Consider the following 115,343-nt stretch of genomic DNA (forward strand, 5'->3'; position numbering starts at 1 on the left):
TATTACAACTTCGAAGGCGAGCGTTACGTAAACGCGATGATTTCTACTTTCAGAGTTTCGAATGGCAGAATTGAAAGACTTGCTTCATTTGATTTAACTGATGACAATGCGCCACTTCCCTCTCTATCTGCGAAAGTTGGCACGACAGTAAATCCGCTTTCGTCTGGTCAGTTTTATAAAATACGTGTAGACAAATCGGGAATTTTTAAAATTACAACGCAGTTTCTTCGTGATATCGGAATCAATCCTTCATCCGTCAATCCGAAAAACATGAGAATTTACGGAAACGGCGGTATCATGTTGCCTGAATTTAATTTAGACACAAAATACAGCGCGCTTCAGGAAAATTCAATTCAGGTTGTCGGCGAAGAAGACAATGTCTGGAATGACCCAGACTACGCACTTTTCTACGCACAGGGACCGAATGGTTTTAATCTTTATGATAACAATAGTGGATACAGAAGAACAGATGCCCGAGCAGATGCTGCACGGAATACAAAAAATATTTATGAAGATTTTGCCTACTATTTTATCACATTTGATAAAGGCGCCGGAAAAAGAGTGCAGAATGTAGACGGAAATCTTCCCGCCAATCTCATCAGCCGTTTTGATAATTATCAGGTAATAAATAATGACCAGCGAAATCTGATCAAAGTTGGCAGAACCTGGGTTGAAGATCAGTCTTTTATAACGGACAAAGCTGCAACTTTTACTTTGGCATCACCTGCGCAGCCTGGCGACCAGATTTATTACCGTACAAGAATTGTGGGTTTCCGATCGCAGAATAATTCGCTGATTTTTAATATCAACAATCAAAATCCTTCTACGGTAAATTTCCCTCCTAATCAGCAAAATGTAAATAACGACTTTTTTGCTTCTGTCTATACGGGAACGCTTACCGGCGTAAGTGGAAATCAGCTTACTTTTAATTATAAACCCAATATTGCGGCAAATCCGAACGGAGTTATATATTTAGACTACGCAGAGGTTATTTATAAGGAAGATTTAAAATTTAACGGAAGCCAACTGAGTTTTCGCGATTATTCTGTGGTAAGCGGTTCCGGGATCAATTACGGATTTACGATGTCTAATGCAACAGCCGCTGAACAAGTTTGGGATGTGACTGATATTACCAATGCCAACCGACGTGTAAACAAAGCGACGGGCAGTGGCAGTTTCAATTTCGGATATATTGCATCCAACACGAGTTTTAATAATGAATTTGTAGCATTCCGTGCCGACGGAGCTTTTGCTCCGCAGTTTGTTGAAAAGATTGGCAATCAGAATCTTTCTGCTTTACAAAATGTCGACTATCTGATCATCACGCCGCCGGCATTTGCCGCTCAGGCTCAGCGAATCGCAAGTTATCACCAGACAAATAATAATTTCACTGTAGAAATCGTAGATCCGGCGAAAATTTACAATGAATTCGGAAGCGGAAGCAGAGATCTTACGGCAATCCGTGATTTTGTAACGAAACTTAATACACCGCTTGGACGTTTAAAATATGTTTTCATTCTTGGTGATGCTTCTTATGATTACAAAAACAGGGTTCCGAATAATTCCAATGTCGTTTCCAGCTACGAAAGTGAAGCATCGAACAATTTTGAAATTTCTTTTGTCACGGATGATTACATCGTCATGACAAAACCGCAGACAACATCTTTACTTTCACAAAATCTTCCGGATGTTCCTGTCGGAAGAATTCCTGCTGCAAATCTTACCGAGGCAGCAAATATGATCGATAAAACTTTGGCCTACTATAATGCACTACCTGGACAGTCGACGCCTTTCGGAGAATGGAGAATGAAGCTTGATTTTGTAGTGGATGACGATCGCGACAGCGGAACGCCTTTCCATGATACGATGGATCCAATTTTGAAAAACATTTTTGAAGTTCCGGCGAGTAATAATCTTAAAGAATATAATGTACGCAAGCTTTACCTTGATGCTTTTGCAGGGGTGAGCACAGCGGGCGGACAAAGATATCCGCAGATAAATCAGGCTTTGTCTAATGATTTGGGCAACAGCTTATATATGTTTTATTTCGGGCATGGCGGAATCAACGGTTGGGCGCAGGAGCGTGTTTTTACCTTAGATGAAATTCAGAATGCGAACAATTTTTCTAATGTTTACAGCAGATTTCCAGTTGTTTCAACGATTACGTGTGAATTTACACTTTGGGATGAACCATCTACTTTCTCTGCCGGCGAACAGCTAATTAAACTCAAACCAGGCGGGGCGGCGACGATGATTACTTCAAGCCGTGCGGTTTCTGTAAATTATGGCGAAAGATTCAGCGCAGCTTATACGCAGAATATTTTCAACCTTGTTAATGATGATTTTCAGACGTTAGGAAATGCGCATCTCAATGCGAAAAAACAATATGGCCCAGACGCTGATCATTTAAAAGTAAATTATCTTGGTGATCCGGCGATGAAAATGAGCCGTCCGAAACGTGCTTTGGTGATCGATGCGATCGAAAGTCCGGTGCCGGGATTGATACGCGGACTGGATTTCGTTAAAGTAAAAGGTCATATCAACAATCCAAACGGAACGGTCAACACAACCTTCAACGGACGTGTCGTTATTAATATTTTTGATAAAAGATTAAATAAAACCACGCTGAATAACGATGGCGGAATGACGCCGGTTTTGCAGTATACTGAAGAAGGAAGTGCGATTGTAAAAGCTTCGGGAACTGCTATAAACGGGGTTTTCACGGTAGAATTTTATGTTCCGAAGGATATTAATTATGCAGTGGGAACCGGTAGAATTCTTGGTTATGCCGACAATAAAGTAAGCGACGTATTTAATAATCAGGCAGTGCAGGTCGGCGATATTAATCCAAACGGAATTAATGACAATGAACCACCGAAGATCAAACTTTACATGAACAATACCAATTTTGCCAATGGCGGAATTACCAATCAGAGCCCTACTCTTCTGGCCTGTCTTACTGATGATACCGGGATTAATTCTACAGGATCTGGTATCGGTCACGATATTACAACGTATCTCGACGGCCAAATCATCAACACCGTTGTTTTGAATGATTTTTATTCGTCCGGCGAAGGCAACGGATGTCTGAATCCTTCTCTGGCAGACTATCAGAAAGGAAATGTAACATATCCTTTCAGAAACCTATCCATAGGGCAGCATCAGCTTACTTTTAAAGTTTGGGATATAAACAATAATTCAAGCACGGCTACGTTAAACTTTGAAGTTAAGGACGAAGCAGATCAGAAACTGATTATCAACAGACCTTTGAACTGGCCAAACCCTTTCACCAACAAAACATATGTTCAGTTCGAGCATAACTGTGATGATATTTTGGATGTAAATGTGCAGATTTACACGATTACGGGCAAATTAGTGAAAACAATTTCGCAGGCTGTAGTTGCAGAACCGTTCTTACAGGGCTTTAGAACGCCACGTCAGGCAATAGAATGGGACGGAAAAGACGATTTTGGCGATACCGTAGCAAAAGGTACATATATTTTTAAGATATTTGCAAAAAGTCAGAATCAGGAAAAATGTAAAGGAAGCGCGACTGCGATAGAAAAAATGGTACTTTTGAAGTAAATTAATAAAGATACGACAACGTAAAAACTGATAATATATATAAAAGACAACATATGAATTTCACTACTAAACTGCTTTTTGGGATAGGTCTTGGTGCCAGTTTTATGAGCTTTGCACAGGATCTGAGCTTGGTAAGACCTGTTTTGACGGGAGCCCCGTTTCTAAGAATCGCGCCGGATGCAAGATCAGGCGGTATGGGAGATCAGGGTGTGGTTACCTCGCCGGATGCTTTCTCTCAATTCTGGAATGCTGCAAAATATCCTTTCAGCAGAACTTCTTCTTCTGTAGGTATCAACTATACTCCTTACATGGGTAAACTGACAAATGATGTCTTTTTACTGTACGGAGCTTTTCATAAATTTCTAGGGCAGGAAGAAAGATCTACGATCTCTGCGAGTATTTATTACTTTAATATGGGTGAGGTAGAACTTACCTCTTTGGTAGGAAACGAAGTAACTTCAAACGGTACTTCCAAGCCAAACGAATTCTCTGTAGATGTTGCTTACGGTCTGAAATTATCAGATACATACTCAATGGCTGTTACCGGTAGATTTATCCGTTCAGATTTGGCCGGCGGATTCAACACTGACACTACATTGAAACCTGCAAACTCTTTCGCAGTTGACGTTTCAGCGTACTATACTTCACCGAGATTTTCAAGTATTGGAGGTTATGACGGTAAAGTAAACGGTGGTTTGGCGATTCAGAACTTGGGTCCGAAATTAGATTATACAGGAAACGAAGAATCACGTTCATATCTTCCGACCATGGCAAGATTAGGTTTGGGTTACGATATGTATCTTGATGATGTAAACCGCGTAGGTTTAAGCGTTGAAGGTTCTAAAATCTTGGTTCCGGGTTCTGAACTGATTGGTACAGATCCTTTGACTAGACAGCCTCTATATGCAATTCCTAATGTTGGCCCAATCGCCGGTATCGGAAAATCATTTAAAAATAAAAACTCGATCATGTACAGTGGTGCTTTAGAATATTCTTACGACAATGCATTTGCAGTACGTGGAGGTTATTTCCACGAAAGCGAAGAGCAGGGTGCAAGACAGTTTGCCACGGCAGGTATCGGTTTGAAATACCGTTCTTTTGGGTTGGATATTTCTTACCTGATCAACATGTCTAAAATTAATACAGCTTTGGATAACACACTTCGTTTCGGTCTTACCTGGAACATCGGTGATGAAACTTCAAACGTTGATAATTAAAACATTTTTCATATCTAATATTAAAAGTTCCATTCTGTGGAACTTTTTTTGTTACGCAACAATTCAAAATTTATGTAGTTTGATACAATCTTTTCTGTTTTAAAATTAATTAATACAGCTTTTAAAAATCATTTCTAAAGCAAGTCTTTGCGCATCAATCTGTAATTTTGCAGCATGAACTATTCATCGGAGCTAAAAAAGTTTGTCACCAGCCAATACGTGTATTCGTCGATAAGAATCACGCTTGCTACCGTGCTTCCCTGTCTCGTTCTGGCACATTTTGGTTTGCTCAAAGAATATTTTTTATTTCCGCTGGGTACCAGTTTTGTCGCACTTACCGATCAGCCCGGACCGTTTATCAGAAGAAGAAACTCGCTCACATTCGCTATTTTCTGCTTCGTTTTCGTTTCGCTTATTGCAACGCTCGTCAAAGGAATAATTCCCTTGGTTTTGCTTGAAATTGTTGCTTTCGGAATGTTCTTTTCGCTTATAGGAGTGTACGGACAGCGGCTGGCAGCAGTCGGTTCGCTCGCACTTGTGGTATTGGCGATCTTTATTGACGGACATCTTACCGGCGCCAATATTTTTAAAAGTCTCCTCATTTTCGCAGCAGGCTGCATTTGGTTTCTTTTAATATTTTTAATTGTCACCACAATTCAACCCTATAAACTAGCGAGCCAGATGATCGGTGAAAATTATCTTCAGCTTGCAGATTTTTTAAAAATTAAAGCGAATTTCTATCAGAAAAATCCGGATTTTGATAAGCTTAATACGCAGGTTTTTGCCAAACAGGTTAACATCAAAAATCTTCAGGAGGAAACCCGCGAAACTGTTTTTAAAACGCGAACCATCGTTAACGAATCAACGACCACAAGCCGGCTTCTGATGCTGATGTTTTTGAATTCAATGGATTTACATGAGAAACTCATGACTTCCGAAAGTGATTACCGAAAACTTCAGGAGAGTTTTAAAGACAGCGAAATTTTAGTCAACATCCACGATTATCTTAATATTCTTGCTGAAGAAATTACCAACATCGGAATTTCACTTCAGAGCGGAACGCGCGCAAAACCATTTTCAAATCTTGATATGCATTCAAACAATCTGAATGCACAATATTTCGAACTTCGAAACCGCAAAATGACGCCTGAGAATCTCGAAGATTTCATGATTTTACGCCAAATCATGATGCGGATCAATGAAATTACGAAAGAAATCAGCGAAATTTATAAAGTTTTTTCACAGAATATCAAGCTCGCAAAAAGTCTTTCAACGGGCTTGGATTTCAAAAAATTTCTTCCAAACGAGGAAAAAATTAATTCTAAAGTTCTCAGAAGCAATATTTCTCTTTCCTCGTCACAGTTCCGCCACGCAGTGAGAATTACCGTGGCTTTGTTAATCGGATATTTAGTTTCGTTGCTTCCGTTCATCGAAATTGGCCACACATACTGGATCCTCATCACAATGGTCGCGATCATGAAACCCGCCTACTCGATTACGAAGCAGCGAAATCTTCTCCGCTTTTACGGAACGGTTGCCGGCGCAGTCATCGCTTACGTAATTCTGTATTTCGTCGATGTGCGTCCGATCCTGTTTACGATTTTGCTTCTAAGCATGATTCTCTGCTTCAGTTTGCTGAAAGGAAAATATTTCTGGGCCGTACTATTCATGACGATTTATGTTTTTCTAAGTTTTAATTTTTTAAATCCGGGGAATGTAAATATTATTTTCCGCGACCGAATTGTTGATACGCTGATTGCCGGAATTATCGCGTACATCGTTTCTTACATCGTACTTCCGGTCTGGGAACACACGCAGAATCTGCAGCTGATGAAACTTTCTGCGGAAGCCAATTTAAAATATTTCCAAAGTGTTATTTCTAAATTTTTAACAGAAGATTTTGATCTGCAGGATTATAAAGTCCGTCGGAAAAACGCGATTATTTCTCTTGCAAATCTTTCAGACAATTTTCAGCGGATGATTTCAGACCCGAAAAATCAGCGGAAAAAGCTGGAAGTCGTACATCAGTTTGTAGCAACATCACATCTGGTAACCGCTTACACAGCATCACTTTCGCAGTACGCACAGAAAAATGAAGATTACCCTGAAATTGATTCAGACAGTTGGGCAAAAAAGATTGAAGCCGAAATGATTCAGGTTTCTACGCTTTTAAATGATGAAAAAATCCCGGAGACTTTGCGCATGGACAGCCGTTTGGAACCCGAAGATTCTTCAATCGAAAATCTTTTGAATAAAAGAAAAACCGAACTTCTTGAAAAAGAAGCCTACGACCGTCGCGACCCGAATAAAATTTCGCATTTGACGGAACTGATCAACATTCACGATGTTTTGGAACTGATTTATGATGTTGCCAAAGAACAGCGAAAAGTGATTGAAAAATATAAGGAAGAAACTAAGCCTCAACAATCGTAAAGCAATAATCGTCGAAAAATTTTACGCGCGCTTTAAACTCGTCAGACATCTGATCATCATACACACGGCAACGGATTTCGTCAAGATATTGCAGCTCAAAAGGTTTAACTTCATAATTTTTTTTCAGCGACCAGTACTTGGAGTGATGAATTTTGTACATGCTCTCTTTCACACTCCAGATGATCGTATAAAACGTTTCTGTCTGATTTTCAGGAATAAAACCGCGCTCGTCTTCGTAAATAAATTTATCAACAACGCGAAGAATTTTAGGATTAAATTTTTCAAGATCAATCCCGATTTTATTCTCTGAAATCGCTACCGCCGCGAACGGAAACGAGTGCGTAATGGAAATCTCCGCCGTTTTCGGCTCCAGATAAGGCTCTCTTTCTTTATAAAGAATCTTTGCGCCGGGCTTACAACTTTGCAAAAGTTTTCTTACCATTAAAACTTCAAGTAATTTTTTCGGATGATACAATGCTACTTTTTCCAGGTTTTCCGGTTCCAGCAGATCTTCAGCAGAGAGTTCATCCTGCTCATCATATTTCCAGATCAGAATCGTGGCTTTTTCGTCAGAATAATCGCGGTATAGTGGCATCAAAAAAAATTAAATATGAATTTTCAAAAATAAGAATTTGAAATTTTAGATTCCGACAAAGAATCTGTCTATTTAAAACATAAATAATATCAGGATTTCGCGGTTTTTTATGTAGAATTTATGTCGTAATTTTGGCCCATTAAATTATTCGCAAAATATACAACATTGAATATGAGCACTACAACACAATACATGCCTTACAAAGTGAAGGACATTGCCCTTGCAGAATGGGGAAGAAAAGAAATTACATTAGCTGAAGCTGAAATGCCAGGTTTGATGGCGATTCGCGAAGAATACGGTCCGTCTAAGCCTTTAAAAGGTGCAAGAATCGCGGGTTGTCTTCATATGACGATTCAGACTGCAGTTTTGATCGAAACTTTAGTTGCTTTGGGCGCTGATGTTACCTGGTCTTCTTGTAATATTTTTTCAACTCAGGATCATGCTGCTGCCGCTATTGCTGCTGCAGGAATTCCTGTTTACGCCTGGAAAGGTCTTAATGAAGAAGAATTTGACTGGTGTATCGAGCAGACTATTTTCTTTGGTGAAGACAGAAAGCCATTAAATATGATCTTGGATGATGGTGGCGATTTGACCAATATGGTTTTCGACAGATATCCAGAACTGACGGCTGGTATCAAAGGTCTTTCCGAAGAAACGACAACCGGAGTTCACAGATTGTATGAGAGAATGAAAAACGGAACTTTGGTAATGCCTGCAATCAACGTAAATGATTCAGTGACTAAATCTAAGTTTGACAACAAATATGGTTGTAAAGAATCTGCTGTAGATGCTGTAAGAAGAGCTACAGATATTATGTTGGCTGGTAAAAGAGTGGTAGTTTGCGGTTACGGTGATGTTGGTAAAGGTACTGCCGCTTCTTTCAGAGGTGCTGGTTCTATCGTTACGGTTACTGAAATCGATCCTATCTGTGCTTTACAGGCTGCAATGGACGGTTTTGAAGTTAAAAGATTAGATACTGTAGTAGATAACGCGGATATCGTAATCACTACAACTGGTAACTTCAATATCGTAAGAAAAGAACATTTCTTAAAATTAAAAGATAAAGCGATTGTTTGTAACATCGGTCACTTCGATAACGAAATTGATATGGCTTGGTTAAACGAAAACTACGGTCACACAAAATCTGAAGTGAAGCCACAGGTTGACATCTATACTTTGGAAGAAGGTAAAGAAGTGATCATCCTTGCAGAAGGTAGATTGGTAAACCTTGGCTGTGCAACAGGTCACCCAAGTTTTGTAATGTCTAACTCTTTCTCTAACCAGACTTTAGCTCAAATCGAACTTTGGACAAATTCTGAAGCTTACGGAAACGAAGTTTATATGTTACCAAAACATTTAGATGAAAAAGTAGCAGCGCTTCACCTTAAGAAATTAAGCGTAGAGTTGGAAGTTCTTTCTACTGAGCAGGCTGATTACATCGGCGTTGATGTGAAAGGACCATACAAGCCGGAATATTACAGATACTAAGATTTTAATCTTATACATCATAAACTCTCCAATTTTTTGGAGAGTTTTTTTTTATATTTACATAAAACAATAACCATATAATCTAAATTATTTATGGAGCAAATCATAAAAGACACCACAGCCAATCCGGCACCACTAGGACTTTTCGGTTTCGGAATGACCACTATTTTACTCAACATTCATAACGCTGGATTTTTTGAACTCAATGCTATGATTATGGGAATGGGAATCTTTTTCGGAGGCCTGCAACAGGTAATCGCCGGAATTATGGAATGGAAAAAAGGAAATATTTTTGCCATGTCTGCATTTACATCATACGGTTTTTTCTGGATTTCTCTCGTCACGCTTTGGCTTCTGCCTTTAATTGGCGTGGCAAAACCTGACGGCAATTCTATGGGATGTTATTTAGCAATATGGGGCATTTTCACCTTTGCTCTTTTTATCGCAACATTGAAAGGAAATACCATCGGAAAACTCATTTTTGGTTCACTGGTCATTCTTTTCGCATTACTCTCGGCGGCAAGTTTTACAGGCAATGAAAATATTCACACCATCGCCGGTTACGAAGGAATTCTCTGCGGATCTTTTGCGTTTTACGAAGCGGCGGCTTTGATCATCAACGAAAAATCCGGAAAACAGGTTTTGCCATTGTAGGAAATTTTCAGAAGTAATTATGCTGCCTCCGAATTTTATTTGAAGCAATTCCCGCTATCCACTGCATCTTTTTTCCTTCATTATATTTTCTCAGTAAAAGAAAATTGAAGAAAAAGCAAAAACGGATGTCGTTTCTATCGGGGCTATTAGGTGATTTCTTATCTAATTATAAACTTCTCATCTTTAGTAATCCAAAATCAGCGGTAATATCCTTCTCAGCATTCATTTACTGACATAGAAACTATATATTTAATACAAATTAACAGGAAAACAAAATCAACGCAACACAAAAAGCATCAGATGCCTCCGAGCCTGCATCCTGACTAGCATTAGGTGCGGGCATTATCGCCTACATCGTTGGTTTTGCTTTCTTCTGGCTCTTTTCGGTGCGATTGCCGTGCAGAAAAATACACGCGATAACATGATAGAATAATTTCCACAGATTTTTGTAAGCTTCGCAATTTGCGAAGTTTTTTTTCCATGGTTGCGGCGGCTTCGCCGCCGCAACCATGGAAAAAAACTTATAGTAGAATTTAAAATTACAAAGATTCTTTAAACCAGATATAATTATACTTTTCAGGATTTCTTTTAAACTGCGCGTGAACATACGGACAAAGCGGAACGATTTTCAGATTATTTTCTTCCGCATAAGACACAAGTTTCTCAAGTAAAATTTTCGCAAAACCTCTTCCTTCAAAAGCAGAATCGACTTCGGTATGATATACTGCGAGTTTGTCGCGCAAGACCGAGATATCCATTTTACCGGCTTTTACATCATCCGAAAACAGTTGCACTTCGCCACGGATTCCGTTTAATAAAACATTTGTTTTTTCCATTAATTTTACTTTTATGTAAATCTACACTGCAAAAATATTTTTACGCTTGATGTATGATAATTTAAGGTGACCGTAATCATATTTTAAGTAAATTCATACAATGAAACCCTTTGCAGCCATTTTATTTCTACTGATCAGCATTTTCCCAAATGCACAGAACAGTTTTGAAATAAAAGAAGGCAACCAAGTCACTATTCCTTTTCAGCTAATTAATAATTTAATCTTTGTTCCTGTTACGATTAATGGAGTTTCCCTCACCTTTCTGCTTGATACCGGCGTTTCTGAAACAACCATTTTCAGTCTGGAAGACAAAGAAATGAAACTTGAAAATTTAGAAAAATTGAACTTTTCAGGCTTGGGAAGTAGCGCCAGTATTCAGGGCTACAAATCTGATCTTAACACTGCAGTGATTGCAAAAAATTTCGTCAACAATTCCTGTGCGCTTTACATACTTCTAGATCAGGGAATCAATATTTCGTCGCACGTCGGAATTCCGGTAAACGGTATTCTCGGCTACCATTTTTTTAAAAATCATGCGCTAATTATTAATTATCAGACAAAAAAAATTACCGTTTTTAATGATGAAAACACATTTTTGAGAAAAATAAAAAAGTTTAAAACGCTTCCAATCAGTATCGAAAAGAATAAACCGTACGCACTTTCTGATGTAGATGTTTCAAAAAATCTGTCGGAACCTACCTCAAAACTTTTAATTGATCTCGGAAACAGCGACGCACTCTGGATTTTCCCATCAGTAGCCTCGCCATTTATCAACAAAAAACCAAGCATTGATGATTACCTCGGAAGAGGATTTAACGGTGATATTTTTGGTAAAAGAAGCAGGATCTTCAATTTTTCAATAGCCGGTTTTTCATTTGAAAAACCTTTGATGGCAATGCCTGACGAAAATTCTATTAAGCACGTTATTCTTGTAGATGGCCGAAAAGGTTCTGTAGGAGGAGAAATTATGCGGAGATTTACCGTAGGTTTCGATTATCCGAATCACAGACTTTATCTGCGAAAAAATAAAGCTTATGACGAACCTTTTCATTTTAATATGAGTGGTTTAGATTTTGAGCAGGTCGGCGTAGAATGGGAAAAAGATATTCTTACACTTGAAAGCAAACCTAAAGATGCCAGTAGTGCTGTTCCTATCATCAATAATAATGTGCAGTACCGTTTTGTTTTAAAACCTGTTTTTTCGGTCGCCGGGGTTAGAAAAGATTCTCCGGGTGACAAAGCCGGTTTAGAGAAAGGCGACAAGTTAATCAGCATCAATGGCCGTAAAACTTCCGAAATGACATTAAAGAAGATTATCGAAATAATGAAATCTGATGAAGGAAAAACCATCTCGATGATTGTGGAAAGAAAAAACCGGCTACTGCCAATACAATTTACTTTAGAAGACCCAATACCTTACCAAGAATAAAATGCAGACACAGGAAACGACTTTAGATAAAATAAGAAACCGCCCGCGGTTTAAAATGTTTACAACACTTACAAAAGAAGAATATGCCGAAAATCTGAAGCATTATTTGGATGAGCACCAACAGGAATTTGCAGGAAACGTAAATATTGAACTGGCGACAATCTGTGTAAAAACGAAAGAAGATGATTACTGGAAACCCAACTTATCACTTCGCACTGAGCAGGAAGATGATCAGATCGTCATACGTGGGATTTTTGGACCGAGTTCTTCTGTCTGGACATTTTTTATGTTTCTATACTTTCTGTTCACTATTCTTTGGATGACATTTTTTACAATGTATTATGTAGAAAATCAAATCGACAGCCATGAATTTCCCTGGGCTTTACCGGCTTCTTTTGTTATGCTGGCATGCATTGCCGCAACTTATGCCGCTGCAAGAATCGGACAGAATAAAGCAAAAGACGAAATGACGAAACTTCGCAGATTTGCCGAAGAATCGACACTACCAGATGAAAAGATTATGGATTTGTAGCTGGTTGTTCTGCTGCAGATATTTCTTTTGGCTCATCGATAACTGATTTAGCCGCTTTTATTGAATCTGAAACTGTCTCACGGTTAGTCTGTTCTTTAATCATTCGCTCAACATGCGGTTCGATAATTTTCGTCATCTGCTCCACTGAGATATTATTTGAATTTGGATCATCAAGAAGATTTCTCCATGGTTTTCTTTTTCCCCATCCGTAATCACCAAAAACGATTACGGCAGTTCCTTTTGCTTTTGTGGTTGCTCCACCAGGATTTAAAATCCAGGTGTCAGCATAATTATAAAGCCATTTTGCATCATTCAGTAAAAGACGTAAACATGAGTGTGAAGCTGGATAACCAGGCAAATCATACTGATGCCAACCGATACCTTCGGAATTCCAGATATTAAAATTATAAGGTAATTTCCACTCGCTCTTCACGGTTGAAATTGCAAGTTTTTTCTTCCAGTTGGCAAATGTTAAACCTCTTTTTGTCTGCGCTGATTTTTTTCCCATACTTGTTGGCCCCCACTTTACCAAAGTTCCGTTTGAATAAACGCCATAAGCCTGAATAGGATATGAAAAAATCACAAACTTTTTCACACCGGACAATACATCAATCTGCATAGGAAAAGGTGAATAAGACATCAAAGTAGTGTCTATTTTTGCGGGAACAACAAGCGTATCTGCATTCCATTTACTTCTGCTATCAAGTCGGTTTAAGGCTAAAATGGCGTAGCGTTCACGCTCATTATATTTTTTTGCAAATACACTGAACATAGAATCACGCATTTTTTTTTCTTTAGGAATAACGAAGGCATTATAAAATCCGTTCTCCTGCATTACCGGCGGCTTCGATTCTTTCTGAACGACCTTCTCTTCAGCTTTTGCCGAATCTTTTTCAGGACCTTTTAAAATATCAGTTAGAGGATTGTTGCTGCGGTCAGAATCTTTTTGTTTTTCATCCTTTTTACAGGAAGTTATGGAAAGAGCAATAAGAAAAAAAATAGATAAGATTCTGGTCAGCCGAAAAGTTTTCATGTGTTTAATATGGTTTGTACCGATGATACAAATATCAGACCCAATATTTCACATGTGGCATCTGTTAAAACAAAAAAAATCTTCTATAAAAATAGAAGATTTCTGCGATCCGGACGGGACTCGAACCCGCGACCTCCGCCGTGACAGGGCGGCATTCTAACCAGCTGAACTACCGGATCAATTTTTTTGAAGTAAATTGTAAACTTTTTGCGATCCGGACGGGACTCGAACCCGCGACCTCCGCCGTGACAGGGCGGCATTCTAACCAGCTGAACTACCGGATCTCAAACAATATCTTCGGCAAATGCCTTGTTTATTGTGGTTGCAAAAATACAACAATTATGTAAATCTGCAAGTTTTCATATAAAAAAAATGCTTTCCGCATTGGAAAGCATTCATTATCAAAGCTATTATTTTATAAATGAGCGCTCAGTTTCTCAGCGATCACTTCTTTAGGCGTTACTCCAACAAGTTTTTCAACCACTTCACCATTCTTGAAGATAAGAACTGTAGGTATATTACGGATTCCGTACTGCATAGAAATTTCCTGATTGTTGTCTACATCTACCTTTCCTACAACTGCTTTACCGTCAAAATCGGTAGCAACCTCTTCAATGATCGGTCCCAAAGTACGGCAAGGGCCACACCAAACTGCCCAGAAATCTACCAATACCGGTTTATCTGAATTTAAAACTGTTTCTTTAAACGAACTGTCTGTAATCTCTAAAGCCATTTTATATATTTTATTTAAATTATAAGATCAAAATTAACACTTTTTTCTGATAACGCTATCTATGCTCAGCATCGGCTTTCTCTATAACAAAATCATGAGAAATTTCTTTTAAGGCATCAACCAACACATCAATTTCTTCTTTTGTGGTCAAATGACTGAAAGAAACTCTGAGCGGCGTACAGTCATCCATTTCATATTCTGAAAGCACCATCATCATTACCATCGAAGGTTTCGAAGCTCCAGAAGAACACGCACTTCCCTGAGAAATAGCGATGCCCTTCATATCGAGCTGTAATCCGATTAAAGGATTCTTATAAGGCAAAAGTACGCTTACTACAGTGTACAGACTGTTATTGAGTTCTGCACTTCTTCCGTTAAATTTTACGCCCGGAATTTCTGCTGACAATCTGTCGATCGCGTATTGTTTTACAGTTTCCATTTGGTTTCTGTACTCATTCATGTGATTGATGGAAAGTTCTAAAGCTTTACCCAAACCTACAATACCACATACATTTTCTGTTCCCGCGCGTAGGCTTCTTTCCTGCGGACCACCTGTAATAATTCCTTTCAGACCGCTGCTTTTTCTTAAAAATGCAAAACCAACGCCTTTTGGTCCGTGAAATTTGTGTGCGCTGCAAGAAGCAAAATCAACCGGAATGTCAGAAAAATCAAGATCCATGTGTGCCATTGTCTGCACCGTATCTGAGTGAAAAAGCGCGTTGTACTTTTTACATAGTTCCGCGGTTTCTTTCAGATTAATCAGATTTCCGATCTCATTATTGGCGTGCATCAAACTTACCAAAGTTTTTTTGTCGGAAGATTTTAGTAATTCTTCCAGCCTATTCATATCAATATCACCTTTCTCATTCGGACGAATGTAAGCCACCTCAACACCTTTCCGCGATTTCATATCCAAAATACTTTCCGAAACACATTTGTGCTCCATCGGCGAGCTGATAATCCTTTCAACACCCAAATGAGTAACACTCGATTTGATGATCATATTATTGGATTCTGTACCGCAAGACGTGAAAATAATCTCAGCTGGCGACACTTTCAGATACTCTGCAACCTGCCTTCTCACATTTTCGATCAGAATTTTAGCTTCCTGTCCAAAACTGTGCGTGGAAGAAGGATTTCCAAAATTCATTTTCATGGCATCTACCATCGCATCGATAACTTCCTCAGAAAGCGGTGTCGTTGCGGCATTGTCGAGATATATTTTATTCATTTTAAAATGTGAGTATTAAGATTTAAGAAAAGGAAAAATTATCATCCAAAATTAATGAAAAAAACGGTAATGACCTTCATCTGCCCATTTTAACATTGCCCTGTCGCCGGAAGTATCTCCGAAAGCGATGATTTTATCGTATTTCTTCCCTTCAATTTCTTTTTTAATGCAGATTAATTTTTCGTCGCCATTGCAGTTTTTACCGATAAAATTTCCTGTAAAAACTCCGTTTTTAATCTCTCCGCGGGTCGAAACCAGCTTCATATTCAGTTTATCCGCAAAATGTTTTGCCCAAATATCCAGCGACGCAGTCACCAGTAAGCTTTCTGTATTTTGAAGATCTCTTTGCGCCAAAAAATCAAGGGCATTCTGCCTCATGATCTTTGAAAAATATTCATCAAAAAAAATCTTTGATTTCTGCTCAAGTTTATGTTGCGGCTGACCTTTTAAGATCGATCCGACAAAACTTTTTTTCACCTTTTCCGTCTGTGCAAGTTTCAGTTTAAGCAAGATAAAAAGTGGAATATGCCTTAAAAACTGCCACCTGAATTTGGCCGGATTGTAAAATTTCAGAAACAGAAACATCGTATCGCCGTGTGTAAGCGTTCCGTCGAAATCAAAACAGTAAAGCTTTTTCATCAGTTACAGTTTTAATTTTTTAAAGATAAATTCCGGTATATTTTTTATAATCAGCATGATCAAGCCCCAGATAGGGAGCACATAGATAACATTCTTTTCCTTTAAATATCCTTTATAAATACATTCTGCGGCTTGCATTGGCGTTGCCGTAAGTTTTGGATTAAGCGGTAAACCCTCAGTCATCTTTGTGTCCATAAAACCGGGTTTCACAGTCATTACATGAACTTTTTTATCGAAAAGATAATTACGAAGTCCGCTCAGATAAGCGGTAAAAGCAGCTTTAGCGCTTCCATAAATAAAATTACTTTGCCTTCCGCGTTCGCCCGCCACCGATGACAGTCCGATAACCGTTCCGGAACGCTGATTTTCAAATTTGTGTGCAAAATAGTTCAGTAAAGGAACAAGTTTCGCGTAATTTATATTGATAATTCTCTCCGAATTTTTATTGTCGTACAAAGAATCTTCTGTGCTCTCACCAAGAAAACCGGTCGCACAAAAAAGCAGTTGAGAAGTAATATGATCGAGCTGATGATAGTTAATTTCTTTCATCAGATCAATCTCAATAATCTCCGATTGCTGCAGAAATTTCACGTCGATATGACGCGCAAAACGTTCCGTCGTCTCGCGATTTGAGGTCAGCAGATAAATTCGCTCGTATTTTTCGCCTTCCTGCAGACACTTTTCTACAAAAGCCTGCGCCACTTCCGACGTACTTCCCAGAACAATCATTTTCTATTGGTTGTTTAAAATTCTTTTGTGCTGCAGCGAAACAAACTTCGAGTTCTGCACATTTTTGAGATAATTGGTGAGCGAAGAGCGGCTCATACTGTCTTTGGTAAGATAAATTCTTCCGCCAAATTCTTCCACAATATCATCGAGTTTGGCGATGAGTTTCGGCAGTTTTGAATTCACTTTAAAATCAAGCGCTAAAGTATAGCCACGCTGCGGAAAAGAATTGTATGCCTCAGGATTTTCATCCCCAAAAAGTTTCAAAACTGCCAAAAAAGATCCGTTTCCACTGTGCGCAATCGTTTCCAAGATTTTCTTCATTCCTTCTTTGCCGTTTAATTTCGGAATCACCATTTGATATTGTATGAAACCGTCGGTTCCGTAGATCTTATTCCAGTTTTTTATGGCATCAAGCGGATAAAAAAACGTTTCGTAATCGATGATGTTTTTAACTTCTTTTTGAGCCTGCTTTTTATAATAAAAATAATTGAAAAGCAGTACAGTAAGCGAATTCAACACAAAACCCGGAAAGAAAAAAGGAACATTAGGCGAAAATTTTTTCTTCAGCCGTAAAGGTTTTTTCGCAGGTTCGCCGCGTAACTCGTGAGAAAAAGCATGTTCGCCACGCATCAAAATACTTCTGCCAATTTTATCTCCTTTTTGAAGACAGTCGATCCATGCAACGGTGTAAGTCCAGCTTTCGCTTTCGTCGAAAAGTTTAAAAATCTCATCAAGATTTTCTGCTTTAATGCTTTCCTGACGGATGTAGGCAGATTCTATGTTTTTAAGCTTAAATTTCGCATTTAGAATAATTCCCGTAAGTCCCATTCCGCCAATGGTTGCCCAAAATTTTTCCTGATTTTCCTCACGCGAACATTTAATGATTTCGCCATCTTCTTTCATTAAAGAAAATTCCAGAACATATTCTGAAAAACAACCTTCAGAATGATGATTTTTCCCGTGAATATCTGATGCAATCGCGCCACCGACAGAAACAAATTTGGTGCCTGGAGTCACGTACAGAAAATATCCCTGCGGAACACAGATTTCAAGAATTTCAGAAAGCAAAACGCCGGATTCACATTCTATAATTCCGTTAAGACGGTCAAAACTTATAAATTTATTTAATTTTTTAGTGGAAAAAATAGCGTCACCAAGTGAGGCATCACCGTAGCAACGGCCGTTTCCGCGCGCGATAACTTCTTTGTGATTGAGAACAAAATCTTTGATCTTCGCGAAGCTGTCTTCCGACTTCATTTCTTTTTCCACAACGGGATAGTTTCCCCAATTGGCTACTTTTTGGATAAAATTTGGTTTCATTTTTTAAAGTAGATTTGTATTAGAAATGCGGCAACCCAAAGAACTAAAGTGATCTGAATGTAGCGGTCGCGGTAAAAAATTTTGGTCGGTGATTCCGTTCTGTTATAAACTAAAGTTTGCTGCAGATATCTCAAAAAAGCAAAAACAACAAAAATTACAGTAAAAAATACGCGCTCATGAAATCTTGCCTGAACTTCTGGAGAAAGCGTGAACATGAGATAACAGATGATGGCGAGCGTGACAGAAATCGATAAGGTAATATCGGCAAACTGCACATTATAACCATCAAGCGAACGTCTCGTTTTGCCGGAAACCTGCGCGTTAATCAACTCTCCCCGACGTTTTCCTATCGCTAAAACCAAGGCTAAAACGAAAGTCAGCAGCTGCGCCCACTGCGAGATTTTAATATCTGTCATATAACCGCCCGCCAAAACGCGGAGTACAAAACCCGTTGCGATGATAAAAATATCGATGATGGCGACGTGCTTCAGTTTGAAGGTGTATGCGAGATTCATCAGAAAATAAATCGCGATTACCGCGGCGAATTTCCAGAGGCTTTCGTCTGACAAATACTGCGCATAAAAGATCAGTGAAATATCTAAAACCATGAGCGCAATAAGTAAAAAAATTGCGGTTTTCTTATTTATCGCGCCACTTGCGAGCGGACGTCTGCATTTTTCAGGATGTTTGCGGTCGGCTTCTATATCGTTGTAATCATTAAGAATATAGACAACACTGGCCGCGAGAGAAAAGATAACGAAAGCAAAAATACTTTTAGAAAGAAGATCTAAATTTTTAATATTCCCTGAGAAAAACAGCGGCACGAAAACAAAAAGATTTTTCACCCATTGCTCGACGCGCAGCAGTTTAAGATATTTCTTCATTTGCTTTGTTTCAGTTGCAAAAGTAGTGATTTTCAAAGATAATTATCGCACTTTAAAGGCACAAAAAAACCGCCGAAGCGGTTTGTAGTAATTTCTTTTGTAACGATTACTGCTCGTTCTTAGAGTCGTTGATCATTTTTTCGTTTGCTGTAATCGCAAATTCTACACGTCTGTTTAAAGCTCTTCCGGCATCGGTATCATTTGTTGCTACCGGCATACTTTCACCCTCACCTTTCGCAAACATTCTGCTGTTGGCAATTCCTCGTGCTGCTAAATACGCTTTCACTGCATTTGCTCTGCGTTCAGATAATTTTTGATTATAATCATCCGCGCCTTTGCTGTCAGTATAACCGTAAATATTAATGTTCGTATCTGGGTTATTTACCAAAACTGTTCTCAATTTATCAAGGTTAGCTTTTGCGGTAGCGGTAAGATCTGATGAATCGAAAGCGAAATTTACAATACTTTCATTCAACGTAATTTTAATCCCGTCTCCTACTCTTTCCACTTCGGCACCAGGAAGTGTTTCTTTAATTTCCTTCGCCTGCTTGTCCATTTTTCGTCCGATAACGTTACCCGCAACACCACCGATTACACCACCTAATACTGCTCCCAAAGCACCGTTTCCGCCACGGCCAACGTTATTTCCGAGAACGCCACCAAGTACTGCACCAGATGCTGCACCGACAGCAGTTCCTCTCTGCTGATTGTTTGAATTTTTTACGGCCTCACAACCTGTTAAAAACATGGTTGCTGATAAAAAAGTGGCTGCTATATATGTTTTTGTATATTTCATTTTGTTAAATTTTTAATGATTATTATTTACCTGTTCTCTGGAAGTTGTAAACAACTCTTACAGTTGAACCTTCGAACGGTACGTTTTGCTCTAATGAGAGCATATTCTCAGTCTGACTTACCAACGTCAGAGAATATCCCATCGTATTTTGCTTTGGTTTTGTACCGTCGGCAACTTTTTTAAACATAAAGGTGTTCCCGTTCATTACCTCAAATTTTATAGGTTGGGTTAATGTCGGGCAGTTTCCTCCGCCATTCAGCATATAAGTTCCGGTATAGTTGTTTGGAACCAAAGTCCACATACTTCCAACGAAACACTGCGCATCTGCACCTTCATCGAATGGCTTAATGCTGTAATTTTTATCATAATCGATGCTTGTGATCTGCCATGTTCCTTTCATTTTCAAAAACTCGGCTCTGTTGCCCTGTGCAGCACCTGCGTTTTTCACACCCGAACAAGATGTCGCTAACAGCGATGTTCCCAGGATACCTGCTAGAAGTAATTTTTTCATAACGTAGTTTATATTTTAAACACTTATAACAAAAAACCGTGCCAAGATTTTCCATAAAAAAAGCCCGCAATCGCGAGCTGTATTGAAATTCAACATATTACTATGCTTTCACTTTCTTTTTTGCTTTCGCAGGTTTCGTTTTAGAATTCGATTTTCCTGTGTAAAAATTGTTGTACGCATATTCTGCAGCTTTTTTTACATCAATAACACCTCCAGCCTGAGAATATTTACCAAAATCGTTTTCGTTGGTTGCGTTGCTGCTTTTCACCAAAGCTTCTATAATCTGAGAAGGTTTAAGATCCGGCATATACGCCAAAAGAACTGCTGCTGCACCTGCCACTACCGGCGATGCCATCGAGGTTCCCTGAAGATATTCGTATTTATTTTCCGGAACGGTAGAATAAATTTCTTCACCAGGAGCAAAAACGTTTACCATTGTTTTGTTATAGTTTGAAAAATCTGCTCTCAAAGCACTGTTTTTGTTTGTGCTTGCTCCAACAACTAAAACATTGTTTACGAACGGTGTCGCATCAGTTATATTTTTGAAATTAGTCGGGTAAGCTAAATGCTCGGCAACATCTTCATTTTCGTTTCCGGCAGCTTTTACCAACAATACATTTTTATCCTGAGCATATTTAAATGCATCCCAAACCACGTTTTTACCTGGAGAAACAGGTTTTCCGAAGCTCATATTCAAAACTTTCGCACCGTTGTCAACGGCATATCGGATTGCGTTTGCAACGTCTTTATCACGTTCATCACCATTTGGAACAGTACGAACCGTCATAATCTTCGCCACTTTAGAAGCAATTCCGTACTGCACTTCAGAACCTTGTGGAGTTCCAGCAATAATTCCTGCAACGTGCGTTCCGTGTGTTGCATCCGGACCCTGATAATGGTTGTTTCCGTATTTTTTTTCAGAATAATCATCGTAGTTGTCACCAACGATCTCTTTTCTCGGATCAAAATCTGTATCATACTGCTTTGCCATCGGACCGAAATGATCTAAAGCACCTTTAAGTTCTTTTCTGATTAAAACTTCAACTTCTGCAGGTGTTTTTCCGGCAAATTCAGGGTTCTGAACCAGATTATTTAAAACCTGTAATCCCATCGCTTCTTTCTGATCAGCAGGTTTTACAGTAGCAAGATTTTCTTTGGTTAAAGTCTTTCCGCCCATCACTTTGATCATTGCAGGAACCGCATCATTCAGTGTGCTGAAACGCTGGTAATTTTGCTTGGCATCAATACTTTTCTTGCTGAAAAGTTCTTTAGACTTCATATACATCGCAAATTCTTCCGGCATTTTTGCCTGATTCGCTTTGTTTTTTGCAGAATCTTCACCTTCGAAAACAGGCTTGTATTTAGCTACAACACGCGTAACTTCCATGTTGTCTACATCAATATCACCGTTTTTTCCACCGATGAAATTCCATCCGTGTACGTCATCGATATATCCGTTTCCATCATCATCTTTTCCGTTATTCGGAACTTCATTTACATTCGTCCAGATATTTTTAGCCAAACCAGGATGAGTTACCTGCACGCCGCTGTCGAGAACTCCAACAATAACATTTTTTGGTTTTAAACCTTTTGATTCTAAGAATTTATATGCATTATCGGTATTTACACCGTATACATTTGTTGTTGAAAAATCTTTATGATACCACGTCATAAGATCTTTATCGTTTGTAGTTTCAGCCTTTGTGCCCTGAGCATTGCTGAAACCTAAACCTGCAAAAAAAACTGCAGCCAATAATACCTTTTTCATGTTAATATTCTTGTTTAATATTTCTAAGATAAGTAGCAGATTCCGGTCCTTTGTTACAGAGCAGATCGATAACCGACAAATCTTTTATAAAACCATGTTTGTCGCTGAAGGTTTGATAATATTCTTCCAATGCCGATTCTGAAGGTTTCTTTGCTGAAAAACTTTCTCTCATATCTATCTGTTCCGGCTCCCGGAAATATTCTTCAGTGAAGGTGAAATCTCTTTCAGTTTTTAAAATTTTTAAAATAATGTCTAAAGATTTCAGATTAAAATCGAGAAGGAATTTTTCTTTTTGTAAAAAAATCGGAGCCAGTTTATCTTCGTAATATTCAAAATAAGGGGAACTCTGATAGGCAGTTTTGATTGATTTCCAGTGAAGTTTCTGCCAGTCTTCGCGATACGAAATTTCGGTTTCCCTGTATTCTCTTTTGCCATTATGATTAATTGGAATAATGAGTGAAAGTGTCCCATTAGCGCCGAAAACATTTGCGCGGTTTCTGAAAGTCTGCTTCGGGAAATTTTCAAACTTTTCAAAAGTGATTTCATTTTCCTGATCAAGAAAAGCAGAAAACCACGAGACTGGCGGAAGGTAGAATATGGGTAAAAGAATGTTTTTCATAGTAAAAAAATGAAGTACTTTTTCAAATACTTCATGATGTTAAATTTTATAAATCGTCTTCAGCTTTTTTCTTTTTGAATAATTTCATAAAATATTCCCAGCCGAAGAAAAGAATCAAAATCATTGCGGCAACCCACCAGTACGAAGTTTTATTTGCTTCACCGGTATTTGCTGCTTTAAACATTCTGTCCCAGCGAACTTTGAAAGGCGCCTGATAAGACGAACTGCTGTCTTTGAAAGCGCCCTGCAAACTCATCCACGTAAACATTGGTTTTCCGACTATATTTTCTTCTGGCACGAAACCAAAAAATCTCGCATCCAAAGAAGCATCACGATTATCGCCGACCATCATGTAATAATCCTGTTTAATTGTATATTGATTGGCTTCTTTTCCGTTAATAAAAATTTTTCCACCTCTGTTTTCAAGTGTATTATGCTCGTAATTTTTGATAATCCACTGAAACTCTGGAAGTGTTTTTTCGTTAATTTCCACAACATCACCTTTTTTAGGAATTTTCAACGGACCGTACTGGTCCTGATTCCAGCCACTGTTAATCGGAAAAATAGAATTTGTTGTATCAATTTTGGTTCTGGTCTGATCGCGGTACGCAATTGAAGCTTCACCTTTCGGCTGAATATCTTCCTTCATTTCTAAAACCTGTGGAAGCTGCTTAATTTCAGCTGCGATTTTATCCGTCAAACCCTGAAAAGCATAAATGATCTGTCCCTTATCATTCTGACCTTCTTGTACAGGTAAAAAGCCATAAATATTATATAATGCCGGAATATCAATCTGACTTCCCGCAGTGATAATATATCTGTGCTGTGTTTCCTGATCGCCCAGATATTTCTCTGCTTTTCCATTTACAAACATTCTACCGTTTCGCATCTCAAACGTATCGCCGGCAACCGCCACACATCTTTTTACGTAAGGATCCATCCGGTCGATTGCTGTATGCACAGAATCGCGCGGATAATTGAAAACGACAATATCATTTTTCTGAGGTTTGTTAAACTGAAAAATCCGTTCATACGGAAGTTTAATTCCTTCTACATAAGATTTACCATCGTTTTTTGGGTTTCCGTCTTTCTGAAAATCATAAACTGTTCCTTGCAGAAAAGGAATCGCCACCGGTCGCATCGGCAAGCGGTAACCATAGCTCCATTTATTCACAAAAAGGAAATCACCCACAAGCAGTGTACGCTCCATCGATCCTGTCGGAATTCCGAAAGGCTGCGTAATGAAAACGTGAATGATGGTTGCGAAAACTACCGCAAAAGTAATCGAGCCTGCAAAAGAATCAGATTTTTTTTCATTTTTTTCAGCATCAGTTAAGTATAAATCGTTTTCGGTATACACCTCAGCATCTTTAGAATAATTGACGGTTGCCATATAAATAAACGGCAGCAAAACCGTAAGAATCTGATCTTTGAAAAGTGTTTTGCCAAATTTCTTCATTAAATATAAATGAAAAACAGACATCATGATCGGTCCCACGATCGGCAGATAAGCCAAAACTGCCCACCACTTCGGATGCTCAGTTTCTTTTAAAATAATAAAATAATTATAAAAAGGAACAAACGCAAAAACCGGATTGTATCCCATTTTTTTAAACAGTTTCCACGTGGAAATCCCCATCAGTAAAGACAAAATGAGAACGTAAACTGCGTATGTTAGAAAATAATTCATAATTTTTTCTTTGCTGATTGATTAGTTTTTATCTGCAGATGCTGTATTAGTTTGCGGCATCCTTTTTTTGTTACATTTTTAAAGTCCTAAAACATTATTCATGGTGAAATTTCCCTTTTTACCAAAAATCCATTCTGCTGCAATTACGGCACCTAGCGCAAAACCGTTTCGGTTGTAAGCCGTGTGTTTTATTTCTATTTCATCTACTTCACTTCGGTAAAATACGCTGTGCGTACCGGGAACTTCATCTTCACGGATCGAAAAAATCCCAAGATGATTTTCCTGAGTGTCTTCCTGTTTCCATGCGTCAAACTTCTCAGAATTCTTAATAATTCCCTCAGCGAGCGAAATCGCCGTTCCGCTCGGCGCATCAAGTTTGTGAATGTGATGAATTTCTTCAAGCTGACAATTATAAGAATCTATATTTCTCATAAGCTTCGCCAGTTTTTCGTTTAGAGCAAAAAAGAGATTGACGCCAAGGCTGAAGTTGGATCCATAAAGAAACGCGCTGTCATTTTCGACGGCAATTTTTTCGATCTCTGCCTTTTTATCAAGCCAGCCGGTCGTTCCGCAGATCACCGGAATTTTGTTTTCAAGACAGATTTTAATATTGTCAAAAGCTGCTTCAGGAAGAGAAAATTCGATCGCAACATCTGCTCCGTTAAGATTTTCAGCTGTCGGTTTCTGTTTTAATCGGGCGACAATTTCGTGACCTCTTTTCTGAGCAGTTTCGTCAATAATCTGACCCATCTTTCCGTAACCTACCAGTGCAATCTTCATTTTTTTAAAATCTAAAATTTAGGCTTAAACCGGTTTTAGGCGGTTTGTTACCAATCTCATCATAAATAACGGCAGGTGTAAAACTCAGATCAGGATCTTTTCTGCCCTCATATAAATGCGCGTCTACAACAGCATCGACAATATTTAAAATATATACCAAACCGGTAATCGCAATTGCGTAATCACGCTGACGTTTTGAGCGGTCTTGTGCATTTCCCAGTGCGATTTTATCAATATTTGGATTGTTGTCGACAAACTCATTTGGTGTTCCGTTGAGTTTTGCGATAAAATATCCGCGGTTTTTTTTGTATTGATTTTGATTCCAGAGTGCGATGCCGACGGTTGTCCCCAGAGCGCCGTAAACAATAGGAAGTTTCCAGTATTTTTTGTTGTAAACCTGGCCCAAACCTGGCAAAACTGCAGAATATAAACCTGCGCGTGTCGGATTAAGTTTGGTCGGACGGATTTTTACTCCAGGCGCATTTACCTTTTCAATCTCATTTACCACCTCAGTCTGAGATTGTGGTTTGGCCGCAGGAATACTGTCTTTCGGATAATATTCTACACGAATCGTATCATTCGGCCTTACCTGAGCAGAGCTGAATGCGAAGAGAAAAAACGGTAAAAGAAAAAGGAGTTTTTTCATCTATTTAATATGCGAAAGAATAAATTCGAGCTCTTCTTCATTTTTAAAATCGAGAACAATCTTTCCTTTTTTTCCGTTTCCGGCAGTTTTTATTTCCACTTTCACATCGAGAATATCAGAAAGGGTTTTCTGTGCTCTTTTAAAATTGTTTGAAAGCTCTGGTTTCGCTGTTTTAGGCGCAGGAGTTTTCGCATTTTTCAGTTCGGCAGAAGCCTGTTCGGTCTGTCTTACATTCAAATGTTCTTTTACAATTTTATCAAACAGAATCTGCTGAAGTTCCGGATTTTCTAAACTGATAATCGCGCGACCATGACCGGCAGAAATTTCTCCGCTTCTAATGGCATTCTGAATATCCGGGCTCAAGCGCAAAAGACGAATGCTGTTGGTAATCGTGCTTCGGTCCTTGCCCAGACGCTGACTCAGGTTTTCCTGCGTCATTCCTATTTCATCCAAAAGCCTTTGATAGGTAAGAGCAATTTCGATGGCATCAAGATCTTCACGCTGGATATTTTCCACCAAAGCCATCTCGAGCAATTCCTGGTCATTTACCAAACGGATATATGCCGGAATCGATTTTAAACCTGCAATTTTACTCGCCCGGAATCTTCTTTCCCCAGAAATAATCTCAAATTTTTCACCTTCTTTGCGAAGTGTGATCGGCTGAATGATTCCAAGATTTTTAATCGACTGTGAAAGTTCGTTTAGAGCTTTTTCGTCGAAATACGTTCTTGGCTGCGTAGGATTTGGGTAGATGTCTTCGATTGAAACTTCTACGATATTTCCTACAAATTTATCGGCGCCCTCATCTGTTGCAGAGTTTACGGCGGCTTTAGATTCGGCACTCAAAATAGCACCCAAACCTCGCCCCATTGCTCTTTTTTTATCTTTCATATCTTGCATCAAGCTATCCGTTTGCAGCAGTACGCTGTCTTAGTTCTTTACTAAATTTTCATTTTTCAGCAAAACCTCTTCGGCAAGCTGTAAGTACTGAATCGCTCCTTTGCTCTCGGCATCGTAGTTTAAAATACTTTCGCCAAAACTCGGTGCCTCGCTCAAACGTACATTTCTACTTATAATCGTTTCAAAAACCATCTCCGGGAAATGTGCGTGAACTTCTTCCACAACTTGGTTTGAAAGACGAAGACGGCTGTCGTACATTGTAAGCAGCAATCCTTCAATATCAAGATCTTTGTTGTGTATTTTCTGAACGTTTTTTACAGTATTTAAAAGTTTACCCAAACCTTCCAAAGCAAAGTATTCACACTGAATCGGGATAATTACAGAGTCTGCCGCCGTAAGCGCATTTATCGTAATCAAACCCAAACTAGGCGCACAGTCGATGATGATATAATCATAGTCATCGCGAACAGATTTCAGAGCTTCCTTCATCATATATTCGCGGTTTTCTTTGTCTACCAATTCGATTTCTGCCGCTACCAAATCGATGTGAGAAGGCACGATATCAAGATTTGGCGTGGAAGTTTTCTTAATGCAGCTTTTCGTATCAATGCTGTGTTCCAGAAGATTATATGTAGAATACTGCACATCATCAACACCAAGACCGGAAGTAGCGTTGGCCTGCGGATCTGCATCGATGATGAGTATTTTTTTCTCCAATATCCCCAGCGCTGCCGCAAGGTTTACCGCCGTGGTGGTTTTCCCTACGCCACCTTTCTGATTGGCGATACCTATAATTTTTGCCATTAGTAAAACTTTAAGCTTCAAAAATACACTTTTTTTCTCTTCATACAAGTGGCAGCCGAAGGCGCGTGTACGTTAAAATGTTGTTAACAAGTCCTTTAGACAATAAAAAAATTATCCACAAAAAATATATTTTGTGGATAACTATTGTTGAGATATAACGGGATTAATTATCAAATTTCATGGTAATTGGTAACGTAAAATAACTTCTCACTGCCTGATTATTTATTTTTGCAGGTATCCATTTTCCTTTAATAGATTTTACAGTCCGGATGGCTTCATTATTAAATTCCAGAAGTTTCCCGTTGGCTTTCAGGTTTGAAATCGAACCGTCGCGCTCTACAATAAAAGTGACTGTCGTTTTCATCACATCGTCAGTTTCAATTCCTGAACCGTCGAAATTACTGATTACTTTATTTCTGAATGCATCAAGTCCGCCTGGGAAATTAGCTTCCACATCTACTTTCACCGGAATCGCATTTGGGTCAACAGGTTTTACGGTTTCTACCGTTTGTGTAGTCGCTGGCGGACCCGTCTGAACCGTTGGAGCCGTAACTGGTATATAAGTGTTTGGTGGTGCGGTTTCTCCGATATTGCTATTTACCGTTCCAGCAATGGCTCCTTCAATTTTTATAGGTTTGACTTCATTTTGCACATTGGCAGTCGGCATTGGTACGGTGCGGTCAATCGTTTTTACCGGAGGTGCAGCTGCTTCTGGCTTTACAGGCGTCACAGGTTTTACAACTTCAGTCAAATCAGGCACGGAAATTAATATGTGACCTCCATCAGTATGCCCAATAACCTTATCCGCTTTAAAAATATTTACCGCCAATGGCGCTAGAGAAACTGCTGCCAAAAGGCTGACTCCAATAAATAGTGATTTGGTAAGAATGCGGTCTGCTTCGCTGCGGAGAACGTAGGCGCCATAGTTTTTATTCCTGTTTTCAAAAATAACTTCGGTGAACAATTGTTCGTGATTGATGTGATTTTTCATTTTCTGAAATTTTATTTGTTTATTATTTATCAAATTTCATTATCTGAATGCTTTGATAATTAACCAACGAAATAAAATCAAAAATATTGCCAATAAAATGCGGAATTTTTACCTTAAACTAAAAATTGATATCAAATTACAAATTTAAACTATGTATTAAATAACAAAAAAAATCCTGCCGATGACAGGATTTAAATATATTCAATGATGCTTTTAGAACAATTCTTTTCGGATAATATTCTGACTTCTTTCCGGGCCAACCGAAACCAAGTACACATTGATACCCAAATACTGCTCAATAAACTCAATGTACTGTTGCGCGGTGTGTGGCAATTCGTCGTAGCTTCTTACTTTCGTAATATCTTCTGACCAGCCCGGTAAATCGTGATAAATCGATTCGTACTGGTAGAGTTTCTCTGTTGAAGAGGTAAGATAATCGATAATTTTTCCGTCTTCGGTTTTGTAATGGGTTACGATTTTCAGGTTTTCAATTCCGGTAAGAACGTCTAATTTTGTAATCACTAAATTATTAATTCCGTTAATCATACACGCGTGTTTCAGAGAAACCAAATCGAGCCAACCGGTTCTTCTCGGTCTTCCTGTGGTTGCTCCAAATTCTCCACCAATCTGTCTGATGCTTTCGCCCAATTCATTATCCAGTTCAGACGGGAAAGGTCCGTTCCCTACTCTTGTACAGTACGCTTTTGCAACACCAATCAGGTTTTTCAAAGCTGTAGGAGGAACTCCGGCACCCGAGCAAACTCCGCCGGTAGAAGGTGACGAAGAAGTTACATACGGATATGTTCCAAAGTCGATATCAAGCATTAAAGCCTGTGCACCTTCAAACAAAACGTTTTTTCCGTCGCGAATGGCTTCATTAAGCTCCACTTCAGTATCTACAATTCTGTCCTGAAGCTGTTTTCCGATCTCAACATATTCATTGAAAATCTCTTCAACATCTAAAGTCGGTTTGTCAAAATATTTTTCAAAAAGTGAATTTTTAACTTTCAGATTTTTCTCGATTTTTTCGCGGAGAATTTCAGGATTTAATAAATCCACCATACGTATTCCAACTCTTGCGATTTTGTCTTCGTAGCATGGCCCGATTCCTTTTTTGGTCGTTCCAATCTGCGTTCCGCCATGTTCTTCCTCACGGTATGTATCCAAAAGAATGTGGTAAGGCATGATGACATGCGCTCTTCTGCTGATAAAAATATGATCTGTACGAAGGCCTTTGCTTTCAATCTGCCCTACTTCTCTGATAAACGATTTGGGATTTACTACCACACCATTGGCGATGATACATTTCCCTTTGCACTGCAAAACGCCGGAAGGCAGAAGATGCAGCACAAACTTTTCTTCGCCTACATAGACGGTGTGGCCAGCATTGTCGCCGCCCTGAAAGCGCACTACATAATCAGATTTTGCCGATAAAACATCCGTGATTTTGCCTTTGCCCTCATCTCCGTACTGAAGACCTACAACTACGTAAGTTGACATATTTTTACTAGATTTTAGATTCGCACAAAATTACTTTTAAAAAAAAAGGTGGGCAAATTTGCGGTGGTTTTTATTTTTTGGCAAAACTCAATGATCTTATAATTACTTATTGGTCTATCAGATTTAAAACCATATATATTATAGAACTTAAGAAAATGTAAAATGAGTAGTTCAGAATGATTTCATTGATACAAAAATTGTCCGCAAAAATTTAATTCTAAAATCCGTAACTTTGCGCCCTACTAATATTGTTATGGAAAGCATCAAGGTACACGACAAAACTTTCGTTCCCTATCTCACAGATTCCGAAATACAGGAAATCGTAAAATCTACCGCGCTGAAAATTCACGAAGATTACAAGGATGAAGTTCCTGTTTTCATCGGTGTTTTGAATGGTGTAATTATGTTTTTTTCTGATCTTTTAAAACATTATCCAGGCGAATGCGAGATTGCATTTATCCAGATGAGTTCGTACTCCGGGACCGAATCTTCGGGAATTGTTTACCAGAAAATGGAGCTTACCAAAGACATCAAAGACCGACACATTATTTTGGTGGAAGACATCGTCGATACAGGAAATACGGTGGAAAGTCTGTTTAAATATTTCAACGAAACGCAGCGGCCAAAATCGGTAAAAATCGCATCTTTTCTTCTGAAACCGGAAGTATATAAGAAAGATTTTAAACTCGATTATATCGGAAAAGAGATTCCAAATAAATTTGTGCTGGGTTATGGACTTGATTATGATGAACTGGGAAGAAATCTCCCGAATCTTTATCAGTTAGAAGAAGGTCAGATCAACCATTAAAAGCTTTTAGCTAATAGCTGACTGCTTTTAGCTTTAAGAAAATTATTTTAGAATACATTTTAACAATTAAATATAGCCAAAGGCAAAGCCAGCGCGTGTTGCCAAAAGCATTTCCACATTATGATAAACATAGTTCTGTTTGGTCCTCCGGGAAGCGGAAAAGGTACACAAGCCCAGAATCTGATTGAGAAATTCAATCTGAAGCAGATTTCTACAGGTGATCTTTTCAGATTCAACATGAAAAATGAAACCGAACTCGGCAAACTTGCCAAATCGTATATCGATAAAGGCGAACTGGTGCCAGATCAAGTGACAACCGATATGCTTACCGATGAACTGAAGAAACCTACTGATGCAGCAGGATTTATTTTTGACGGTTACCCGAGAACTGCAAATCAGACCGAAGCGCTTGAAAAAATCGTAAAAGAAGTTTTGAATGACGAAATCGATGTTTGCCTTTCGTTAATCGTTGAAGATTCAATTCTGGTGGACAGGCTTTTGAAAAGAGGTGAAACCAGCGGAAGAACCGACGACAGCAATGAAGAAATCATTCAGAACCGCATAAAAGAATATTATGCCAAAACAGCAGAAGTCGCTGAGCTTTACAAGCAGCAGGGCAAATATGTAGAGATCAACGGCGTAGGAGAAATCAGCGAAATCTCAGACAAACTGTACGCTGAGATAGAAAAAATAAAATAAATTTCGATTAGAGTTATAAATTCTTAAACTCATCATTCATCATTTATAACTCATAATTATAAGACATGTCAAATTTTGTAGATTACGTAAAAATTCATTGTAAAAGCGGTCACGGCGGCGCAGGTTCTGCCCACCTGAGACGCGAAAAATACATCCCGAAAGGCGGCCCCGACGGTGGAGACGGCGGGCGTGGCGGTCACGTAATTATGCGCGGAAACGCACAGGAATGGACGCTCTTACCCTTGCGCTATACACGTCACGTAAAAGCAGAACGTGGTGAAGGCGGCGGAAAAAATCAGCTGACAGGCGCTTACGGCGCAGATGTTTACATTGATGTGCCTATCGGAACCATTGCCAAAAATGAGGAAGGTGAAGTGATCGGTGAAATCATGGAAGATGGCCAGGAAATTATTCTGATGGAAGGCGGACAGGGCGGAAAAGGCAACGAGTTTTTCAAATCCTCAACCAATCAGACGCCGCGTTTTGCACAGCCGGGAGGCGACGGACAGGAAGGGTATGTAGTTTTTGAATTGAAAATTCTTGCAGATGTCGGTCTTGTAGGTTTCCCGAATGCCGGAAAATCAACGCTTTTAGCAGCTGTTTCTGCAGCGAAACCGAAAATTGCTGATTATGCTTTTACAACCCTCACACCGAATCTTGGGATTGTAGCTTACCGAAATTACAAGTCTTTCGTAATGGCCGATATTCCGGGGATTATCGAAGGTGCAGCAGAAGGAAAAGGTCTTGGCCACCGGTTTTTGAGACATATCGAGCGTAATTCGATTTTGATGTTTTTAATTCCTGCCGATTCCGAGCATCATTTTCAGGAGTTTAAAATTCTTGAAAATGAGCTTAAAGAGTACAATCCGGAACTTTTAGATAAAGACTTTGTTATTTCTGTTTCAAAAAGCGATCTTTTGGATGACGAACTAAAAACGGAGATCGCAGCAGAGTTTCCGGAGAACAGAAAACCGCTATTTTTCTCTGGTGTGACGGGCGAAGGTCTCATTGAGCTGAAAGATGCGATCTGGAAAAAACTTCACGGATAGATTTTATAATTTCTAATAACATAGTAATAGTACACTTTTGAGTGTACTAATTTTTTTTATCTTTAAACAAAACATAATCATGAAAAAAAAATTAATAGTTGTATTGCTTTTTGGCTTTTTCGGAGCTATAAAATCACAGGTCACGACTGAATCTACAGTAAAATCTAAAATAGAAATTGGCGTCAGGGCTGGCTTCATTTCATCAACCATAAATTCTACCTTCGTCAAATCTGATCCGAAAGCTTACTTTTATGCAGGATTGTCAGCGGAAAAACCTTTGTCAGAAAAATTCAGCATTCAGGCAGAAGCAAACTACACGAGATTGGGCGGCACGTTTATCTCTCCTTCTTTTGAGATTGCGAATAATAATGTACAGCCAATCACTGTAGAATATAAATATAATTTTACGCAAATTCAGATTCCGGTTTCTGCGAAATATTATATCATTCCGGATTTATCTGCCTCTCTCGGAATGAATTTCGCCTTTAATCTCTCTCAAAAACTTGAAAGCAACCAACCGGCAAACGGTGGCCCAGAAATTCAGCTGGATGAAATAAAAACTTTGAATCTATTTCCTTTTCTGGGAGCAGAATATAAATTGAGCGAACAGTTTTTTGTAGATGCGAGATATAGTTTTAATTTCTTTTCGGTTGCGAAAATGGGATCATTAAAAATAGGATTTGTGCAGGCTGGCATTGGTTACCGATTCAGATAAGACATCAGAATTGATACAGATTCCCGCATTGTTAGTTCTTTATAGTTTATTCTTGACTAAAAGTGTTTTTTGGAACATTTATTGTGCAAAACCTTAAAATTTAAAAACAATGAAATATTTATTTGCGATCATCACTTCTATGATAATTTTATCGTGCACTGCACAAAAATCAGCATCAAAATACAGCGAGATTGAATACGAAGCCGGACCGTGTTTCGGCTCTTGTCCTATTTATAAAATGACCATAAAATCTGACCGCACAGCTGTTTTGGAAGCAGAGCATTTTAATTTCTCCAAAGGATTTACCAAGTCAGAATTTGACAAACCAAGAGAAGGAACATTTACTACAACCATTTCTCCGGAAGCATACAGCAAACTTGTAGCAGCTTTGGATGATATAAATGTAATGTCTCTTAACGCAAAGTATGGCAGCAGAAACATAACCGATTTACCTACTGCCTATCTGAGAATTACCATGAACAATGGCAGCAAAAAACAAACTGAAGATTATGGAAAAGCAGGCAGTGAGAAGCTGAAGCAGGTGTACAAACAGTTTGAAGATATGAAAACGAGCCAGAAGTGGACGAAAATAAAATAGATTAAAATAAAAAGTTTATCTTTGCACCATATTTCGCGGCATTCTAGGCCAGCAGCGGCAAAAAATTTTGCCATTTTGCTAATTTTTTAGCAGATCTCGCTAAAAATGATGAAGTATACTGCTTCGACCGCATTATTTAATACCATTTTAGAATTTGTTATTCACCGACTTAAACATTATTAAGCCCATCCTTGATGCGCTTCAGAAAGAAGGCTATGAAAAGCCAACACCTATTCAGGAACAGTCAATTCCTTCAATTTTAGAACACCGCGACGTACTGGGAACAGCGCAAACCGGAACAGGAAAAACGGCTGCTTTTGCAATCCCAATTCTTCAGAATTTAACGGAGAGAAAAGGGCCGAAGAACAATCATATCAAAGCTTTGATCCTTACGCCGACCCGTGAACTGGCGATTCAGATTGAAGAAAGTTTTGATGCTTACGGAAAAAATTTACCACTGAGAAAACTTGTAGTTTTTGGAGGTGTAAAACAAGGTAGTCAGGAAAATGCCCTTCGTAGAGGCGTTGACATTTTGGTTGCCACTCCGGGGAGACTGCTGGATTTTATCGCACAGGGAATTATCAGTTTAAAACATCTTGAAATCTTCGTTCTCGACGAAGCCGACAGGATGCTGGATATGGGATTTGTGCACGATGTAAAAAGAATTATTAAACTTATACCTCAGAAAAGACAGACGCTTTTTTTCTCGGCGACAATGCCAGTAGAAATTCAGAAACTTGCTGACAGTATTCTTACCAACCCGATAAAAGTTTCGGTTACACCGATTTCTTCGACTGCGGAAACGATTAATCAGTCGGTTTATTTTGTGGATAAAGACAATAAACTGGATTTGTTGATTCATATTCTTAAAGAAAAACTTTCAGATTCTGTATTGGTTTTTTCACGTACAAAGCACGGTGCCGACAAAATCGCCAGAAAACTGCAGTCGAATCAGATTTCGGCAGAAGCCATTCACGGAAATAAATCTCAGAACGCGAGACAGAATGCTTTAAATAATTTTAAATCGGGAAGAACGAGAATTTTGGTTGCGACTGATATTGCTGCCAGAGGAATTGATATCGACGAACTGAAATATGTTGTCAATTTTGAGCTTTCAGATGTTGCCGAGACCTATGTACACCGAATTGGCCGTACGGGCCGCGCGGGCGCAGAAGGAAGTTCGATTTCTTTCGTTGACGGACTTGATCTTTTAAATCTGAAAGACACCGAGAAACTGATCGGAATGAAAATTCCGGTTGAGAAAGAACATCCTTTTCATACTGATAATCTGGTAGTGGAAAAGAGAGATTCAAATAACAAACCTTTCTCTCCAAGACCCCGACCAGCAGGTGGTCAACAACAGAAATCGGATCACACTAAAAAACCTAAAAATAAAAGTAATTTTTCCCGAAATAAGTAACATAGAAAGCCTTCCAATATTTGGAAGGCTTTTTTAATCCAATTCTTACTTGTAAGAACCACATTAGAATATTTATCTGAAAAAAAATGTAATTTGCATAAAACTACTATTGATGAGAATCATAACTACAGAGGATTTTCGAGATGCCCAAATTAAAATTCTGCAGCGCGGATTTAAATTTTTTACTTCAAAATTCAATCTGAAATCTTCATACCGCACAAAAAGTTCGTTTAATGATGCAGAATTACAGACAGCCAACTGGTGGATTATTCCTAAAGTACAGGAACGCTGGAATAAACTTATTACAGGAAATAAAGACCTAGCATACGAAGAATTTTTCTGCAGAAATTTCTTTCCTGGTCACCATCCTATGAAAATGCTTTCTATCGGCTCCGGCGTTTGTGGTCACGAAATAAAAATTGCAGAATTAATGTCTCACTGGGAAGTTCACTGTTTTGATTTTTCAGAGAAACTTCTTCAGCAGGCTAAAATAACTCGGATAAAAAGAATCTAAAGAATATTTTCTACCACGCCGAAGACATTTATCAGCAGGATTTAGAGGTTGATTCATTTGACATCGTATTTTTTCACGCGTCGCTACATCACTTCAAAAATATGTCTGATTTTTTTGACAACATCATTATCAAAGCTTTCACAAAGAATAAAAAAGGCTATTTAATTATTAACGAATATGTTGGAAAAAGCAGACTGCAGTACAGCGGTTCTCAGATTTCTGCAATTAATACTGCGATTAAAAAGATCCCCAAATCATTTAGACAAATCTATAAAACCAATATTTTTAAGAACAGATATTACGGTTCTGGTGTTTTGAGGATGATCATCGCAGATCCTTCTGAGTGTGTAGATTCTGAAAGTATTTTACCCGAAATTCATAAAAGGTTTGAAACCATTATTGAAAAACCATACGGTGGCAATCTTCTGATGAGCGCGTTAAAAGACATTGCGCATCATTTTATAGATTTAAGCGACGAAAAAAGTAAAGTCCTCCAACATCTTTTTGACTTGGAAGATGAATATTTAAAAAGCCACCAAAGTGATTTTGTTTTCGGGATTTATGAATTTAAGAATGATTAAAAATTCGCTTTGCATTCTCCGTAGTCACTTTATCAATCTCAGAAAAATCTTTCCGATAAATATCCACCAGTTTTCCGGCTACCAAATCAAGATAAGAACTTTCATTTCTTTTTCCTCTGAAAGGAACGGGTGCGAGATAAGGAGAATCTGTTTCCAGAACAATTTTTTCTAAAGGAATTTCATTTAAAAACTGATCTATTTTACCATTTTTAAAGGTCACTACGCCACCGATTCCTAACAGAAAATTGAGTTCAACGGCTCTATTTGCCTGCTCCAGATTTCCAGAAAAACAGTGAAAAATTCCGCGCAATTTGGGGTGTTTTTTCCGATCTAAAACTTCAAACGTTTCATCAAAACTTTCTCGGGTATGAATAACAATCGGCAGATCTTTTTCGATTGCCCAATCAATTTGCTTTTCAAAGGCCTTAATCTGGATATCTAAAGTGGTTTTGTCCCAATACAGATCAATTCCAATTTCTCCAATAGCCGGAAACATTTTTTTATCAAGATAATTCTTAACAGTCTGCAGTTCTTTTTCCCACGTTTCCGGTTTCACATAGCAAGGATGCAAACCCATCATCGAATGAATTTTCCCCGGATATGCAGCTTCCAAATCAAGCATTTTTTCGTGAAATTCAGAATCAATAGCCGGAAGATAAAATCCTGTGATACCTTTATCAAAAGCTCTTTGAATAACTTCTGTGCGGTCATAATCAAATTCCTCGGCGTATAAATGCGTATGTGTATCAATCATTTTTTGTGTAATTTAAAAGCTCCTGATAAGGATTTTTAAGGTTTAAAAGTATGCCAAAAGCCGTTTCGGTTTTGATGCCCTGTTTCTTTAATTCAATAACTTTATTTCTGAAATCATCGCCTTTTTCTTTTAAGACCGTGGCTTCGGCGAGCAAGTGGCGGTACGCATTCTGCTGAATAACAGGAATATTCTGTCCGAATATTTCAACTTTAAAATCTGCCAATACCGTATTCAAAATTATTGTACGCTCACCGTTTACCATAACTTCTTCGATTTCATTGTGAGGGAAAAGTTTAAGAAGTTGTAATCTGAATTTTTCGAAGTTTTTCACTTCACAAATGACATCAAGATCACTTTCTTCAGTATCTACTTCAATGGGAATTGTCCCCGCCAAAACCGGAGTGAATTCTTTTAGATGATCAAAAAGCTGGCTCTGTTTTAAAACTACGAAAGCTTTTTTCTGCCTCGCGTTTCCTGTTTTCAGATAAGATAAATCAAGAAAACCGTTCATCAGAAAAGATTTTATGCTTCACTTTCCCTTGCTGGTTTTTGATGTTTTCTTCAATTTTCTTCATAAAAACCAAGTGCTTCGGATCTTTTTCATTATCGCTTCGGTGCAGAAGCGCCTGACTGATTTTAAAATTTTCCTGAATAAAATTCTTGGTGTCATCAGTAAAATACGCCTCAGCTAGTTTTTCGAAAATATATTGCACCGCCTGAGAATTGGGATGAATAAGATCATCTTTATAAAAACGATAATCCCGGAGATCATCCATTAGAATCTCATAAACAGGTAGATAAGTGCAGTTTTCGAATGAATTTATAACCTCATGAAGCGCCGAGATAAGTTTCGATTTGCTCAGCATATTTTCTACCATTCCGTCTTTTGTGTGACGAACTGGCGAAACCGTAAATAGAATCTGTACATTTTCATTGCAAATATCTTTCAGGTTTAAAATTGTTTCCTCAATCGAGTTTACAATTTCATGATGCGTAAGCAAACGCTTTTTAAAATATTTCTGGGGAATTTTGTGACAGTTTCCGACAAGCTGCTGCTTTGGTAAAAATTCGTAGATAAAAGAAGTTCCGTACGTGACAATTACCCAACTTGTAGTCTGCAAAAATCGGTTTCCTTTTTCTATCTGATTATTTATTTTGGCTAAAGTCTGATGTACAAACCGTGTATCAAAACTCGTGTGATGATCGAGCGAAATAAATTTTTCGTCGTAAGCGATCAATTCTTCTTCCGTGTAAAAGTCACTGTCATGAAGTCGCTTCACTGCATTATTAATCGAAAACGGATTGAAAACCGTTCCGAAAGAATTGTTTAAAGTCTGTAGCTGACCCTTTGCAAGCAAATCTGAAATCTCTGTGGCAAAGCACGAACCGATCGAAAATATTTTATCTTCAATTCCTATTTTTATTGCAGAATCAGGCAGATTAACTTCGGTGCGGAATTTCATCAGATTAATTTGAAAATGAAAAAATTTGATAATTTAAAAATGCACTTTGCAACATTTACAATTTTCAAATTGAAGAATAATTAAATTTTCAAATTAGCTTTCTCTTCTTAATAGATAATTGGCAAGTTCAGAAAACGGTTTTTTCTTTTCTTCAGGAACATCGATACCGTTGAGGTAATTCTGACCGATTTCGTTGTGTTTTTCGATCAAACGCAATGCTTTTTCGTCCACCTTTGTACGTCTGAAAATCTTTTCTACACCGTACACTTTGTCGATGTTGTCGGTCTTTTTAGAATACCAGTAATCAAGTTCTTTTACTTCTTCCTCCGTTCCGTGTTCTTTAGCCAAAAGATAAAGCACAGTTTTCTTATTCTCATAAATATCACCCGCATGCTTTTTTCCAAACTGTGCCTGATCACCGAAAACATCAAGATAATCATCCATAATCTGGAAAGCAATTCCGATGTGTTTACCAAAGTTGAAAATCGCTTTTGCGTCTTTAAAATTAGCCTTTGCGATCATTGCACCGATCTCAAATGAACATGCACTCAAAACCCCGGTTTTATAGGTAATCATTCGGATATAATCGTCGAAAGTAACATTTTCTTTTGTCTCAAAATTGATGTCGTACTGCTGACCTTCACAAAGTAAAAGTCCGGTATGCGTGAAGATTCTGATGCAGGCTTTAAAAATTTCAGGCTCCAGATCTTCAAAAAACTTATATGCTTTCAACATCAATCCGTCGCCTGACAGAATGCCGACATTGATGCCGTGAAGCGTATGAATGGTCGGTTTATTTCTTCTTAAAGGTGCTTCATCCATAATATCATCATGAATCAGCGTAAAATTGTGAAAAAACTCAATCGCAAGCGCAGGTTTGATGGCATCTTTCAGATCTCCGTTAAACAGTTCGCAGGCCATCAAAACCATGATTGGACGCAGTCGTTTTCCGCCGTGCGAGATTATATAGTTCATCGGCGCGTAGAGTTCCTCCGGTTTGTCTTTGAAGGTATACTTCTTCACGGCATCGTCTACAATCTCCTGATAACGGTTCAAAAATTCCATAAAATCTTATAAAGTTTAGACAAAAATACGGTTTTTTAGGGGCTTTTTAAACATAAAATTTTCATTAAATGAATGAAAAAAGCAGTTCAATTGTCTGACTGCTTTCTATATTTCATTGGATTTGAAACGTTCTGTTTTGTTTTAAATGACTTCCAGATGTATCGGAAAAGCGGATAGATCAAGACGCAACTTCCAAAGATCAAAGATTTCATAATTAAACCTGAAGAAATTCCATCAATACCTTCTGCTTTATTCTGTGCTCTAAATGTGAGAAACCAGATTCCTGAAAATATCAGATAAAAGATGACGCCGCTGATGATTGGGATTTTCTTATTCATAAAAAAGATTTAGAAATGTACGTATCAATAATAAACAAATAAAAACAAATAAAAATAAATATTATAACCTGATTTATGAAATAACTGCAATTAATTTAAAATTATTACTAAAAAAAACGGAGCATCCTTTTGAGATGCTCCATTTCTGTATAAAGATTTGTGTTTTATAATGTTTAGAAAGCTAAAATCGTGAGATAGGTAATTGCCGCTACTATCGCAGAGATTGGAATGGTGAGAATCCACGCCCATAGAAGGCTTACCGTAATACCCCAGCGCACTGCAGAAACTCTCTTGGTAAGTCCGACCCCGATAATAGCACCTGTAATCGTGTGCGTGGTAGAAACCGGTATCGCGAGGTGATCTGTAAGAAACAAGGTGATGGCACCAGCCGTCTCTGCACTTACACCTTCAAGAGGCGTCACTTTTGTGATCTTGGTTCCCATAGTTTTAATGATCTTCCAACCACCACTCATTGTTCCCAGTGCGATGGCAATAAAAGAAACTAACGGTACCCACATATAATGTTTGGCAAAGTAACCGAAACGGTCTGCCGAAGCAATATCAAGATAAACAGGATCTTTCAGCATGTTAACGTGATAGTAAATAATTGCTGCACCGATGATTCCCATTACTTTTTGGGCGTCATTCAATCCGTGTCCCAAACTGAAAAGTGCTGATGAAACCAGCTGCAGTTTTTTAAATGCTTTATCTGCCTTATGCGGATTTGATCTTTTATAAATGTGTACAATAATCAGGGTTATGATAATCGAAATTACCATCCCGATAAATGGTGCCATAAATATAAACAGGAAAATTGGAATCACCACTTTAAACTTCACTACACTTTGTGTGGAAACCTGTATGAGAGCTTCCTTTACGGTATCAAAAACACCTAGATTTGGCTGCGCAGCTACCACTGCGTGATAGTCTGTGACGAAGGCGTGCATTAAAGCAGCACCAAGGAAACCGCCGATCAATGTGTGTGATGATGAAGATGGGATACCAAACCACCAGGTAAGTAAATTCCAGGCGATTGCTGCGATAAGTCCCGAGAATATTACTTCGAGTGTGATAAAGTTTTCATTTACGGTTTTGGCAATCGTGTTACCGATTTTAAATTCACCGATAATGTAAGCTGCGATAAAAAAAGCTGCGAAGTTCCACAAAGCTGCCCAGAGAACGGCCTGAAAAGGCGTCAGAACTTTAGTGGAAACAATGGTCGCGATGGAGTTTGCCGCATCGTGAAAGCCATTGATATAGTCGAAAATCAACGCCAGAGCGATGATTACCATGAGTAAAATAGGAAAATCCATCAGTTATCTGTAGTCTGTTCTCGTTACGCGTATTTGATCATGATGTTTTCGATGGTGTTCGCTACATCTTCCGCTTTGTCGGTCACTACTTCAAGATAGTTCAGTACCGATGAGATTTTAATGATATTAATAGCATCATTCGTTTCAAAAAGCTCCACCATAGAATTCGACAAAAGATCATCAGCGATATTCTCGATCGAGTTTACTTTTATGCACGCTTCTTTTACCAGTTCCATATTTTTGAAACCTTTAAGATTTTTCATAGCAGTTTGTATCTCAAGACACGCTTTATGAATCAGCATCGAAAAATCTGCATAAGCCTTCATCAGCGGCGATTTGTACAGGAAAATATATTTGGTAGAAGCGTAGATATAATCAGCGATATCATCAAGACCGGTTGCCAAAGTATGGATATCTTCACGGTCAAATGGTGTAATGAAATTTTTCCCCAGCTCTACAAAAATCTCGTGTGTAAGTTCGTCGTTAGCATGTTCGTAGTCGCTCATTTTCTTCAACATCGTATCGTCATTCACATCGAAGTCTTTGATTCCGTTGTTAAATTCTTCAGACATTGCAACCAGGTTTTCGGTCACCTTTTCGAACAGTACGAAGAAGATTTTATCTTTTGGCTGAAAAGCGTGGAAAATATTTCCAATTCCCATTGTATAGTATTTATAATTTACGAGTGCAAATTTCCGCAAAAACCATTTTACGAAAAAATATACGTCGTTAATTTTTGTTCACATTGCGATTAATATTCAGGCATAAAAAAACCGGCACAAAAGCCGGTTTCAGATATATATATTCTTTCAGAAAATTTTTAGTTCGCTTCCTCAGCGCGCATTTCTTTTCCTTTAAATTTCATCGAAGATAGATTGTCTAAAAGTTCATTTTTAAATGATTTTTCAATCTCAAAGAACGAGAACTTATCAAGAATCTCAATGTTTCCGATCTCTGCACGTCGGTTGCTTTTGCTGGAAGTCGCTTTGTTGATGATCTCCAGAACATCCAGTTTCTTCAACTGATCTTTTTTACCAAGGTTAAAGAAAAAACGCGTCATATTTTCGTTTTTACCTCTTGGTTTTCCTCCACGGTCACTACGCTCGCGGTCTCTGCCACCATCACGGCTTCCTCTTGAGTCACGGTCTCTGCCACCATCTCTGCTTCCTCTAGAGTCGCGGTCTCTGCCACGGTCTCTTCTGGAGAAATCATCGTCTCTTGTGCTTAGTTTCTGATCCAATAAATCATGCTTGTCTTTGTAATAAAGTGCAAGATCTTTCAGTTGAAACTGCAAGAGTTTATGAGCAAGTTCTTCTTTGGTAAATGCAGACAAATCCGGGATTAATTTATCATCAAACTCAAAGAAATCAGCATGAATTTCGAATAAACTTTCGAAAACACCTGCTACCTGAGCTTTGATAATTTCTTCACCTCCGGGAACACTTTTCTCAACAATATCGATTTTTGTAGTCGACTTAATCTGCTTCAGCTTTCTGCTTTCTTCAGGTTTAATCAATGACATCGAAATTCCGTCTTTTCCTGCTCTACCTGTTCTTCCGCTTCTGTGTACAAAAACTTCAGGATCATCCGGCAAAGAGAAATGGATAACGTGTGTCAGTGAATTTACATCCAATCCTCTCGCAGCAACGTCAGTAGCTACCAAAATATCGATGTTTTTGAGTCTGAATTTCTTCATTACCGTATCACGCTGCGCCTGAGAAAGATCTCCGTGCAATGCATCTGCGGCGTAACCATTCTGCATCAGGAAATCGGCAACTTCCTGAGTTTCCATTCTTGTACGGCAGAAAATAATCGAATACTGATTTGGGTTGGCATCAATAAGGCGCTTCAAAGCTTCTTTCTTGTTGCGGTATCCAACTACATAATATTCGTGTTTGATGTTTTTCTTTACCTCGTTGATCGATCCTACAGAAATTCTGTGCGGCGTTGTAAGGTAATTTTTAGAAATCTTCTCCACTTCTTTGCTCATCGTCGCCGAGAACAGATAAGTTTGCTTAGATTCCGGAGTTTCGCTCAAAATTGTTTCCAGTTCGTCTTTGAAACCCATAGAAAGCATCTCATCAGCTTCATCTAAAACCAACCATTGGATTTCAGAGAAATCAAGTGCTTTTCTGTTAATCAAATCGATCACACGTCCCGGAGTTCCCACAATAATCTGTGGCTTGTCCTTCAAAGAGCGGATTTGATCCTGAATACTGCTGCCTCCATAAACTGCTGTAGTTTTGAGGTCTTTCATGTACTTAGAATAACTTTGTATGTCTTTCGAGATCTGAAGACATAGTTCTCGCGTCGGGCAAAGCACCAAAAACTGGATTTTGCGACTCGTATCGTTTATCATATCCAAAATCGGAAGCGAAAACGCTGCTGTTTTGCCTGTCCCCGTCTGCGCAAGTGCGATAAGATCGCGTGTATCTGATTGAATAAAAGGGATAGTCTGTTTTTGGATTTCTGTCGGGCTTTCGTAACCCAGTTCGCCAATGGCCTTAAGGATATCAGGACTTAAATTGGTCTCCGTAAATAAATTCATTAAATAATATAAAATTTTTGCAAAGATACAATAAAAATCCAGACAACAAATTGTATATTATTAAAGAATCTATAATTTATATTTACAAAACTTTAAAGATTTTTTAAAATTCACAGAAAATGACACAATTTTTTATTTAATTTTTAATAATCTTTCAAGAGATTAATTCGCTACATGCAACTTTCACAGCCGATTGGTTTAAATATTGAATCGTATCAAAATGATTTTAAAAACACAAATATGTCAGCCGTTTTATCTAAAAACATTTTCGACTTCCTTAAAAAACTCGCCAAAAACAACAACCGCGACTGGTTTAATGAGCATAAAGAGGAATACCTGGAACATCAGCAGGAGTTTCAAGCTTTCATGGAAGATTTGATTTCAGAACTGGGAAAATCCGACGAGAATATTGCCAAACTGGATGCGAAAAAATCGCTTCAGAGAATCTATCGCGACATCCGTTTTTCTAAAGACAAGACACCGTACAAAATTCATCTCGGCGCCTCACTCGGTATGGGAAAAGGAGGCGAAAACGCAGGACATTACCTTCACATCGAGCCAGGAAAATCATTTGTCGCAAGCGGAATTTACATGCCGGAAGCTTCTTTACTGAAGGAAATCCGGAAAGAGATCAACGCTTTTCCTGAAGAATTTAAAAAAGCAATTTCACATAAAGATTTTAAAAAATATTTTGGAGAGCTGGATCGCGAGCACGAACTGAAAAAAATTCCGCAAGGTTATGAAAAAGATAATCCGATGGCCGATTTTCTGCGCCTGAAAAGTTTTGTCGGTCTGCACAGACTTTCAGATACAGATGTTTTAGAAAAAGATGCGGTAAAAAAAATTGCAGGTATTATGAAATGTGCACTTCCGCTCAACGAATTTCTGAATACACCTTTTCGGTAAAAAGAAATCAGCATTTTCTGAGTAATTCATTACCTTTGCCCATCGCAAAACCTTTACTCTATGTCTTTATACCAGCAGCTTGCCGAAAATTTGCAGTACATCAGTCCAGGTTTTTACAAGCAGCGGTATTTCAAAAGCCTGAATCAGCTTACCAAAGACAATTTTTCGCAGCGAAATGTAGAGCCTGAGCTTGTTTGGATTAAAGATTTTTTAAAGAAAGATTCTGTTTTTCTCGACATCGGTGCCAATGTCGGCACTTTTCTTTATCATCTGGAAGGAAAATTGAGACCTCAAAATACGTATGCTTTCGAGCCCAATTCCATCTTACATAAAAGACTTCGAAGACTTTTTCAAAAAATCAACATTTTTCCGTACGCGCTTTCTGATGCGAATACAGAAGCACAGTTTAAAGTTCCCGTGATTAACGGAAAAAAAATGGCGTCGAGAGGAACTTTGGTCACTGAATTTCGGGAAAACGGTGAAGAAAAAAGTCTCACGGAAAAAGTTCAGGTAATGAAACTGGATGATTGGGCAATTCAGGAAAATCTTTCGAAAATTGATTTTATTAAAATTGATGTGGAAGGCAATGAAATGAAAACTCTACAAGGTGGAAAACATGTAATTCAAAAATTTTTACCTGTTTTAATGGTCGAGATGGAACAGCGTCATCATAAAAAACCCATATGGCAGAAGATTTCTGAAGTTGAAAGCTGGGGCTTTGATGCACATTTTCTCAACCGGAAAACTTTTACTCTCGAAAAACTGAGCGAAGAAATTCTGCTTCAGAACATCAGTGACGAAAAAAACAAAACCGAGTACATCAACAATATTATTTTCCTCCCAAAAAGCCCGAAAACGTCATGAGTGTAGTGGCGCGGCAGGGATTTAAGTATTCCATCATCGGATATATTTCTACGTTGATCGGCATGTTTTCGATCTTCATTTTCATGCACGATCTCAAGTTTTACGGCACACTTCGTTACATCATGACGACTGCAGAAATGCTTGTACCTTTCGTAGTTTTGGGGATTTCTTACTCTAATGTTAAGTTTTTTGGAAAAGCAAAAGATGATAACCGCCACCAGAATATGCTTTCCCTTTCGCTTGCGCTTGTTGGTTTTAATTTTCTGATCTTTTTGCTGATCTTTTTCATCGTTCCCTTTTTATTCCCGGAAATAAAAAATCTTAAAATCTGGAAAATGAAGGAAGGAATTTTGCCTTTGATTTTACTTCTGTCGTTCTGCACGATTTTCAATAAATACACTTCAAATTACAAAAGAATCGTTGTTTCAAACATCTTCGACAATCTTTTGCCAAAGCTTGCCAACCTCGGCGCTTTCTGCCTATTTTACTATTTCGCACTTTCACAGAAACTGGCACTGACTTTCTTTTTCGCGATTTTTGTTTTGATTTTGAGCGGCTATATTTATTATACAAATAGGCTTGAAAAAATTAATTTTGATCTGCGAACAGATTACTTCAAACAAAACAATTTTTACAGAGAATTTGCTACGTACAGCTTTTTCGGATTTCTGGGAACTTTCGGCAATCACCTTGCGATAAACAATTATATGATTGGCGAATTTATCGGTCTGGAAGAAAACGGTGTTTACAATATTTTACTGGCCTTAATTTCACTGATTTCGATTCCCCAACTGGGTTTGTTTAATATCTCTGCACCAATTATCAGAAAAAATCTTGCTGACGGGGACATGGAAGAACTCGACCGGTTTCACAAAAAAACTTCGCTTTCCATCTACTTTTTAGGTGCGGTTTTGTTCGCCTGCATTATGGTTGGTTTTCCGTATCTGATACATTTCATGCCGGAAAAAGGAGTGATGCTCAAAATGTACGAGCCGGTGATCTGGATTTGGGGTTCTGCAGTTCTTGTCGATCTCGCAACTGGTTTTAACGGAAATATCATTTCGCTCTCAAAATATTACAAATTCAACATCGTCGTAATGATTCTGCTTGCCGGACTTACAATTGGTTTAAACTGGTATTTTATCAATCACACAAACCTGTCACTCATCGGAATTGCTTTGTCGACAGCAATTTCACTCATCACTTTTAATCTGATAAAAATTACCTTTAATTATTTCGTTTTTAAAGTGTCGCCACTTTCTATAGAAATGATTTTTGTGTCGATTATATGCACTTTGGCAATTACCGTTGCGCTTATTTTACCTGATTTTAGCAATCAGTTTATTAATCTGATCTACAAACCTTCTGTAGTTTTGATCTTGATTTTTCTGGGGAACCATTTTACCAAAATATTTCCTGTAGAGCAATATCTGAACATGAATTTTCTGAAAAGCGCTTTTAAATTTAAGTAAGAATCAGGTCTAAAACCAATTTTTCTACCGCTTTCAAAACATTTTCTTTAGAATAATTTTCAAAACTGAAACGCTTTTCCTGCAAAACGATCATCTGCGAAAAAATATCATCTTCCTCAGCGATCAGAAAATCGTGCGTCGAAGCGTAAGATTTTGGGAAAATCGCCGGTTTGCCATATTTGATTGCGTCGCCTATATTTCCTGTCATTTTCGTTTTGCCGTACACTTCTCTACAGCTGAAAAACTCGGTTTCACTCTGAACCGGACACCACAGAACATCAGATTTTTTCATCCATTCATCAAAAATATGCGTCGGAACACGCTCCGGAAAGAAAACGATTTTAATATTTTTTGATAAAGATTTCTGAAGCTCTTTTAATTTTTCGAGCAATTCGCCCTGTGCTTTTCCTAAAAAAACAAACGTAAAATTTCTGTCGTGAGATGCATTTTTTATTTTATTGAAAACAGTATGATAATCTCTGCGATCCTGCGAAACTCCGCCGGGAATCACAACGGTCACGTTTTCATTTTGTCCTTTCTGAAATTTTTTCGTGTAAAATAGTGGCAGAAAAAAATGGTTTTGATCGCTCAGATGATGATCGAGAACAAGTAGGCTTTTAGCATTTTTAAAAACCTTTCCACTGTCCATCAAACCTTCACGCAGAAAAAGTTTTAAACGGAAAAAAATATCTTTTTTAAAAATACTTTTAAACAAACCACCTTTAGAAAGCGTCGAAAATGCCCGGTTGTGAACGATCACCGCAGTTTTGTAGCGTCGGGTAATTTCCAGAAAAGTCGAGAAATAGCGGTGTGCCGTTCCTATAATCACGAGATCGTACTTTTTCTTCTGAAGCTGCTGCAAAATCGTTTTTTGGCTGGAAAGAAAAACGTGTTTATCGAGCGCAGAAGTCTGATTTTTAATCTTTTTTGAGAAATAAAAATCTACAGAAATCTCGTCTGAGTTCTTGGTAAGATTCAGGAAGTCCTGAGCGATTTCGGCGTGGGTATCGATCTCAATGTATGCGATTTTTTTCAAAATTTTGTGTTTTTCAAGACTTCACTTTCAGCCACTTTTTTTTCAGTATTTCCCAACGTTTTTTATTAATGGCTTTCTGTTCGTCACTGTTGATTTTCAAAGGCAAATTCTGCGCCCGCGCGTTTTCATAAGCTTTCAAAATCTGAAAAAAAAACTTTGGAGACTTGATTTTTGAGGCTTCTTTTGCAGCAGCAACGTATGCGAGAATCCTTTTTAAACCCAAAAAATAAAAATATCTGCCGTAATAATTTGATGGTTTTACAGTATAATCTGCACCTTTCACTTTAACCAGTTTAACGTGAAGCTGCGGCAAAACAACTTCTTTCCATCCTAAATTTTCCAGTAAAATCGAGTCGATATTATCCCAACCTAAAGTTTCGCGCAAACCTCCAATTTCAAGGAAACATTCTTTCCTGTAGGCTTTGAGTGGACCGCGCACATGATTTTTATTTGAATTCCCTTCGTAAATCCATTCACCATCTTTTTCTACATAAAGCAATCCGCCCACGAGACCGTTCAGCGGATTTTCTTTGAAAGAATGCGCTATTTCAGAAAGATAATTTGGTTCTAAAATAATATCTGCATCAAATTTACAGATGACATTAAAATCATCTAAAGACTTTGTTTTCAATCCTTTATTAAAAGCATTTACCACTTTACTTCCAGGCTGATGAACAGATTTTTCAAGATTTATTGTAGAAAAACGTTTGTCTTTAGAAGTGAAATCCGAAATAATTTCTGCCGTTTTATCTGTCGAACCGTCATTTACAATCACCAATTCGAAGTCGGTATGATGTTGCGCCACCAATGCCGATAAAGTTCCCTGAAGATTATCTTCTTCGTTGTGTGCCGGAATGACTATTAAAAACTTCAAGCTTAAAATTTAGTTTAAATAAAATCTGGAATTTATTTACATATCATGCGGCTTCAGCATATTCGCGGGATCAAGAATTTCGTCTAATTTTTCTTGACTTAAAACGCCTTTCTCGAGAATGAGATTGTACACACTTTTACCAGTTTGCAGAGATTCTTTCGCAATTTCCGTCGAATTTTTATATCCTATATAAGGATTTAAAGCCGTCACAATCCCGATGCTGTGCTTCACCATATTAAGACAAACTTCTTTATTAGCAGTAATTCCTACGATGCATTTTTCACGAAGTGTATCTAAAGCATTGCAGAGAAAATGAAGATTTTCCATGATGGCATGCGACAAAACAGGCTCCATCACATTCAGCTGCAATTGTCCTGCTTCGGCAGCAAACGTCACGGTAAGATCGTTCCCGATGACTTTAAAACAAACCTGATTCACGACTTCCGGAATCACCGGATTTACTTTTCCCGGCATAATGGAAGAACCTGGCTGCATCGGCGGTAAATTGATTTCAAACAGACCGGCGCGAGGACCTGAAGACAGTAATCTTAAATCGTTGCAGATTTTTGAAAGCTTTACGGCAAGTCTTTTCATTGCGGAAGAATAAATAACATACGAACCTGTATCTGGCGTAGCTTCAACAAGATTCGGCGCGGAAACAATTTCGTAACCGGTAATTTCTGCAAGATTTTTAGCACAAAGTTTTGCGTAACCGATTGGCGCATTAATTCCTGTACCTATCGCAGTTGCACCCATGTTTACCTCAACAAAAAGATTGGCATTGTTATTTAATTTTGAAATATCTTCTTCTAAAGTTGCGGCAAAAGCCTCAAATTCCTGTCCTAAAGTCATTGGCACCGCATCCTGAAGCTGCGTACGACCCATTTTGATGACATCATTAAATTCTTTTCCTTTTTCTCGGAAAGCTTCCACAATTTTTTCGAGCTTTTGTACCAGCGTTTCGTTCATCTGCAAAAGCGCCATTTTGATCGCTGTTGGATAAGCGTCATTTGTGCTTTGGGAAAGATTAATATGGTCGTTTGGCGAACAAAACTGATAATCGCCTTTTTCTTTTCCTAATTTCTCTAAAACACGGTTGGCAATCACTTCGTTGGCATTCATATTCACCGAAGTTCCGGCACCACCCTGAATCATATCAATCGGAAACTCCCTATGAAGCTGCCCAGACACAAGTTCCTCACAGGTTTCAGCGATTTTTTGATATAAATCTTCCTCAAGCAGACCAAGCTCATGATTGGTTTTGGCAGCCGCTTTTTTCACGAAAGCCAGACCTTTGATAAACTCAGGATATGAAGACAAAAGTTGCCCAGAGATTTTAAAATTATCGATCGCACGCTGTGTCTGCACGCCGTAATATGCGTTGATCGGAACGTTGAGTCTACCTAGCAAATCACTTTCCTGTCTGAAATTTTCCATTTTTTATGATGTTAAAAAAGTCAAGTTTAAATTTTTATTACGAAATTATTTTGTTGGATATTTTTGGTTTAAAGCCTGTAAAATAGCCCAGCTTTCTGCATCCAAAATTCCATTATAATTTTGTGGTCTGAAATGATACTGTAGCGCTTCAATAGTCGCTTTTGTTACTGTATCCCAATTTCCACTTGGCTCAATTTCATAACCTAATTTCTGCAAAGAGGTCTGCACCAAAAATATAAATGCCGGCTCAGAATATCTTGCAGTTACATCGCTTTCTGCAGAAACCATCAGGTTTTGCTTTGATGCCTCATCATACCACATCCCAATCTGATATTCGTCATATAATCTTTTCCACGGAAACTGCGGTCCCGGATCCTGTTTTCTCGTCGGAGCAATATCCGAATGCGCCAAAACATTGGTTGCTGGAATATTATATCTCGTCACAATATCTTTGGTAAGCACTGCCACTTTTTTAAACTGATCATCACTGAACGGCATAAAAACTCGTTTGCCCAAAGAATCTGCTTTGTAACCTAAATTAACAATTTCGATCCCTACAGAAGTATCATTTAAATTTTTATCGGTACGCCAACTGCTGATTCCCGCGTGATAAGCGCGTTTGTTTTCGTCAACCAACTGGTAAATTTCGTTATCATCTTTATCGTTCACCAGATAGTGTGCACTTACTGTTTGCTGAGTAAGCACCTGAATTGATTTATCATCAGGTAACACCGTGTAATGCAGAATCACATATTTCTGCCGGAAATTCTGGCCAAGTGAAGGGAAGTATGTTTTTGTTACTTTATAACCCTTTGGCTTTGCAGAAACTATAGAACCATAACTTGCCGTGTTGTCATTTTTGGTAATGTCAGCGATGTTTTCGGTGTAAAATTCCACGCCGCCATCTTTTTTTATCTGTGCGTGATCTTTTGCTGATGTTGCCGATTTAACAGGCGTTTTAACTGCAGTCCCGACTGGTCTTGGCGTGTAAGTTCTTTTCTTGGCATTTTTCTGTGTAGAGCACGAAAAAGCAAAAATACTTAAGCCGATGATATATAATGTTTTACGCATAAGGCTGGTTTTTTTCAATAGTTTATGCTCAAAAATACGCAATTTTTTCCAGCAATTTATTTGCAGAGTATAGAAATGTATTCTATATTTGCACTCGCAATAACGGAAGATCACAGCGGTCTGAAGTTGTTTAGGAGAGTTGCCTGAGAGGCCGAAAGGACATGTTTGCTAAACATGCGTACTGGAAACGGTACCAAGGGTTCGAATCCCTTACTCTCCGCAGCTTTTCTCGGGGCGTAGCGTAGTCCGGTCATCGCGCCTGGTTTGGGACCAGGAGGTCGCAGGTTCGAATCCTGCCGCCCCGACAGTTTTAGTAATTTTCTCAAAATTACAATGGGTGCGTAGCTCAGCTGGATAGAGCATCTGCCTTCTAAGCAGACGGTCAAAGGTTCGAATCCTTTCGCGCTCACAGAAAGAGAAATCAAGATTTTGGTTTCTCTTTTTTTGTTTAGATTTCGCTGAAAATTGATTTTGGCTTAAAGATAAAATTCTCATAAAATAACTTCAGCGTTGGGTTTCGATTATTTTTTAAAATAATTTGAAAATATCTTTTTGAAGTTCGGAAAATATTTCTATATTTGCACCCACAAAAAACAAGGTAAAACTTGTTTAGATGACCATCAATCGGGGCGTAGCGTAGTCCGGTCATCGCGCCTGGTTTGGGACCAGGAGGTCGCAGGTTCGAATCCTGCCGCCCCGACTTTTCAAAAACTATTTTCGGGTGCGTAGCTCAGCTGGATAGAGCATCTGCCTTCTAAGCAGACGGTCAAAGGTTCGAATCCTTTCGCGCTCACAAAAGAGAAATCATTATTGGTTTCTCTTTTTTTATTTATTATTTACTTCTCTTATAAACTTTACTTAAATTTCTTTATACAGTTTAAAAACCTGTAGTCTACAATTGGTTATTTAAAGTAAATCTACCAATTATAAAATCGTCTTGATGCTCTTTAAACCCTTGCTTATTTTTGAGATCATCTACGATTTCTTAAGGATTATTTTCATCTAAAAAGACTCCGATTATTCTTTCATCATCTAAAAAGTTATGAATTGTGTAGGTGTGCCTTATTTAAAAAATATATTCTAAATTCAACTCTTTTATTGATCTGCAGCCTTCAGTAATAACACCTAATTCATTTAAATATTCTATTCCATTGTCTCCAATAACCATATCAAATTCGTTTTCCCAATGAATTTTGTTCAACTGATATCTATTGATAATAAATCCTTCAGAATAAGTTCTCCATCCTGAAAGCTTCAAAGCATTTTTTCGCGCTTTTCCAAGCTTTTGTCATCATCAAAATATCCTAAAATTTAAAATCGATATGAGTTCCATCAGAATATATGTTCAAGAAATTAGACAAAATATTTCATGAAAATTAAATTTTAAGTACAAAAAAACCACCGTAAATATACAGTGGTTTTCAAATTGATGATTAATAATTTTAGTTCAACTTATAAGAATTTCCGTTCCAAAGATAGGTTTTTGAAGCCTTTTTCTTTTTCTCACGGTCTTTATCATCTTTTTCCATTTCCTCCATTTTAAATATGAAAGCATTTGGAACTCCGCCTTTGTCATTGGGGAAAATAAATTCTTCTGTGTGGTAATAAACATCGGCATCGCCAACATTCATCAATTGAGGCAGAGCAATCAATTTTTTGTCTTTAAACAAAACATATTGATCATAACCTGCAATTCCGCAAGCTTCTCCCGAAACCATTGCTTTTAAAGTCAATTCTACATTTTGCAGTTTATGATTACTTTCAATATTGAACGTTCCATAGCTCAGACTTTCACCCGACCCTGTTTCAAAAGAAGCCTCATCAATCAACATATTTCCTTCTACTACTTTTACAGCAGCGATATTTTGATTAATAATGATTTCAGGATATTGTTTGTCTTTTTTGTTTACTGTTTTCGTTAAGCCAAAAAGAAAATCGTAGCCATTTTTATTTCTATAACCTACACATAGATTTCCGCCCCAGACGTAACCTTCAGAAGTTTTATCATCTTTCTGATAAGATATTTTGTACCAGTTTGCTATTCGCTCTCCTAATTTTAAAATAGTTTCATCCTGTTTAATGATCAAAACCTGTTGATTGGTTTGCAAAGAATCCAGAATTTGCGCATCGACGCTTGGTGATTGCCTAACTCTCGTCCAGTCTGTAAAGACTTTTTGTGCTTTATTCTCCTCAAACCGGAAAACTCCGTTTGCGTAAGCATAATCTTTTTCCTGCGCAGAAAAAACCTGAATAATGAATAGAAGTATAATAGTGAAAATGCCTTTCATAACGAGATTTTTAAGGTTATTTCTCAAGCAGCAAACTTACCCATTCTTCGCGCTGCAGTTTCTTTTTCGGTTCCAAACCATTTTCTCTGCAGACTTCCAAAATATCATCCACATCGAAGAAACACAGCCCAGAAAGAAGTAATTTTCCTCCTTCATTTAAAACTGAAACGTAAGTCGGAATATCAGAAATCAGAATATTCCTGTTGATATTAGCCAAAATAATATCAAATTTTTCGTTGCCTAAACTGTCCGCTGTTCCCAGCTCAATATCCAATTCTACTCCATTTCTCTCAGCGTTTTCCTTCGAATTTTCTACCGACCATTCGTCGATGTCTATCGCTTTGGTTGCTCCGGCGCCGATCTGTTTTGCATAAATGGCCAAAACCGAAGTTCCACAACCCATGTCTAAAACTTTTTTGTCTTTAAAATCGATATCCATCATCTGCTGAATCATCAAATGGGTTGTGGGATGATGACCTGTGCCGAAAGACATTTTCGGCTGAATTACAATCTCGTGCATTCCGGGAACAGATTCGTGAAACTCGGCACGAATCAAAACTTTATCGTCAATATTGATTGGTTCAAAATTCTTTTCCCACTCTTCATTCCAGTTGATGTTGGGCATTTCTTTGAAACTGTATTCGATTTCTACGTTTTCATTCTGAAAAAGCGGCAAAGATTTTAACTCATTTTCATTAAATAGATCTTTCTGAATATACCCTAAAATGCCGTTAATTTCTTCCGTAAAACTGTCGAAACCGATTTCGATCAGTTCGGCCATTAAGATTTCGTTCCAGGGCTGAAGCGGTTTTATTTTAAAATCAAATTCCAGATAATTTTGCATGTAAATAATTTGCTGCAAAAATAATTATTAAAAACTGAAAGTGACGGAATAGATAAAGTTAACCTCAAAGATTTTTTAAAGCCAAAAAATAATTTAAAAAAGAAAAGCGGACTCATGCCCGCTTTTATAAATCAATATTTAAATTAAATTCTTAAGGATTTGTTGAAAAAATCGATCCGTTGGCAATCATCGCGCGACGGTTCATTTTCAAAATATCACGAACCCATTCTGCAAAATCTTCCGGCTGCAAAACGGTTTCTGGGTTTCCGTCGGTCAGTCCGCCGTTGATGCTCATATCAGACGCAATCGTACTTGGCGTAAGAGTCACCACGCGGATATTTTCTTTTCTCCATTCCGCCATCATCGACTGCGAAAGAGAAACTACAGCCGCTTTTGATGCCGCGTAAGCCGACATATTCGGTCCGCCTTTCAAACCTGCAGTTGACGCCACGTTGATCACGTCGCCTTCACCTTTCTCCTTTAAAAAAGGATAAACGGCCTTCGCGGTGTAATAAACGCCAAAAAGATTGGTTTTAATCACCTGTTCCCAAACTTCGGAAGACATCTCTGCAATGCTTCCAAAATCGCCGACACCTGCATTATTTATTAAAATATCGATGCCGCCAAGATGCTCTGCAATCGATTCTATTCCTGCCTTTACGTGAATTTCGTTGTCAACTGAGAACACTGCATATGTTGCGTTTACACCCAGTTTCTGAATTTCATCGACTGTCATTTTCAGATTTTCCTCGTTTCTGCCCGTGATGCCGATATTTACACCTTCATTGGCCAAAGCCAGTGCTACAGCCTTTCCCAAACCTCTTCCTCCACCTGTAATCACTGCATTTTTTCCGCTGATATTCATTTTGTTTAATTTTTTGATGCACAAATTTACAAATATCAAATCGGCAAAACCGACTTTTGCGAGAGATAAATCTGGTCGGTCTCATTCTTAAAATCAATAAAAAACCGGCTCTTTCGGGCCGGCTTCGTGAAGAAAAAATAAAAATTATGGAATCTGTGTTCCGCTCTGCACTTCAAAAGATTCGCTGGCAGAATATTCGTTGCCATACATATCTTTTGCTTTCACATCAACAGTATGTTTTCCTTGTGTGAGTTTATTTCCAAATCCTGCAATCCAGATATGTGTAGACTGCTCTGGGTTTGAAGGTCTTTTTCCCGGGAAAAGTTTGCTGGTCGCATCCCATTTATACACTGACTGTGCAAAATTAGGATCAATTATTTCTGTAAATTCCATCGGTTCCCATTTTCCACCGTCGATTCTGTACAAAACCTCATCGCTTTTGCTTCCCATAAAGAAATTAGCCACGATTTTAGCAGAAGTTTTTGAAGGATAAGGAACCACTTTCGGCAAATACAGCTGCATCTGATAATCTTCCGGTTTGCCAGCTGTTTTATATTTTACGCTATACTGATTTCCTTTAAAACTGATAAAAGAATATCCTTTCGCCGTTCCGTCGCGCATCGTAGAAGTCGGCAGATTCAAATCATCAGACGTTCCCGACCACCAGTCACCACAGGTGGTACCGACGTTGTATTCGTGCAGATCTTTATTGCCTTTCCAGCCAGTCTGCTTTCCGTAAAAAATCTGCTGCTGAATGTGCGTGTGTGCCGACAGAACCAAAGCATTCTCAAACGGACTTAATGCATCAAAAAGTCTCTGACGGTCGGCATTTCTAAAGTTATTTTCATATTTATGCTCCAGCGGAATATGAAGTGAAACCACGACCAGTTTATTTTTATCAACCAGCTTCAGATCATTTTCGATAAACTGCATCTGGTCATCGCGGAACCCGCCCCAGTAGCCTTTTCCGTCGCGCGGATCGGGATACAAAATATCATCCAAGACAATGAAATGCACATTTCCGTAATTAAAAGAATAGTTTGCAGGCCCGAAGTTGCTTTCAAAAGTCTCGTCAGAAAGCGCATCTTCCTTGGCATCGTAGTTCATGTCGTGATTTCCCATCACATTGTACCAAGGCAAACCGACTTCCTTCATCACATCGGCATACGGTTTTTGAAGACTTAAATTATCGCCGACCAAATCTCCCAAACTGATTCCGAAAACCGAATTTTTCCTCGTATTTTTCACTTCATTCACGATGCTTCTTCTGAAATAATCGAGTTCTTTTTCGTTGTACGGCTGCGGATCTCCGAAAACAAGAATATCAAAATTAGTTTCTTCTTTCTGTTTATTTAAAGCAAAATTTACTTCTTTTGGAAGCGCGCCCGTTGGAGCTGAGCCTTTGTATTTAAAATCTACCGGCGAACCGTTTGGTTTATACTGATAGTAGTATTTCGGGAGATTGTTTTCATTTAGAGGCGTCATAAAACCTGCCGGTTTGATCACGAAAACAGTTTGTCCGTCTGCGATCGGAAGGCTGTATTTTCCGTTCTGATCGGTTAAAACGACCTGAGTTCCGTTTGAAACGGCGATATTCTGTAAGCCTTTTTCACGGTTCTCTTTCTGCTGATTTTTATTTGAATCTTCAAAAACGTATCCTGAAACGGAAGTTTGAGCAATAGCCAATCCTGATAAAAGAATGATCGGCAAAAATATATTTTTCATTTGTATTAAATTTTTAGATTATTGGTTCCACCACATTTTTACATTGATATTATCGCCACCCATTTGCGATACTGCCGCCTGATAATTTGCAGAATTCAGAACACGTGGATTTGGCGGATACATCAGTCTTGAAGGCATAATTCCGTTATTCAGAAGTCCACCGTTATTTGGCAAAACCGGGAAACCGGTACGTTTTTTCTCAAACCACTGCTGCTGGTCGACAAAGAAAAGAGCCACATACTTCTGAAGCATGATTCGCTGTAAAGTTCCGTTGTAAGCAACATTGGTATTCGAGAAATAATTTGCTGGAACGGTCGCGCCCCACTGCTCGATAATTGATTTTACACCATTTTCATAAAATGTCTGCGCGCTTCCGGTAATAATTCCTTTAAAACTCAGTTCAGATAAAATAAACTGAAGCTCGGCGTAAGGATAAATCAGAATATTAAGTGGCGCTTTAGAAAGATTCTGGTTCATGTTGGAAGGCTGATAATTAAATGCCGTTCCGTAAGCATAACCAGTCGGAGCACCTTTATAACCGATATTTGCGTTAGCGGGAATGCTTTTTGCCTGGCTGAAAAACAGTGCCAGTCGCGGATCGTTATTGGCTTTCAAAGTTTCCACAAAAAATTCTGCAGCCGCTCTTCCTGTCGTGAAATCCTGTGGTCTGGTAATCGGCGCTAAAAGTGGCGCAACACCGGAAACTGCGAGTTTAGCAGACTCATTATTGTTCGAAATCAGAGGAAATTTCGTAGGATCATTTACGATTTCCAGAATTCTTTCATTCACATTTACTTCGCCGTTTTTGCTTAAAATTCTTGTAAGAAGGCGCAGAGAAAGCGAGTTGCAGAATTTTTTCCAGTAGAGAATTCCGTTGGCATCAGTTTCTGCTTTGTAGAAAAGATCCGGGCCGGTAAGCGGTTTTGTCGTCACGAAAAGCGAGTTTGCGGTGCGAAGTTCATTCAGCAAAGTCACATAAATATCTTTCTGACGGTCAAATTTCGGCTGCGAAATCTGATCATCCAGACTTGAAGCTTCGGAAAAAGGCACATCGCCGAAAGTATCGGTAAGATTTGAATACATCAACGCATTCAGCACCATCGAGATCGCGAGATAATTCGGATCATTGTCCCGAATCGCAGCTTCGCGCATGTCTTTTATCTGTTTCAGCCATTTATAGCTGTTGTTCCAATATCCAGATCCTGTATTTTCTGTGATATTGTAGCGGCTGAGTGTATTTCCTTCATTCGGAAAATCGAGCGAAACCTGCATCAGATCAAACGTGAAATCGTTGGCGCGCATATAATTGACTGCAGACATATTGTACTGAATTGGCACCAGAAGTTTTGAAGCGACTGGTTGATTTATTCTGCTGTTGTCAACATTCACCTCATCCAGATTTCTGTCGCAGGAAATGGTAAGAAAGCCTACAGCAACGACTAAAACGGTATTTAAAAGTATTTTTTTCATGATTTTAATTCATTAAAATTTAACATTAAGCTGAATTCCTACGGTGCGTGCGCTCGGCAGCTGACCGACTTCTACACCAGGTGTGATTTGGTTGTCGTTGAGCGTTGCTGCTTCCGGATCGAAAAGCGGAAACTTCGTCCACATCCAAAGATTTCTTCCGAAAAGTGCGAGCGTGAGATCGGTAATTTTTAAATCTTCTGTAATTCTTTTCGGGAAAGAATAAGAAATTCTCGCGTCTCTGAGTTTTATAAAAGAAGTATCAAACGTATTGGTTTCCACATTGGCGCGGCGGTAGTAATCTCCGTAATAGGTTGAAATGGGAATTCCCTTGGTGTTTGGCGAAAAAGATCCGTCTGGATTTTGTACCACACCCTGACCGACGATTAAACCTCCCGGATTGTCTCTTCCGATCAATGTATGACCGAGTTTTCCCTGCTCCGACATTTTGTGGTGCGACTGCGAATACGCCATGCCTTTGTACTGACCGTCGAATGAAAAACTTACCGAAACATTTTTGTATCTGAATTCGTTCTGAATTCCCGCGCGCCATTCTGGGTACGCGTTGCCAATTCTTTTGAGCTGCGTTGGTTTTGCCGTAAGTCCGTCATTGGCATTATAAATTACCTGTCCGTCTGGCGAATACATCAAACCGTAACCGTAAAGATCACCCAGTGAACCACCGACAACAGCATTAAAATACACTACACCGCCAACCTGACTGACCGTATATGGCTCGCCTTTAAATTCTTCCGGAAGCGATAAAATTTTATTCCGGTTTAAAGACCAGTTGGCATTTACACTCCAGCTGAAGTTTTTATTTTTTACCGGAAATGTATTTAAAGTCATCTCTATACCGCGGTTTCTGATTTCTCCCGCATTGATCACCCGTTGGCTGTAACCCGATTCCCAAAGTACAGGCACCGAAATAATCTGGTCCTTAGAATTGTTTTGATACACGGTCACATTGTAACCGATTCTGTTTTTAAGGAAACTGAAATCCATTCCGCCTTCTATCGTCGTAATCATATTAGGCCTCAGATCAGGATTTGGAAACTGCGAAGGAATTTCAACCGAACCGCTAAAATCGCTGTTTGCGTAATATTTTATCAGCTGATAAGGTGTCGTATCGTTTCCTACTCGCGACCAGGAAGCACGTAGCTTCCAGTAATTAAATTTATCTGAGGTCAGTTTAAAAATATCCGAAAGAATAAAAGAAGTTGCCGCCGAGGGATAAAAATAAGAGCGGTTGTGCTGTGGAAGCGTGCTGCTCCAGTCATTTCGCGCCGTCAGATCAAGGAAAATTTTATTCTGATAACTTAAAGTCACAAGACCGTACGCACTGTTTACCTGTTTGTCATTTGGTTTTGCCAATCTTGAAACGATAGAACCTCCGTTTGGCAAAGTGTACAGACCAGGCTTCAGCAAATTTTCAGCCTGATAATCGTTCAATCTGTATTCTGTATACCTGATGTTGGCTCCTGCAGAAGCAGAAAAATCAAAATCTTTAAATGAGTTTTTATAGGTAAATAAGACATCGTTATTCAAATCCATCAGCCGCACATGCTGTTCACGATACATTCCCTGAAGGAAATTTGCTGAACTCCACGGTCTTTTCTGGGTACGCGTTTCGTTGTTTAATTCCATCCCGGAACGCACCATCACATCAAAATTCTTTGCGATATTATAATTTAGATTTACGTTTCCTGTGATGAAGTTTTTATCGACGCCGTTCAGCATTTCGTATGCGATGAGATACGGATTGTCGATAAATGAGCTGAATGGATGAATCTGATCGATCTGCTCCTGTCCGTTTTTCCAGATCGGGCGATACCACGAAAGATCAACATTGGGATTCTGGAAGATCATAAAATACGAGATCGACTGATTGCTGTAGCCTGTTGCGGGAAGATTGTCGCTTTTGGTTTTGCTGTAATTAAGCTTAATCCCTACTTTCAGTTTTTCACTCAGTTTATGATCAACTGAAAATGCCGCGGTGAATCTGTCGAAACCTGTATTTGGCATCATCCATTCGTTCTGAAGATAAGTTAGTGACGATCTGAAAGAAGTATTATCATTAGAAGATTCGATCGCGACATTATTTGAAAATGTCGTTCCCGTTTCCCAGAAACCTTTGATATTATCTTTGTACGGTCGCCACAGCTGTCTCGTGAGGCTTTGTCCCTGCACGGTTGGATCGTACTGAAAATATGACTGCCCCATAAATTTCGGCCCGAAAGCACTGCTCGTACTTCCTGTATTCACACCGTCAGCAGATGCGCCGTAAGAATAAAAATATTCGCCTGCCGTATTTCGCTGCAACGTTCCCTGCCCATATTCATACTGATAATCAGGCCATCGCAGCACAGAATCGTAGCTCGAATATGAATTTAAACTCACCTGAACTTTCCCTTTCTTATTCTTACCGGATTTTGTTGTGATCATCAGCGCACCGGCCGCACCACGCGAACCGTACAGTGCAGAAGCGGTTGCACCTTTCAAAACCGTTATCGATTCAATATCATCCGGATTGATCGTGTTGATGCCGTTTCCGTAATCGATCGGCAAATCCGCTTTCGAACCTGCGCCGTAAGAAGAGTATCCTGTTCCCGTCGTATTGTTATTCAGCGGAACACCGTCAACCACGATCAATGCATTATTTTCGCTGGCATTCAATGAAACGTCACCTCGAAGTTTTATTAAAGAACTTCCGAGCGGCCCTGCGCCTGCCGTCTGAATTTTCAAACCTGCCACACGGCCTTCGAGTGCCTGCGCCCAGTTGTTATTTTGTGTCCGAAGAATTTCTTCAGATTTTATCGTTTCCGCCACATAGCCCAAAGATCTGTCTTGCCTTTTGATGCCCAAAGCCGTTACCACTACTTCATCGATATTTTTGATGGTGTCTTTCTTCGCAGCTTCCTGGGCACTTACCGATGCTCCAAAAAAACCAACGATAGAAAACATCAAAATCTTCTGTGTATTTTTACGCATTACCTACCTTTTTGTTGGCGCAAAATTAGAATGAGTTTATTGCTATCGTTTTAATATCATTTTAACATATTTTAAAGGATTTTTAAACTTCATATTAATTTATGATTAACACAGCTCTTAATGTTTTCATTACTAAATGCTTACCTGAATGAATGATTCTTAATGCTGTTTTCTCCAACGTTTATCCTACTTTTCCTGGTTCTTAACCATTTTTACACTTAAATTTCAGGCATAAAAAAATCTGCACTTTTTTCAAATGCAGATCTATATTAAAATTAAAATCTTCTATTTATTTTTTCAGCTGATCCGGGATATTGGTGGTGACAAAATTTATTTTCTGCTCTTTCAAAAACTGAAAAACTTTTTCATCATTTACCGTCCATGCATTGGTGATCAAACCCAGACTATTTGCCTCCGCTATCCACGTGGGATTTTTCGCAAAAACACTGTAATGATAATCGATTCCGTCTAAACCAAGTTTTTTAATTTCAGCCGGAGACAGTTCGCCATTCAGATACTGCACTTTAAATTTCGGCTCAGCTTTCTTTATTTCTTTGCAGATATGTAAACTGAATGAAATGAATTCGCATTGATTTTCCAGCTTCATTTTTTTAATCACATTCAGCGTTTTCAAAACCAATTCGTTTTCCAGTTCAGGAGTCTGCGCCGGTTTTATTTCTACAATTAATTTCAAAGACCTATCTTTTTTTCCCTGCCCGAGATATTCTTCAAGCGTCGGAAGATTTTCACCGTTCGACAGTTTTACCGCACGGAGATCTTTAAAATCGCTATCAGCAATCGTCATTTTCGCGTGATGCTCGTCGTGATTGATCACCAAAATGCCGTCTTTCGACATTCTCACATCAAATTCGGAACCGTAAATTTTTAAGTTTTGAGCATTTTTCAGTGACTGCAGAGAATTTTCTGTCGTTGGCGGCTGCGCCTGAAAAAAACCGCGGTGCGCGATGATTTGCGTTTGTGCATTCATAATTTGGAGACTGAAAAACAGTGCTCCGAAGATAATCTTTTTCATATTTTAAAACTTCAACATAATTAAATAACCGAAAACCGGCCGGCTACAAATGTACATTCCGCAGATCAACTGCATTTTAAAATCATATCAACAAATTTTAAACGTTGTCTTAATTTTTAGCCTTAAAATATAACCAAGACTCACTATTTTTGCTGAAAATAAACCTGACAATGCCGGATACCATAAAGAACAAAATCGAGCAGCTGAGAAAAGAACTCGCGCAACACAACGAAAATTATTATCTTTTGGATGAGCCGAGCATTTCGGATCAGGATTTTGATCTGCTGCTGAAAGAGCTTCAGGATCTTGAGGCAAAACACCCTGAATATCACGACGACAATTCTCCAACCATGCGCGTTGGCGGCGGCGTGACGAAGATTTTCCCAACCGTGAAGCATGAATTCAGAATGTATTCTCTGGATAATTCTTATGATTTTGACGATCTCGCCGACTGGGAAAAGCGAATCATTAAAACCATCCATGAACCTGTAGAATTTGTGGCTGAACTGAAATACGACGGCGCTTCGATCTCTATTCTCTACGAAAACGGAAAACTAGCAGAAGCGGTGACGCGTGGCGACGGTTTTCAGGGCGATGAGATCACGTCAAACGTACGGACGATATCTGATATTCCGATTACTTTGAAAGGAGATTTTCCGGAACGTTTTTATATGCGAGGCGAAATTTATTTAACCCGAAAAAACTTCGAAAAAATCAATAAAATTCGTGAAGAAGACGGCCTTGACCATTTCATGAATCCGCGAAATACAGCCAGCGGAAGTCTGAAAATGCAGGACAGCGGCGAAGTGCGAAAACGTCGGCTTTCGTCTGTACTTTATCAGTTTGTGTCGCGCGATACTCCGGCAAAAACCCATTGGGAACTTTTGAATGCTGCGGAAAACTGGGGTTTCACGATTTCCAGTCAGGCAAAATTGTGTAAGAATTTAACGGAAATCACGGAATTCATCAATTATTGGGACGAAAAAAGACATGAATTACCTTTTGAGATCGATGGAATTGTGCTTAAAGTAAATTCGCTGAAGCAACAACAACAGCTGGGTTATACCGCAAAATCACCGCGTTGGGCGATGGCATATAAATTTAAAGCCGAAAAAGTTGAAACAAAACTTGAGAAAGTAACCTATCAGGTTGGCCGAACAGGTGCGATTACGCCTGTCGCGAATTTGAAACCTGTTTTATTAGCCGGAACAACGGTAAAACGTGCATCACTTCACAACGAAGACATTATTAAAAAACTAGGTTTGCACGAGCACGATTTTGTTTACGTGGAAAAAGGTGGCGAAATTATCCCTAAAATAGTTGGTGTGAATCCGGAAAAACGCGAAGTTAACAGCAAGGAAATCGGATACATTAAAAACTGCCCGGAATGCGGAACCGAACTCGTAAAAGTGGAAGATCAGGCAATACATTTCTGTCCGAACGATTTACATTGTCCGCCGCAGGTTGTTGGAAGAATGATTCATTATGTTTCCAGAAAGGCTTTGAACATTGACAATCTGGGCAGTGAAACCATAGAACAGCTTTACAGAGAACGGCTGATTGAGAATCCGGCAGATTTTTATGCTTTAACCAAAGAGCAGATTTTGCCGCTGGAAAGAATGGCAGAAAAGTCAGCTCAAAATATTATTGACGGCATTGAGAAATCAAAGGAAATTCCATTTGAAAAAGTGTTGTATGGAATCGGCATCAAACACGTGGGCGAAACGGTCGCGAAAAAACTGGTAAAGAATTTCAATACAATCGATGATTTGAAAAAAGCGACCGCAGAAGAATTGTGTCAGGTGGAAGATATCGGAATGAAAATCGCGGTAAGCATCGTCGAATTTTTTCAAAATCTGGAAAATATTCTGATGCTTGAGCGCTTAAAATCGTATGGCGTACAGCTTGAAAAAGGCGAAAACACCAATGAAGTTTTGTCTAATGCCTTGGAAGGAAAGACGTTTTTATTTACCGGAAAACTATCCCTTTTCACAAGAGAATCAGCAGAAGAAATGGTAGAAAAACACGGGGGGAAAAACATTTCGGCAGTTTCTAAAAACCTGAATTATCTGGTGGTGGGCGAGAAAGCCGGAAGCAAACTGAAGAAGGCGCAGGATATTGGGACGATTGAGATTTTTGATGAGCAGGAGTTTTTGGACCTGATCAGATAAGTATTTATCATAAAATTTTATATAAATATTTTTCCATTCATAATAATTAGTAATATTGCGGATGAAAACATATATTCAATGAAAAAAATCTATCTATTATTCTTAATTGTCATCACTTCTTTATTTAAAGCACAAATTATTACCTTTCCTGACAGCAATTTTAAAGCTAAACTCCTTTCCGCAAATACAACAAACGGTATCGCTAAGAATGATGCAGGCCAAAATATCGTTATCGATGTAAATCAAAATGGTGAAATAGAGAATACTGAAGCATCACAAGTGTATCGGCTGGATTTCTCGGGTATTACAATTACCAATATAACCGGAATTTCAAGTTTCAGCAATCTGAAAGTTCTAAAGGTTGCAGAACTGTCTATCTCAAATCTTAATATCAGTTCTTTAACGAATCTTCAAACACTTCGTTTATTCAACTTAAATTCTATAACCAGTCTGAGTATCGCTAATTTTCCAAACCTTGTACATTTACAGATAATTGGACTTTATAACTTGAATTCGCTTTCTCTACAAAATTTGAATCTTCTAAATGAACTCACGGTAACTAATAACATCACACTTACCAATCAGAGTTTCTCAAATCTTCCGTCTTTAGTTTATTTAAACGTATACAGTAATAATCTTAGTAATTTGACTGTTACTAATTGTCCTTTACTGCAAGAAATTAGCGCAAGTAACAACAATAATTTATCATTACTTACTCTTACAACAGTACCATCGCTGAAAACCATTCTGGTAAACAATGATAATCTAACAAATTTAAATTTATCTGCACTGCCTCAACTGCAAACTATAAGTGCAATAAATAACGATCTAATATCGATCGATCTCAGTCAAAATCCAATCATCAGCAGCGTATATTTATCAAACAATAATTTACAGACTGTAAATATTAAGAATGGAGGGCAAAGTTTTCCCGGTGATTTTTTTCTGGAAAACAATCCACTAGTCTATCTTTGCTGCGATACGGAAGATCAGCAATTGGCTCGTTCTAACTTAGATGCTGATGGTCTTTATACAGCTACTGTCAACACTTATTGCTCGTTTATCCCTGGTGGTACCGTGTACACTATTCAGGGAAACACGAAGTATGACAGCAATAATAATGACTGCGATGCCAATGATCAAAATAAAGCGTTGCAAAAATTCAATATCGCAAACGGCACCACTTCAGGAAGCATCATCGCAAACAATTCAGGCAACTATTCTATTCCTGTACAGGCTGGAACGCACGCCATCACGCCGATTTTGGAAAATCCTGCCTATTTTAATATTTCTCCTGCCAGTTTTACTGCGAATTTACCTGCAATGACGAGTCCGCTCACGCAGAATTTCTGCCTGACGGCCAATGGAAATCATAATGATCTTGAAGTTTTGATTATCCCGATCACGGCTGCGGCACCTGGTTTTAATGCAAAATATAAAATCGTTTACAAAAACAAGGGCACCGCTTCACAATCGGGAACTTTGGTGTATAATTTTAATGATAATCTGATGAATTTTCTTACGTCGACACTTGCACCAAATGCACAGACGACCGGCGTTTTAAATTGGAATTTCTCTAACCTTCTTCCGTTTGAAAGCAGAGAAATCACAGTCACTTTTACGCTGAATATGCCGACGCAAAATCCGCCGCTTCTTGGTGGAAATATTTTAAATTATTCGTCACAGATCAACGGTGCAACCGATGAAACGCCGACCGACAATCTGATTACACTTAATCAGACGGTTGTCAATTCCTTTGATCCAAATGACAAAACCTGCCTTGAAGGTGCCACAATTTCGCCTTCGCAGGTAGGAAATTACGTGCATTACTTAATCAGATTTGAAAATACGGGAACCGCAAACGCACAGAATATCGTGGTGAAAGATGATATAGATCTTTCAAAATTTGATCTTTCGACGTTAGTTCCGCTGAATGGCAGCCATAATTTCGTGACGAGAATTACCGGTAGCAATACGGTAGAATTTATTTTTGAAAACATTCAGCTGCCTTTCCTGGATGCTGCGAATGACGGATATGTCACTTTTAAAATTAAAACAAAAGCAAATCTTGTCTTGGGAAGTACGTTCAGCAACACGGCAAAAATTTATTTTGATTACAACGCGCCGATCTTCACAAACACGTACGCGACAACTGTTCAGAATTTACTGGCAACAAACGAAACGGTGAAAAAAGATCAGTCATTCAGTATTTTCCCAAATCCGGCGCATGATGTTTTGCAGATCAGATCGAAAGAAAAAATTGTGAAAACCGAGATTTATGATGTTGCAGGACGAATATTAAAAACATCAGTTTCTGACAATGAAGAGATCGACGTTTCAGATTTACCGAATGGAGATTATCTCATTAAAATCTTTACAAAAGATAAAATTTCAACGGAAAAATTCATTAAAAACTGATTTTTTCTACTTTGATCAAAACTATAAAACTGCCTCTCACGGCAGTTTTTTTCTTTAAAAACGATGATTTTAAAGTTTTGCGTAAATTTATCTTAAAAATAAACCATGGATTTTCTCCGCGACCATTCAATACAAAACGAGTTGGCACTCATATTCATTTCGGTGATTCTTGGACTTTTCATCGGTGCCGAGCGTGAATACAGAAACAAATCGGCGGGTTTGCGCACGTTTATTCTCGTCTGTTTCGGCGCGTGTCTTTTCACGATTCTTTCCCTCAAAATCGGTATTCACGATCCTGACCGTTTGGCGGCAAATATCATTACCGGAATTGGATTTCTCGGTGCCGGCGTCATTTTTAAAAATGAAAATAAAATTGAAGGCATCACAACGGCAACAACGATTTGGGCAACAGCGTCAATCGGTATGGCAGTCGGAAGCGGCTACGTTTATCTTTCACTTTGCGGAACGATGCTCGTGATTTTTATTTTAAACTCGCTGACCTATCTGCAGAATTTCATCGATTCTAATCATAAAATCCGAGAATATACAATTGAGACCGAAGCTGTTTCGGATTTGAAATATTGCGAAAAACTGTTTAATGAAAATCATTTACGGTTTGCACTATTGCGCCAGTCCGCCGATCGGGAAAGCATTACGACCAGTTGGCGGCTTACAGGAAACCATAAAAAGCACGAAAAATTTATTGAAAGTCTGAATGTGAGCGAAAAAATAATTTCCTATAAATTTTAAAATATAACGAGCCTTTTCATCATTTTGAAAAGGTTTTTTCTTTTCATAAAAAGATTAAAAGGTGTATTTTAGACAAAATTTTTTACGCATGATTAAAAGAAATATTCTTATTGCCGCCGCATTCTTCAGTTTTTCTCTGGGAATGGCGCAGCAATACGGCGGAATGTGGATTCCTACGGAACTTAATGAAAAGGAAATGAAGGATTTAGGAATGAAGATCTCTGCAAAAGATATTTTCAGTACCACTAAACCGAGTATTAAAGATGCAGTTGTGCAGTTCAACGGTGGCTGTACGGCAGAAATTATTTCGCCTAAAGGTCTTTTGCTGACCAATCATCACTGCGGTTATGGTCAGATTCAGTATCATTCAACCGTTCAAAACGATCTTTTATCGAATGGTTTTTGGGCTAAAAATATGAGTGGTGAACTTCCTAATCCGGGAGTTACAGTTGATTTCATCGTTGATATTAAAGAAGTTACCGCACAGGCTTTGAACGGAACAGCGAATCTTGCCGAGCCTGAACTTTCAAAAAAAATATCTGCCAATATCGAAGCGTATAAAGCTGCGCAAAAAACCGAGCCTTATCAGTCGGTGATGGTTCGTTCAATGTATTATGGCAACAAATATTATGCGTATGTGACCGAAACGTATAAAGATGTGCGTTTGGTAGGTGCACCGCCGCAGAGCATAGGGAAATTCGGAAGCGATACCGACAACTGGGTTTGGCCTCGACATACAGGAGATTTTTCGATGTTCAGAATTTACGCCGGAAAAGACAATAAGCCTGCAGAATATTCTAAAGACAATATTCCATATACACCGAAACATTTTCTTCCGGTTTCCATTAAAGATAAAAACGAAAACGATTTCACATTTGTTTTCGGATTTCCGGGACGGACGACAGAATATCTTCCGGCGATCGCTGTGCAGAAAATCATGACGGACACAGATCCTGCGAGAATTGCAGTGCGTGATGTTGCTTTGAAAACATTAGATGAAAAAATGCGTACTGACGATGCAACGAGAATTAAATACGCATCAAAATACGCATCGGTAGCCAATTACTGGAAAAAATGGATTGGCGAAGTGGAAGGTTTAAAAAAATCAAACGCGGTTCAGAAAAAACAGAAATATGAAGCCTCTTTGATTGCTAAAAATCCGGAAATTAAAACCACAATTGACGGGCTTAATAAACTTTACAACGATCAGGCACCTTTTGCTTTGACGAATGCTTATTATTCGGAAGTGGTGAGAAATGCTGAAACACTGACGCTTGCGAATTTATACTCAGGTTTTGTAACTGCTTATGAAGCCGGAAAAACTGATGAGAAAAGCACTACTGCCTTCAAAAACCGACTTTCGGCATTTTACAAAGATTACAGCGCAGAGCTTGATGCTAAAGTAACCGCAAAACTTCTTGCATTGTACGCCAATAAAGTTTCGTCACAATATCTGCCGGCAGGTTTTGAAAAATATAAAAACGAAACGCAGAATCTGCAGATGATTGAAGAGTTATCTAAAAACTCAGTAATTACTGGAAGATCTGAAGTAAATGGCGCTTCACTAAGTTCAACTGAAATTGATAAAGCTTTTTCAAACCCTGAAAAACTGGTAAAAGCGATTAAAAAAGACGACATCTACCAGCTTTTTACCGCAATGAAAGAAGCGTATATAAAAAATGCTGATGCTCAGTTTACGTCGATTCAGTCGCAGATTGATATCCTTCAGAAAAAATACATGGCACAGCAAATGTCGACCGACAAAGACCGCAAGTTTTTCCCGGATGCCAATTCCACGCTTCGTGTCACGTATGGAAAAGTGAAAGGTTCAACACCAAAAGATGCGGTAAGCTACGATTATCAGACGCATTTGGCAGGTGTGATGGAAAAATATATTCCAGGTGATTATGAATTTGATGTTCCTCAAAAATTGATCGAACTGTATGACAAGAAAGATTTTGGCGCTTATAAAGATAAAACCGGCGATGTTCCGGTAGGATTTACAGCAACGAATCACACGACAGGCGGAAACTCCGGAAGTCCGGCACTTGATGCGCAGGGAAATCTGATCGGATTAAACTTCGACAGACAATGGGAAGGTACGATGAGCGACATTAACTATGATCCGCGATTCAGCCGGAACATCATGGTAGATACCAAATACATTCTTTTCATCGTCGATAAATTCGCCGACAGCAAATGGCTGATTAATGAAATGAAAGTAGTAAAATAATTTAAGAATTATATTAAAACAGAAGCGGGCGAAATCTTCGATTTCGCCCGCCTTATTTATGTAAAATGGATTCTAATATCCAAAAATATCTTCCAGACTCACTTCTTTCAGTTCACCAATTTGCGCTACAGCTTCGGTGTTGAGGTTTTCACGCTTTCCGATGATCGCTGCATTAAATGTAATTGGCTTAATCGTCTCATTGTAAAAACTTTTAAGATCATCAAAACTTAGATTTTTAATCTGATCATAAATATCTTTTCGGTAATCATGTGATACACCGAGTTTCTGAAGTTTCAACGTATTAAAAAAGATATTCGTTCTGGTAATTCTTGTGGAAGCAATCTGCTTTAAAGCCGCATTTTTTGCATTTTCAAACTGAGACGGCACTTCCGGAAGTTCGTGCATCAGTTCATCAAGCGTATCGACAGCGATCTGAAGTTTATCTGGTTGCGTGCCAATATACGTTGAAACATAATCCGGATGATTGAGTTTTGAATTTGATGCGTAAGAAACGTATGCAGAATACGCCAGACTCTTGCTTTCGCGCATTTCCTGAAAAACAATTGACGATAATCCACGGCCAAAATATTCATTAAAAACATTGATTTTCCCAAGATTATTGATGTCGACAGATTTTCCTTTTCCGATTTTACTAAGTTCCATCTGCACCATATCGTAATCGGTGAAAAATACATTTCCAACGGTTTCCGGTTCCGGATATTTCTTCGGAGCAGGAATTTCTTTGCTTTTAAAATCAATTCCAAGTACAACTTCATTTTTAAACTGATTAAAATTCTTCCCGTAAAAAAACAGCTGAAAAGGATATTTCATCAGATCAGCAATTTTCTCAGTAAACGATTTCACATCAGCATCTTCGAGCTCTTCTTTCGATAAAAAATCAAGCTGACGCGATTCTTTCCCGAATTTTGCATAATTAACCAGCACTGTCATGATGCGGTTTTTGTCTTTTTTTGCCGCTTCCCGGTTTTCTAAAACGGTTTCTACAAACTGTCGGTAAATATCCTCATCAGGTTTTATACATTCCAGCCAATGCTGCATCAGGGCAACACCTTCCATAATATTTTCTTCAAGTCCGTTCAACGAGATCAGAATCTGATCCGGCGAAGTTTTAAAATCGCAGGTAATCCCGATTTTGAAAAATTCTTCTTTCAACTCTTCCGGAGAATACCGGTCGGTTCCCAGATACTGTAAAAGCTGCGTCGCCAAACCAATTTTGCGGTCGTGATCGCTTCCAAAAGGAAAAATAAAATGAACCTGCGCGATGTCATTGTATTTATTTTTTACGAAACTCACCTTTTTATCTTTCACAAAATCGGTATGAATTTCTTTTTCGTAATCGATAAATTCAGGTTTTACATCGCCACTTTCTTCATTAATGATGTTTATCAAAAAATCTGACTGCGCATCGCGATTAATTTTTATCGGAGTAATTCCCGGATTTTCTACCCGAAGCAGTTTATCATTAATTCCTTTTTCTTTGTTAATGACAACATAATTTTCAGTGAAAAAATCATTGGCAAATTCTACTACTTCTTCTTTCGTAAATGACGCATAAACATCCATTTCCGCAAGTTCTTCCTTCCAGCTTTTGTTGCGGATGTAGGTTTCGTAGAGATTTGTGGCAAGACCATCGGCAGTTTCCAGACTTTTCAGGCGCTGTACTTTGAAATCATTGACGATCGCGGGCAACATCCAATCCGGGAAATCTCCTTTTTTCAACAAATCAATCTGCTCCAAAATCATTTTGCGCGCCTGCAAAAGCGTCTGATTTTCTTTCGGAACGGCAACTACAGAAAAATAACCGTACTCTTTCAGGCCTAAAGAATACGCCTGCGCCCAAAGCATTTTTTGCGTCTGATTTATGTTTAAATCTAAAATTCCAGCTTCACCTCTGTTGCTCATAATGTACGCCACAATATCGGCAAGCATCGCCTCGCGCGTCCCATAACTATCAGTACGCCAAGCAATCTGCAAACGCGGCGTGGTCGGACTTTTCACCGTACGCTCCACAATTCCTTCGATTGGTTTTTCTTTTATGAGAGATTTTTTTGGCAATTCGCGGTACGGAATCGATCCAAAATACTTGTCAATAAGTAAAATTGTTTTTTCAAAATTGAGATCGCCAACCAAAACCATCGCGTAATTATTAGGCACATAATATTCATCAAAATATTTGTGAATGGCTTTCATCGAAGGATTTTTCAGATGTTCCGGATTGCCTAAAGTGGTCTGCTGACCGTTTGGATGCGTGGGAAAAAGCGCGTTCATGAGTTCATAATTTACCAGACGCGAATCGTTATCCTGAGCCCTGTTAAATTCTTCATAAACCGACTCGAGTTCTGTGTGAAAAAGCCTTAAAACAATTTCAGAAAAGCGTTCTTTCTCTATTTTAAGCCATTTTTCAAGCTCGTTTGAAGGAATGTTATTTTTATAAACCGTTTCGTCAAACCACGTATGCGCGTTGGTTCCGGAAGCGCCAAGTGAGGAAATCGCTTTGTCATATTCATTGGCGATCGCGTAGTGACTTGCTTCCTGAGAAATCTCGTCGATTTTTTTGTAAATTTCTCTCTTTGCATCTGCATCAGAAGTGATTTTGTGTTGCTCAAAAAGATCGGAAATCTCGGTAAGTAATGCTTCTTCTTTTTTCCAGTTTGCAGATCCTATTTTTGACGTACCTTTAAACATCATATGCTCAAGATAATGCGCCAAACCTGTATTGTCAGCAGGATCGTTGTTACTTCCCGTCCGCACCGGAATGTAAGTCTGAATTCTCGGAGCATCAAAATTCTGAGCCAAAAAAACTTTCAGTCCGTTTTTTAAAGTGTAAATTCTGACGTGATTTTCGTCATTAGTTACGGTGATGCATGGATAGTTATCTTTGTCGGTATGCTGTATTTCGGCGTAAGCCTCTAAAGTTGTGTTCATAGTAGATATTCTAAAAAGAATGGTACACAAATTTACGCTTTAAGGAATGAAGAATAAACAGTTTTGAACATATTAAATCTATCGCAATGATGTCATTGTTAAAATGCGAAAAAAAGACAACAATTAATTCGTAATAATTTTTCTTAAATTTATCAGAATCAATTTTAAGATACAATTATAATTATGGCAATTGAACTTATCCCAGTAATTGAAATAACAAATTATGAAAATAAAATCCCAATGCCGACAGAAGGACCATATTGGGAATTTTCTGACGATTGGGAAAGTTATCACATTCAGACAAATTTAGAAGCTGGATTTTCAAAAGATTTAAAACCTTATTCTAAAGGTTCGTCATTTTACAGAATCAGTGAAATTTCAGATTTAGATCTTTTGCAATTAATTCAGAAAACATTCATTTTTGAAAACGAAGATGAAACTTTAAAAAAAGAAGATTTAAACAGCCCTTTTAACGGTGGTTATATTTTAAAACTTGATGGAAATAATACCTATTTTCCACAATGCTGCAGTGACCTGGGAGATATTGAAGAATGGAATAACTTGTTGGTAGAAAACGAATTTAGTTTTTACATGGGTCACCCTTCACCAAGAGTTATCAAAACTGAAAACTCGCTGATTTTTGATTTTCTTAATTCAGAAATTCAGGAAAATTACGCTCCTCCAGTTTTTCAACATCAAATTGAACTTGATAAAATTGAATTTTCACATGCGGTTCAGAACGTAAAAAAAGAATTAAAAACTTTTTCAGATCGATTAGTCTATTTAAACCAATCTGAACACTTAAATATTCCAAATATTGAAAATATTCTAATTTACGGAGTTTCTTAAACTTATTCTCAAACAAGTCAGCTTGGGAAATTAAGTTAAATTCAAATTTAAAGACATAAAAAAATGCTTCCAGAATTTTTTAAAATTTCTCTCGATTTCCGCAAATGGCTCGAAGAAAATCATCTGAAAGAGAAAGAACTTCTTGTGGGTTTCTATAAAGTTGGAACAAGGAAACAATCGATTTCGTGGTCAGAATCTGTTGATCAGGCACTTTGTTTTGGCTGGATTGACGGCGTAAGAAAATCGATCGATGACGAAAGTTACAGCATCCGTTTTACACCGAGAAAACCGGGCAGCATCTGGAGTATCGTGAATATCAGAAAAATGGAAGGACTGCAGAAAGCAGGATTGATGAAAAAAGAAGGTCTTGAAGCATTCAAACTTCGGAAAGAATCAAAATCCGGAATTTATTCGCATGAGAACGAAACCAAAGTTTTAGAAAAATCATTTGAAGAGAAATTTAAAGCCAGTAAAAAAGCCTGGGAATTTTTTGAAAAACAGGCACCATCGTACAAAAAAGTGATCATCCACTGGATTATGAGCGCCAAGCAGGAAAAAACAAAACTTTCACGTTTAGAGAAAACAATTACCGCGAGCGAAAACGAAAAAAGAATGACTTAAAAACGTGTCCGTTTCCTTATCTTTAATTCACAAATTAAAAGATATATGAAAATCTGCATTTCATTTTTACTGCTGATATTTTTTTGGTCCTGCAAGCAGACTGAACAGAAAAAACAGCACGAAACAACGGTTGACACTGAAACCAAACCAAAAACCTCTGACAAAAAAGATATTGTTTACAGAGACACGATCGAGTTTGTTAACTACAATGACAATTTCGATTATATGCAGCTGAATGGTAAAAAAGGAAAAGACGAAATCTCATACGTCAACGATAATAATGACGACGGGAGCTTTTTGCGCGGTGACCTCATCGCCATCGTATGGAAAAATGATACGATCTACATTGCGGGCGACGGCGATACACCTGAGATTGCAGAATGGATCGTATCAGCGAAAAAAATCAAAGACGGAAATGTTTCGAAGTTCAGAAAAGTTTATGGCAAAAAACTTAAATACACGTACTCGACAGAAGATTCTCCGACACAGAGTTATCTCGACCATCTGTATCTTCTTGCCGAATATTACGCAGCCAACTCAAAAAATGATCTGATTAAACTGTCCATAAAAAACAAGGAAGATTTGGGATACTCGGTTGAAAAGCAAAAGAGAGATGAGAAAGAATATTACGCATTAGGTTTCTACACAGAATCTGAGCATAAAATCAATACATTTCAATGGCTTTATATCGACCCAGAAACCGACAGGATTTACGAATTCGATCTTATCAACGACAAGCTGATTTACTTTCCCTAAATTCTAAAATCACATTTTCATGGCTTCAAAAAAAATTTTAACTGAAAAGGAAACCAAAGAATTTCTTGACGTACTTCAGGAGCGGTTTGAGAAAAATAAAAACCGTCATCAAAACATAGATTGGAATAAAATTCAAGAAAAACTCGTTAAAAGTCTTGGAAAACTGTGGTCACTTCATCAGATGGAAAGTTCCGGCGGCGAGCCTGATGTCGTAAAATATGATAAAGAAAAAGATGAATTTACCTTTTTCGACTGCTCAAAAGAAAGTCCGGCAGGCAGACGCAGTTTTTGCTACGACCGTAACGCTTTGGATTCCAGAAAACAGAACAAGCCGGCTAACGATGTCAGCAGCGCAGCTTCAGAAATGGGAATTGAAATTCTAAATGAAGAGCAGTATTACTTTTTGCAGACGCTCGGAGAATTTGATCTGAAAACATCGAGCTGGATAAAAACGCCTGAAAATATAAGAAAATTGGGTGGTGCTTTATTTTGTGACCGAAGATATGACACCGTTTTTACGTATCATAATGGCGCAGATTCGTACTACGCGGCACGAGGTTTCCGTGGATTTTTGGTCATTTGATACAATGTGAATCACTGTTTTTAAGCTTTAATAATTATCTTTACACCTTAAATAATGACGCATGAACAGACAGATTTTGGATTTTTGGGTGGGCCATTTCAGGTCGGAAGAAGATTTTTACCGTTTTGTAGATGAAGATGAAAATTATTATCTGACGGAGGATGACGACGATATTTTTGTCTCGCCGTTTGCCAAATCTCAAAACACGATTTGGTTTGATCAGGATTTAATGGAGTACGGTTTTGAGCCAAGCATTCAGCATTTTGCAGAATATTCTTTTGCCGAGCAGTGGCTGCCGGTTTTGTACAACAGAATCAACGAAATGAATCTTAAATTTGAAATCAATTCTTTGGTTTTTGTTAGCCACGGACAAATCCCCAACCCGAAATCGATTGAAAATGATGAATTTTCTTTGATGTACGCAGGTGGGATTGAGTTTGAATATTGAAAAATGATAGTATCAAATGATACTATCATTTTTTATTTAGAAGTTTGAATTTAATGCGCTTCCAGCCAGTTATTTCCCACACCCACTTCCACAAGTAGCGGAACCTGCGTTTCAATCGCGGTTTCCATTTCTTTTTTAATTAATGCCATCGCGGTTTCCACTTCATATGCTGGCGATTCAAACAACAATTCGTCATGCACCTGAAGCAGCATTTTGGTCTGCAGATTTTGCGCCTGCAGTTCTTTGTCGATTTTTATCATGGCCGCTTTTACAACATCGGCAGCACTTCCCTGGATCGGTGCATTCACAGCGTTTCTTTCGGCATGCGCACGCACCACAAAATTTCCCGAACTGATATCTTTTAAATGGCGTTTTCTTCCTAAGATCGTTTCTACATAACCCATTTCACGGGCTCTTTCCACCTGTGAAGCCATGTACGCTTTTAATTTTGGATATGTTTCATAATAAGCTTCAATCATCTGCTTCGCCTCAGATCTTGATAAACCCGTCTGTTCCGCTAAAGCAAAAGCTCCCTGACCATATAAAATTCCAAAGTTGACCGTTTTTGCCTGTCCGCGCTGCGTTTTTGAAACTTCTTCCAACGGGATATTAAATAATTTCGCAGCTGTAGAAGCGTGGATATCTTCACCATCCTGAAACGCTTTAATCATATTATCTTCCCCCGAAATCTCAGCAATCAAACGTAGTTCGATCTGAGAATAATCGGCAGAAATAATCTTTTTTCCTTCGCCTGAAACAAACGCACCACGAATCTGCTGACCCCTCAATGTACGGATCGGAATGTTCTGCAAATTTGGGTTCACACTTGCGAGACGGCCTGTCGCAGCCGTTGTCTGCGAGAAATTGGTATGAACACGGTTGTCATCTTTATCGATCTGCGAGGGCAGCGCGTCAACATACGTCGATTTTAATTTCTGATAGGTTCGATATTCTAATATATGCTGGATAATCTCATGTTTAGTAGAAAGTTTCTGCAGAATATCTTCAGAAGTCGCGTACTGTCCGGTTTTTGTCTTTTTGGCTTTCGGGTCGAGCTGCATTTTTTCAAACAAGACTTCGCCCAGCTGTCTTGGCGAATTCATATTAAATTCTTCTCCCGAAATTTCAAATATTTTAGCTTCAAGTTTGCGGAGGTCATTTTCAAGATCAATGCTTTCCTGCGCGAGCCATTTTTCATCCAAAGAAACTCCTGCCAGTTCCATTTTCGCTAAAACTTCCATTAAAGGCATTTCAATTTTAAAGAAAAGACCTTCGAGATTTTCTTTTTTAAGCTGAGGTGCAAAAAGCTCGTAAAGCTGGAAAGTCACATCCGCATCTTCAGCAGCGTAATCGGTTTGGGTACGCAGATCTGCATCACGGAAACTCCCCTGGTTTTTCCCTTTTTTTCCGATAATGGTTTCAATGGAAACCGGTTTGTAACCAAGATACATTTCAGAAAGATAATCCATACCGTGACGGCCGTCAGGATTCAGAAGATAATGCGCGATCATCGTGTCAAACATCGCTCCTTTCACCGTGATATTATATTGCTGCAGAACTTTATAATCATATTTCAGATTATGGGCAATTTTTAAAAGATCTTCTTTTTCAAAAAACGGCCTGAAAATTTCAAGCGTCTGAAGCACTTCACCTTTATCTTCGGAAAGCGGAACGTAATACGCCAGACCTTTTTTGTAGCTGAAACTCATGCCTACAAGTTCAGCTTCCATTTCATTTAACGATGTAGTTTCGGTATCAAAACAAACCGCACGTTGCTTCAGTAAATTCTGAACCAAAATATATTGAGCCTTTGGATTGTCGACAAACTGGTACAGATGGTCGGCACTTTCTATCGTCTCGCGCGTAGAATTGGTCTGCTCAAGTTGTTCATAACTCGCAAAAAGATCAAGCTGACCCACGCTGGCAGCGACTTTTTGCTGCGGTGACTGCATTGATTCTCCAGCAGCTTTTGCAGTTGTCGCCGTTTCCGAAACCATTTGTGCCGGCGCGAAGGCACGGTAAAGATTGTCGTAAAGCCTTCTGAATTCTATTTCGTCGAAAATTTCTTTTACTTTTTCAAAATCGGGATTTTCCAGATCGTACTGCTCTTCATGAAATTCTACCGGCGCATCACAGATAATGGTCGCGAGCTTTTTAGATAATATCCCGCGCTCGGCAGAAGCTTCCACTTTTTCTTTCAGCTTGCCTTTCAGCTTATCGGTATTGGCCAGAAGATTTTCGATGTTTCCGAATTCCTGCAGAAATTTCATCGCGGTTTTTTCACCCACGCCCTGCAAACCTGGAATATTATCAGACGCATCGCCCATCATCGCCAGATAGTCAATCACCTGTTTCGGATCTTCGACGCCATATCTCGCTTTCACCTCCTCTACACCCATAATAGTGACTTCGCCACCTCTGAAACCCGGACGGTACAGTTTGATTTTATCGGTCACCAACTGTGCAAAATCTTTGTCTCCGCTTACGATAAAACTCGTGTAATTCTGCTTTTCGGCTTTACAGGCAATAGTCCCAATCACATCATCAGCTTCGTATCCTGCAATACCCAAACTCGGAACATGCATCGCTTCCAGAATCCTGTGAATATACGGGATCGCAAACGTAATCGCTTCGGGCGTATCGCTCCGGTTGGCTTTGTAATCCGCATAATCATTGGTACGGATACTCGCCTCTCCTACATCAAAAACTACGGCTAGATGAGTAGGTTTTTCTTTTCTGATCAGCTCAATCATTGAATTCATAAAACCAAAAATCGCTGTCGTTTCCATACCTGAAGCGGTATATCTCTGGTTTTTGGCCATCGCATGAAATCCTCTGTAAATCATCGCATAAGCGTCTATTAGAAAAAGCCTTTTGTCCTGTGTTGCGTCCATATTTTGAATAATGAACAAATATAAGAAAATGGGATCGGTAATTACCGGCAGAACGAAGATAAGCGTAATTTCTTGAGTGAAAATGAACTGTGCTAGTTCAGAATTAATTTTAAATTCATTAAAAATTAATCTTAGCTAATGCTGGCCAATTTCCCGAAAATATTCTTTGAAAAATTTAAAACAGATTGGTTTAAATCTTAACTTTAATAAAAAAACAGGCATGAAAAACAACCAGCAACTGACCGAATTAATGGCGCTTGATTTAGGTTTAAACCTTGACACCAACCGCCGCCCATTGGCCAAAGACGTTTTTAAATGGCAGGATATGGATCTGCTGCCGCACTCGTCTACCGACACGCTGCTCTGCGAAATTTTTGAATGGAACGGCAGAAACTGGCGAACCACCAACAATAATCTGATCGGCTACCTTTTCTCCGGCGAGGAAATCGGGAAGGTGAAAAAGCAGATTCAGGAAGTCCCGAAATTTCCGGCTAACGTCCCCGATTTTGAGTTTTCGAAAGAGAATCTTACCGAATTCGGTTTTTCGCTGCCTTCACTTTTTAATATCGCCATCAACGGAAATATCAACAGCGCAAAAAATTTCACCATCCGCGTAAATAACGTGACGAAATCAAGAATCACCAACATCGATGCACCGGGAATTGAGATTCTGAAACGGTTCTCGGCTTTCACCGACGACGAATCAAAAACATTCCGCAGAAACATCAAGTTTAATTATTTGAGCACTTCCCTTTTCTATGCAGAAACGGTAGAAATTATTCTTGAAAAAGATGCCGGAACTGCACTCGATGTTCATTTCGATACCGCCAATGTAGATGTAGATACGAAAGTTGATACGCAAACCCAGAAACATCTTGTGTTGAAATACAGCGGAAACCAAGCCCCGTTTGCGGCAAAATTTACAAAAGGAAAAGATTTCGATTTAAAATAAAAAAAATCTGCAGGCTGAGTTCCTGCAGATTTGTTTTAACGTCCTAAAATCATGGCGGCTTCTTTCGCCGCGTATGTGAAAATCATATCAGCGCCTGCGCGTTTGAAGCAGGTAAGACTCTCAATGATTGCCCTATCATTATCCAGCCATCCGTTCTGTGCAGCGGCTTTCAGCATAGCGTATTCGCCGCTCACGTTGAAGACAGCAATTGGCAAATCGATCGCTTCGCGCACTTTGGCAACAATGTCGAGATATGGCAAACCTGGTTTTATCATGATAATATCTGCGCCCTCTTCTACATCTTTAAAAACTTCATTCAAAGCTTCGCGCGAGTTATGAAAATCCATCTGATAGGTTTTTTTATCCTTCGGAATATCTGCGTTCTCCTTCGGTGCGCTGTCTAAAGCACTTCTGAAAGGCCCGTAAAACGAACTCGCATATTTGGCTCCGTAGCTCAAGATTCCCACATCATGAAAACCATTTTCTTCTAAAGCCTCGCGGATCGCCAAAACTCTGCCATCCATCATGTCACTCGGCGCCACAATGTCAGCACCCGCTTCTGCCAAAGAAACCGACATTTTTGCCAGCGCTTCATTGGTTTTATCATTTGCAATTTTCCCGTTTTCTATAATTCCGTCGTGGCCGTATATCGAATAAGGGTCCAATGCGACATCCGGCATGATCACCATTTCCGGAACGGCATCTTTTATAGCCCGGATGGTATTCTGCATAAGTCCGTTGCTGTTCCAAGCTTCTTTTCCGGTGTTATCTTTCAGTTCCTCAGACACTTTCATGTAAAGATTCACGGCTTTTACGCCTAAAGTAAAAAGTTCGCGGCATTCTTTTACCGTGAGATCGATGCTCCTGCGGAAAATTCCAGGCATGGAAGATATTGCTTCCTGTCTGTTTTCGCCTTCCATCACGAAAACCGGCATCACAAAATCGTTTACCGAAAGACTGTTTTCCTGTACTAAACTTCTGATCGATGCGCCGGTGCGCAACCTTCTGTTTCTGCTGTATATCATTATTTGGAATGCTTTTTGAAATATTTACTGCAAATTTAATATAACTTATACAAAAACTATTGCAGATGAAAAGGATAATGATTAGTTTTGTGAGTAATAATTGCGACAAATACACGCTGATGAAAAAATTTTTACTTTTATCTTTCTTTTTAGTAACATTTTTCGGTTTTTCCGGAAATTTCAGTGCGCAGACGAGAGAACCTGCATCTATCGCTCAAAAATCTGACGATGGTGTTTTGATGGCTTATCCTAATCCTGCGAAGGACGTAATCGTTTTTAAAACCAAAGACGCTCTCTTAAAAGTAAAAAATGTAACGTTTTATTCTATTCTTGGAAATCAGGTAGCGAGTTATTCGATCAACGCGAATAAAGCGGAAATAAATATCGACCGTTTAAAACCCGGCAAATATCTCATCCGCTACATCCTCAGCGACAATACACAGAAAGTCACACAGATTGTGAAACAATAAATTTAAATCCTGATAATCATCAGGATTTTTTATTTTCATACCCTTCCGTTTTAATATTTCCGTAACTTTCAGATTCAATTAAACTTTACCGAAACGCTTTATGCTACAGGCTTCCAATATTACCAAAACCTACAATGCAGGCAAAAAAACTGCGCTCGACGATTTCAGCATCAATGTTCCTACGGGCAGTATTTACGGACTTTTAGGGCCAAACGGCGCCGGAAAAACATCTTTCATCCGCATCATTAATCAGATCACGCAGGCAGACCGCGGCGAGATTTTAATTAAAGGTGAAAAACTGAATCCGGATCACATCCGCGACATCGGTTATATGCCGGAAGAGCGCGGACTGTATAAAAACATGAACGTCGGCGACCAGATTCTTTATTTTGCCGAACTGAAAGGAATGAAGCGCAGCGATGCGCTGGCGGAAGCCAAAATCTGGTTTGAGAAACTGCATATCGATCAGTGGTGGAAGAAAAAACTGTCTGAACTTTCTAAAGGGATGGCGCAGAAAATTCAGTTTGTGGTGACGGTACTTCATAAGCCTTCGCTTCTTATTCTAGATGAGCCTTTTTCGGGTTTTGATCCTGTGAATGCCAATTTAATTAAAGATCAGATTCTTGAATTAAAGGAAAACGGAACCACCATTATCCTTTCCACACACCGCATGGAAAGTGTTGAGCAAATGTGCGATTATGTAGCGCTTATTGATAACGCAAAGAAAATTATCGACGGGCGCGTTTTCGATGTGCGCGAGCAGTACAAGAAAAATATTTTCGGCGTGACGCTTTCTGAGGTTGACGAAGCTAAATTTGACCTCTTCAAAAGCAAATACGAAATCTTCAATCCGGTTACGGCAAACAATCTCGTTTCGTTTGATCTTTTTCATACGAGCAATCAGAATGAGATTATTACAGATCTTATCTCTGTCGGCAAAGTGCGTTCTTTTGACGAAAAAATCCCGAGCATGAATGAGGTGTTTATCAACGCGGTAGGAAATCACATTTAAAAAATCATGAAAAATATATTTTTAATTACGAGGAGAGAATTTCTTACGCAGGTAAAAAAGAAATCGTTTATCGTGCTTACACTTTTGGCGCCGCTGATGATTGTGGCTTTTGGCGCAGTGATCGGTTTAATGTTTAAAGCAAATCAAGCACACAACGTAATTGAAGTGGTGGATTACAGCGGAATTTTTAAAAATCAGCTTAAGTCTGATGATAAATTAGAATACGTTTTTATTCCACAGGCCGACGAAAAGAAAAAGGTGAAGAGCCTGAAGAAAAGCGAAACTGTAGACGGAATTTTGATTCTTCCGGAAATTTCAGGAACAAACTACGACGATCTTGAGAAAAATACCCAGCTAATGATCAACACCAAACTCGGCTTTGATACGAAACAGCGCATCACCGGCGATATCAGCAATGTCATCAGAAAAGAAAAAATAAAAAAACTCGGTCTGGCGGAAGCTGCGCTCAATGATCTTGATAAAAGTTTTGCGCTGAAAACCATCAATATTTCAGAAAACGACCAGGAAGAATCTGATTTATCTTTCGGTATCAAAACGATTCTGAGCATGGTTTTGATGTACGTAACGTTTATGTTTATCATCATCTACGGCGTACGTGTGATGAGAAGCGTGCTCGAGGAAAAAAATAACCGCGTGGTAGAAATCATTATTTCTTCGGTGAAACCTTTTGAACTGATGATGGGAAAAATATTCGGTGTAACGCTCGTAGCCTTAACGCAGTTTGTGATCTGGATCGGAATGTCGGTTGCCGGAGCACTTATTTTTAATACCGGATTTTCATCAATTCAACAAAATCTGGCAGGTGGAAGTACCGGAAGTTTTGACATTCTTCAAATGGTAACGCAGGTTTCCCACAATTTATTAGAGCTGAATTATTTTCTGATCATCTTCGTTTTCATCGTGTTTTTTATCCTGGGATATTTATTTTACAGTTCGATTTACGCAGCCATCGGCTCAGCGGTGGATAACGAAACGGAAACGCAACAGTTTACTTTATTTGCCATTCTTCCGCTTACATTGGGAATGTACGGCAGTTTTTCGATGATGAATAATCCGGATGGGCCGCTTGGTTTCTGGCTTTCGATAATCCCTTTTACGTCGCCGGTTGCGATGATTGCGAGAATTCCGTACGGCGTTCCTGCGTGGCAGATTGCGCTTTCTATCTTTCTGCTTCTGATAACAACCATTTTAATGATCTTCATAGCCGGGAAAATCTACCGTGTCGGAATTCTGATGTACGGAAATAAAGCAACGCTGAAAGAACTTTGGAAATGGATCAGAAGCTGATGAAAATTTTCCATGTTCTTTTTTTCCATCGTATCATTAATGTTTTATGGTCAGAGAAAAAACAGGTAAAAAGAATGCTTACTTCAATAATCCCGTTGAGATTTGGAATTAAGATTTACATTTAATTCAAAATAAAACTCCCGAACTGTGAAGGTTCGGGAGTTTATTATTTAAAAGAAAGCTCTTTAATTAAAAATATAGCTCAAGGTTACGCTTAAAACCTGCTCAGATTTCTTCTTTGAAGAATTGGGATCTAAACGGGATTCGTCAAGCGTAGGATACGTATTGGATAAACCAAGATCGTACTTCAGCGCCACTTCGAGTTGTCTCTTATAGCTGTAACCGATTCCTAAACCTACCGCAAAATTAAAAGATGCTGCTTTGCCCTGCTGATCTAAACGGTAGATTTCGCGGGATTCGTTGGTGACTTTTTGGTCTAGCAAGAAATTAAATCTCGGCCCGATCAATCCGTAAAATTCAGATTCGGCTTCAGAAAAATAACCTTTAAAATAAACAGGAACGCTGATGTAGTTATTGGCATACACTGCGTCGTAGCCTTTCATGCCTTTCGAATCTTTATTTCTTCCTGATTCTCCGGCGCCATAATAGGTAACTTCAGGCTGAAGGAAAAACTGGTTTGCACCACCGAGAGGAATTAGTGCCAAAGCACCACCCTGAAATGCAAATCTCGCTCCCGAAGGATTGTGAGCATTCCGTACGCGGGAATAATTGGCACCGGCCGTTACCCCAAATCTTGTCGCGCGCAGATTGATCTGAGCAGTAGACAGCAATGAGCAGGTAACCGCAGAGAGCAATAAAAGTTTTTTCATATCTGTGTATATTTTAGCCTAAAACTTTCGCTACCGTAGCACCGATATCCGCAGGAGAATCTACTACTGTGATACCGTTTTCTCTCATGATTTCCATTTTTGCCTGAGCGGTATCTTCATCTCCACCTACAATCGCACCTGCGTGACCCATCGTTCTTCCTTTAGGAGCCGTCTGGCCAGCGATGAAACCTACCACAGGCTTCGTAGAACCGCTTGCTTTGTACCATCTTGCCGCTTCCGCTTCAAGACCGCCACCGATTTCTCCGATCATTACCACTGCTTCTGTTTCAGGATCGTTGATGAATAATTCCAAAGCTTCTTTAGTTGTGGTTCCGATAATTGGGTCACCACCGATTCCGATGGCTGTAGAAACGCCGAAACCTGCTTTCACCACCTGATCTGCTGCTTCATACGTAAGCGTACCCGATTTTGAAACGATGCCTACTTTTCCTTTTTTGAAAACGAAACCTGGCATAATACCAATTTTAGCTTCATCTGAAGTAATGATTCCCGGACAGTTTGGACCAATCAGACGAGAGTCTTTCTCAGCAAGATATGCTTTCACCTTCACCATATCTGCCACCGGAATACCTTCTGTGATACAAACGATTACTTTGATGCCTGCTTCAGCAGCTTCCATGATCGCATCGGCTGCAAATGCCGGCGGTACAAAAATAATACTCACATTAGCTCCCGCTTTTGCCACTGCGTCTGCCACAGTATTGAAAACCGGCTTGCCCAAATGCTCGCTTCCACCTTTACCAGGTGTCACACCACCTACTACGTTGGTTCCGTATTCGATCATCTGACCTGCGTGGAAAGTACCTTCGTTACCGGTAAAACCCTGTACAATTACTTTAGAATCTTTGTTTACTAAAATTGACATTTTATTGTTGTTTTAATTTATTTCGACTGATTATTAATGCTCACAAATTTACTTATTTTTCTCAGATTACAGGTGAAACATGGCTACTAATCTTACTACTCTTTATGAAAACTGAAAAATACCGCTGCCAGAAAACGTCTGAGTGCCGGCATCAGACAAAAATAATCTTGCCTGGTAAAATTTACCGATGCTGTTTCGGGATTCTGTTCTGGTCATAACAGAAAAATATCTTTATATATTGCAAAGTCATCTGTATGCCTAGCAAAACCATCTGGAAGCTTCGCAAAACCAACTGGAAGCCTCGCAAATCCATCTGGAAGCTTCGCAAAATCAACTAGAAGCTTCGCAAATTCAACTGTATGTCTCGCAAAGTCATCTGTATGCCCCGCAAAGTTATCTGTACGCCTCACAAAGTCATCTGTACGTTTCGCAAATCCAAATGTACGCCTCGCAAAACCAACTGTATGCCTCGCAAAGCCAACTGTATGGCTCGCAATACGATTTGTACATCACAGAAAATTACGTAACGTTAAAATTTAAAATTCAAATCAGAAAAAAAAGCCCGGTCTTTCGACTGAGCTTGTTTTGAGACTTACGGTTTGGGCTGCGGTTCTTTTTGGTGGCGCGATCCCAGATCTGAAGTTTTGCGGGAGATTTTATAATTGCCGTAGAATGACGGATTGAGAATGTCATATTTTTTCATCAGGCGGTCGATCTTACTGAGGCAGGTGGCGAGTTTTGCAAATTCGTCTTCGAGATCGCCGGTGGCATTTTCAGCGGCGTCGATATTTACGCCGGCATCGTATGCCTTGTCATCAAAATTATCAATCGCTTCCTTCCAGTCCTGAAGTTCGGCAGTGGTGATGTAATCGGGTTTGAGAGCTGTTTTATGTTCATCCACTAAATTATACAGCTTCTGGCAGTAAATTTTAGATTCTACCCCACTCAGCCTTTTGATTTTTGATTTGCTGGCGGTAAGCTGTTTGGCGAGCGGGCTGTCTTTGTCATCAAAATAATCGGCGGCGGTATTGGCATAGGCAACCGTAAGGCTGATCATCAGATTTCGGGCATTGGTTTTCAGGCCAGTATCTGCGGTGGTATCGGTGGTCTGAAGATCTGCGAGTGCATCGATGTTGGTGATGATCGAATTCAGCTCTGTCACCCGCGCGGTAAGCGGTGTATTTCCTGCGTATTTTGTTTGTTCTACGGCGAAAAACTGCTTGAGCGTTTTTGCCATATTAAGTTTGTTGGACTGTTTGGTATTCATAACGTATTGCGTTTTATTTGAATCAAATGTAAAAATTATTTTGATGTCATTAATACCTGTATGGAATATTTTTCATCTTTATTAAATCATTTTAATGATAATATATCATTTTAAAAATTTTCCTTACAGATATAAAAATATTTATTTACAGCAATCTTCTGCCAACCTTTGCTTTAAAATCAGGAATCTGGATAATCCTTAAAATTGCCTGATTCGTTCTCTGAATTTTTTATGTTTTCCTAAAAAATACTGATTATTATAGACATTCTGATTCTACGTATTTAGAATAGTTGCGCTCAGATTTTCCGTAATAGCTATCTGCAATGCGCAAGATGATTAAAAAACGTAAAATGCTTATAAACAGTTATTTGACTGAATAATTTTGGGTTTTGGAGAAATGGGTTTATATTGCGTCAATATATATGTTAGCAGTAATAGTATGACCGACCAACAAGCCATAGAACTTATAGAAAAGGAATTCAAGGAAAAGACACTTGGAGTGACAGAACAGTACCTTGAAATTCATAGTCCAATCTATGCCGACAACATATTAAAAGTTGACCGTATTGACCGTGACAGTAAGGACGAAATGATTATAGCATACTTACCAGTGCTTGACGAAAGATTTTATTTTGCAGTTTATATTGACACAAAGAAAAATGAAATAACTGGAGTTGGAACAGAAGCATATCACAGAGTTTACTTTAGGGCGACATCGGAAACTTTAACTTTGGACGACATAAAAGCAATGACACATTTGACACCAACTGAATTTTGGAACAAAGGAGACTTGAGACCAAATGGAAAATCAAATCATTCGTTTAGCAGTTTTAAAATTCTACCTAATCCTGAACCGGATGAGTTTGAAGACAAACTAAAAAAACTACTTAACTTTTTAGAACAAGATAAAGAAGGAATAAAAAAACTTGCTGAAAAAGCAGAAGGTTATATTCAGGTTGCTATGGACATTCATAACGCAAATGGAATGATTGGTGGACACAACATTGACACAGACGATATAAGAAGAATGAACGACTTAAAACTATCAATAAATTTTGACCTTTATGTGGGCGGAAAAAGCTTTAAGGAATAGAACTACTACCGCTAACAAGGGTTTTGCGTCAGGCGGGCTGACGTGCAAAACTCAACAGCAGTTTTTCAATTGAACTTTAATAATAATATCAGCTTTTTTGCTTCGATTTCCCGCCCGAACGCAAAGCCCCGAAACGTTAGGTGCTACTGTAAAGACCAAACCGATGGAAATAATTCGAGACATAATTTGTCAAGTATATGCAGGAAAAAAATCACGAAACACAATAGACCTTGTTTTGAATACTTTTATTCCTGAATACGAAAAATTAAATTTAGACTATGCTTCTCGACTTGATGATGAGAACTATGTATTTAAAAAAGAAGATGAGATGATAAATTATTTCATAGAAAATACCGGACTAGACCAGACATTCCATTGGAATAAAAACTACGACAATCCTGACAAAATTATGGTTGGTGCTATAATTACAGCGGACGACAAACTGATTATGAGTCTGACTATTGACGGGACTGAAGAAACGGAAAGTAAGTATTTCGAAAAACTTAAAAGTCTTTTGAATTCAGACATTGGAGTTATTTCATACATTAATCCTGCCGACTACGATAATGGACAAGATTTTATCACAAAATATGGACCGAACAGCAGCACCTAACAGCCGTTTTGCAAAAGCGGGGAGGGCGTGCTTCTATGAGAGTGAAGTGCAAAATTCAAGCTTTGTGTATCTAATGAAATTTAGTGCTAAAAATCCCCGCCTTCGGCAATACCCAAACCGTTAGCCGCAATTTAACAAAATGAGCCGCAACCAAAAGAAATTTCATGAAATTAAAGATTTTCTAATCGAAAAATTAGGAGAAAAAATAAAATATTCAAGAGACGAAGATGAAACTGAATATTTGGAGATTAAAAATTCAAACTTTTGGATTTCGAATACTTTTGGAGAATTAGTTGTGGGGTACGGTTTTAATCATACACATTTCAGTGAAGAATTTAATAATTTAAATGACGGAATATTTCAAGTATTTGCTTTATTGACGAACAGAATTAAGACAACTAATTACATTAAAGGAAACAAAATTTTTAAAACATCAGTTGAAATTGAGTATTCAATTTCCAACTCTGTAATTATTGGAACTTCAAGTATAATACTTTATCCTTTCTGGAAAAAAACACAAATCGAAATTAATTATGCTGAAAGAATATTGGATTTGAAAGAAATTGAATATAAAGTAAATACAGTATTAGAAACAGATTTCACTGAATATTCTAAAATAAAAACTGAATCCAACCATTTAAGAATAAAATAAAAAAACCACGGCTAACAACGGTTTTGCAAAAGTGGGTAAATCCCGAAAGGTCGGGACAAGATCTGCAAAAGTTCAGGGGTTGTTCTTCGATTGAACTTTTGTGCAAAATTGAAAATTTGTGCTTCGATTGCCCCACCATCGCCAAGCGCCAAAACGTTAGCGGTAACGTTTGAAAAACCGTACAAACACAGAAACGAAACACTAACTGAAAAAAATTAAAATAAATGTTTTCACTATTCAAGACAACTAAAAAACTAAAAATATCTGACGATTCTGGATTTTTAGCAATCGTAAATTCAGACACTTACAAATCATTTGTTGACGAAGATTGGCAACTAAATCAACTTATGCAACACTTTATTGATGAAATGAACAATAAGAATATTATTTTTTGGGCGACAGGAAATCAAAGTAATTGGACAGTTTCTTTTGTAGATAAACCTGACAATAAAAAAGCTTTTCGTGAATTTACATCAACCATTACCGTGACGGACGAAAAACTTTATTTGACAAATTATGATGACTTAACAATGTCTGCGCAATTTGAAGACACAAAAATTCCTGCGAAACACAATTCTGACTTGATTATAAAACTTGAAAATGGACTTTACAATTTAACTATTCTACAATTATTTGACCCAGAAGATTACGATTATGAAGCTGACGGAAAAACAAATTTCGAGATTGTAATGCAGAGAACTGAAAAAGAAACAGAGAAAATTAACAAAATATATTGGTGGACAGAATAAGGCTACCGCTAACAAGGGTTTTGCAATAGTGGGGCGAAACTGCAGATTTCAACGGTCGTTCATCGGTTCAACTTTTATGCAAGATTGAAGATTTGTGCTTCGATTGCCCCACCATCGCAAAGTCTCCAGACTTTGAATATAAAAAATAAACCCACTGTTTTGCAGTTGGTTTTTACTATTATTTTAGATTCCTCAGTTTCACTTCCTTTTTCAGATAGGTTTTAAAATCTTCGGCGAACATGCCGATGTAGGTACCTTTTTCTAAATTGCGATTGACGCCGGTTTTGCCTAAAATAACGGAGCCCGAAGCAATACTGTTCCCGGATGCCATCCCAACCTGTCCCCAAATCGTTACTTCATCACCGATATTGCAGCAGCCCGCAATGCCAACCTGCGAAGCAATGAGACATTTTTTTCCGATCACGGTATCGTGCCCGATCTGAATTTGGTTATCAAGCACAGAACCTTCGCCGATAATGGTAGAATCTGTCACGCCGCGGTCGATGGTACAGGCGTTGCCGATTTCCACATTGTTTTCGACGATTACATTTCCGACCGAAATCAAACGGTCAAAATTGCCGTTTAGCTTTCTGTAATAAAAAGCGTCGCCACCCAAAACTGTATTCGACTGAATAATTACATTATCGCCAATTACCGTGCGGTCGCCGATCACGACATTCGGGAAGATATGGCAGTTATTGCCGATTTTTACATGATTTCCAAGTACCGCAGAAGGATGAATTCTTGTTCCTTCGCCGATTTCGACATCATGTAGCTCTTCTGTAAAGTTTGAAATTCTCGTAAAATGCGTGTTGATTTTATTGAAATCACCAAAAGGATCTTCCGAAACCAGCAAAACTTTTCCCTGCGGACAGGCGACTTCTTTATCTATCAAAATAATCGTCGCGCCTGAGTTTAAAGCCTTATCATAATATTTCGGGTGATTTACAAAAACGATTTCACCGGCTTTTACGCGGTGAATCTCGTTGGTTCCCAATACTTCAAAATTCTCGTCACCGATCATTTTTGCGCCGATAAGATCAGCAATGGTCTTGAGTTTTTGTGGCTGATGAAAAGTCATATTTTAAAAGTTTTTTACAAAAAAGAATGAACGCGCAAGTTGCCGTTCATTCTTTAATTATTGATTAATTTCTACCAAATAGATATTGTAAAGAAGCAAAATAATGCAGATTACAAAGATGATGGCTAAATTTTTTCTGATTTTCTTTGTGTATTCTTTATCAATAAAGTACAGTAAAATCCAGCCCAGTATGCAAAATATCGCGGTAAGATCTCTGATCCATTGAAATGTCTGCATACTCATGAAAATCTATTTTACTCTTTCCAGATAAGATTTATCTTCTGTAGACACTTTGATTTTGTCGCCCGGCTCGATGAACAAAGGAACCATGATGCGCGCTCCGGTTTCTACGGTTGCGTTTTTCAAAGCGTTGGTCGCTGTATTTCCTTTTACGCCCGGATCGGCTTCGGTTACTTCAAGATACACAGATTGAGGAAGTTCAGCAGAAAGTGGCGTTTCGTCAGCTTCTTTTAGAATGATCGTCACTTCTTCACCGGCTTTCATCAGATCCGAGTTTTCAATCATTTCTTTATTAAGATAAAGCTGAGAAAAATCTTCATTATTCATAAAGTGAAAACCGTTATCGTCTTCATATAAATACTGAAATTTTCTGGTCATCACCTTAACCTCATCGATTTTGTGACCTGCAGAGAAAGTATTGTCGATTACTTTTCCGTTGGTTACCGATTTAAGTTTCGTACGTACGAAAGCCGGCCCTTTACCCGGTTTTACGTGTAGAAATTCGATTACTTTATAAATATCGTTGCTGAATTCGATGCAAAGACCTTTTTTGATATCGTTACTTGTTGCCATTAAATAGTATAGTATATTGTTATTTTTTTGATTTAAAAACCGTTATAGTTGTGATTTTTCTCACCTGACTATTGCTCGGATCGAATTTTGCTTCTGCAGAAACCAATTGCTCAAATTTTCGCAGTACTTCCCGCCGTTGATTGTGCTGAAACTGCTGTTGTTAATGAGTTGCTAATAGACGTTTATTTTCAATTCTAAATTCCGGACGGAAAACTGTACCTTTTTGCGAAAATTCTTTTTTAGAATAAACCAAAATCGAATTGGCATTCTGCATCGCCTGAGAATCTTCCTTCAAAAAGGCGGATTTTTTTTCTGCTGCCCAAAAGCGTAGACCGAAGTTATGATAAAAATTAAACAGTGAAACTTTCACCATATAGATTATTATTTGATTTACTTCATTTAATATTTACCTCATTAACCAAATCTATTACATTTTCAAGATAAAAATTATTATTTTTTAACTTTGAAATCACCTCAGGACTATCATTTGATATTTTCAGGATCAATTTTGTATCCAAAATCCGACCGAAGCTTACATCTCTCTTATCACCGACATTATCTTTATTTTCAACGTCTATCAAAAGCACAGTATAAGATTTACCTTTTTTATCTTTCCAAGTTACTCTTGATTTTAAATCAGCATAAATCGCTAAACCTATCAGGCTACCACCATAAGGATTTGTAGCTCCAATTGCTTTTTTATCTTTCTGTTCATCTAAATAAATCAAGAAATATTTCTTTCCAACCAAATTGACTTTTGCGTACGTATCGAAAGAATAAATATGCGATGCATAAAGCATATTAAAATAGAGTTTGTCCTGAAGTTTCATTAGCCATGCACTATTTTCCATCTTGGCCTTTTTATTAGAATCTACGAATCTGAAGTCTGAAATCTTGATATAACTGTCGTTTTGGTTTTTTATATCTGCATATACGTTTGGCTTCGCTAAACTGTCTTTCTGATATTCGGAAAAGCCATAGTAAAATCCAACGTCAGTAAGCCTTTGCTTTTGACACAGAGAGAAATTGGATATAACAAGAATCAGAAGGAAAAATACTTTTTTCATTATTTATTATTCTTTTCCGGTTCCGTAACCTTTTACGATTCCGCGTGGCGAATTTTGAATGAACTGAAGAATTTCGTCGCGCTCAGCAGTCGGAAGCATTTCTTTTTCGATATGCGAAACGGCCTGCGAAACATTCATTTTCATCTGAAAAATATAGCGGTAGATTTTCTGAATTTCAAAAATCTTTTCGTTGCTGAAGCCTCTGCGGCGTAATCCAACAGAATTAATTCCTGCATAAGACATCGGCTCACGCGCTACTTTTACATATGGCGGAATATCTTTTCTCACCAAAGTTCCACCGGAAATCATCACGTGTTTTCCGATTTTACCAAACTGGTGAACGGCACTCAGACCGCCCATTACTGTAAAATCTCCAATTTCTACGTGACCGGCAATGCCACAGCCGTTTACGATAATCACATGATCACCGATTACACAGTCGTGCGCAATGTGCGTGGTTGCCATGATGAGGCAGTTGTTCCCGATTTTTGTAAAACCCAGCGCTTTGGTACCGCGGTTCACGGTGACGCATTCTCTGATCGTTGTTTCGTCGCCGATGATGGTTTGCGTGTCTTCTCCGTCGAATTTCAAATCCTGCGGAATCGCAGAAATTACCGTTCCCGGAAAAATCCTGCAGTTTTTGCCGATTCTTGCGCCATCCATAATCGTGACATTCGACCCAATCCACGATCCTTCACCGATTTCTACATCGCCTGCAATGACCGTGAACGGCTCTACCGTTACGTTTTTACTGATTTTTGCGCGTTTGTCTACGGCTGCCAGTTGGTGAACCATCTATTCGACTTTATTTTTTGCAACCTGAGCCATCAGTTCGGCTTCCACTGCCACGGTATCGCCTACATAGCCGTAGCCCTGCATGTGAACAATTCCTCTGCGGATCGGCTCCATCAGTTCGATTTTAAAAATCATCGTATCGCCAGGAACCACCTTTCTTTTAAACTTTACTTTATCAATTTTAATAAAATAAGTAGAATAATTTTCAGGATCCGGAACGCTGGCCAGAACCAAAATTCCGCCGGTCTGTGCCAAAGCTTCAACCTGAAGAACGCCCGGCATTACCGGTTCTTTCGGGAAATGTCCTACGAAAAACGGTTCGTTCATCGTCACGTTTTTCAATCCTACCACGTGAGAATCTGAAAGCTCGAGAATTTTATCAATCAACAGAAACGGCGGTCGGTGCGGCATCAGTTTCATAATTCCGTTGATGTCGAAAACCGGTTCTTTTGTCAAATCAAAATCGGGTACGTTTTTCTTTTTCTGTAATTTCCACTGTCTGTTCAGTTTTTTGGCAAACTGAGTATTTACGTAATGGCCAGGTTTATTGGCAATGATTTTACCTTTAATTTTAACTCCGCACAGTGCAAGATCGCCAATTACATCCAGTAATTTGTGTCTCGCCGCTTCGTTTGGATAATTTAATGTAAGATTATCTAAAATACCGTTGGGTCTGATTGATACATGATCTTTTCCAAAAGCTTTTTTTAGTTTTTCGGTGGTTTCTGGCGTTAAATCTTTATCCACGTAAACAATAGCATTAGAAATGTCGCCACCTTTTATAAGACCATGATCTAAAAGCATCTCAAGTTCGTGCAGGAAACTGAAAGTTCTGGCAGAAGAAATCTCGTCTTTAAACTCGCTGATATGCTTCATCGTTGCATTTTGAGTTCCTAAAACTTTAGTCCCAAAATCCACCATCGTAGTTACCTCGTAGGTATCAGAAGGAATGACGGTAATTTCTGAACCTGTTACAGAATCTGTGTACGTAAGCACTTCTTTTACCACAAGATATTCGCGGTTGGCATTTTGCTCTGTGATACCCGCTTTTTCAATCGCATCTACAAAGAATTTGGATGAACCGTCTAAAATTGGCGGCTCAGAAGCATCCATTTCAAGATAAGCATTGTCGATATCGCAACCCACCAAAGCTGCCAGAAGGTGCTCACAGGTATTGATTTTTACACCCAGTTTTTCTAATGTAGTACCACGCTCGGTTGCAATCACATAGTTTACATCGGCTTCTACCTGAGGATGACCCTCAAGATCGGTTCTCACAAAAACAAAACCAGTGTTTTCTTTTGCGGGTTTCATGGTAAGTTTTACTTCTTTACCTGTGTGAAGACCGATTCCGGAAAGTGTGATTTCTTCCTGAAGCGTTTTTTGTTTATCACTCATTAGTCAAATCTTTTGAGTTGTTTTCAAGATTATTAATTCGTTTTGCTAGAGAAGGTAATTTCCGGAAATGCACATAACTTCTGAGATAGTCGTTATAATGTATTGCGGGCGAGCCGTAGATCGTATCCTTGCTGTTTACGTTTGCGATAACGCCGCTCTGTGCCTGAATTTTTACCTGATCTCCTATTTTTATATGACCGACAATGCCTACCTGACCGCCAATCTGATTCCAGTCGCCGATCGTTGTAGAGCCTGCAATACCTGTCTGAGAGGCGATTACATTATTTTGTCCGATTTTTACATTGTGAGCAATCTGGATAAGATTGTCTATCTTGGTTCCTTTACCGATAACGGTTGAGCCGATTGTAGCGCGGTCGATGCTGCAGTTGGAGCCAATTTCAACATCATCTTCAATAATGACATTTCCCAGCTGCGGAATTTTTTTAAAACCCTCAGAAGTCGGCTGAAAACCAAAACCATCACCACCAATTACTGTATTTGAATGAACGATACAGTTGTCGCCTACGATGCAGTAATCATAAATTCTTGCACCACTGTCAATTTTACAGTTTTTACCGATTTTTACACCTTTACCAATGTAAACATGCGGATAAATCTGCGAGCCGTCGCCAATTTTTGCTTTTTCTGAAATGTACGTGAAAGCGCCTATGTAAATATTTTCGCCCAGTTTCGCAGAATTGTGAATGGAAGAACCGCTTTCTATGCCCTCTTTTCTACCCTGCATTTCCTGGTATAGATTCATCAGAACCTGAAAAGAAAGATACGCGTCTTTTACAGCGATTACTGTGGGAGCGTAATATTGATCGGCTAGCAGTTTTTCTGAAACAATGATGACAGCACATCTAGATTCCTGCAGATATGGCATGAATCTTTCTTGAGCTATAAATGAAAGATGACCGTTTTCGCCGCTCTCTATGGGCGAAACTCCCGTTATCAGTGCATTTTCGTCACCTATTATTTTACCGTCTATAAAACTTGCAATTTGCGAAGCTGTAAATTCCATATCCTGCAAAGATAATAAAATCTCTTATTTGCAAACATTTTTTAGTTTCAGTAATGACTTTTTTAACGGAACATGAATTTAATGTGAATCTAAATCCTCGGATATGTCAAAATATAGCGTGTCGTTTTATGAGCAATTAATCCCGATAAAAGCTGATCTTCCGACTCGTCTAAGCGTAAAACGCTTCCGCTTTTCTGCAAAAGATTGATCGGCTGTTTCTGCGTATCGTAAGGCAAAAGACTTCTTTTAATCTGATACACCAAATCTACCGCGTGATGAATACCCAGTTTTTCATTCACTTCCTTTATTTTTCCCTGGATAAATTCTTCCGTAAAAGGCTGCGAACTGATAATCGTTTTCGGTAACTGACGTCTGATCACGCACTGACACCAATATGACAGCACAGGATCTTCCGCGCTCTGCCAAAGTTTCATCGCCTGAATAATATCGTTATCATCCATTTGTGTAAACCGGAAAACATCTTCCTCGGTTGCTGCACTTTTCTCCCGATACAGAAAATACTGGAGATTTTCGCCTGCGGGAAGATCAGTTCCGGAAGAAACAAGTTGCTTTGCACGTTCTAAAATTTTAACCAAAAGAAACTCTGCCAGTGCCGATGTTTTGTGATAATATACCTGCCAGTACATAAACATTCGCGCTGTAAGAAAATTTTCGATTGAATAAACGCCTTTAGCATCAATTACCAGTTCATCTTCGCAGACATTCATCATCGAAATAATGCGCTGCGTATTTACATTTCCTTCGGCAACACCAGTGAAGAAGCTGTCTCTTTTCAGATAATCAAGACGGTCGACATCGAGCTGTGAAGTGATCAGCTGATTAAAAAAACCGCGGTGATATTTCCCCTGAAACATTTCCATTGCCATTTCCAATTCGCCATCAAATTCAGCATTGATGCGGCTCATCAGCAATAACGAAAGTTTTTCGTGATGCCAGTCATCCATCAGCATATTTTCTAACGCGTGAGAAAACGGTCCGTGCCCTATATCGTGAAGTAAAATAGCAAGCATCGCACTTTTCTCTTCCCCTTCAGAAATCTGAACACCTTTATGCTTTAAAGTTTCAAGTGCGGTAAACATCAGATGCATCGCACCCAAAGCGTGATGAAAACGCGTGTGTGTTGCTCCAGGGAAAATCAGATTGAGAAGTCCGGTCTGAGAAATTCTGCGTAAACGCTGAAAATAAGGATGTTCTATCACATCAAACAAAATCGCATGGGGAATTTTGATAAATCCATGTACCGGATCGTTGATGATTTTGAGTTTATTCTGCATAGAAATAGGAACTGTAATTACAAAAATAAAGCTTTTCAATCTAAAATTTGAGCTTAAACATGTTTAGACTAAAGAATTCCCACTGTGAAAGCGAGTGTTGTACCAAGATGCAAAAAGTGAATTATGCTGAGAATTCATTTAACTAACATTTAACGGTTTCGATGGAAAATTTGGCTTTGCAAGGCGTATTTTTGGATACAGTTTTGATATTAAAACTGCAGAAAAAATAAAAGTATTTATGTCCGAAAAAATATTATGGATCGATGATGAAATAGATTTACTTAAGCCTCATATCGTATTTTTAGAAAAGAAAGGCTACCAGGTGACGCCTGTAAATAATGTGAATGATGCGCTCGATCTGATGGATTCTGAAAAATTTGCTCTCACGCTTATCGATGAAAACATGCCTGGAATTTCCGGTCTGGAAGCAATACCGATGATTAAAGATAAAGACAGTTCGCTGAAAATCGTAATGGTAACGAAGAGCGAGGAAGAGCACATAATGGAAGAAGCGATCGGTTCTCAGATCGCGGATTACATCCTGAAACCGGTAAATCCGAATCAGATTCTGCTTTCATTAAAGAAAAATCTTCAGCAGGAAGATCTTGTGGAGCAGAAAACGATTTTGCAGTATCAGCAGGAGTTTAGAAATCTTTCGATGGAACTTTCTTACCTTAAAACGTATCAGGATTGGGCAGAATACTACAAGAAGATCGTGAACTGGGAACTGAAGTTTGATAAAGTTGCAGACAATGAGTTTTCTGATCTCCTGCAATCGCAGAAGGAAGAAGCGAATATTCAGTTTGCGAAATTTATCGAAAATAATTATGAAGATTGGCTTCACGGACACGACAAACCTTTGATGAGCCACACGCTTTTCCGTGAAAAAGTAAAACCTGAAGTGGAAAAAGACAAGGTTTTACTGCTGATGGTTGACAACTTACGTTACGATCAGTGGAAAGTAATTGAGCCACAGTTTACAAAATATTACAACAAAGTTTCAGAAGATTATTATTACAGTATTTTACCAACGGCAACACAGTATGCGAGAAATTCTTTCTTCGCGGGAATGTTGCCATCAGAAATTGAGAAAAGATTTCCGGATAAATGGTTTAATGATAATGAGGACGGAAATAAAAATGAATATGAGCGCGATTTCCTGGAAGATCAGATGAAAAGAATCGGACTCAATTCGAAATCGATGAAGTATTTGAAAGTGCTGAATGCTGATTTTGAAAGAAAGATTTATGAAGATTTTAATCAGCACAAAAACAATGATCTGTTGGTGATTGTTTACAATTTTATTGACATTTTATCTCACGCTAAAACAGACAATCACATTGTTGATCAGCTTATTCGTGATGATAAAACGTTCAGATCGCTGACGGCTAACTGGTTTGAAAATTCATCGATTATTAAAATCATTAAACTTGCGGCAGAGCACGGTTATAAATTAGTAATCACTACAGACCATGGAACCGTTTACGTGAAAAAACCAAGCCGCGTGGTTGGCGACCGTGAAACCTCAACGAACATCCGTTACAAAACCGGGAAAAGTCTGACCTACGACGACAAAGATGTTTGGGCGGTGACCAATCCGGAAAAGATCTTCTTGCCTAAAGGTAATTTAAGCTCTAAATATATTTTCGCTAAGAATAATATCTTTTTAGCCTATCCGAAAAACTACAATCACTTTGTCAATTATTACAAAGAGACGTATCAGCACGGCGGAATTTCACTGGAAGAATGTATTATTCCGATCAGTATTTTAGAACCAAAGTAGTATTTTCATAGTTTACCTACTTTGGGTTTCGGGCGGAAAAAATCTTCGATTTTTCCCGCCCGTTTTTATATAAAGTCTTATTTCACGAAATATTTAAAACAAGAAACTCCATCGATCACTGTGGAGTTTTTCAGACTTTTATATTGATTTATTCTTTGTTCTGTGTTGCCTTTTTAGATAAAAGAGGCAAAACAATTCTTCTCACCATCGGTTTTGAGTCCTTCCAATCAGGATCATCTTTGCTATCTTTCCATGTAGTAACCATTTGAACTTCACTTGTTTGATTGAGAACAATGAATTTAGACATATCATCTATATTTTCAAATTTTGAAGGAGTGATTTTCGCAAGAAAATCTTTGTATTTTTTAGATTTGCCCCCTCTATCTAAATCCTTTATAACAAGAATTTTCGCATTAGGAAAGGCGTCTAAAATCATGTCTCTCCCTTCTTCTGCAAAATGACTATCTTCTTTATCCACCAGCAATACATAAAGATCTACCTTATAATATTTCTCTATTGCATAAAAAGCAGGAATATGATAAATACAAGGCTGACACCAACTGCCAAAAGTAAAAAAAAGTGTGTTTGGCTGATCTGATTTTTTTGCAAGACACTTTATATCTTCCGTAGTTACCGAATAAATACCATCGTAATACGATTTACTTATTTTACATTTTTCTACAGGAGTTTGCGAATGCATGATTGCAAAACAAAAAATTGATAAAATTAAAAGTACCCTTCGATTTCCAATAACATTAAACATTCTAATATAAATGTTGATTTTCATAATGTAATATTAATTTATATTTTTAGAACTGCAACACCATAAAATATAAAACAAATTACCAATACAATTTGAATAATTTCTTCTATTTCTTTTACTTGAGAAAAACAAATACAATCACTAAAAAAAACCTATGAGAATCATCACTTACAACGTCAACGGCATTCGTGCGGCTTTCACCAAAGATTTTATCAGCTGGCTGAAATCTGCTGATCCTGATATCATCTGTATTCAGGAAAGCAAAGCCGGAAATGACCAAATTGATATTGAAAGCTTAGAAAAAGCGGGATATCACAGCTATTGGCATGCGGCGGTGCGCAAAGGTTACAGCGGCGTTGGTATTGCTACGAAAATTCAGCCGAAACATGTGGAATATGGTTGCGGTATTGAAAGTTATGATAATGAAGGACGAATTATCAGAGCAGATTTTGAAGGGTTTTCTGTAATTTCTGTCTACGTACCTTCTGCATCCAATATTGAAAGACTTGAATTTAAAATGCAGTTTTGCCGCGATTTTCTGGCGTACATAAAGAAACTGAAGGAAGAGATTCCGAATCTGGTGATCAGTGGAGATTTCAATATTTGCCATCATGCAATTGATATTCACAATCCGGTCGGACTTAAAAACACCTCCGGTTTTCTGCCGATGGAACGCGAATGGATGACTGATTTTATTGAAGAATGCGAACTGATCGACAGTTTCAGATTTTTTAATAACGAACCAGATAATTACACATGGTGGAGTTACCGGCAAAACGCGCGTGCGAATAATAAAGGCTGGCGTCTGGATTATAATTTCACATCTTATAGCTTAAAAGAGAAACTTTCGCGGGCGGTGATTTTAAAAGAAGCTGTGCATTCTGATCACTGCCCAGCGCTTGTAGAAATAGATTTACAGAAATGAAAAAGCCAACTGTAAAGCTGGCTTTATATTTTAATTTTCGTCGTCTGTTATTACTTCAAACGATACGGGAACTTTTCCTTCACTCGGATTTGCAATTGCTGCAAAAGCGGCGCGTGACATATCTAAAACTCTTGAAGAATGAAAAGGTCCGCGGTCATTGACTTCTACTATGACCTCTTTTCCGTTTTTAAGATTGGTGATTTTTATTTCTGTTCCGAAGGGTAAACTTCTGTGTGCTGCTGTAAGCTTGTTGTTATCGAAAATCTCTCCGCTAGCCGTTTTTCTTCCGTTAAATTTACTGTGATAATAAGAAGCGTAACTTGTTTTTGCATCTGCAACATTATGATCTGCAAAAGAATAGGTTGCAAGAGAAAGAATTGCTGTTACCAATACAAGCGTAAAATTTTTAAGCATAACTTTTAATTTTCTGTTTGACTCGGCAAATCTATCATGAATCTCTGACCACCCATATTTTAAAAGTTAACTAATGTTAATTAAAGTATAATTAATTCATAAAAATTAATATAAAACGCTGATGTTCAATATAATAAATAGATGCGTTAAAGTATGTTAAAATAATGTAGATTCTGTTAATTTTTTTAACCGTACAGAAGACTTATTTGGATGATTCATTATTTAGTAATTTAATTATCAATACATTACAAAATAAAAAATCCGGCAAATTTGCCGGATTTTTATAATAAAGTTTATTTTAAACAATGTCTCCGTAAAGATCAAATTCTTCTGCCGAAGTGATTTTTACATCAGCAAAATCGCCGATCGAAATATACGTATCCACTGCGCTTACTAAAACAGTATTATCGACGTCCGGAGAATCAAACTCGGTACGGCCGACAAAATAATTTCCTTCTTTTCTGTCAAAAATACATCTAAAAACCTGCCCGATCTTTTCCTGATTTTTCTCCCAGGAAATCTGTGACTGCAGTTCCATGATTTCCTCCACACGTGCTTCTTTTACTTCCTGCGGAATCGTATCTTCTAAAACATATGCACCGGTATTTTCTTCGTGAGAATAGGTAAAACACCCCAAACGATCGAAACGCTGCTCGCGAACCCAGTTTTTAAGCTCCTGAAAAATCTCCTCCGTTTCGCCAGGATAACCAACGATCAAAGTGGTACGGATTGCCATATTAGGCACTTTCTCTCTGAATTTTGATAACAAAGCATTTGTTTTCTCATGCGTTGTTCCGCGTTTCATCGACTTTAAAAGTTCGGTACTAATATGCTGAAGCGGAATGTCAATATAGTTGCAGACTTTCGGTTCTTCACGGATAATATCCAAAACATCTTCCGGAAAACCACTCGGGAAAGCATAATGCAAACGAATCCATTCGATCCCTTCAACTTTTACCAATTCTTTTAAAAGATCGCCGAGCGCTCTTCTCTTATAAATATCGAGACCGTAATAGGTAAGATCCTGAGCGATGAGAATTAATTCTTTAACGCCTACTTTCGCAAGTTTTTGAGCTTCAGAAACCAGTTTTTCAATTGGTGTAGAAAGATGACCGCCGCGCATCAAAGGAATCGCACAGAATGAACAGGGACGGTCGCAGCCTTCAGAAATTTTTAAATAAGCGTAATGTTTAGGCGTGGTTATCAAACGCTCGCCAACCAATTCGTGTTTATAATCGGCACCAAGATGTTTAAGCAAAATCGGAAGATCGCGCGTCCCAAAATACTGGTCAACATCCGGGATTTCCTTAATTAAATCCGGCTTATATCTTTCAGAAAGACAGCCAGTCACAAAAACCTTTTCTACCTCACCGCGATTTTTCGCCTCAACGTAATCTAAAATCGTATTGATCGATTCTTCCTTCGCATTATCAATAAATCCGCAGGTATTAATCACTACAATATCGCCTTTATCCTCATGCACCACTTCTTTGCCATTGGCTTTCAGCTGACTCATAAGCACCTCAGAATCATAAACATTCTTTGAGCAACCAAGTGTTACAATATTGATTTTTTTCTTTCCGACCGATTTTGTACGCATCCTTTATTTTTGAGTGGGCAAAGATACGAAATAAAATATGGCAGAAATTATCGAGACGATTTATTGTATGCCGATAGATTAGTTACTGTTTAAAGTAAATACCGTTTTGATGGTCCTCCAAATGATTAAAATATCAAAAAAGAAATTATAATTTTTGATGTAATAAAGATCGTATTCGAGTTTTTCAAGATTTTCTTCAGGTGTGGCTTTTGGAAGATTAACCTGAGCCCAGCCCGTAACTCCAGGTTTAACCAAATGTCTTAAATCAAACATGGCATTTTCTGCAATACTTAATTTCACATAATGCGGACGTTCAGGTCGTGGTCCTATCAGGCTCATATCACCTTTGAAAATATTCCAGAGCTGCGGAAGTTCGTCAATCTTTGTAAGCCTTAAAAAACGGCCTACGCCATTAATTCGCATATCATTTTTTGTGGTAAAATCACCGCTGTGTTTAGCCACCATGGTCCGGATTTTAAAAATCGTGAAATTTTTTGAGTTTTTTCCCACACGTTCCTGAGAAAACAGAACTTCGCCCTTGGAGGTGATTTTAACCAACAGAAATCCCAATAAAATAAGTGGTAAAACGAATGGTAAAAGGAGAATGCTTATGAAAATATCTACGAATCTCTTGATGTTAAATTTCTCTTGGTTTTGACCGATGGTAAAAATATCATCAACAAGATATTCATTATTCTCTAACCGAACGAGAGGTGTTCGCTTATTAACCAACTCGTAAAATTCATGCGCGTCGTAGACTGCTATTCCTTTATTTCTCGCCGAGACGATCTCATTCGCAATATCCTGATTAAGATGGGTAACGTTCGAAGTTTCGAGAACGATACATTTTATCTTAAATTTCTCAAGGTATTGCGTAATCGTTATCCGTGAGTTTGTCGAATCGCAGACGATTGCTTTGTAACGTCTTTTAAATTTTCTGTCACTGAAAAGTTTTAAAGAAATATCGCTTACGTTTATAAAAAGACACACTTTCACAGGCACCGGGATTTTGAGCCTCTGAGAATTATCTCTTATCGTAACTAAAGCTTTTGATAAAGTTTTTTCCACTATTTGTCATCATGTTTTTAAAGATAAAGGATTGTAAAGGGAAATAATTGCAGATTACAATTAAAAAATTTAAATCCTATATTTTTTTCAAACTTACAGAAAAAAATTGATAATAGTAAAGATAAATATGCAACTGGCTAATACATCATTTTACTTGTAGAATAACTACTTCTTTCATTGTATATACTGGAAAATCTTCTTAATCCATCTGATATACATATAGTGTGCAGGAAAATATATGTTGTTGTTTTTAAAGGCTGAAATAATTTCCTGCTTACCCTTTTTAATGTTTTTCAAACTTTTATTTGATTCTCCTCCCATTCGCATCTTTAATAGAAACATTTTAAGATACAAAGCTTTTATTTTATGTTTTTCAAGAAAGCGAAGCATGATTTCAAAATCAGCAGCAATCTTTAATTGGGTGTCGAAATATCCAAATTTTTTATACACCTCGTTTTTTACAAAGAGTACAGGATGCGCCGGATGCCAACCTTTACTAAATGATTTTTGCTGTCCGGTTATCCACCTTCTGACAATCTTATCAGTATTTATCTCATCTACATAATATAGATCTGCATAGACGCATTCAATATTTTTAAGACTTTTAAAGGCTTGCATAACTTCTGACAGGACATTCTCATCTGTGTAAAAGTCATCTGAATTTAAGATACCAACAACATCGCCTTTCGCCATCTTAAGACCTTTATTCATAGCATCGTAAATGCCGCTGTCTCTTTCACTAATCCATTTAAAATCAATTTTGGACAATTTTTTATACTTCTTAACTATTTCGATGGTTTTATCCGTTGAACCGCCGTCAATAATAATATATTCTACATCATCGTAATTTTGCGATAAAACTGACTCAATCGCATCTGATATATATTTTTCACTGTTCCAGCAAACAGTGACTATGCTGATTTTCATAAAAAATTTATTTAAAGATCTACTAAAGATTACCTAAAGTTATTAGATGTTTTTATTTCCTTTTTAGCAAAGTCTTTCACAACTGCTGAATTTGGATATTGAATAAAATTATTCTGAAAAACAAAGCCTGAATCATGATCTGTTTGCAGAGCGTAGGTTGTGGAATATTTACGATAATCAATAAACCTATTTGAAGTTATAAAAGTACGAAGACTATTTCCACGTGAAACCAATTGTATTATAGCATCTTCCTGGCGACCTGCACAATCAATAAAGTCATTCCCAATGATACTTACATCAAATGAATTTAATAAAACAATAGGGGACATATTGATACCTTTTACTATATTATTGGCAACTTTTAGATTATTTGAATTGTTTGCAGCAATAAAATTTTTTGTATAAGTTTTCGAAGTTGCGTACGTATGCTGACCTAAAATATTATTCTCAGATATAATGATTTCGTCAGCATTTTCTATCCTTAATATCGTATTTGAATTTTCAGTTGAAATTGTATGTGAGAAAAAACAATTTGAAATTCTTACCTGCTGCACTCTTCTATCAGCAGAACCTTGTATTAAAAGAATGTCTTTAGCAATTCCCTTTCCTAATACATCCTCTACATACAGATTTGCTAGTGAAGTATTTTGATGATTTGTTTCATTATCATAAGGCTGTAATAAAATTGAATGTTCTGTTGCTCCATTCAGCCAAACGTTATTAACCCTATTTCCCCCAGCCACAATTTTTAAAGCCACCTCGCCTCCAGTGATTTCGCTGTCAGTAAATGTGGAATCGGAGAACATCTGAAAACCAATCTTATTATTACCAAAAAAGCAGGCACGCACCCTACACAGACCTTGTGATGATTTGAAACCAAACTCTGTGAAATTATAAAATCCAACATTTTCAAGATTAAATGCAGCACCGAACGCACCGTCAATACCTGTCGAAGAAAGATTATTTCCTTCAAACCGCAAACCAGTGATTTTAACAAAATCACAACCGGTTTCTGCAGTTAATATTGGAGATTCTGAAATGGCTTTAAGAACCGTACCGGCATCTTTAGTCCAATGATTAAAACCAGCACCCTGAATACTTAGACCTTTGAAAGAATAAGGTAATTTTAAACTTTTTACTAAAAATACACCCACTCCAAACGTTATAGGACGACCGGAATTTATCGCTTTTTGAATTGCGGGAGTATCATCTGTATTTCCGTCACCTTTCGCTCCAAAATCGAACACGCTTACTGCTTCACGTTTCTTCTCACTTTCAACTGAAGTATTTTTATCAGATAATCCATTACGATTCTGAGCTTGGGTATTGATTCCACAAAATAAAATGAGAAGCCAAAAATATTTCAAAACTGACTGTAATTAACTTCGTGGCGCAACTGCCTTCTTTTTTACTTCTTCGTTGATCCACTGATATGTTTTTTCCATACCTCTTCTTAAGGGTTCACTTACTTCCCACCCAATATTTTCTCTGTATAGTTTATTGTGAGAATTTCTTCCTTTTACACCTGTAGGACATTTAAAACCATATTTATCAAAAAACTCCTGACCTCCAAGATTTTTTATCTCTATATTCTTTTTAGAAATATCAATCACCATATCGGCAAGTTCATTGATGGTTACCATTTCTTCGCTTCCAATATTTACCGGTTCCGTAAAATCTGATTCCATTAGTCTGAGAACTGCTTCCACACATTCGTCGACGTATAAAAAGGATCTAGTTTGGAGACCGTCACCCCACACTTCAATTACATCTTCCTTCTGAGCTTCTGCAACTTTACGACACATGGCTGCAGGAGATTTTTCCTTACCCCCATTCCATGTTCCCTGAGGTCCAAAAATATTATGAAATCTTGCAATACGTACATTTAATTTATAATTTCTGCCGTATGATTTATAAAGGCGTTCAGAAAATAATTTTTCCCAGCCATATTCAGAGTCGGGATTTGCAGGATACGCCGAGCTCTCTTCGCAGTTTGGATTATTTGGATCTAGCTGGTTGTGCTCAGGATACATGCAGGCAGAGGAAGAATAGAAAATCTTTTTTACATTTTTTACAACCGCCTCCCTGGCAACATTCAAATTAATCAAAGCTGAGTTGTGCATTACATCGGCATCATGTTCACCGGTAAAAATGTATAAAGCACCTCCCATATCGGCAGCAAGCTGATAAATTTCATCAACGTCTTCATCGATCACATTTTTTACGACTACAGGATCGGTAAGATCACCTAAAATAAATTCATTACAAATATCATCATGGCTAAAATACTCATGCGATTTAATATCACATATTCTAACAAAGTTCCCTTCATTTTTTAATCTCTTTGCTAGGTGTCCTCCAATAAAGCCACCGCCGCCTAGCACAATAATTTTTTTCATATTAAATTTTTATTCAAATCTGTTTTTATTTCTATCGTATATCTCCTCATAAAAAAGTTTATGTTCATAAAAATTTTTTTCCCAAGAAAACATCTGCGCGTTTATCAAACCTTTATTTACAAAATCATTTCTTATGTCATCATTTTCAAGAAACATAACCGCTTCAGCAATGCTTCTTGAAGTAATTCTATTAATTAAAATTCCTGCATTTCCAACAACCTCAGGTATTGATGATGCGTTTGCGGCAATTACAGGACAACCTGCCTTCATCGCTTCTAAAGGAGGAATACCAAAACCTTCATATTTTGAAGGGTATAGCAAACAAAAAGCTATATTATATATTGCATTGAGATAATCTTCTGACACATCTGACACAACCGAATATCTGCCTGCAATTTTATTCTGTAAAAACAACTCTTCTGTATTTGTTAAGTTTTTACCGACAATCAGCAAATGATACACAGAATCTAGAATTGAAACGGAATCCACAGCAACATCAAAATTTTTATAATTCGCTCTTGAACCTACAAATAACAGATACTTTTTATTTTTGTCAATATTAGGGATTTTTTGAGAGACAATCTCATAAGCATTATTAATTATTTTAAACTTATATCCTACCCCATTATATATAACTTTAACTGTGGCAGGATCAACCCACGGATGCAATTTAAATAAATCATTTTTTGTGTTTTCAGAAATACAAATAATGCCTTGAGATCTTTTAATGGCATATCTTTTCAGATGATAATGAATTTTTCTCCGGAGACCTTTTTCAAGAAAATCCATTGTGAAATCATGAACAGTAGTAATATTTACCGCTTCGGCAGATTTACAAATGCGATAGTAGCTTGAATGAAAAATAAACTTTTCAGTTTCAACGACGTAAAGACTAAAAAAACGATTGAAATACTTCCATTTTTTCTTTTCAGAAACCACATTTTGATCTGACAGATTCGGGAAATTTATATTATCTGAATCCTCATCCAGATTCAAAAAAGTTATATTTTGATCTGGATACTTAGTAAAATTATTAATAAGCTCATACCAATAGACTGATATTCCTCCAGACTTTTGCAGCCAAAAAATAATATTATCAAAAACAATTTTCATACTTATTTTGAGAGTGTTTTTTGAATGGTTGGCAGGAATATAAATACTGCTACAATTACAAACTGATACAGAAAAGTAGAAACTTCTCCTCTACAGAAATCTACGATTAGAGTAAAAAAAATGAAGTTGTAACGTTGATCTCTGATATTTTGTAAAATGATGATGCCCATCCCAATGAATAAATACATTAGGGCAGGACCAAAATATCCAAAATTTATAAAAAATTCGGAAACGGGTGTAAAAGCAAAACCCATCCCGTTTTTACCGTAGTACCTTTCGACAAACTGAGTTCCGAGGGATTTGGGTTTTTCAGGGAAAATTTCCCTCGGTATAAAATTTATGATCGGATTAATGAATACCGTTTCTCCGTATTTGAAATGATAATTCTTATTTTTTTGTGCTCTTTCCACTTCAAAACTTAATGTGTAAAACGGATAGACAAATTCATTACTTGAAAGCGTGATTGCAATCTTTTCTGCAGGTGTATATTTTGCGCCGCCTAATAATTCAGACCTTAAGGTACCGATGTATAAAAATGCAAGGATAAGAGCCAAAAGACCCACAAATTTCAGATAAGTAAATTTGATTTTTTTAATATTTGCAAAAACCCAGAAGATACCAATAATTACAGGCGCAAAATCTTTTCTATTACCAGCCGAAAGCTGCATTGATGAATAGAATACAAAAAGAAAAATGATAAAATATTTTAAATATTTTTTTAGATTCTGAAAATGATAGACGAAAAAGAGAAAGCCTCCCGTGATAAGAAAGCCCACAATAATTTCTAGCTGGCTTGTTTCCTTTATTAAATCATTCCGCTCACTTTTCATCAGTGACTGTGGATTAAAAAAGAGACCCTGATTTATAAAGAAAGCTGCTTTATATACTACCAACACCGAGACAATTGCTGCGAGAATTACTGAGTAGTTTTTATCAAAACTTGATTTTGTTTCAAGAGAGGTATAGACTTCTTTTCTTAAAACTGAAGTTCCTATAAGGTATGTGAAGACAGCAGCCAAATAAATGATTACAGAACTGTAAACTTCAGAATCTACTTTCGTATATAGCACATATTGCACTAAGAAAACAAAAATTCCGTACAGGTAAAAAAATATAAAAAATATGAGACTTGAATTATTAAAATACAGAGTTTCATATTGATTTTTAATGATAAAAAATCCTAACAGAAGAGTGTAAATTAAGATCGTAAGAACGTAATCATCATTCTGATTAAAATACAGTATCAACAAGAATATCAATCCCAAAAAACATTGAGCGACTGCTAGCAATACCAACATATTTTTAAAAATCTTCATATCTGTGGTTTTGCTGACAGGAAGCCTTCTACAAGACCTTTGAGCTGCGCGACGTAAAATTTTGAATGCTTCGGCTTATGAAAGATATGTATGATAATACCTATGACGCTAATGCTAATTTTTTTCAGAAATTTACTTACAAATTTATGCTTTTTGCAGAGGAAAGCAGTTCCGCAGGCATAAGAATAAGCTCTTTTTAAAGACTGCTCATCACCTTTTTCCAAAATGGTTTGAGGATGATAAAAGATAATTTCCGGTGAATAAATAACCCTGAATTTTTTTGAATTTAATATTCTATACAGCCAATCATAGCCTTCTTCTGAACCGTAGTACATACCGGCGCCCATATGCTCATCAAACTGAAAGTCTTTAAATATTTCAGACGAAGCGAGCATTGTTGCCTCAACAAAACCTCCGTTCATCGTTGCAGGCGATAATTCAAAAGATTTTTTATTAAATCTAATGACGCTGTCATTGCCGGAATTATCGATACATTTTCCGAATACAGCATTAAAACCTGATGTTTTAATTAAATCAAGCGCTTTTCTGTAGGTTTCAGGTGTAACTTTACAATCGTCATCCGGGCAGGAAATATAAGAGCCCTTAGCTTTTGAAATACCAAAATTTTTGGCTTTTGATAATCCTTTGAAATTTACTTTATAATGCTTAATCTTCAGATATACTGAAAACTTTGATATAACATTATCTAAGCGGTTATCATTATTCTGATCAACAATCAAAATTTCGTGTTTGATATTATCTAGCCCTTGCGTCAATGATAAGAGCAATGCAGACATATCTTCTGTTCTACCGACGGTAGGTACAATAATGGAAAGCTCGATCATAGACTTTTTTTTATTTTTCTCTGGACGAGCACAAATATCTCATTTTTTAATATGAAACCGTATGTGATGAGGTAATATATTCCAAAAAAAGCCATCGTTATCAGCAAAACAATGAGTGGCTCTCTCGAAAGCATTTGAGAAACATTTACAAAAAAGACAGATGGAATTGCAAATACCAGGTAAGTTAAAATCTGTTTTACATCAATAAAATCTACTAAAGATTTTAATGCAAAGAATAAGCATACCAGCATTACAATGCTTTCTACGATTAAATTTGTAATGGCAGCGCCTATAGCTTTAAATTTTGAAATCAGATAAATATCAAAAAAAACACATGCGATGATGGCTCCGATCACAGAGATCATAATCTGCTTATCCTTTTTCATGGGTATAAGAATTTGCTGAGAAAATATAGTAGAAAGACCTATCAGTATAATTACAGGACTTAAGATTTTTATCAAAATTGACGCTTGAGTATATTTGCTGCCTGCGAATACTGTGATAATGTAATCTGAACATGAATAAAACAGAAAAACAATAGGTATAGATGTAGCAAGCACGAAGCTTATAGATTTTTTTATGAGTTCACGAAAGTGATTCAGATTTTTATCTGCAAATGCCCCAGAGAGATTAGGCATCAAAACAACACCTAAAGAACTTACGATCATTATAGGAATCTTGGTAATTTTTAAAGCCGTAGAAAAATAACCTACCTGCTCGTCATCTGATAAAAAGCCCAAAAATATTGTATCCAAAAATAGAAATAATGTAATTGCTGCCCTAGAAAAAAAAATATAAAAAATAGGCAAAAAATGCTTTTTTACAACTGATGATGAAAATTGCACTTTTATCTGAACTTCCTTTCTTACGATATAAAAATTTACAACAGCATTAACTGCTGTAGATAAGACAATCATTAAAAAATAGTATATCGCATGACTTTTATTGTGTATAAGGATAAATAATAATGCGAAGAAGAATAAACGATTTAAGATCGTGCGCACTGCGATAAAACGAAATTGAGCCGTTCCCTGAAAATACCATTCAACAATAAAAGTTGTGGATATAAGCATTACTCCACCAACAACTAAATATTGCTGTAGTGTTTCACCAGAAAAAAATAAAAATGTTATAAGAAGATATAAGGCCGATAGAAGAATAGTGAACAAGAGTTGTATTGAAAAAATTTCAGAAAAAACTTCCGCCACCTGACTTTTATCTGCTCTTGCAATTTCTCGTACGCCATATATGGGAATACCAAGCCCGGCAAACAATATAAAATACCCTACGAAAGAATCTGCAAAATTTACCCTTCCTATTCCGTCAGGTCCTAAAATCCGCGTTATATAGGGAAAAGTAAATACTGGAATGATTAGCTGAGATAAAGATAACGCAGTATTGTAGACAAAATTTTTACTTACTGATGACATTCTAATTTTTCTCTTCTACTCCCTTACGACTTTTTCGAAAACTGCCACCATTTTTTGGTATCCTGCTGGTATCCATAGCCAAACTTATTTCCGTAGCCAAAATTTGTCTTCTTCACATCATTTAAAACAAAACCAGTATTGCGTATCTTTTTATTAATGATTTTATCATTTGCAAATTCAATAAATTCCTGCTCGGAGTATTCACTTCTCACTACATATATCGTAGCATCAGCAACATGAGAAAATATCAGAGAATCTGTCACCAACATAAGCGGAGCTGTATCCAGGATAATAAAATTATAGAGATCTTTTACTTCTGCCATCAGTTGCTCATACCGGCCGTTTTCGAAGAGTTCTGTGGGATTCGGCGGTATACTTCCTGAAAACATAAAATCACAATTACTGTTAAAATTACTTTTGTGGATAAGCTCAGAGGCTTCCTTTGAATGATCATAAAGATATTCCGTAAGTCCTGCTGCATTTTTCATTTCAGGGCTGTAACGCTGAAGTTGAGGATTTCTGATATCTGAGCCAATAATTAAAACTTTTCTTTGCGGTGATGCGAGTGCCAAAGCGAGATTTACAGATATGAATGTTTTTCCTTCACCTTTCACGCTGGAAGTAACGAAAATTATTTTCCCTTTATCGGTATCTGGAAGCATGTATCTGAGGTTGGTAACAAGTATTCTGAAAGATTCGGCCATTGGACTTACATCATTCAATTTGATCAACTCATCAGATTTCTTTGTATAGCTTGGAATTTCTGAAAGTACAGGAGTTTCAGATAAAATCTGCAACTGTGAGCGGGTTATTATTTTATTGTTGAGTGCCTGTCTCAAATAAATAATAAGCGCCGGCAGTAAGACTCCAAAAATCAATGCGCCAAACAATATTATCATTTTCTTTGGTGATACTGGCTTTCGGGAACTGTACGCGTCATCTATGACACGAGCTTTTTCCGAAGTATTAGCCATCGTAATTGCAGCCTCTTCTCTTTTCTGCAACAACAGCAGATAAAGATTTTCTTTTATCTGCTGTTGACGTTCAATATCTCTAAAAACTTTTTCCTGCGCAGGAACTTTTCCAATTCCTGTTTCCGATTTATCTAGCTGACCCTGAATATTTCTGGTGTAAATACCAATATTTCTTTTGGCACTCTGCAGACTTTGCATAATTCCTTTACGCAAATTGGCAATTTGATTGGTTAAATCTTTTACAATAGGATTTTCTGAGGTTCCAGATTCCAGCAATCTGTTTCTGTCAAGAATCAGCTTATTATACACTGCAATATTTGATGCAGCATCCGCATTATCAAGCCCAATATTTGTAGGAAGAATCTGGTTGGAAGATTCTTTGTTAAGATAATTTATAAGAAGATCTGTAACTTCATTCTGTGTTTCAAGCTCAAGTACACGTTTTTCGGCCTCTGTATTCATCTGCAGGCTAATTTGAGCCTCAGAAGAAATATCTACTATTGCATTCTGAGTTTTAAAATTTTCCTTTCGGTTTTCTACCTGTCCGAGCTGTTGAGAAATTACAAGAATACGATCATCAATAAAATCCATGGTATTTTTAGACTCCTTATTTTTATCGTTGATCGCAAAGGTATTATAGTAAAGCACCAAAGCATTAAGAATATCTCTGGCTTTTTCTTTATTGGGATACAGCATCTGGAGCGCGATTACCGAAGCATCTTTATTGGCAAGATCTACATCAATCATTTTCTGAAAACTATCGATGTTTGCCTCCTGATCTATAAATTTAAAATAAATACGATTTGTATCTATTTTTCTGTTTTTTGCAGAATTGTATTTTGGATTTTTTGTAATTAAAATATTGGCAAATGGAAGATTTATCGTCTTATTAAATTCTCCGGCTATATCTTTTTTAAAACTCTCTGAAGTAAGAACGAACGAATTACCCTTTGATGTTATGAAAATTGGATCCAACTTAGGATTAAAATCTTCTTTTTCATTAATCAAAAATATGCGGTACGGCGAAGTTGTTTTATAAAGTTCTATATCATAGAAAGTCTGCTTTGCATAAATAGGCAACTGGGTGGAAAAATCTTTTAGAGTATTTATTAATAGCTTTTTTGATTTAAAAATTTCTATCTCATTATCTATACTGTTTGTTCCCATTCCGGAAAAGCCAGACAAACCTTGCAAAGCGCTAAAGTCTCCCGCAGCTGCAGACATAGTAGAAGCTTCTTTTATTAAAACACTCGTTTTATTCTCGTAAACAGGAACACTTTTTTTGATATATAAAACTCCAATAACTAATGCTATAAAAATACTGAGTCCAAACCAATACCATTTCTGAATATAAGGCTTCAAAACATCCTTCATACTCTTTTCTCTGGCTTCTATCCTTTCACTCATCACCTGTAAATATGTTGCTTTTTTAAGTGGCGAAATATACACATTTTCAACAAATTTATTACAGCTTTACTACTTTTTTGATTGAATATTTGTCTAAAGCAAGAAATCTGAGAATTAATCAGATCACTAAATTAAAATGCTAGATTATTCCTAGTGTTTTCCAAATAATCATAAAATCATTCTTCAGACTCAATTCCCGGTAATATTTCAGATTCAAACGCACTTTTTCCGGGAAAAGTATTTCGTCGTTATAGAGGAGCGGGTTTTTCTGTTTTGAAAGGAGGAATTCCTCGTTGCGG

At 38.0% G+C, this 115,343-nt stretch carries 105 protein-coding genes and 7 tRNA genes (2 of these 112 running past the window's edge); 42 read left to right on the plus strand and 70 right to left on the minus strand.

Annotated elements, in window-relative coordinates:
- The 3 genes from porU to ASG01_RS10110 all read left to right on the plus strand — a co-directional run.
- On the plus strand, positions 1-3,585 hold the 3' portion of the coding sequence (gene porU / locus ASG01_RS10100) for a type IX secretion system sortase PorU (protein WP_055863305.1). 303 nt of this gene lie to the left of the window's left edge; only the last 3,585 of its 3,888 coding nucleotides appear in the window; the start codon falls outside the window, past its left edge; its stop codon occupies positions 3,583-3,585.
- A 53-nt stretch (positions 3,586-3,638) separates the two neighbouring features.
- Positions 3,639-4,802 carry a type IX secretion system outer membrane channel protein PorV gene (gene porV / locus ASG01_RS10105; RefSeq protein WP_055863307.1) on the plus strand — a complete coding sequence of 388 codons (1,164 nt, stop codon included), beginning with the start codon at positions 3,639-3,641 and terminating at the stop codon, positions 4,800-4,802.
- 174 nt (positions 4,803-4,976) lie between these two features.
- Complete coding sequence (locus ASG01_RS10110; RefSeq protein ID WP_055863309.1) at positions 4,977-7,235, plus strand: FUSC family protein; 2,259 nt, start codon at positions 4,977-4,979, stop codon at positions 7,233-7,235.
- Here the strand turns inward: ASG01_RS10110 and ASG01_RS10115 are convergent.
- Positions 7,216-7,830 (minus strand): 4'-phosphopantetheinyl transferase superfamily protein, encoded by a 615-nt coding sequence (locus ASG01_RS10115; protein WP_055863311.1) that lies wholly within the window; start codon positions 7,828-7,830, stop codon positions 7,216-7,218. The genes ASG01_RS10110 and ASG01_RS10115 overlap by 20 nt on opposite strands.
- Before the next feature lie 171 nt (positions 7,831-8,001).
- Between ASG01_RS10115 and ahcY the strand changes: the two genes are divergently transcribed.
- Entirely contained in the window at positions 8,002-9,318 is a 1,317-nt protein-coding gene (gene ahcY / locus ASG01_RS10120) for an adenosylhomocysteinase (protein ID WP_055863313.1), read from the plus strand.
- 93 nt (positions 9,319-9,411) lie between these two features.
- Positions 9,412-9,972 carry an acetate uptake transporter gene (locus ASG01_RS10125; protein ID WP_055863315.1) on the plus strand — a complete coding sequence of 187 codons (561 nt, stop codon included), beginning with the start codon at positions 9,412-9,414 and terminating at the stop codon, positions 9,970-9,972.
- A gap of 539 nt (positions 9,973-10,511) precedes the next feature.
- On the opposite strand, the gene ASG01_RS10130 is transcribed toward ASG01_RS10125, so the two are convergent.
- On the minus strand, positions 10,512-10,808 hold the full coding sequence (locus ASG01_RS10130) for a GNAT family N-acetyltransferase (protein WP_055863317.1): 297 nt from the start codon (positions 10,806-10,808) through the stop codon (positions 10,512-10,514).
- A gap of 100 nt (positions 10,809-10,908) precedes the next feature.
- Here ASG01_RS10130 and ASG01_RS10135 point away from each other — a divergent pair, with 100 nt between their 5' ends.
- Complete coding sequence (locus ASG01_RS10135) at positions 10,909-12,237, plus strand: PDZ domain-containing protein (protein WP_055863319.1); 1,329 nt, start codon at positions 10,909-10,911, stop codon at positions 12,235-12,237.
- A gap of 1 nt (position 12,238) precedes the next feature.
- On the plus strand, positions 12,239-12,769 hold the full coding sequence (locus tag ASG01_RS10140; protein WP_055863321.1) for a hypothetical protein: 531 nt from the start codon (positions 12,239-12,241) through the stop codon (positions 12,767-12,769).
- Here ASG01_RS10140 and ASG01_RS10145 read toward each other — a convergent pair.
- The 20 genes from ASG01_RS10145 to ASG01_RS10240 all read right to left on the minus strand — a co-directional run bounded on the left by ASG01_RS10145 (position 12,756) and on the right by ASG01_RS10240 (position 30,343).
- Positions 12,756-13,802, minus strand: a complete 1,047-nt coding sequence (locus tag ASG01_RS10145; protein ID WP_055863323.1) for a L,D-transpeptidase — start codon at positions 13,800-13,802, stop codon at positions 12,756-12,758. The two genes, ASG01_RS10140 and ASG01_RS10145, sit on opposite strands and share 14 nt — an antisense overlap.
- A gap of 105 nt (positions 13,803-13,907) precedes the next feature.
- Positions 13,908-13,981, minus strand: a tRNA-Asp gene (locus tag ASG01_RS10150).
- A 31-nt stretch (positions 13,982-14,012) separates the two neighbouring features.
- Positions 14,013-14,086: transfer RNA gene (locus tag ASG01_RS10155), tRNA-Asp, on the minus strand.
- Positions 14,087-14,217: 131 nt separating this feature from the next.
- Positions 14,218-14,535 carry a thioredoxin gene (trxA, locus tag ASG01_RS10160; RefSeq protein ID WP_055863325.1) on the minus strand — a complete coding sequence of 106 codons (318 nt, stop codon included), beginning with the start codon at positions 14,533-14,535 and terminating at the stop codon, positions 14,218-14,220.
- A gap of 55 nt (positions 14,536-14,590) precedes the next feature.
- Positions 14,591-15,766 carry a cysteine desulfurase family protein gene (locus ASG01_RS10165; protein ID WP_055863327.1) on the minus strand — a complete coding sequence of 392 codons (1,176 nt, stop codon included), beginning with the start codon at positions 15,764-15,766 and terminating at the stop codon, positions 14,591-14,593.
- Between the two features lie 51 nt (positions 15,767-15,817).
- Positions 15,818-16,405: an HAD-IB family hydrolase gene (locus ASG01_RS10170; RefSeq protein ID WP_055863329.1), complete on the minus strand. Its 588-nt coding sequence runs from the start codon at positions 16,403-16,405 to the stop codon at positions 15,818-15,820.
- 3 nt (positions 16,406-16,408) lie between these two features.
- The gene (locus ASG01_RS10175; RefSeq protein WP_055863331.1) at positions 16,409-17,134 is read right to left on the minus strand and encodes an SDR family NAD(P)-dependent oxidoreductase; all 726 of its coding nucleotides are present in this window, start codon (positions 17,132-17,134) and stop codon (positions 16,409-16,411) included.
- Between the two features lie 3 nt (positions 17,135-17,137).
- A complete protein-coding gene (locus ASG01_RS10180; RefSeq protein WP_055863333.1) occupies positions 17,138-18,454 on the minus strand; it encodes an FAD-dependent oxidoreductase in 1,317 nt (438 codons plus the stop codon).
- The gene (locus ASG01_RS10185) at positions 18,451-19,338 is read right to left on the minus strand and encodes a decaprenyl-phosphate phosphoribosyltransferase (protein WP_055863335.1); all 888 of its coding nucleotides are present in this window, start codon (positions 19,336-19,338) and stop codon (positions 18,451-18,453) included. The genes ASG01_RS10180 and ASG01_RS10185 overlap by 4 nt, the downstream gene beginning before the upstream one ends.
- 106 nt (positions 19,339-19,444) lie before the next feature.
- Complete coding sequence (locus ASG01_RS10190; RefSeq protein ID WP_055863337.1) at positions 19,445-20,134, minus strand: OmpA family protein; 690 nt, start codon at positions 20,132-20,134, stop codon at positions 19,445-19,447.
- 22 nt (positions 20,135-20,156) lie between these two features.
- A complete protein-coding gene (locus ASG01_RS10195; RefSeq protein ID WP_055863339.1) occupies positions 20,157-20,645 on the minus strand; it encodes a lipocalin family protein in 489 nt (162 codons plus the stop codon).
- 100 nt (positions 20,646-20,745) lie between these two features.
- Positions 20,746-22,413: a S8 family serine peptidase gene (locus tag ASG01_RS10200; protein ID WP_055863340.1), complete on the minus strand. Its 1,668-nt coding sequence runs from the start codon at positions 22,411-22,413 to the stop codon at positions 20,746-20,748.
- Position 22,414: 1 nt separating this feature from the next.
- Positions 22,415-23,032, minus strand: coding sequence for a WbqC family protein (locus ASG01_RS10205; protein WP_055863342.1), 618 nt, complete (start codon positions 23,030-23,032; stop codon positions 22,415-22,417).
- A 46-nt stretch (positions 23,033-23,078) separates the two neighbouring features.
- Complete coding sequence (gene lepB / locus ASG01_RS10210) at positions 23,079-24,722, minus strand: signal peptidase I (protein WP_055863345.1); 1,644 nt, start codon at positions 24,720-24,722, stop codon at positions 23,079-23,081.
- Between the two features lie 78 nt (positions 24,723-24,800).
- The gene (dapB, locus tag ASG01_RS10215; protein WP_055863346.1) at positions 24,801-25,502 is read right to left on the minus strand and encodes a 4-hydroxy-tetrahydrodipicolinate reductase; all 702 of its coding nucleotides are present in this window, start codon (positions 25,500-25,502) and stop codon (positions 24,801-24,803) included.
- A 4-nt stretch (positions 25,503-25,506) separates the two neighbouring features.
- Positions 25,507-26,148: a DUF5683 domain-containing protein gene (locus tag ASG01_RS10220; protein ID WP_055863348.1), complete on the minus strand. Its 642-nt coding sequence runs from the start codon at positions 26,146-26,148 to the stop codon at positions 25,507-25,509.
- A complete protein-coding gene (locus ASG01_RS10225; protein ID WP_055863606.1) occupies positions 26,149-27,039 on the minus strand; it encodes a ParB/RepB/Spo0J family partition protein in 891 nt (296 codons plus the stop codon).
- 39 nt (positions 27,040-27,078) lie between these two features.
- Entirely contained in the window at positions 27,079-27,852 is a 774-nt protein-coding gene (locus tag ASG01_RS10230; protein WP_055863350.1) for a ParA family protein, read from the minus strand.
- Between the two features lie 163 nt (positions 27,853-28,015).
- Positions 28,016-28,843, minus strand: coding sequence for an energy transducer TonB (locus tag ASG01_RS10235; RefSeq protein ID WP_055863351.1), 828 nt, complete (start codon positions 28,841-28,843; stop codon positions 28,016-28,018).
- A 213-nt stretch (positions 28,844-29,056) separates the two neighbouring features.
- Positions 29,057-30,343, minus strand: coding sequence for an adenylosuccinate synthase (locus tag ASG01_RS10240; RefSeq protein ID WP_055863353.1), 1,287 nt, complete (start codon positions 30,341-30,343; stop codon positions 29,057-29,059).
- Between the two features lie 253 nt (positions 30,344-30,596).
- Here ASG01_RS10240 and hpt point away from each other — a divergent pair, with 253 nt between their 5' ends.
- The 8 genes from hpt (at position 30,597) to ASG01_RS10280 (ending at position 36,727) form a co-directional block, all read left to right on the plus strand.
- On the plus strand, positions 30,597-31,151 hold the full coding sequence (gene hpt / locus ASG01_RS10245) for a hypoxanthine phosphoribosyltransferase (RefSeq protein WP_055863355.1): 555 nt from the start codon (positions 30,597-30,599) through the stop codon (positions 31,149-31,151).
- Positions 31,152-31,271: 120 nt separating this feature from the next.
- A complete protein-coding gene (locus ASG01_RS10250) occupies positions 31,272-31,850 on the plus strand; it encodes an adenylate kinase (RefSeq protein WP_055863356.1) in 579 nt (192 codons plus the stop codon).
- A 65-nt stretch (positions 31,851-31,915) separates the two neighbouring features.
- On the plus strand, positions 31,916-32,899 hold the full coding sequence (gene obgE, locus ASG01_RS10255; RefSeq protein WP_055863359.1) for a GTPase ObgE: 984 nt from the start codon (positions 31,916-31,918) through the stop codon (positions 32,897-32,899).
- A gap of 79 nt (positions 32,900-32,978) precedes the next feature.
- Positions 32,979-33,614: a porin family protein gene (locus tag ASG01_RS10260; RefSeq protein ID WP_055863361.1), complete on the plus strand. Its 636-nt coding sequence runs from the start codon at positions 32,979-32,981 to the stop codon at positions 33,612-33,614.
- A 109-nt stretch (positions 33,615-33,723) separates the two neighbouring features.
- Positions 33,724-34,212, plus strand: a complete 489-nt coding sequence (locus ASG01_RS10265; protein ID WP_055863363.1) for a DUF6438 domain-containing protein — start codon at positions 33,724-33,726, stop codon at positions 34,210-34,212.
- Between the two features lie 154 nt (positions 34,213-34,366).
- Complete coding sequence (locus ASG01_RS10270; RefSeq protein WP_055863365.1) at positions 34,367-35,632, plus strand: DEAD/DEAH box helicase; 1,266 nt, start codon at positions 34,367-34,369, stop codon at positions 35,630-35,632.
- A 112-nt stretch (positions 35,633-35,744) separates the two neighbouring features.
- Positions 35,745-36,146, plus strand: coding sequence for a hypothetical protein (locus tag ASG01_RS10275; RefSeq protein ID WP_055863367.1), 402 nt, complete (start codon positions 35,745-35,747; stop codon positions 36,144-36,146).
- Positions 36,147-36,247: 101 nt separating this feature from the next.
- A complete protein-coding gene (locus ASG01_RS10280) occupies positions 36,248-36,727 on the plus strand; it encodes a hypothetical protein (RefSeq protein WP_055863370.1) in 480 nt (159 codons plus the stop codon).
- Here ASG01_RS10280 and ASG01_RS10285 read toward each other — a convergent pair.
- The 8 genes from ASG01_RS10285 to ASG01_RS10320 form a co-directional block, all read right to left on the minus strand.
- On the minus strand, positions 36,714-37,481 hold the full coding sequence (locus ASG01_RS10285) for a TatD family hydrolase (RefSeq protein ID WP_055863371.1): 768 nt from the start codon (positions 37,479-37,481) through the stop codon (positions 36,714-36,716). The genes ASG01_RS10280 and ASG01_RS10285 overlap by 14 nt on opposite strands.
- Positions 37,474-37,992, minus strand: coding sequence for a DUF4269 domain-containing protein (locus tag ASG01_RS10290; protein ID WP_055863373.1), 519 nt, complete (start codon positions 37,990-37,992; stop codon positions 37,474-37,476). The genes ASG01_RS10285 and ASG01_RS10290 overlap by 8 nt, the downstream gene beginning before the upstream one ends.
- Positions 37,976-38,944, minus strand: a complete 969-nt coding sequence (locus ASG01_RS10295; RefSeq protein ID WP_055863374.1) for a GSCFA domain-containing protein — start codon at positions 38,942-38,944, stop codon at positions 37,976-37,978. The genes ASG01_RS10290 and ASG01_RS10295 overlap by 17 nt, the downstream gene beginning before the upstream one ends.
- A 93-nt stretch (positions 38,945-39,037) precedes the next feature.
- Positions 39,038-40,009 (minus strand): polyprenyl synthetase family protein, encoded by a 972-nt coding sequence (locus ASG01_RS10300; protein WP_055863376.1) that lies wholly within the window; start codon positions 40,007-40,009, stop codon positions 39,038-39,040.
- 86 nt (positions 40,010-40,095) lie between these two features.
- The gene (locus ASG01_RS10305; RefSeq protein WP_055863378.1) at positions 40,096-40,347 is read right to left on the minus strand and encodes a hypothetical protein; all 252 of its coding nucleotides are present in this window, start codon (positions 40,345-40,347) and stop codon (positions 40,096-40,098) included.
- Positions 40,348-40,520: 173 nt separating this feature from the next.
- Positions 40,521-41,660, minus strand: a complete 1,140-nt coding sequence (locus ASG01_RS10310; protein WP_055863380.1) for an inorganic phosphate transporter — start codon at positions 41,658-41,660, stop codon at positions 40,521-40,523.
- Positions 41,661-41,683: 23 nt separating this feature from the next.
- The gene (locus ASG01_RS10315; RefSeq protein WP_055863383.1) at positions 41,684-42,322 is read right to left on the minus strand and encodes a DUF47 domain-containing protein; all 639 of its coding nucleotides are present in this window, start codon (positions 42,320-42,322) and stop codon (positions 41,684-41,686) included.
- Between the two features lie 158 nt (positions 42,323-42,480).
- The gene (locus tag ASG01_RS10320; RefSeq protein ID WP_055863384.1) at positions 42,481-44,208 is read right to left on the minus strand and encodes a DEAD/DEAH box helicase; all 1,728 of its coding nucleotides are present in this window, start codon (positions 44,206-44,208) and stop codon (positions 42,481-42,483) included.
- Positions 44,209-44,382: 174 nt separating this feature from the next.
- Between ASG01_RS10320 and ASG01_RS10325 the strand changes: the two genes are divergently transcribed.
- The 3 genes from ASG01_RS10325 to ASG01_RS10335 are packed head-to-tail and all read left to right on the plus strand — an operon-like array spanning position 44,383 to position 47,450.
- Positions 44,383-45,114, plus strand: a complete 732-nt coding sequence (locus ASG01_RS10325) for a DUF2461 domain-containing protein (protein WP_238584541.1) — start codon at positions 44,383-44,385, stop codon at positions 45,112-45,114.
- A gap of 60 nt (positions 45,115-45,174) precedes the next feature.
- Positions 45,175-45,978, plus strand: coding sequence for an FkbM family methyltransferase (locus ASG01_RS10330; RefSeq protein ID WP_055863385.1), 804 nt, complete (start codon positions 45,175-45,177; stop codon positions 45,976-45,978).
- Complete coding sequence (locus ASG01_RS10335; RefSeq protein WP_055863387.1) at positions 45,975-47,450, plus strand: lipopolysaccharide biosynthesis protein; 1,476 nt, start codon at positions 45,975-45,977, stop codon at positions 47,448-47,450. The genes ASG01_RS10330 and ASG01_RS10335 overlap by 4 nt, the downstream gene beginning before the upstream one ends.
- On the opposite strand, the gene ASG01_RS10340 is transcribed toward ASG01_RS10335, so the two are convergent.
- From ASG01_RS10340 to ASG01_RS10355, 4 genes are read right to left on the minus strand one after another with little or no spacing between them, the layout of a single operon-like run.
- Positions 47,443-48,486 (minus strand): glycosyltransferase, encoded by a 1,044-nt coding sequence (locus ASG01_RS10340; RefSeq protein ID WP_055863389.1) that lies wholly within the window; start codon positions 48,484-48,486, stop codon positions 47,443-47,445. The two genes, ASG01_RS10335 and ASG01_RS10340, sit on opposite strands and share 8 nt — an antisense overlap.
- A gap of 13 nt (positions 48,487-48,499) precedes the next feature.
- Positions 48,500-49,360 (minus strand): glycosyltransferase family 2 protein, encoded by an 861-nt coding sequence (locus ASG01_RS10345; protein ID WP_055863391.1) that lies wholly within the window; start codon positions 49,358-49,360, stop codon positions 48,500-48,502.
- 36 nt (positions 49,361-49,396) lie between these two features.
- Complete coding sequence (aspA, locus tag ASG01_RS10350; RefSeq protein WP_055863393.1) at positions 49,397-50,797, minus strand: aspartate ammonia-lyase; 1,401 nt, start codon at positions 50,795-50,797, stop codon at positions 49,397-49,399.
- Positions 50,798-50,842: 45 nt separating this feature from the next.
- Positions 50,843-51,868, minus strand: a complete 1,026-nt coding sequence (locus ASG01_RS10355; protein WP_055863394.1) for an N-acetylmuramoyl-L-alanine amidase — start codon at positions 51,866-51,868, stop codon at positions 50,843-50,845.
- 133 nt (positions 51,869-52,001) lie between these two features.
- On the opposite strand from ASG01_RS10355, the gene ASG01_RS10360 reads away from it, so the two are divergent.
- The 5 genes from ASG01_RS10360 (at position 52,002) to ASG01_RS10380 (ending at position 52,661) form a co-directional block, all read left to right on the plus strand.
- A tRNA-Ser gene (locus ASG01_RS10360) sits at positions 52,002-52,088 on the plus strand.
- Positions 52,089-52,098: 10 nt separating this feature from the next.
- A tRNA-Pro gene (locus tag ASG01_RS10365) sits at positions 52,099-52,173 on the plus strand.
- 30 nt (positions 52,174-52,203) lie between these two features.
- Positions 52,204-52,277 (plus strand) — tRNA-Arg (locus tag ASG01_RS10370).
- Positions 52,278-52,493: 216 nt separating this feature from the next.
- Positions 52,494-52,568: transfer RNA gene (locus tag ASG01_RS10375), tRNA-Pro, on the plus strand.
- A 19-nt stretch (positions 52,569-52,587) separates the two neighbouring features.
- Positions 52,588-52,661, plus strand: a tRNA-Arg gene (locus ASG01_RS10380).
- 273 nt (positions 52,662-52,934) lie between these two features.
- Here ASG01_RS10380 and ASG01_RS15905 read toward each other — a convergent pair.
- The 8 genes from ASG01_RS15905 to ASG01_RS10415 form a co-directional block, all read right to left on the minus strand.
- Positions 52,935-53,126: a hypothetical protein gene (locus ASG01_RS15905; protein ID WP_131725360.1), complete on the minus strand. Its 192-nt coding sequence runs from the start codon at positions 53,124-53,126 to the stop codon at positions 52,935-52,937.
- 184 nt (positions 53,127-53,310) lie between these two features.
- The gene (locus tag ASG01_RS10385) at positions 53,311-54,156 is read right to left on the minus strand and encodes an SH3 domain-containing protein (protein ID WP_055863609.1); all 846 of its coding nucleotides are present in this window, start codon (positions 54,154-54,156) and stop codon (positions 53,311-53,313) included.
- Positions 54,157-54,172: 16 nt separating this feature from the next.
- Entirely contained in the window at positions 54,173-55,000 is an 828-nt protein-coding gene (gene prmA, locus ASG01_RS10390; protein ID WP_055863397.1) for a 50S ribosomal protein L11 methyltransferase, read from the minus strand.
- A gap of 151 nt (positions 55,001-55,151) precedes the next feature.
- Complete coding sequence (locus ASG01_RS10395; RefSeq protein ID WP_055863612.1) at positions 55,152-55,865, minus strand: 3-ketoacyl-ACP reductase; 714 nt, start codon at positions 55,863-55,865, stop codon at positions 55,152-55,154.
- A 144-nt stretch (positions 55,866-56,009) separates the two neighbouring features.
- Positions 56,010-57,590, minus strand: a complete 1,581-nt coding sequence (locus ASG01_RS10400) for a calcineurin-like phosphoesterase C-terminal domain-containing protein (RefSeq protein WP_055863399.1) — start codon at positions 57,588-57,590, stop codon at positions 56,010-56,012.
- Positions 57,591-57,608: 18 nt separating this feature from the next.
- Positions 57,609-59,060, minus strand: coding sequence for a SusD/RagB family nutrient-binding outer membrane lipoprotein (locus ASG01_RS10405; RefSeq protein ID WP_055863401.1), 1,452 nt, complete (start codon positions 59,058-59,060; stop codon positions 57,609-57,611).
- A 12-nt stretch (positions 59,061-59,072) separates the two neighbouring features.
- Positions 59,073-62,048, minus strand: coding sequence for a SusC/RagA family TonB-linked outer membrane protein (locus ASG01_RS10410; RefSeq protein WP_055863403.1), 2,976 nt, complete (start codon positions 62,046-62,048; stop codon positions 59,073-59,075).
- Positions 62,049-62,337: 289 nt separating this feature from the next.
- Positions 62,338-63,081 (minus strand): glycerophosphodiester phosphodiesterase family protein, encoded by a 744-nt coding sequence (locus ASG01_RS10415; RefSeq protein WP_055863404.1) that lies wholly within the window; start codon positions 63,079-63,081, stop codon positions 62,338-62,340.
- 170 nt (positions 63,082-63,251) lie between these two features.
- On the opposite strand from ASG01_RS10415, the gene ligA reads away from it, so the two are divergent.
- The 4 genes from ligA to ASG01_RS10435 all read left to right on the plus strand — a co-directional run bounded on the left by ligA (position 63,252) and on the right by ASG01_RS10435 (position 70,653).
- Entirely contained in the window at positions 63,252-65,252 is a 2,001-nt protein-coding gene (gene ligA / locus ASG01_RS10420; protein ID WP_055863406.1) for an NAD-dependent DNA ligase LigA, read from the plus strand.
- A 78-nt stretch (positions 65,253-65,330) separates the two neighbouring features.
- The gene (locus tag ASG01_RS10425) at positions 65,331-67,670 is read left to right on the plus strand and encodes a T9SS type A sorting domain-containing protein (protein ID WP_055863408.1); all 2,340 of its coding nucleotides are present in this window, start codon (positions 65,331-65,333) and stop codon (positions 67,668-67,670) included.
- 105 nt (positions 67,671-67,775) lie between these two features.
- Entirely contained in the window at positions 67,776-68,420 is a 645-nt protein-coding gene (locus ASG01_RS10430; protein WP_055863410.1) for an MgtC/SapB family protein, read from the plus strand.
- A gap of 88 nt (positions 68,421-68,508) precedes the next feature.
- Positions 68,509-70,653, plus strand: a complete 2,145-nt coding sequence (locus ASG01_RS10435) for a S46 family peptidase (protein WP_055863412.1) — start codon at positions 68,509-68,511, stop codon at positions 70,651-70,653.
- Between the two features lie 72 nt (positions 70,654-70,725).
- Here ASG01_RS10435 and ASG01_RS10440 read toward each other — a convergent pair whose 3' ends face one another.
- Complete coding sequence (locus ASG01_RS10440; protein WP_055863414.1) at positions 70,726-73,599, minus strand: M16 family metallopeptidase; 2,874 nt, start codon at positions 73,597-73,599, stop codon at positions 70,726-70,728.
- Between the two features lie 183 nt (positions 73,600-73,782).
- On the opposite strand from ASG01_RS10440, the gene ASG01_RS10445 reads away from it, so the two are divergent.
- The 5 genes from ASG01_RS10445 (at position 73,783) to ASG01_RS10465 (ending at position 76,856) form a co-directional block, all read left to right on the plus strand.
- Complete coding sequence (locus ASG01_RS10445; protein WP_055863416.1) at positions 73,783-74,448, plus strand: hypothetical protein; 666 nt, start codon at positions 73,783-73,785, stop codon at positions 74,446-74,448.
- Between the two features lie 63 nt (positions 74,449-74,511).
- Entirely contained in the window at positions 74,512-75,069 is a 558-nt protein-coding gene (locus tag ASG01_RS10450; protein WP_055863419.1) for a YdeI/OmpD-associated family protein, read from the plus strand.
- Positions 75,070-75,114: 45 nt separating this feature from the next.
- The gene (locus ASG01_RS10455) at positions 75,115-75,825 is read left to right on the plus strand and encodes a hypothetical protein (RefSeq protein WP_055863422.1); all 711 of its coding nucleotides are present in this window, start codon (positions 75,115-75,117) and stop codon (positions 75,823-75,825) included.
- A gap of 19 nt (positions 75,826-75,844) precedes the next feature.
- Positions 75,845-76,408, plus strand: coding sequence for a DUF4256 domain-containing protein (locus ASG01_RS10460; protein ID WP_055863423.1), 564 nt, complete (start codon positions 75,845-75,847; stop codon positions 76,406-76,408).
- A 61-nt stretch (positions 76,409-76,469) separates the two neighbouring features.
- On the plus strand, positions 76,470-76,856 hold the full coding sequence (locus ASG01_RS10465) for an immunity 22 family protein (protein WP_055863425.1): 387 nt from the start codon (positions 76,470-76,472) through the stop codon (positions 76,854-76,856).
- Positions 76,857-76,906: 50 nt separating this feature from the next.
- Here ASG01_RS10465 and polA read toward each other — a convergent pair whose 3' ends face one another.
- Positions 76,907-79,750 carry a DNA polymerase I gene (polA, locus tag ASG01_RS10470; RefSeq protein WP_055863428.1) on the minus strand — a complete coding sequence of 948 codons (2,844 nt, stop codon included), beginning with the start codon at positions 79,748-79,750 and terminating at the stop codon, positions 76,907-76,909.
- Between the two features lie 220 nt (positions 79,751-79,970).
- Between polA and ASG01_RS10475 the strand changes: the two genes are divergently transcribed.
- The gene (locus ASG01_RS10475) at positions 79,971-80,702 is read left to right on the plus strand and encodes a hypothetical protein (RefSeq protein ID WP_055863614.1); all 732 of its coding nucleotides are present in this window, start codon (positions 79,971-79,973) and stop codon (positions 80,700-80,702) included.
- 35 nt (positions 80,703-80,737) lie between these two features.
- On the opposite strand, the gene hemB is transcribed toward ASG01_RS10475, so the two are convergent.
- Positions 80,738-81,727 (minus strand): porphobilinogen synthase, encoded by a 990-nt coding sequence (gene hemB / locus ASG01_RS10480; protein WP_055863430.1) that lies wholly within the window; start codon positions 81,725-81,727, stop codon positions 80,738-80,740.
- A gap of 119 nt (positions 81,728-81,846) precedes the next feature.
- Here hemB and ASG01_RS10485 point away from each other — a divergent pair, with 119 nt between their 5' ends.
- The 3 genes from ASG01_RS10485 to ASG01_RS10495 all read left to right on the plus strand — a co-directional run bounded on the left by ASG01_RS10485 (position 81,847) and on the right by ASG01_RS10495 (position 84,517).
- Entirely contained in the window at positions 81,847-82,197 is a 351-nt protein-coding gene (locus tag ASG01_RS10485) for a T9SS type A sorting domain-containing protein (RefSeq protein ID WP_055863432.1), read from the plus strand.
- A gap of 100 nt (positions 82,198-82,297) precedes the next feature.
- Complete coding sequence (locus tag ASG01_RS10490) at positions 82,298-83,209, plus strand: ABC transporter ATP-binding protein (protein WP_055863434.1); 912 nt, start codon at positions 82,298-82,300, stop codon at positions 83,207-83,209.
- Between the two features lie 6 nt (positions 83,210-83,215).
- The gene (locus tag ASG01_RS10495; RefSeq protein WP_055863435.1) at positions 83,216-84,517 is read left to right on the plus strand and encodes an ABC transporter permease; all 1,302 of its coding nucleotides are present in this window, start codon (positions 83,216-83,218) and stop codon (positions 84,515-84,517) included.
- 185 nt (positions 84,518-84,702) lie between these two features.
- Here ASG01_RS10495 and ASG01_RS10500 read toward each other — a convergent pair whose 3' ends face one another.
- The 3 genes from ASG01_RS10500 to ASG01_RS10515 all read right to left on the minus strand — a co-directional run bounded on the left by ASG01_RS10500 (position 84,703) and on the right by ASG01_RS10515 (position 87,500).
- The gene (locus ASG01_RS10500) at positions 84,703-85,347 is read right to left on the minus strand and encodes a porin family protein (RefSeq protein ID WP_055863437.1); all 645 of its coding nucleotides are present in this window, start codon (positions 85,345-85,347) and stop codon (positions 84,703-84,705) included.
- 13 nt (positions 85,348-85,360) lie between these two features.
- On the minus strand, positions 85,361-86,233 hold the full coding sequence (gene sucD / locus ASG01_RS10505; protein ID WP_055863439.1) for a succinate--CoA ligase subunit alpha: 873 nt from the start codon (positions 86,231-86,233) through the stop codon (positions 85,361-85,363).
- A gap of 592 nt (positions 86,234-86,825) precedes the next feature.
- Complete coding sequence (locus ASG01_RS10515) at positions 86,826-87,500, minus strand: hypothetical protein (RefSeq protein WP_055863443.1); 675 nt, start codon at positions 87,498-87,500, stop codon at positions 86,826-86,828.
- A gap of 439 nt (positions 87,501-87,939) precedes the next feature.
- On the opposite strand from ASG01_RS10515, the gene ASG01_RS10520 reads away from it, so the two are divergent.
- The 4 genes from ASG01_RS10520 to ASG01_RS10535 all read left to right on the plus strand — a co-directional run bounded on the left by ASG01_RS10520 (position 87,940) and on the right by ASG01_RS10535 (position 90,607).
- Positions 87,940-88,593 carry a DUF4279 domain-containing protein gene (locus tag ASG01_RS10520; protein ID WP_157844196.1) on the plus strand — a complete coding sequence of 218 codons (654 nt, stop codon included), beginning with the start codon at positions 87,940-87,942 and terminating at the stop codon, positions 88,591-88,593.
- Positions 88,594-88,828: 235 nt separating this feature from the next.
- Positions 88,829-89,206 carry a hypothetical protein gene (locus ASG01_RS10525; RefSeq protein WP_131725362.1) on the plus strand — a complete coding sequence of 126 codons (378 nt, stop codon included), beginning with the start codon at positions 88,829-88,831 and terminating at the stop codon, positions 89,204-89,206.
- A gap of 139 nt (positions 89,207-89,345) precedes the next feature.
- Positions 89,346-89,858: a hypothetical protein gene (locus tag ASG01_RS10530; protein ID WP_055863449.1), complete on the plus strand. Its 513-nt coding sequence runs from the start codon at positions 89,346-89,348 to the stop codon at positions 89,856-89,858.
- Positions 89,859-90,082: 224 nt separating this feature from the next.
- Positions 90,083-90,607, plus strand: coding sequence for a hypothetical protein (locus tag ASG01_RS10535; protein ID WP_131725363.1), 525 nt, complete (start codon positions 90,083-90,085; stop codon positions 90,605-90,607).
- A gap of 178 nt (positions 90,608-90,785) precedes the next feature.
- Here the strand turns inward: ASG01_RS10535 and ASG01_RS10540 are convergent, their stop codons facing one another.
- From ASG01_RS10540 to ASG01_RS10580, 9 genes are all read right to left on the minus strand, one after another.
- Positions 90,786-91,688: an LpxD N-terminal domain-containing protein gene (locus ASG01_RS10540; RefSeq protein ID WP_055863453.1), complete on the minus strand. Its 903-nt coding sequence runs from the start codon at positions 91,686-91,688 to the stop codon at positions 90,786-90,788.
- 57 nt (positions 91,689-91,745) lie between these two features.
- A complete protein-coding gene (locus ASG01_RS10545; protein ID WP_131725364.1) occupies positions 91,746-91,931 on the minus strand; it encodes a hypothetical protein in 186 nt (61 codons plus the stop codon).
- A 6-nt stretch (positions 91,932-91,937) separates the two neighbouring features.
- A complete protein-coding gene (efp, locus tag ASG01_RS10550; protein ID WP_055863457.1) occupies positions 91,938-92,501 on the minus strand; it encodes an elongation factor P in 564 nt (187 codons plus the stop codon).
- Positions 92,502-92,661: 160 nt separating this feature from the next.
- On the minus strand, positions 92,662-92,874 hold the full coding sequence (locus tag ASG01_RS10555; protein ID WP_055863459.1) for a hypothetical protein: 213 nt from the start codon (positions 92,872-92,874) through the stop codon (positions 92,662-92,664).
- A 22-nt stretch (positions 92,875-92,896) separates the two neighbouring features.
- Positions 92,897-93,568, minus strand: coding sequence for a hypothetical protein (locus ASG01_RS10560; RefSeq protein WP_055863461.1), 672 nt, complete (start codon positions 93,566-93,568; stop codon positions 92,897-92,899).
- Between the two features lie 6 nt (positions 93,569-93,574).
- Positions 93,575-94,363, minus strand: a complete 789-nt coding sequence (lpxA, locus tag ASG01_RS10565) for an acyl-ACP--UDP-N-acetylglucosamine O-acyltransferase (protein WP_055863463.1) — start codon at positions 94,361-94,363, stop codon at positions 93,575-93,577.
- A complete protein-coding gene (locus ASG01_RS10570) occupies positions 94,364-95,761 on the minus strand; it encodes a bifunctional UDP-3-O-[3-hydroxymyristoyl] N-acetylglucosamine deacetylase/3-hydroxyacyl-ACP dehydratase (protein ID WP_055863466.1) in 1,398 nt (465 codons plus the stop codon).
- Entirely contained in the window at positions 95,754-96,785 is a 1,032-nt protein-coding gene (lpxD, locus tag ASG01_RS10575) for a UDP-3-O-(3-hydroxymyristoyl)glucosamine N-acyltransferase (RefSeq protein ID WP_055863468.1), read from the minus strand. The genes ASG01_RS10570 and lpxD overlap by 8 nt, the downstream gene beginning before the upstream one ends.
- A gap of 89 nt (positions 96,786-96,874) precedes the next feature.
- On the minus strand, positions 96,875-98,080 hold the full coding sequence (locus ASG01_RS10580) for an HD domain-containing protein (protein ID WP_055863470.1): 1,206 nt from the start codon (positions 98,078-98,080) through the stop codon (positions 96,875-96,877).
- A 238-nt stretch (positions 98,081-98,318) separates the two neighbouring features.
- Between ASG01_RS10580 and ASG01_RS10585 the strand changes: the two genes are divergently transcribed.
- Positions 98,319-99,863, plus strand: coding sequence for a bifunctional response regulator/alkaline phosphatase family protein (locus ASG01_RS10585; RefSeq protein ID WP_055863472.1), 1,545 nt, complete (start codon positions 98,319-98,321; stop codon positions 99,861-99,863).
- A gap of 148 nt (positions 99,864-100,011) precedes the next feature.
- On the opposite strand, the gene ASG01_RS10590 is transcribed toward ASG01_RS10585, so the two are convergent.
- Complete coding sequence (locus tag ASG01_RS10590; RefSeq protein WP_131725365.1) at positions 100,012-100,650, minus strand: hypothetical protein; 639 nt, start codon at positions 100,648-100,650, stop codon at positions 100,012-100,014.
- A gap of 130 nt (positions 100,651-100,780) precedes the next feature.
- On the opposite strand from ASG01_RS10590, the gene ASG01_RS10595 reads away from it, so the two are divergent.
- On the plus strand, positions 100,781-101,551 hold the full coding sequence (locus ASG01_RS10595; RefSeq protein WP_055863476.1) for an exodeoxyribonuclease III: 771 nt from the start codon (positions 100,781-100,783) through the stop codon (positions 101,549-101,551).
- Between the two features lie 30 nt (positions 101,552-101,581).
- Here ASG01_RS10595 and ASG01_RS10600 read toward each other — a convergent pair whose 3' ends face one another.
- The 12 genes from ASG01_RS10600 to ASG01_RS10655 all read right to left on the minus strand — a co-directional run.
- Entirely contained in the window at positions 101,582-101,965 is a 384-nt protein-coding gene (locus ASG01_RS10600) for a septal ring lytic transglycosylase RlpA family protein (protein ID WP_055863478.1), read from the minus strand.
- Between the two features lie 298 nt (positions 101,966-102,263).
- On the minus strand, positions 102,264-103,565 hold the full coding sequence (gene rimO / locus ASG01_RS10605) for a 30S ribosomal protein S12 methylthiotransferase RimO (RefSeq protein ID WP_055863480.1): 1,302 nt from the start codon (positions 103,563-103,565) through the stop codon (positions 102,264-102,266).
- 78 nt (positions 103,566-103,643) lie between these two features.
- On the minus strand, positions 103,644-104,633 hold the full coding sequence (locus ASG01_RS10610; protein ID WP_082498348.1) for a sugar transferase: 990 nt from the start codon (positions 104,631-104,633) through the stop codon (positions 103,644-103,646).
- Positions 104,634-104,807: 174 nt separating this feature from the next.
- Positions 104,808-105,560, minus strand: coding sequence for a glycosyltransferase family 2 protein (locus ASG01_RS10615; protein WP_055863482.1), 753 nt, complete (start codon positions 105,558-105,560; stop codon positions 104,808-104,810).
- Between the two features lie 29 nt (positions 105,561-105,589).
- Positions 105,590-106,927 (minus strand): glycosyl hydrolase family 28-related protein, encoded by a 1,338-nt coding sequence (locus tag ASG01_RS10620; RefSeq protein WP_055863483.1) that lies wholly within the window; start codon positions 106,925-106,927, stop codon positions 105,590-105,592.
- A 12-nt stretch (positions 106,928-106,939) separates the two neighbouring features.
- Positions 106,940-107,959: an NAD-dependent epimerase/dehydratase family protein gene (locus ASG01_RS10625; RefSeq protein ID WP_055863484.1), complete on the minus strand. Its 1,020-nt coding sequence runs from the start codon at positions 107,957-107,959 to the stop codon at positions 106,940-106,942.
- A gap of 9 nt (positions 107,960-107,968) precedes the next feature.
- Positions 107,969-109,072, minus strand: coding sequence for a glycosyltransferase family 4 protein (locus tag ASG01_RS10630; protein ID WP_055863485.1), 1,104 nt, complete (start codon positions 109,070-109,072; stop codon positions 107,969-107,971).
- Between the two features lie 2 nt (positions 109,073-109,074).
- Complete coding sequence (locus ASG01_RS10635) at positions 109,075-110,388, minus strand: O-antigen polymerase (protein ID WP_082498349.1); 1,314 nt, start codon at positions 110,386-110,388, stop codon at positions 109,075-109,077.
- Positions 110,385-111,233: a glycosyltransferase family 2 protein gene (locus ASG01_RS10640; RefSeq protein WP_055863487.1), complete on the minus strand. Its 849-nt coding sequence runs from the start codon at positions 111,231-111,233 to the stop codon at positions 110,385-110,387. Before ASG01_RS10640 ends, ASG01_RS10635 begins: the two co-directional genes overlap by 4 nt.
- Positions 111,230-112,663 (minus strand): flippase, encoded by a 1,434-nt coding sequence (locus tag ASG01_RS10645; RefSeq protein ID WP_055863488.1) that lies wholly within the window; start codon positions 112,661-112,663, stop codon positions 111,230-111,232. The genes ASG01_RS10640 and ASG01_RS10645 overlap by 4 nt, the downstream gene beginning before the upstream one ends.
- Positions 112,664-112,686: 23 nt before the next feature.
- The gene (locus ASG01_RS10650) at positions 112,687-115,044 is read right to left on the minus strand and encodes a GumC family protein (RefSeq protein ID WP_055863618.1); all 2,358 of its coding nucleotides are present in this window, start codon (positions 115,042-115,044) and stop codon (positions 112,687-112,689) included.
- A 139-nt stretch (positions 115,045-115,183) separates the two neighbouring features.
- A protein-coding gene (locus ASG01_RS10655) for a sugar transferase (RefSeq protein ID WP_317038771.1) crosses the window boundary here: on the minus strand, positions 115,184-115,343 show its 3' portion. The gene runs 404 nt beyond the window's last position; 160 of the gene's 564 nt are visible here — the last part of the coding sequence; the start codon falls outside the window, past its right edge — the gene reads right to left on this strand; its stop codon occupies positions 115,184-115,186.

The sequence above is a fragment of the Chryseobacterium sp. Leaf180 genome, from assembly GCF_001424585.1.
Taxonomy (GTDB): domain Bacteria; phylum Bacteroidota; class Bacteroidia; order Flavobacteriales; family Weeksellaceae; genus Chryseobacterium.

Coding starts and splice junctions, on each gene's coding strand:
- ASG01_RS10650 (WP_055863618.1), bottom strand. CDS start 115,044: ATGAGTGAAAGGATAGAAGCCAGAGAAAAGAGTATGAAGGATGTTTTG.
- ASG01_RS10235 (WP_055863351.1), bottom strand. CDS start 28,843: ATGAAAAATCACATCAATCACGAACAATTGTTCACCGAAGTTATTTTT.
- ASG01_RS10450 (WP_055863419.1), top strand. CDS start 74,512: ATGCTTCCAGAATTTTTTAAAATTTCTCTCGATTTCCGCAAATGGCTC.
- ASG01_RS10395 (WP_055863612.1), bottom strand. CDS start 55,865: ATGAATATCAGCGGAAAAAATGCAGTGATTACAGGTGGAGGAAGAGGT.
- trxA (WP_055863325.1), bottom strand. CDS start 14,535: ATGGCTTTAGAGATTACAGACAGTTCGTTTAAAGAAACAGTTTTAAAT.
- ASG01_RS10290 (WP_055863373.1), bottom strand. CDS start 37,992: ATGAACGGTTTTCTTGATTTATCTTATCTGAAAACAGGAAACGCGAGG.
- ASG01_RS10300 (WP_055863376.1), bottom strand. CDS start 40,009: ATGGAATTTTTGAACCGTTATCAGGAGATTGTAGACGATGCCGTGAAG.
- ASG01_RS10250 (WP_055863356.1), top strand. CDS start 31,272: ATGATAAACATAGTTCTGTTTGGTCCTCCGGGAAGCGGAAAAGGTACA.
- lepB (WP_055863345.1), bottom strand. CDS start 24,722: ATGAATTATTTTCTAACATACGCAGTTTACGTTCTCATTTTGTCTTTA.
- ASG01_RS10530 (WP_055863449.1), top strand. CDS start 89,346: ATGAGCCGCAACCAAAAGAAATTTCATGAAATTAAAGATTTTCTAATC.
- ASG01_RS10440 (WP_055863414.1), bottom strand. CDS start 73,599: ATGAACACAACTTTAGAGGCTTACGCCGAAATACAGCATACCGACAAA.
- ASG01_RS10230 (WP_055863350.1), bottom strand. CDS start 27,852: ATGGCAAAAATTATAGGTATCGCCAATCAGAAAGGTGGCGTAGGGAAA.
- ASG01_RS10490 (WP_055863434.1), top strand. CDS start 82,298: ATGCTACAGGCTTCCAATATTACCAAAACCTACAATGCAGGCAAAAAA.
- sucD (WP_055863439.1), bottom strand. CDS start 86,233: ATGTCAATTTTAGTAAACAAAGATTCTAAAGTAATTGTACAGGGTTTT.
- ASG01_RS10165 (WP_055863327.1), bottom strand. CDS start 15,766: ATGAATAAAATATATCTCGACAATGCCGCAACGACACCGCTTTCTGAG.
- ahcY (WP_055863313.1), top strand. CDS start 8,002: ATGAGCACTACAACACAATACATGCCTTACAAAGTGAAGGACATTGCC.
- polA (WP_055863428.1), bottom strand. CDS start 79,750: ATGGACGCAACACAGGACAAAAGGCTTTTTCTAATAGACGCTTATGCG.
- ASG01_RS10615 (WP_055863482.1), bottom strand. CDS start 105,560: ATGAAAATCAGCATAGTCACTGTTTGCTGGAACAGTGAAAAATATATA.
- ASG01_RS10195 (WP_055863339.1), bottom strand. CDS start 20,645: ATGAAAAAATTACTTCTAGCAGGTATCCTGGGAACATCGCTGTTAGCG.
- ASG01_RS10515 (WP_055863443.1), bottom strand. CDS start 87,500: ATGAATACCAAACAGTCCAACAAACTTAATATGGCAAAAACGCTCAAG.
- hemB (WP_055863430.1), bottom strand. CDS start 81,727: ATGATATACAGCAGAAACAGAAGGTTGCGCACCGGCGCATCGATCAGA.
- lpxA (WP_055863463.1), bottom strand. CDS start 94,363: ATGGTTCACCAACTGGCAGCCGTAGACAAACGCGCAAAAATCAGTAAA.
- ASG01_RS10115 (WP_055863311.1), bottom strand. CDS start 7,830: ATGCCACTATACCGCGATTATTCTGACGAAAAAGCCACGATTCTGATC.
- ASG01_RS10280 (WP_055863370.1), top strand. CDS start 36,248: ATGTCTGATTTTTTTGACAACATCATTATCAAAGCTTTCACAAAGAAT.
- ASG01_RS10180 (WP_055863333.1), bottom strand. CDS start 18,454: ATGAAACCAAATTTTATCCAAAAAGTAGCCAATTGGGGAAACTATCCC.
- ASG01_RS10455 (WP_055863422.1), top strand. CDS start 75,115: ATGAAAATCTGCATTTCATTTTTACTGCTGATATTTTTTTGGTCCTGC.
- ASG01_RS10635 (WP_082498349.1), bottom strand. CDS start 110,388: ATGAAGATTTTTAAAAATATGTTGGTATTGCTAGCAGTCGCTCAATGT.
- ASG01_RS10625 (WP_055863484.1), bottom strand. CDS start 107,959: ATGAAAAAAATTATTGTGCTAGGCGGCGGTGGCTTTATTGGAGGACAC.
- ASG01_RS10240 (WP_055863353.1), bottom strand. CDS start 30,343: ATGTCAACTTACGTAGTTGTAGGTCTTCAGTACGGAGATGAGGGCAAA.
- ASG01_RS10145 (WP_055863323.1), bottom strand. CDS start 13,802: ATGAAAACTTTTCGGCTGACCAGAATCTTATCTATTTTTTTTCTTATT.
- ASG01_RS10445 (WP_055863416.1), top strand. CDS start 73,783: ATGGCAATTGAACTTATCCCAGTAATTGAAATAACAAATTATGAAAAT.
- ASG01_RS10200 (WP_055863340.1), bottom strand. CDS start 22,413: ATGAAAAAGGTATTATTGGCTGCAGTTTTTTTTGCAGGTTTAGGTTTC.
- ASG01_RS10220 (WP_055863348.1), bottom strand. CDS start 26,148: ATGAAAAAACTCCTTTTTCTTTTACCGTTTTTTCTCTTCGCATTCAGC.
- ASG01_RS10295 (WP_055863374.1), bottom strand. CDS start 38,944: ATGAAATTCCGCACCGAAGTTAATCTGCCTGATTCTGCAATAAAAATA.
- ASG01_RS10570 (WP_055863466.1), bottom strand. CDS start 95,761: ATGAGTGATAAACAAAAAACGCTTCAGGAAGAAATCACACTTTCCGGA.
- dapB (WP_055863346.1), bottom strand. CDS start 25,502: ATGAAGATTGCACTGGTAGGTTACGGAAAGATGGGTCAGATTATTGAC.
- ASG01_RS10520 (WP_157844196.1), top strand. CDS start 87,940: ATGACCGACCAACAAGCCATAGAACTTATAGAAAAGGAATTCAAGGAA.
- ASG01_RS10485 (WP_055863432.1), top strand. CDS start 81,847: ATGAAAAAATTTTTACTTTTATCTTTCTTTTTAGTAACATTTTTCGGT.
- ASG01_RS10500 (WP_055863437.1), bottom strand. CDS start 85,347: ATGAAAAAACTTTTATTGCTCTCTGCGGTTACCTGCTCATTGCTGTCT.
- ASG01_RS10260 (WP_055863361.1), top strand. CDS start 32,979: ATGAAAAAAAAATTAATAGTTGTATTGCTTTTTGGCTTTTTCGGAGCT.
- ASG01_RS10325 (WP_238584541.1), top strand. CDS start 44,383: ATGCAACTTTCACAGCCGATTGGTTTAAATATTGAATCGTATCAAAAT.
- ASG01_RS10225 (WP_055863606.1), bottom strand. CDS start 27,039: ATGAAAGATAAAAAAAGAGCAATGGGGCGAGGTTTGGGTGCTATTTTG.
- rimO (WP_055863480.1), bottom strand. CDS start 103,565: ATGCGTACAAAATCGGTCGGAAAGAAAAAAATCAATATTGTAACACTT.
- ligA (WP_055863406.1), top strand. CDS start 63,252: ATGCCGGATACCATAAAGAACAAAATCGAGCAGCTGAGAAAAGAACTC.
- ASG01_RS10475 (WP_055863614.1), top strand. CDS start 79,971: ATGAAAAACAACCAGCAACTGACCGAATTAATGGCGCTTGATTTAGGT.
- ASG01_RS10465 (WP_055863425.1), top strand. CDS start 76,470: ATGAACAGACAGATTTTGGATTTTTGGGTGGGCCATTTCAGGTCGGAA.
- ASG01_RS10335 (WP_055863387.1), top strand. CDS start 45,975: ATGAGTGTAGTGGCGCGGCAGGGATTTAAGTATTCCATCATCGGATAT.
- ASG01_RS10140 (WP_055863321.1), top strand. CDS start 12,239: ATGCAGACACAGGAAACGACTTTAGATAAAATAAGAAACCGCCCGCGG.
- ASG01_RS10560 (WP_055863461.1), bottom strand. CDS start 93,568: ATGAAAAAAGTATTTTTCCTTCTGATTCTTGTTATATCCAATTTCTCT.
- ASG01_RS10585 (WP_055863472.1), top strand. CDS start 98,319: ATGTCCGAAAAAATATTATGGATCGATGATGAAATAGATTTACTTAAG.
- ASG01_RS10595 (WP_055863476.1), top strand. CDS start 100,781: ATGAGAATCATCACTTACAACGTCAACGGCATTCGTGCGGCTTTCACC.
- ASG01_RS10430 (WP_055863410.1), top strand. CDS start 67,776: ATGGATTTTCTCCGCGACCATTCAATACAAAACGAGTTGGCACTCATA.
- ASG01_RS10130 (WP_055863317.1), bottom strand. CDS start 10,808: ATGGAAAAAACAAATGTTTTATTAAACGGAATCCGTGGCGAAGTGCAA.
- ASG01_RS10170 (WP_055863329.1), bottom strand. CDS start 16,405: ATGAAAAAGCTTTACTGTTTTGATTTCGACGGAACGCTTACACACGGC.
- ASG01_RS10600 (WP_055863478.1), bottom strand. CDS start 101,965: ATGCTTAAAAATTTTACGCTTGTATTGGTAACAGCAATTCTTTCTCTT.
- ASG01_RS10590 (WP_131725365.1), bottom strand. CDS start 100,650: ATGAAAATCAACATTTATATTAGAATGTTTAATGTTATTGGAAATCGA.
- ASG01_RS10400 (WP_055863399.1), bottom strand. CDS start 57,590: ATGAAAAATATATTTTTGCCGATCATTCTTTTATCAGGATTGGCTATT.
- ASG01_RS10580 (WP_055863470.1), bottom strand. CDS start 98,080: ATGCAGAATAAACTCAAAATCATCAACGATCCGGTACATGGATTTATC.
- ASG01_RS10190 (WP_055863337.1), bottom strand. CDS start 20,134: ATGAAATATACAAAAACATATATAGCAGCCACTTTTTTATCAGCAACC.
- ASG01_RS10540 (WP_055863453.1), bottom strand. CDS start 91,688: ATGACTTTTCATCAGCCACAAAAACTCAAGACCATTGCTGATCTTATC.
- ASG01_RS10305 (WP_055863378.1), bottom strand. CDS start 40,347: ATGAATAAGAAAATCCCAATCATCAGCGGCGTCATCTTTTATCTGATA.
- ASG01_RS10275 (WP_055863367.1), top strand. CDS start 35,745: ATGAGAATCATAACTACAGAGGATTTTCGAGATGCCCAAATTAAAATT.
- prmA (WP_055863397.1), bottom strand. CDS start 55,000: ATGCAAAATTATCTGGAATTTGATTTTAAAATAAAACCGCTTCAGCCC.
- ASG01_RS10545 (WP_131725364.1), bottom strand. CDS start 91,931: ATGAGTATGCAGACATTTCAATGGATCAGAGATCTTACCGCGATATTT.
- porV (WP_055863307.1), top strand. CDS start 3,639: ATGAATTTCACTACTAAACTGCTTTTTGGGATAGGTCTTGGTGCCAGT.
- obgE (WP_055863359.1), top strand. CDS start 31,916: ATGTCAAATTTTGTAGATTACGTAAAAATTCATTGTAAAAGCGGTCAC.
- ASG01_RS10630 (WP_055863485.1), bottom strand. CDS start 109,072: ATGAAAATTGTTTTTGATAATATTATTTTTTGGCTGCAAAAGTCTGGA.
- ASG01_RS10425 (WP_055863408.1), top strand. CDS start 65,331: ATGAAAAAAATCTATCTATTATTCTTAATTGTCATCACTTCTTTATTT.
- ASG01_RS10265 (WP_055863363.1), top strand. CDS start 33,724: ATGAAATATTTATTTGCGATCATCACTTCTATGATAATTTTATCGTGC.
- ASG01_RS10110 (WP_055863309.1), top strand. CDS start 4,977: ATGAACTATTCATCGGAGCTAAAAAAGTTTGTCACCAGCCAATACGTG.
- ASG01_RS10495 (WP_055863435.1), top strand. CDS start 83,216: ATGAAAAATATATTTTTAATTACGAGGAGAGAATTTCTTACGCAGGTA.
- efp (WP_055863457.1), bottom strand. CDS start 92,501: ATGGCAACAAGTAACGATATCAAAAAAGGTCTTTGCATCGAATTCAGC.
- ASG01_RS10310 (WP_055863380.1), bottom strand. CDS start 41,660: ATGGATTTTCCTATTTTACTCATGGTAATCATCGCTCTGGCGTTGATT.
- ASG01_RS10385 (WP_055863609.1), bottom strand. CDS start 54,156: ATGAAAGGCATTTTCACTATTATACTTCTATTCATTATTCAGGTTTTT.
- ASG01_RS10320 (WP_055863384.1), bottom strand. CDS start 44,208: ATGAATTTATTTACGGAGACCAATTTAAGTCCTGATATCCTTAAGGCC.
- ASG01_RS10175 (WP_055863331.1), bottom strand. CDS start 17,134: ATGATTGTTCTGGGAAGTACGTCGGAAGTGGCGCAGGCTTTTGTAGAA.
- ASG01_RS10315 (WP_055863383.1), bottom strand. CDS start 42,322: ATGGGAATTGGAAATATTTTCCACGCTTTTCAGCCAAAAGATAAAATC.
- ASG01_RS10415 (WP_055863404.1), bottom strand. CDS start 63,081: ATGAAAAAGATTATCTTCGGAGCACTGTTTTTCAGTCTCCAAATTATG.
- ASG01_RS10645 (WP_055863488.1), bottom strand. CDS start 112,663: ATGTCATCAGTAAGTAAAAATTTTGTCTACAATACTGCGTTATCTTTA.
- hpt (WP_055863355.1), top strand. CDS start 30,597: ATGGAAAGCATCAAGGTACACGACAAAACTTTCGTTCCCTATCTCACA.
- ASG01_RS10410 (WP_055863403.1), bottom strand. CDS start 62,048: ATGCGTAAAAATACACAGAAGATTTTGATGTTTTCTATCGTTGGTTTT.
- ASG01_RS10355 (WP_055863394.1), bottom strand. CDS start 51,868: ATGCGTAAAACATTATATATCATCGGCTTAAGTATTTTTGCTTTTTCG.
- ASG01_RS10330 (WP_055863385.1), top strand. CDS start 45,175: ATGTCTTTATACCAGCAGCTTGCCGAAAATTTGCAGTACATCAGTCCA.
- ASG01_RS10555 (WP_055863459.1), bottom strand. CDS start 92,874: ATGGTGAAAGTTTCACTGTTTAATTTTTATCATAACTTCGGTCTACGC.
- ASG01_RS10535 (WP_131725363.1), top strand. CDS start 90,083: ATGTTTTCACTATTCAAGACAACTAAAAAACTAAAAATATCTGACGAT.
- ASG01_RS10125 (WP_055863315.1), top strand. CDS start 9,412: ATGGAGCAAATCATAAAAGACACCACAGCCAATCCGGCACCACTAGGA.
- ASG01_RS10435 (WP_055863412.1), top strand. CDS start 68,509: ATGATTAAAAGAAATATTCTTATTGCCGCCGCATTCTTCAGTTTTTCT.
- ASG01_RS10135 (WP_055863319.1), top strand. CDS start 10,909: ATGAAACCCTTTGCAGCCATTTTATTTCTACTGATCAGCATTTTCCCA.
- ASG01_RS10205 (WP_055863342.1), bottom strand. CDS start 23,032: ATGAAAAACATTCTTTTACCCATATTCTACCTTCCGCCAGTCTCGTGG.
- ASG01_RS10405 (WP_055863401.1), bottom strand. CDS start 59,060: ATGAAAAAAATACTTTTAAATACCGTTTTAGTCGTTGCTGTAGGCTTT.
- ASG01_RS10185 (WP_055863335.1), bottom strand. CDS start 19,338: ATGAAGAAATATCTTAAACTGCTGCGCGTCGAGCAATGGGTGAAAAAT.
- ASG01_RS10285 (WP_055863371.1), bottom strand. CDS start 37,481: ATGATTGATACACATACGCATTTATACGCCGAGGAATTTGATTATGAC.
- lpxD (WP_055863468.1), bottom strand. CDS start 96,785: ATGGAATTTACAGCTTCGCAAATTGCAAGTTTTATAGACGGTAAAATA.
- ASG01_RS10460 (WP_055863423.1), top strand. CDS start 75,845: ATGGCTTCAAAAAAAATTTTAACTGAAAAGGAAACCAAAGAATTTCTT.
- ASG01_RS10640 (WP_055863487.1), bottom strand. CDS start 111,233: ATGATCGAGCTTTCCATTATTGTACCTACCGTCGGTAGAACAGAAGAT.
- aspA (WP_055863393.1), bottom strand. CDS start 50,797: ATGGAAAATTTCAGACAGGAAAGTGATTTGCTAGGTAGACTCAACGTT.